The sequence below is a fragment of the Marinobacterium iners genome (assembly GCF_017310015.1).
In the GTDB taxonomy this organism is placed as follows: Bacteria; Pseudomonadota; Gammaproteobacteria; order Pseudomonadales; family Balneatricaceae; genus Marinobacterium; species Marinobacterium iners.
This window is the reverse complement of sequence record NZ_CP022297.1, coordinates 1,092,711-1,206,454: the sequence shown is the minus strand read 5'-3', so window position 1 is coordinate 1,206,454 and position 113,744 is coordinate 1,092,711. Positions and strand designations below refer to the sequence as shown.

The following is a 113,744-nucleotide window of genomic DNA, read 5'->3' as shown; positions in this document are numbered from 1 at the left end:
CTGCATACCGCGCTGCAGAGATGCCTGATTGTTCAGGTCGATATCAATCTTGTCCAGCGGCACTCCGGCGCCGCCAGCCGCGCTTGCCGTCATCGGGGCCAGCGCCATCAGCAGAGTAATAAGGAACTTTTTCATTAGCCTGTAACCCTTTCCGGAACCGGTTTAGTGCGTTCCATGCGTGTATAGAACGGCATCAGGATAAAGTACGCAAAGTACAGCACTGTGCAGATCTGGGACATGATGGTACGGCCCTCAGTTGCAGGCAGCACACCCAGTACACCCAGGATCACGAAGCTGACGATCAGGATTGCCAGCCACAGTTTGCTCAGCCAGCCCTTGTAGCGGATTGATTTGACCGGGCTGCGATCCAGCCAGGGCAGTACAAACAGGATGGCAATTGCCGCACCCATGACCACTACACCCCAGAACTTGGCATCCAGACCGAACATCGGGAAAGTCACCGCGCGCAGCATGGCGTAGAAGGGTGTGAAGTACCAGACCGGTGCGATGTGGTTAGGTGTCTTCAGCGCGTTGGCCGGTTCAAAGTTCGGCTTCTCGAGGAAGTAACCACCCCCTTCAGGGAAGAAGAACACAACGGTACAGAATACGAACAGGAACACCACCACGCCCACAATGTCTTTCACGGTGTAGTATGGGTGGAACGGGATACCGTCAAGCGGCACGCCGTTTTCGTCTTTCTTGTCCTTGATTTCAACGCCATCCGGGTTGTTGGAACCCACTTCGTGCAGGGCGATGATGTGCAGGACAACCAGTGCCAGAATCACGATCGGCAGCGCGATCACGTGCAGTGCAAAGAAACGGTTCAGTGTAATGCCGGAGATCAGGAAGTCACCACGAATCCACTGCTGCAGGTCCGGACCAATAACCGGAATGGCACCAAACAGGGAGATGATTACCTGTGCACCCCAGTAGGACATCTGACCCCAGGGCAGCAGGTAACCCATGAAGGCTTCAGCCATCAGCGCCAGGTAGATCGTCATGCCGAAGATCCACACAAGTTCACGCGGCTTGCGGTAGGAGCCGTACATAATACCGCGCAGCATGTGCAGGTAGACCACAACGAAGAAGGCAGAGGCCCCTGTAGAGTGCAGGTAGCGCAGCAGCCAGCCATACTCGACATCACGCATGATGTACTCGACGGAAGCGAAGGCGCCTTCAGCGCTGGGGTTATAGCTCATGGTCAGCCAGATACCGGTAATGATCTGGTTAACCAGTACCAACAGCGCCAAAGAGCCAAAGAAATACCAGAAGTTGAAGTTCTTCGGTGCGTAGTATTTGGACAGATGATCTTCCCACATGGCAGTTGCCGGGAAGCGGTCGTCGATCCAGCCCATCAGGCCCGGATTCCCTTTATTTCGTGTGCCAGCCATTATGCAGTCTCCGGATCAACACCGACGATCAGTGTGTTGTCGTCTTCATAAGAGTGGGGCGGAATGACCAGATTGGTCGGCGCCGGTACGGATTTGTACACGCGGCCCGAAAGGTCAAAACGCGAACCATGACAGGGGCAGAAGAAGCCGCCCAGCCACTCAGGGCCCAGATCATCCGGAGCCACTTCAGGACGGTAGGTCGGAGAGCAACCCAGGTGAGTACAGATACCCACCATAACGGCGATTTCAGGACGCATCGCACGAGCAGCAGTCTTCGGAATATAATCCGGCTGTTGCGGCTTCTCGGAAGCCGGGTCAGCCAAACGATCATTCAGCTTTTCCAGATTCGCCAGCGCTTCCTCTCCACGACGCACAACCCATACCGGCTTGCCACGCCATTCCACGATCATCTGCTGACCTGGCTCCAGCTTGCTGATATCCGCCTTTGCAGGAGCGCCGGCAGCTTTCGCCTTGGCACTCGGATTCCAGGAAGCCACGAACGGGACGGCCGCTCCGACAGCGCCCACTGCACCTACTGCAGATGTGGCACCGATCAGGAGACGACGTCGACCCTTATTCACGCCGTCATTGCTCATTAACTTCATCTCCCCTCAATCGACCCGCCGCTTTTGTACGGACACAAAAGACCTGCGGACCGCTCAGTCATGAAAAAACACAAAAACCGGTTCGTTCAAATGCGCCGAATATTAAAGAAAATACCCTTTTTTTACAAGGTAAAAAGAACCCTCCATTAGGCGAACGCAGCATTCATTGACCTGACCCCAAATACAAAAAAAGCCCACAACCATAAGGCTGCAGGCTTTTTTTCGCTGCCATAATGCGGCAATGCCGCAGGCAAATTAACGCTTGGAGAACTGCGGACGCTTACGTGCTTTGCGCAGACCCACTTTCTTACGCTCAACCATACGTGCGTCACGAGTAACGTAGCCCGCTTCACGCAGGGCGCCACGCAGAGTTTCGTCATATTCCATCAGAGCACGAGTGATGCCGTGACGGATAGCACCGGCCTGACCGAAGCCACCACCACCCTTGACGGTGATGTGCGCGTCGAATTTTTCGACGTTATCAGTCAGCTCCAGCGGCTGCTTGACGATCATACGTGCAGTCACGCGACCGAAGTACTCTTCCAGAGTACGGTTGTTGATCATGATCTTGCCTGTACCCGGGCGCAGGAAGACACGAGCAGTAGAGGTTTTGCGACGGCCGGTACCGTAATACTGAGTAGTAGACATTTTCGCCTTCCCCTTAGATGTTCAGTTCTTTCGGTTGCTGAGCCTGGTGCGGGTGCTCGCCACCAGCGTAGACTTTCAGCTTGGTGTACATGGCACGGCCCAGAGGACCTTTCGGCAGCATGCCCTTTACAGCCAGCTCAATCGTGCGCTCAGGGAAGGTCTGTACCATCTTGTTGAAGTTGGCTTCCTTCAGGCCACCCGGAAAACCGGAGTGACGATAGTACATCTTGTCATTGCGCTTGTTGCCGGTTACGTGAACCTTTTCAGCGTTCACTACAACAATGTAGTCACCGGTATCAACGTGCGGAGTGTATTCCGGCTTGTGCTTGCCACGCAGACGACGGGCAATTTCAGTTGCCAGGCGACCCAGAGTTTTACCTTCTGCGTCCACAACATACCAGTCGCGTTTTACTTCGGCCGGTTTGGCGGTAAAAGTTTTCATGGATGGTTTCACCTTACAATTTAAGTCTCGAATCCGAGATTCCGACTTACCTTATAGTTATTGGTTAGCAGCAAAGCCGCTAACGTACACTTTTTCGGCACCCTGCTTTCAGGGAGCGCGCATTATACTTGCTTCAACCCTGCTTGAAAAGTGCTTTCAGGCCCGATGTTCGCGCGCCAGATATTCATGCGACTGCATCTCAAGCAGACGACTCTGGGTACGCTCAATCTCGAATGAAAGCCGACCTTCAGTATAGATTTCATGAATCGGTACTTCTGCGGAGATGATCAGCTTGACGCCTGAGTCATAGAACTCATCGACCAGGTTGATGAATCGGCGAGCAGCGTCATCATTCTTGCGCCCCAACTGGGGAACATTACTGAGCAGTACAGCATGATAGATTTTGCCAAGCTCAATGTAATCGTTCTGTGAGCGCGCACCTTCGCACAGTGCATTGAAATCAAACCAGGCTACATCTTCACACAGACGCCGCGCCTGCAGTTTGCGACCATTGATCTCTATCTGGGCACCATACTGCTCTTCCTCCAGGTCGGGCGCGAGGCTTTCAAAACTGCGACTCAGGCTCTCGTCTGCAGCTGCATCCAGCGGCCAATGGTAGAGTTCGGCCTGCTCCAGCGCGCGCAGACGATAGTCGACTCCCCCGTCCACATTGACCACTTCGGTGAAACGCTTGAGCATATCAATGGCCGGCAGAAAACGCTGACGCTGCAGACCGTCCTTGTAGAGCCCGTCAGGAACGATATTGGAAGTTGCCACCAGTGACACTCCATTGTTGAACAGCTCTTGCATCAATCCACCCAGAATCATCGCATCGGTAATATCGGACACGAAAAACTCATCAAAGCAGATGATGCGTGCCTCCTGCGCATACTTGCGACCAATTTCAGTCAGCGGGTTCTTGGTTCCATCCAGCGCTTTGAGCTCATGGTGCACCCTCTGCATGAAGCGGTGAAAGTGGGTCCGCATCTTGCGCTCAAACGGCAGACTGTCATAGAAGGTATCCATCAAATAGGTTTTGCCCCGTCCGACACCACCCCAGAAATACAACCCCTTGATCGGCTCCTGTGGCGTACGCTTGATCCTTCCGCCCAAACGCTGCATCAGACCGGGCTTTGGCGCCCGTTCAGCCGCTACCAGCTCATCGTACAGGCGCTGCAGATGGCCGACCGCCATCTCCTGAGTCGAATCATAGGAGAAGTCTTCACGTTCCAGGTCTTTACGGTATCGTTCAAGCGGGGTCATCTTCAGTCTGCACCTCTGGTCAGTTTATGAACGCCACAACGGGGGCGAACTTTACTGCTGCAGACCGGTTTTCGCAAATCCGCAACACGGCTGTTACGCAAGCCGCCGTATTCAAGGTCACCCCAGCCCGAATATTCGTACCAACACCGGCACCAGAAAAGCGGTCAGCAACCCGGTCATCCCCATCGCAAGCCCGGAAAAAGCACCGGCCAGCGTACTGAACTCAAAAGCATACGCCGTACCAAAACCATGAGCTGAAACCCCCAGGGTAAACCCCTTCACGGCATCATCCTCGATTTTGAGCAACCGAAAAAGCGGGGGCGCAACAATGCATCCGATGGCGCCGGTAATCAGTACCAGACCCGCTGCCAACGAAGGATAACCACCAATTTTCTCGGCAATCCCGATGGCGATCGGTGAAGTCACGGATTTGGGCGCCAATGACAAAAGCATCCCTTCGGATGCGCCCAATACCCAGGCCACAAGGATGGCCGATGCACTGGCGGTTACCGCGCCGCACAAACACGCAACCAGTAACGGCACCAACATTTTCTTGACCCGTTCAAAATGGTCATACAGGGGTACTGCGAGGGCGACTGTTGCTGGCCCCAGCAAAAAATGAATGAACTGGGCACCACTAAAATAGGTGTCATAGTCCGTTCCGGTCAGCTGGAGAAAAACAATGATCAGCGACAGTGCTACCAGCACAGGGTGTAGCAGAGGCGTGCCTCCCACCCTCCGATTAAGCCAACTACTGAACAGAAAAGTGGCAATGGTGACAATAATCCAGAACAGGGGCTTGGCGGCAAAATAGACCCAAAAGCTACTCATCGCCGTTCCTCCAATGCGGCCATATCCAGCTTACGAGTCAATCGTTTCAGTACCAGCGCCGTCACCAGTACCGTGACGACTGTACTGACTACCAGCGCCACCATAATAATCAGCCACTCAGCCGCAATCAGCTCGGCATGCACCATTAAACCAACACCAGCCGGAACAAACAGTAACGTCAGATGGCGCAGCAAACCTTCGGATGGCTGCCGGATCAGGTCCGGCACTTGTCGCTTGATCACCAGCCCTACCAGCAGCAGTACCATGCCCATTACCGGCCCGGGTACCGGAAGCTCCAACGCCAACACCACCCACTCACCCAGCAGCTGACAAATCAGCAGCACCATCAACCCAATCAGCATATCCCCCCCTTTTTCACTGTTATCAGCGTTGAGGAGTGTACTTATTTTCTTAACAAAATACCTCTCGCCTATTGGCAATCAGGCACCGGCTCTCTATAATGCGCCCCGTTCCTGATTGAGGCGCTCCCACGCCATCCTCCAATCAGAACAATTACTTAGCTTCAGCTTTGTCGGGGTGTAGCTCAGCCTGGTAGAGCACTGTCTTCGGGAGGCAGGGGTCGTAGGTTCAAATCCTGTCACCCCGACCACTTGCTGAATCTAGGTATTGCGTCGGGGTGTAGCTCAGCCTGGTAGAGCACTGTCTTCGGGAGGCAGGGGTCGTAGGTTCAAATCCTGTCACCCCGACCAATCTTCTTTCCCGCCTTTCATCATATTCAATACTGATCACTGCGTGAGACTCAGGTAGAATTTCGCCTTTCCCGTAATCTGTGGATATCTCACTCATGCTGGACAGGATATTTAAGCTCAAAGAGCATAACACCTCCATCAAGACTGAAGTCATTGCCGGAATCACCACCTTTCTGACAATGGCCTACATCATTTTTGTGAACCCCTCGATGCTGGCCAGTACCGGAATGGATGCAGGCGCCGTATTTGTCGCCACCTGCCTTGCAGCGGCCATCGGTTGTTTTGTGATGGGATTTTGGGCCAACTACCCAATCGCGCTTGCACCCGGCATGGGCCTGAATGCCTTTTTCAGCTTTACCGTTGTCGGACAGATGGGCTACAGCTGGGAAACCGCACTGGGTGCCGTATTCATTTCCGGCGTCTGCTTTTTCCTGCTGTCAGTTTTCCGCATTCGCGAGTGGATCATCAATAGCATCCCACTGGCACTGAAAGCAGGCATTGGCGCAGGCATCGGTCTGTTTCTGGGTTTTATCGGCCTCAAGAACGCAGGCATTGTGGTGGACAACCCCGCCACTCTGGTCACTATCGGAGACATGGGTCAATGGGGTGCGATCATGGCCTGCATCGGTTTTGTTCTGATTGCTGCTCTGTATTACCGCCAGGTTACCGGATCTGTCATGATCGGCATTCTCGCCATCACTCTGGTCAGCCTGATAGCAGGCCAGACAGAGTTCAACGGCGTATTTTCCGCCCCACCGTCCCTCGCCCCCACCCTTGGCCAACTGGACATAGCCGGCGCTCTCAGCATTGGCCTGGTCAGTGTTATCTTCTCATTCCTGTTTGTGGACCTGTTTGACACCTCGGGCACACTCATCGCGGTAGCTCAGAAAGGCAAGCTGCTGACACCCGATGGCAAACTGCCACGCCTGGGCCGCGCCCTGATGGCAGACTCCACCGCCACCATGGCTGGTTCGGTCATGGGCACCTCAACGACCACCAGCTATGTCGAATCCGGCGCAGGCATCGCTGCCGGCGGGCGCACCGGCCTCACGGCTGTCGTTGTGGGCATCCTGTTTCTGGCTTGCCTGTTCATGTCACCGTTGGCAGGCACCATTCCGGCCTATGCCACTGCCCCTGCCCTTCTGTTCGTTGCCGTGCTGATGACTCACAGCCTGATCCAGATAAACTGGGATGACATCACCGAAGCCGCGCCCGTTGTCATCGCCGCCGTCAGCATGCCACTGACATTTTCCATCACTACCGGTATCGCCTTTGGTCTGATCTCATACACCGTGATCAAAGCACTGAGTGGGCGCTTTGATCAGCTTAATCCGGCGCTTTGGATACTGTCCGCCCTGTTCATCGTTAAAATGGCGTTTTACGGCTAGAGGCACGCGAGTTTATCCCGGTCATGCACCGCGCTATGGCACAACGAAAAAAGGGGTGAAGATCACTGGATCTTCACCCCTTTTTTATTACCGTATTTCCAAGCCTTGCCGATTACAGCAGGTCAGAGCACCAGACGACGGATATCGCTCAGCAGCCCGTTCAGGTCGGTCAGGAAACGACCGGCATCACCACCGTTGATGGCACGGTGATCGTAGGACAGGCACAGTGGCAGCATCAGGCGCGGCTCGAACTCCTTGCCATTCCAGCGCGGCTTGATATCCGCCTTGGAGATACCGAGGATCGCCACCTCCGGCGCATTGACGATCGGCGTAAAACCATTGCCGCCGATACCGCCGAGACTGGAGATGGTGAAGCAGGCACCCTGCATTTCGTTCGGCTTCAGCTTGCGATCCTTGGCCTTGCCGGCCAGCTCGGTCGCTTCGCGTGCCAGATCGTAGACGCTCTTCTGATCTGCATCCTTGATCACCGGCACCATCAGACCGTTCGGTGTATCCACTGCGATACCGATATTGACGTACTGCTTGTAGACAATGTGCTCACCATCATGATGCAGCGATGCATTGAATTTCTGGTGACGCTTGAGCGCAATGGCACAGGCCTTGATCATGAACGGCAGCGGGGTCAGCTTGACGCCTTCCTTCACAGCCGCGTCCTTCATCTCCTTGCGGAAAGCTTCAAGCTCAGTGATATCGGCATCATCAAACTGAGTCACGTGCGGAATATTCAGCCAGCAGCGCGACATGTTGTCACGGGTGATCTTGTCCACCTTGCTCAGCTTAACCATCTCGGTTTCACCGAACTTGCTGAAGTCCACCGCCGGAATGACCGGAATACCACTGCCGCCGGTCACGGCAGCCGGACCTTTTTCGCTCAGCTGCTTCAACGCAGACTTCACATAGGCTTGAACATCTTCCTTCAGGATACGACCCTTACGGCCCGTACCGGAGACATTGGCCAGCTCGACGCCAAACTCACGTGCCAGTGCACGCACGGCCGGGCCAGCATGTACCTTGCGGTTCTTCTGCTCAAGCGCTCCAAGATCCACATTCTTATCCGCTGCCGGAGCAGCCGACTTGGCAGGTGCAGCAGCCGATGCAGACTTGGCAGCGGGCGCTGATGCAGCCTTGGAAGTGTCAGCCTTGGGGGCTGCGGCAGGAGCACCCGCCACTTCCAGCTCAATGATCACATCACCTTCATTGACCTTATCGCCCTCACTGATACTGACAGACTTGACCCTGCCACCTTTCGGAGCCGGCACTTCCATAGAAGCCTTGTCGGTTTCAAGTGTGATCAGGCTGTCACCTTCCGCGATCTCGTCACCGGCTTTGACCAGCACTTCGATCACGTCTACATCGCTGGCACCGGACAGGTCCGGAACGGTCACTTGTTCCACACCACCGGATGCAGCTGCAGGCGCAGATTCAGCTGCAGACTCAGAATTAGACGGTGTCACCGATGCATCAGCAGCCGGAGTGTCACTTTGGCCAGATCCGGACGCGCCGCCACTGACTTCAAGCTCGAGCAGCAGGTCGCCTTCATTAACCTGATCGCCTTCCTTAATCTTCATGGAAACAACCTTACCACCCATCGGGGCTGGCACTTCCATTGAAGCCTTATCGGTTTCCAGAGTAATCAGACTATCGCCTTCAGCGATTTCATCGCCGGCCTTGACCAGCACTTCGATCACATCCACATCAGATGCGCCGGAGAGATCCGGTACCAGCACCTGCTCAATGCGGCTGCCGGAATCAGACGTGGGCGCCGCCTGTTTGGTCGCTTCGGGCTCAGATGCCGGCGCCGACTCTTCCGCCTTCGTCGCTGCAGACTCACCAGACGCCGCTGGCTCAGAGCCGCCCTCCGCGTCCGTTTCCAGCTCCAGAATCACGTCACCCTCGTTACAGGTGCTGCCTTCTGAAACAACAATTTTCTTCACCACACCCGCGTGGGTGGAGGGGACTTCCATGGAGGCCTTATCAGTCTCCAGCACGATCAGAGAATCACCCTCGGCGATGGTGTCGCCCTCTTTGACACATACTTCGATGATGTCGACGTTTTCGCTACCGCCGATATCAGGCACTTTAATGGTAGTGGTAGTCACAATAATTCCTCTCGCTTAACCAGTCAGATGTTCACTCGCCTGCCACTTACAGTGTCCAGGGCGCCGGCTTTTCCGGGTTGATGTTGAACTTCTGAATGGCCTTGGCGACAACCGAAGCCTCCAGTTTGCCCTCTTCCTGCAGTGCTTTCAGGGCTGCAACCGTGACGTAGTAGCGGTTAACTTCAAAGAATTCACGCAGCTTGCCACGGGTATCCGAGCGACCAAAGCCGTCAGTACCCAGCACCTTGTAGCGGCGCGGGATGTACTCACGCAACTGGTCCGCGTACAGGCGAATGTAGTCGGTGGATGCAATCACCGGGCCTTCACGCCCTTCCAGACACTCTTCCACATAGGACTTGCGCACATCCTCTTCAGGGTGCAGAAGATTCCAGCGACTGACTGCCTGCGCATCGCGGCGCAGCTCATTGATGGAGGTCGTACTCCATACATCCGCCTCAACACCGAACTCGTCGCGCAGAATGTTTGCCGCCTCGCGCACTTCGCGCAGAATCGAACCACAGCCCATCAGCTGCACCTTGAGATCGGAATCCTTGCCCTCTTCCAGCAGGTACATGCCCTTGATGATGCCTTCTTCGGCACCCTGCGGCATTTCCGGATGCTGGTAGTTCTCGTTCAGCGTGGTGATGTAGTAGAACCGGTTTTCCTGTTCCTGATACATGCGACGCAGGCCATCCTGCACGATCACGGCCATCTCGTAGCCATAGGTCGGGTCGTAGGAGACACAGTTCGGGATCATTTGCGCCATTAGATGGCTATGACCATCCTGGTGCTGAAGACCTTCGCCGTTCAGGGTTGTACGCCCGGATGTGGCACCGATCAGGAAGCCACGCGCCTGAGAGTCACCTGCTGCCCAGGCCAGGTCCATAATGCGCTGGAAGCCGAACATGGAGTAGAAAATGTAGAACGGCACCATGGTGCAGTTGTTGTTGGCATATGAGGTGGCCGCCGCAATCCAGGCCGACATGGCGCCTGCCTCGTTAATCCCTTCCTGCAGGATCTGGCCGCTCTTGGACTCCTTGTAGTACATGATCTGGTCGGAGTCGTGCGGAACGTAACGCTGACCTTCAGAAGAGTATATGCCCAACTGACGGAACATGCCTTCCATACCGAAGGTGCGCGCTTCGTCCGGTACAATCGGAACCACACGCTGCCCCATGCTCTTGTCCTTGACCAGGGTGCTGAGTACACGGTTCAGCGCCATCTGAGTCGAAAGGGTTCGCTCTCCGCTGGATTTAAGCTGCCCGGAAAAGGCATCAAGCCCGGGAATTTCCAGCTGTTCAAACTCGGTACGACGTGCCGGATAGAAACCGCCAAGCTGCTTGCGGCGCTCCAGCATGTACTTCATCTCAGGCGAGTCCGGCGACGGACGGTAATACGGCACTTCCTTCAGCTGATCATCAGACAGCGGAATGTTGAAGTTATCACGGAACGCCTTGAGATCGTCCAGTGCCACCTTCTTCAGTGAGTGGGTATCATTCTTGGCCTGGCCGGACTGGCCTGTGCCGTAACCCTTGACGGTCTGAGCCAGAATAACGGTAGGCTGGCCCTTGTTGTTCATCGCCTCATGGTAGGCTGCGTACACCTTGTAGGGGTCGTGGCCACCACGGTTGAGTTTCATGATCTCGTCATCGGACATGTCCTTCACCAACTCGAGCAACTCCGGGTATTTGCCGAAGAAATGCTCGCGGGTGTAGGCACCGCCGTTGGCCTTGTAGTTCTGCAACTCACCGTCGCAGACTTCATTCATGCGCTTGGTCAGCAGACCGGTGGTATCGCGCTCAAACAGCGGATCCCAGTGACGCCCCCACAGGACCTTGATCACGTTCCAGCCCGCGCCCTTGAATACGCCTTCAAGCTCCTGCACGATCTTGCCGTTGCCGCGTACCGGGCCATCAAGACGCTGCAGGTTACAGTTGATCACGAATACCAGGTTTTCCAGCTGCTCGCGCCCTGCCAGTGAAATGGCGCCCAGCGTTTCCGGCTCATCACACTCACCATCACCCAGGAATGCCCACACCTTGCGGTTACCGCGCTTGACAAGATCCCGCGCAGACAGGTAACGCATCACGTGCGCCTGGTAGATCGCCTGAATCGGGCCGAGCCCCATGGAAACGGTCGGGAACTGCCAGAAGTTCGGCATCAACCAGGGGTGCGGATAGGAGGACAGACCATTGCCATCCACTTCACGGCGGAAGTTGTCCAGCTGCTCTTCTGTCAGACGACCTTCAAGGTAAGCACGCGCATAAATACCCGGTGAGATGTGTCCCTGGAAGAACACCATGTCGGATTCGCGATCGCCTTCAGGGCCATGAAAAAAGTAGTTAAAACCGATATCGTAGAGTGTTGCAGAGGAGGAGAAGCTGGAGATATGACCGCCGAGTGCGTCTTCATTGTCATTGGCACGCATGACCATTGCCATTGCGTTCCAGCGAATGAAGGAACGAATGCGTCGTTCCATGAACAGATCACCCGGCATGCGCACTTCATCGCGAGGTGAGATGGTGTTTACGTATGGGGTGTTAAGCGTGGTGGCATCCTGCACACCGAGCGCTGCAGCCCTGGAACCGAGTTCGCGCATGAGGTAACGCGCACGTTCGTCACCGTCGTTTTTGGCGACGGATTCGAGAGCATCCATCCATTCCTGGGTTTCGATTGGATCGATATCTTCAATCATGTCTCGCACTTTGCCTTCTCCGATCACTTGTAAGCGTGGATGTGCCAAGACTGGCCTGATACTGGCATGGATTACACGCCGGAGCACCCCGGGCCGTCCCGGTTGTTATGATTTTGTGTGTAGTAATACTACAATTACTCCCAAGCACTGTCCAGATAGCGCATTTTCCTAGGCATTAACCCGTATTTCGAGCGGGCTTGATGTAGTATTTTGACAATGTCAAGTTGCATCCTCATGACTCAGGTTAGCGCGTCTGAGCGCTCTTTCCAGTCGAGTCTGCTCTCTGCCCCGCTCAAGCAACACCTCTTCCACATATGCCAGATGGTCATGGGCAGCCTGACGTGCCGTTTCAGGATCACCCGCCAAAATCGCCTGAAGCAGCAGATAGTGCTGGTCATGGATTCGTCCGCGCATATCATGTTTGGGATAAATCTGCTCAAGGTTGTCCCAAATGTGCTGACGCAGCAGAGTAAACAGGGCACGCATCATGTGCAGCAGCACCACGTTATGGGTCGCGGCGGCAATCGCCAGATGAAACTCGACATCAGCGGCCACTTCTCGGTCGAAAGATTTCTGCTCATGGAACTGTTGCAACTCATCAAAACGAGCCTGAATTTCCAGTTTGTCTGCAGCCGTGGAACGAAGCGCCGCATAGTAGGCACTGACGCCTTCCAGTGCATGGCGAAACTCCAGCAGATCATACTGTGACTCGGGATGGGTTCGGAACAGTTCCAGCAGAGGATCAGACAAACTGCCGCCAATCTCTTCCGACACAAAAGTGCCACCACCCTGACGACTGTTCAGTAGCCCACGCGCAGCCAGTTTCTGCATCGCCTCGCGCAACGAAGGACGAGAGACATCAAACTGTTTGGCCAGCTCTCGTTCCGGTGGCAGGCGCTGCCCCGGCTTGAGCGTACCCTCCAGAATCATCGTTTCAAGCTGCTGCATGATGACATCTGAAATTTTTGGCTGTTTGACTCGCTGATACGACATGACGCGTGGTTGACCCAGTGGATAAGTTTAAGCCTCAACATAAATTGGCTTGACCAATTATTCAAGCATCTGTTTTTTCCTATTGCCTGTTTAATGAGCAATTGACAGCCAAACAGGATCACAATAAAGTCTGAAAAATAAATATGGATAATTGGTCTTACCAATTTGAGGCGCTTAAACATGCAGGCTCGCTATCAGGCAATTCTCGACCAGCTCAAAACCTTTATTCCGAAGCAGCGGCTGATCAGCGATCCACTGCGAACCCTGGCTTATGGTACGGATGCCAGTTTCTATCGCCTGATTCCACAGCTGGTTGTGCGCGTGGAAAATGAGCAGGAAGTCATCAAGCTAATCAGCCTGGCCAACGCGCACGCCTTGCCTCTCACTTTCAGGGCAGCCGGTACAAGTCTGTCAGGCCAGGCCGTAACCGATTCCATACTGGTCCAGCTGGGGGATGGGTGGAATGGCCACAAAATCAACGCCGATGCCAGTGAAATACGCCTGCAACCCGGTGTCATTGGTGCCCATGCCAACCGTTATCTGGCACCTTTTCAGCGCAAGATCGGACCAGACCCCGCCTCCATCAACGCCGCCAAAATTGGCGGCATTGCCGCCAACAATGCCAGCGGCATGTGTTGTGGTACGGCGCAGAACAGTTATCGCACGCTCGCCAGCATGCGTATGATTCTGTCCGATGGCAGCGTTCTTGACACTGGCAACCCGGAGTCTGTCGAGCAGTTCCGGCAACAGCACCGCTGCATGCTCAACGCGCTTGGATCACTGGCAGAGCTGACTCGCTCAAATACATCCTTGCGCCAGAAAATCGAACACAAATATCGGCTCAAGAATACTACCGGCTATTCGCTCAACGCACTGATCGACTTTGGCGACCCGATCGATATTCTTCAGCACTTGATGATTGGATCCGAGGGGACGCTGGGCTTCATTTCCGAGATCACCTACAAAACCGTACCCGAACATCCCTGCAAGGCCTCCGCCCTGGTGTTTTTCAATGATGTACGCACCACATGCGAGGCTGTCGCACTGCTCAAGGCAACACCGGTCGCCGCCGTCGAGCTGATGGATCGCGCCGGCCTGCGCTCGGTCGAAAACAAGCCCGGCATGCCGGACTTCATGCGCGAACTGCCCGATGATGCCGCGGCACTGCTGATTGAAACCCGCGCAGAAACCGCTGCAGTACTGCAGCAGCAAATTGATGTTATCTGCGCCAGCCTGATCCATCTTGAAACTCTGAGACCAGTTGAGTTCAGCACAAATCCGGACGAATGTGCGCGTTACTGGGCGATCCGCAAGGGCCTTTTCCCTGCCGTTGGCGCCGTGCGTGAAACCGGCACTACCGTCATCATTGAGGATGTCGCTTTCCCGGTTGAGCGCCTCGCGGATGCCGTTGCCGATCTGCACCGGCTGTTCCAGCGCTGGGAGTACCCCGAAGCCCTGATTTTTGGCCATGCATTGGAAGGCAACCTTCACTTTGTGTTCACACAATCGTTTGACACTCAGGAGGCTCTGATAAGGTATGAAGGGCTGATGGACGATGTCGCCAAGCTGGTGGTCGAAGTTTATGGTGGTTCACTCAAGGCAGAGCATGGCACCGGGCGCAACATGGCTCCCTATGTCGAACTGGAGTGGGGCACCGACGCATATGAACTGATGTGGGAACTCAAACAACTTCTTGATCCAACCGGCATTCTCAACCCCGGCGTCATTCTCAACCGCGATCAGCAGGTACACCTGAAAAACCTTAAACCCCTGCCCGCCGCCAACCCGCTGGTAGACAAGTGCATTGAGTGCGGTTTTTGTGAGCCGGTTTGCCCCTCGCGAGACCTGACTCTGACACCGCGCCAGCGTATCGCGGTCTGGCGCGAGATTCAGCGGCTTGAGCGCAGCGGCGATGATGCAGAGCGCCTGCGTCAGTTGAAGAAGGACTACGACTATCAGGGCGATACAACCTGTGCCGCCTGTGGTCTGTGTTCAACCAGCTGTCCTGTCGGTATCAATACCGGTGACCTGACCCGTGAAATCCGTCACTTTCACAATGAGTCCCATGAAAACACTGCCGCCTGGATTGCCAGCCACTATGGAGGCGCCATGCGTCTTAGCAAGGCCGCTTTCCGCATCGCCGATACTACACACCGGTTGATCGGCACATCAGCCATGAGCGGCCTGACGCGTGGTCTGCGCAAGATCAGTGGTAACCGGGTACAGCAGTGGACCCCAGCCATGCCGACCGCGGCTCCCGCTCTCTCCGCTACCCGCGGTAACCACAGCACCGGTGCCACAGGGCAGGTCGTTTACCTGCCCAGCTGCGCCAGCCGTACCATGGGGCCCATGCGCGGGGCGGCAGACAAATCCTCGCTGGCAGACAAAACAATCACACTGCTGGAAAAAGCCGGCTTTGAGGTCATTCTGCCGACTCAAGCTGACGGGCTCTGCTGCGGCATGCCCTTTCAATCCAAGGGCATGTTTGAGGCAGCTGAACAAAAGCGCAACGAGCTCAATCGTGTCTTGATGAACTTGACCCGCCAAGGCACCATTCCAGTGTATTCAGACACTAGCCCCTGCTCTTTGCGACTGCAGGAAGGACTCGATCCAGCTCTGCAGTTATTTGACAGCATTGAGTTCCTGGACCGTTTTGTACTGCCGCAGCTGATTATTGATCCGATAGAAGGTCCCGTTGCTCTGCATGTCACCTGCAGCACCACAAGGATGGGACTGGCAGAGCCGCTTAAACGCATTCTATCTGCCTGTTGCCACAACCTGGTGATTCCCGAGCAGATAACCTGTTGTGGCTTTGCGGGTGACAAGGGTTTTACCACACCTGAATTGAATGCTTCGGCACTGCGCACACTGAAAGACTCGGTCGCCCACTGCAGTGAAGGCTATTCCACAAGTCGCACCTGTGAGATTGGCCTCAGCCACCACAGTGGTATTGAATACCGTTCTCCGGTGTACCTGATTGATCAGTGTTCAAGGCCAAGACAACCCTGATTACCGCCTCTGCATCGATCATGGCAAATCCTGTACACTGTGCGGTTCGATAGGACCGCCCTACCGGTCGCTGGTATCTGCAGGATTAAGGAAAGGATATGGAGAGCACGGTTTACACACTGCTGGAACGGATCTTTCAGACCGTATTCCCGCTGGTTGCCATCGTCAGCGTGGGCTATTTCTATGCCCGCTGGCGCAACACTGACATGTCGATCGCCAACCGAATCAACATCGATGTATTTTGCCCCGCACTGATCTTTTCGGTCATGTCTGCAAAATCCTTCGATTTGCCAACCTACTCCATGCTGGCCATTGGGGCCGCTGTGGTTGTACTGGGATCGGGGTTATTGCTGCTGCCTGTTTGCCGCCTAATGGGCGTCAAAGGCAAGACGTTTCTCCCCCCCATGATGTTCAACAACAGCGGCAACCTTGGCATACCACTGCTGGTACTCGCGTTTGGCGAGCAGGCATTGCCAGCCGCTGTTGTACTTTTTCTGGTGGAAAACCTGCTTCACTTCACGGTGGGCACCTACATGCTGGACCATCGTACCAACCCTCTGAACGTGCTGCGCATGCCAATGATCATCGCCACCATTGCCGGATTACTGGTCAGCAGCTTCAATGTTACGCTGCCCACAACCGCACAGGTCCCTATTGATATGCTGGGTCAGATCGCGATCCCACTGATGCTGTTTGCACTTGGCGTACGGATGACCAGCGTGGACTTTACCCACTGGAGAGTTGGGGTGTGGGGGGCCATACTCGCTCCACTGAGCGGCATCGCGGTAGCGCTTATGTTATACCCGATACTGAATCTGCCCGCCGAATATTTTGCCTATCTGCTGATCTTCGGCGCCTTGCCGCCGGCAGTACTGAATTACATGATCGCAGAACGCTACAATCAGGAGCCACATCTGGTTGCATCGATTGTACTGATCGGCAATATCGGAAGCCTTGTCACCATTCCGGTGGTGCTCGCATTCGTACTTTAGAACGGGCAGCGGCAGGCGGTTTCGCCTGCCTGAGAGTATGGATCAGGGAGTGATGGCAAGGGGTCAGCGGGGTTCGATGATAATCTGAGTGCGATTTTTCTCGATCGTGGCAGCGCCGATGCCCTTTACGTCAGTCAATTGATCGACACTGACGAAAGGACCATTGGCTTCACGATACGCAACAATTGCTTCAGCCTTTGCAGGCCCAACACCATTAAGGGAAGTTGCAATTTCAGCGGCTGTAGCCGTATTGATATCAATCGGTTCAGCGGCCATGGACAGGGGTGAGAACAGTAGCGCACCGGCGAGAGCGGCGGCAGACAGCAGGCGTTTGATCATGACTTTCTCCTTGTCATATGGAAGCCAGTCACTCCCTGACCGGCTCTAATACTCTAAGTCCATCACACTGTAATTTACAACCCTTACAGACCATCCATTGATCCGGATCAGGATTGGAATATCAACCCAGCGCTGCCAAAACCTCTTCACGAATCTCGGCAGCAACGGTTGAGGGTGCTTCCGCCTGGGTGATCGGGCGACCAACCACCAGGTAATCACTGCCAGCAATAATCGCCTGTGCCGGGGTCATGATCCGACGCTGATCTCCCTGCTCGGCTGAAGCGGGACGTATTCCGGGTGTCACCAGCGCAAAATCGCCTGTGACAGCCGCCCGAATTGCAGTAACTTCCTGTGCTGAGCACACAACACCGTCCAAACCACTGCTGTGCGTCAGCCTGGCCAATCGCACCACCTGCTCCAGCGGGTCGATATCCAGACCGACCTCGGCCAGATCACCCCGCTCCATACTGGTCAGAACGGTCACTGCGATCAGCAGGGTACTGGCCTCATTGACCTTGTCCAGCGCCTCGCGCGAGGCCTCCATCATGCGCCGGCCACCGGAAGCATGCACATTGACCATCCACACGCCCAGTTCGGCTGCCGCCTGCACGGCACGTGCCGTTGTATTGGGGATATCGTGAAACTTCAGATCCAGGAACACATCAAAGCCAAGCTTCTGCAGGGCCTCTACGATGGATGGACCACAGCGCGTGAACAGTTCCTTGCCTACCTTGACGCGGCATAGTGCCGGATCAAGCTGTTGCGCCATCTGCAGGGCAGCCACCCGATCGGGATAATCAAGGGCCACGATGATTCTGTTGGTATCGAGGGTCATGCTCTTCTCTCTTATTCGCCTTCCAGTCCCTGGATCGGCCGAGTGCTACTCCACTGCTTGCAGGAGGGACACTGCCAATGCAGCGTACGACCGGCAAAACCGCAGTGGTTACATTGATAAACGGGCTTGCTTTGCTCCAGCTGGCCAGTCAGGCCGCGCAACACTGTCAGGCTTTGACGTGCGCTGCTGGAACCATACTCAATATGCATGTCGATCAGGCGGTTAAAGCCCTTTATCGAGGGACGTTTCTTCAGCTCTTCTGTCAGAAAGACACCAGCCGCAAACACGTCCTTCTGGCTGCGAATGCGATCGGCCAGCGCAATGATTACACTGGCAGAGGGTGCCTTGCTGAGACAGGCACGCAGATAGCCTTCAAACTCTGCCAGCGAACCCAGCTCACTGTAGCAGCGCTGTAACAGCGGTATTGTTTCGGAGACCAGCAACACATCCTGTTCAAGTACCTGCTTGAGACTCTTGATCGCATGTCGCCAGCGCCCGGCCTCGATTTGAAGTTTCGCTCGTATAAGACTGGCTCTGGCACAATTCGGGTCATACAACAGGGCCTGACGCAGGAAGCGTTCGGCTTCGGCATCACCCTGCCGTGACAGGCGCTGAGCCAACTCACAGCAATAATGCGCAAGCTCATGCCTGATTTCGCGCAACTCCTGAGTCTGCAACTGGCTGGCGGTATCCAGTGCCTGCCGCCACTCACCCTCTTTTTCGTAAAGCTTGATCAAAAGCGTTTGCGCCTTGCGCTTCATCTCTTGACCGCCAGCCTGACGAATAATATCCGACAACAGATTTTCAGCCCGATCGAGCAGGCCGATGGCATCATAGTCGCGCGCCAGCGCCATCTGGATACGCAAAAAGTCCTGCTGACTCAGGTCAGGCCGCGCAAGCAGCTTTTGATGAATGCCGATCGCACGTTCAACATCGCCTTTGCGTCGAAACAGCTTCGCCAGAGTGAGGTGTGCCGGAATGGTATCGGAGTTGATTTCAAGGGCACGGATGAAGCTCTCGATCGCCTCATCGGTTTTTTCGCTGATCAGGTAATCGAGGCCGATGAAGTACTCGCGACTCAGATTAACCTTGCGTTCCTGCTCAAGCTGCGCCGAACGGTTTTGGGATCGCCCCAACCACCAGCCTGCTCCCACTGCCAGAAACAGGGGAACAATAAGCAGATAATCCGCACTCATTTCAGGTACTGTCTTTCAGGCCAGCCGTGCGCAACTGGTCCAGCTCCTTGCGAAAGGCAACCACCTTGCGTTGAGAAGAGTGGAGCCTCGTTTTAAGGGACAGAATGGTCAAAATGCTCAGCACAATGCCGCACAGAGCGCCCAGAACAAAAGTCGCAATCAACCAGAGTGACAGACTTGCCTGCGGCAGCTGAAAGAACACCAGATCAATGGTGACCTGATCTGTGTTGTGAATGGTGAACAGAATACCGACACCGATAACGATCAGCCCCAGCACTATGGTAATCAGGTTTTTAAGCCAGTTCACTCGTAATTCCTCTGCGTTGTACCGCCCCGGTACAAGAGATCAATAGCCGGTCTTGAGTCCTTCATTGACCTGATCTCTCAGTTCCTTGCCAGGCTTGAAGTGGGGAACGTGCTTGGCCGGCAAGGGTACCGCTTCGCCGGTTTTCGGGTTCCGCCCCATTCTCGGTGCCCGATAGTGTAACGAGAAGCTGCCAAAACCGCGAATCTCAATGCGCTCACCGGTAGAGAGTGCATCGGTCATGTGATCCAGCATGGTTTTCACTGCCAGCTCCACATCTTTCACAGACAGCTCAGGATGCGCGTCTATCAAGCGCTCGATCAACTCAGACTTGGTCATAACACCTCCGGTTGAGACCAGGTTCCGCACCCGGCCCCGGGTGCGGAGTCGAACTTGAGCCGTTGGCTCAGGAGTCCTGTTTTTTCATCTGTTCCTTGATCAGGTCACCGATGGTCTTCGGACCTGCGTCCTCAACCGGCTGCTCCTGAACGGACTTCATCGCCTGACGGGTCTGCTCCTGTTCCAACTGACGCACCGACAGGTTGAGTGTTCGGTTACGGCGATCGACACTCTGAACCGCTGCTTCGAGTTGATCACCTGATTTAAGCTCAGTAGTCAGATCAGCGATGTGGTCATGCGAAAGCTCCGCGACCTTGAGCACACCTTCAACACCCTCGGCAAGCTCTACCAAAGCCTGGCGCGGCGTTACCTCACGAATAGTACCCCTGACACGGCTGCCCTTCGGATGCTGATCGGCATACTCTGTGAAGGGATCGGAATCGAGCTGCTTGATACCCAGCGCAACTCGCTCACGCTCCGGATCAATCGACAGCACAACGGCTTCGACCTCATCCCCCTTGTTGTACGCCTTCATCGCTTCTTCGCCCGGCAGGTCCCATGACAGGTCGGAGAGATGGACCAGACCGTCAATGCCGCCATCAAGCCCGATAAAGACACCAAAATCGGTAATGGAGCGCACCCGCCCCTTGAGCCGGTCACCCTTGGCAAACTGACTGGAGAAGGCTTCCCAGGGGTTCGGCTGGCACTGTTTCATACCCAGTGATATACGCCGGCGCTGCTGATCGATATCGAGGATCATGACTTCGATCTCTTCCCCTACCTGAACTGCCTTGGAGGGATGGATATTCTTGTTGGTCCAGTCCATTTCGGACACATGCACCAAACCTTCAACGCCGGTACTGATTTCCGCAAAGCAACCGTAATCGGTCAAGTTGGTAACCCGCGCCTTGACCTTGCTGCCAACGGTATATTCCTTGGTCAGCTGATTCCAGGGATCTTCCTGCAGCTGCTTCAGACCCAGAGAAACGCGCTTGCGCTCAGGATCGTATTTCAGCACCTTCACATCGATTTCATCACCGACGTTGAGTACTTCGCTCGGGTGCTTGACTCGCTTCCAGGCAATATCGGTAATATGGAGCAGGCCGTCGATACCACCCAGATCGATAAAGGCACCGTAGTCGGTAAGGTTCTTGACGATCCCTTTGACCACCAGGCCTTCTTCCATTTTTTCCAGCAGCTTTTCACGTTCCTTGCTGTAGACTTCCTCCAGCACGGCACGGCGAGATACCACCAGATTGTTGCTGCGCTGATCCAGCTTGACGATGCGGAACTCCAGTTCCTGACCTTCAAGGTGAGAGGTATCACGCAGCGGGCGAATATCTACCAGAGAACCTGGCAGGAAGGCATTGAGGCCATTGACCTCGACCGTGAGGCCACCACGCACCCGACCCACGATATGACCATGCACACTTTCGCCTGCCTCGTAGGCCTGCTCCAGCACTCCCCAGGATTCGGCACGCTTGGCACGCTCACGCGAGAGGACAGTCGAGCCAAAGCCATCTTCCAGTGCTTCGAGGGCAACACGTACCTCGTCACCCACCTTCAGATCGACTTCTCCCTTGTCATTACGGAACTGTTCCAGAGGGATAACCCCCTCGGACTTAAGTCCGGCATTGACGATCACAAAGTCATTCTCAATCGCCACAACAGTGCCGGTTACAATGGAACCCGGCGCCATATCCAGCTCTTTCAGACTCTCTTCGAACAGCTCCGCAAAACTTTCGCTCATTACTGATCCTTCCCAGGTTTCGGCTACATCAACGTAGGCCTCTGTGTCTTGCCTCATCCAATACGGCTTGTAACACCTCTTTAATGCTCATCAAGGTGGAATCCAGTATCACCGCATCCGGCGCCGGCTTAAGGGGCGCAACTGCACGATTCATGTCGCGTGCATCACGCGCCTTTATATCGTTCAATATATCACCAAGGCTAGCACCGGGTTCCTTGCTAATCAACTGCTTATAACGTCGTTGTGCACGCTCTTCGGCACTGGCATCAAGGTATATTTTCAAACCGGCCTGGGGGAACACCACCGTCCCCATATCACGACCGTCAGCCACCAGTCCCGGCGCAAGCGCAAAATCACGCTGACGGCTCAACAAAGCCTCACGCACGGGTCCCAGCGCCGCCACTACCGAAGCATCCTCTCCTACCCGCTCGTTACGGATGGCATGGGTCACTTCTTCGCCTTCAAGGATAATCTGAGTATCCCCCCCATCTGTCGCCTTGAAACGCACATCAAGGTGAGCCGCCAGTACTTCCAGCGCCTCTACATCATCCAGCTCAACCCCATGGTGACGGGCAGCCAAAGCGGTTACGCGATACAGCGCACCACTGTCCAGCAGGTGCCAGCCCAACTCGCGTGCCAGCAACTGACAGACTGTTCCCTTGCCCGACCCACTGGGGCCATCCACCGTAATGACGGCGGCCTGTTTTTCCTGGCTGGACATCAGCCCTCCTCCTTATGCACATTCAGACCCAGTCTTTGCATCAACTCGATCAGATCGGGGCATGCTGCCAACAAACAGCCGCCTCCGCCAATTTTGAGTGTATTTTCGCCGCAGAGCCCAGCCGCCAGCGCCGCCATGGCAACCCGGATCTGCCCATTCAACATGATCTCACCACCCTCGATGCACCCACCGGTTACTTCGATTCGGTCATTATCCAGCTCTAGCCGCACACCCAATTGCTGTAACAGCTGCGCTGTTTGCGCCACCGGATTTTCCTCCTTGCGACGCAATCCATCCAGCCCGGTAAATCGGCTGTGTCCCACTGCACAGGCTGCAGCCACCAACAACAGAGGTACCTCGTCGCTGGCCGTGGCAAGATCTGACAGGTCCACTGTCACTGCAGACAGTGGCCGCCCCGCCTTGACATGAATATCGGCTACCGGTTCCCCTGCCTGGAGGTGCTGCTCAGACAGTGTAATGACAGCCCCCATGCGCTCAAGCACGCGCAGCGCACCCGCTCGACTGGGATTAATACCCACCCCTTTGAGCAGCAGGTCAGCCCCAGGGCTGAGACTGGCTACCAGCATAAACAGTGTCGCCCAGGACAGGTCGCGCGGAACTTCGATAGGTGCAGCTCGCAGCGATTGAGCAGGTTTAAGGCAGACCTCCCCGGCGTCACTGCTCATATCAACTCCAAGCGCTGACAGCATCCGTTCGGTGTGATCACGTGTCGCCACCGGCTCAACCACTCGGGTTTCACCTTCTGCCCACAACCCTGCCAGCAGCAGCGCTGATTTAACCTGTGCACTGGGCATCGGCAGGGTATAGCGAACACCCCGCAACCTGCGCCCCCCTTTTATTTTCAGTGGCGGGCAGCCGCCAATACCGGTTTCAATATCCGCTCCCATCAGACGCAGCGGCTCCGCCACACGTGACATATTGCGTTGACTCAGGGACTCGTCACCGAACAGCTCGGTATCGAACGGCTGAGCGACCAGCACACCCGCCAAAAGACGCATCGAGGTAGCTGAGTGACCCAGGTAGAGCGGCCCGGGTGGCGGTTTAAGCCCATGCAGGCCAACTCCGTAGATTCTGACCCTGCCCTGATGCGGACCTTCAATGACTACGCCCATATCACGCATTGCCTGCAACGTCGCCAGGCTGTCTTCACTTTCGAGAAAACCACTGATATCCGTTACGCCATCGGCTATGGCCGCAAGAATAATCGCCCTGTGTGAAACCGACTTATCACCCGGCAATACCAGTTCACCTACTGGTGCAGCATCACTGCTGACACGCAAGCTTACTCCAGCCGCATGATCATTCGATGAATAGGCTGACCCCGTCAGTAATCGGGTAAAGTGATCTCGAGCCGCCTTGGCTCGCGTGAAGATTCCCAGCATCGTCTGGCTATCGCCAGTGTCAATGGCACTGCGCAGACGAGTCAGACCGGTGGTATAACGATCAATCTGCGCCAGCACCGCACTTCGATTGGCAACACAGATGTCATGCCACATGGTTGGGTCGCTGGCAGCAATGCGCGTGAAGTCACGAAAGCCGCCTGCGGCATAACGAAAAATATCCAGATTTTCCTCTTCACGCGCCAGTGTATCGACCAACGAAAATGCCAGCAGGTGCGGCAAGTGGCTTGTTGCAGCCAGCACTTCATCATGCCGTTCAACTTCCATCTGCAATACTTCGGCACCTACCGCCTGCCACAGGCGTGCCAACTCAAGCGTGGCATTTGGATCGGTCTCGGGCAGCGGTGTTAGGATCACCTTATGTCGCTCGAACAGGTCAGCATCGGCAGCACGCACACCGCTTTTCTCGGCACCGGCAATGGGGTGCCCAGGAATAAAGGTCGGTGGCAATTGCCCGAACAGACGACGTGCGGCTGCTACCAGGCTTCCCTTGGTGCTGCCGACATCCGTCACCAGTGTGCGCAAACGCAGCCAGGGACGAATCTGTTCAAGCACACTTTCCATCGCCTTGACCGGAACGGCCAGGACGATCAGATCAGCCGCTGACACTTCCGCTTCAAGGTCAGTGGCAACACGATCAATCACACCCAGCTCGAGACCCAGCCGGCACTCCTCCTCACTGCGATCGGCACCCACGATTTCACGAACACAGGAACGAATCTTCAGTGCCTTGGCAAAAGAGCCACCTATCAGCCCCAAGCCAATGATCAGCACTCTGTCGAGCTGGTATTGCGACTTACCAGAGTAGTTCAGCACGCCAGCACCTGTTTGAGTGCCCGCAGGAACCGGTCATTTTCATTTGTCAGACCGATACTGATACGCAGATGCTGAGGCATCCGGTATCCGCCCAATGGCCGCACGATCACGCCTTCATGCAGCAGTGCCTGAAACAGGGGCTGGGCCGGGCGTGCCATATCGGCAGTGATGAAGTTCCCGAACGAGGGGATATAACCGACTCCAAGCTGTTTCAGCCCCTGCTCGAGCTGAGCCATTCCCCTGCGATTAAGCTCGACACTGCGAGCCAGGTAATCACCGTCATCCAGAACAGCCTCAGCAGCCGCAAGCGCGAGATGGGATACATTGAACGGTTGCCGTACACGGTTAAGCAGATCGGTAATCACTGTACTGGCGGCAGCAAAACCGACGCGCAGGCCGGCAAGCCCCCAGGCCTTGGAAAATGTGCGGGTCACCACCAGATTCGGGAACTGAGGCAGTAACTCCAGCCCATCCGGAAAGTCTCCAGCCTCAACATATTCCGTATAGGCTTCATCCAGCACGACAATGACATGCTCCGGCACGGCTGCCAGAAATGCTGTCAGCTCGTCACGCATCAAGGCGGTGCCGGTTGGGTTATTCGGGTTGGCAATGAAAATCAGGCGGGTACTTTCTGTAATGGCTTCAGCCATCGCCTGAAGATTGTGGCCATAATCACGAGCGGGCGTGATGACCGCCTTGGCACTACAGGCCTGAGTCACAATGGGATACACCGCAAAGGCGTATTCGGAGAAGATAACCTCATCTCCGGGTTGAAGAAAGGCACGCGCGATCAGCTCAAGCACGTCGTTGGAGCCGTTACCCAGCGTCAGCTGTTCTGGCATCAGTCCATAATATTGATGCAGCGCCGCCTTGAGACGAAAGCCATTACTGTCTGGGTAACGGGTAGCTTCGGCCAATGCTTTCTGTATAGCTTCAATCGCATACGCACTGGGTCCCAGCGGATTCTCATTGCTGGCAAGCTTGATGATATCGTGTATCCCCAGCTCACGCTCCAGCTCCTCAACCGGCTTGCCTGCTTCGTAGGGGTGCAACCCCTGTACTCCAGGTGTCGCCAGTGCCATAAAATCACATGACATCCCTTGGCATCCTTATACTGTATGAACTCAGAGCACCGCTTTCGGGTAGGATCCGAGAAATTTTACCTCGATATCGAGACCATCCAGTTCCGTCAGCAATTCGATAACTGCGGGATCTTCACGATGACCTTCGAAATCAATATAGAACAGCATTTTCCAGTCGTGCTCACCGCTGCTGCGTGTTTCCAGACGCGTCAGACTGATATTGCGTCGGTGAAAAGGCGACAAAAGATCATGCAGCACGCCAGGCTCATCACGGCAGATGAGCAACAGTGAGGTTTTGTCATCACCGCTGGGACCAATCGCTTCACGACCAACGACCAGAAAACGGGGGCAACGATCAGTGGCCTGCGCTGCCGCTTCGGGAGCCAGCTCCACTTCACCGCATATATACAGGCCGAAGCGGCGAAACAGATCCAGCGTATGCCGGATCAAACCGGCATCCTCACTCTCGATGGGGACAACCGCATAGTGAGCACTGCCCTGCTCCACTTCACTGAACACCTGCTCCAGGCTTGGCAACGCCTGACAATGAACAGCCTGCCCGAAATGCTTCTGCGCTGCCTGCTGTGTAAAGGTGCCTTCAGGACCGAGGAACACCGCACGCATCGGCTGCTCAAGCGCAAGGCAGACCGACATGATCTCGCGAAACAGGCGTGCAACGGCCTGATCGGGCAACGGCCCCTCGTTGCGGGCCATTACGGCTCTCAACACCTGCGCTTCACGTTCAGGTCGGTAAAATACCGGTGTCTCGCCCCCTTCGCGATAGCGCTCCTTCACTTCAGCCACGCCCTGTGCCAGCCGGGCGCGATCATTCAGCAGCTGGTGGATCTGACGATCCACCGTATCGATGCGATCACGCAACACCCGCAGTTCCGCTTCCTGCGTATCTACCGCACCCTTGTCAGTCGCCTTCATACTCAGGCCTGCTCTTTTTCGAACCGCTGCATGAAGTCGATCAACGCATCCACCGCCGCTTCTGGTACCGCGTTATAGATGCTCGCCCGCATGCCACCAACAGAGCGATGCCCCTGAAGATTGAGCATTCCTTCTGCTTCTGCCAGTTCAAGGAAACGTTTTTCCAAAGCGGCATCGGCCAGCGTAAACGGCACATTCATGATGGAACGGTTGTTGATCGCTACCGGATTGCCGTAGAAATCGCTGGCATCAATGGCCGCATAGAGCTTAGCGGCCTTGCGGCGGTTCAGTTCGGCCATCGCCTCTACACCGCCCTGGCGCTTGAGCCACTGGAACACCAGCCCGGCCAAATACCAGCCAAAGGTCGGCGGCGTGTTGTTCATGGAGTCGGCGTCAGCGTGGATTTTGTAGTCGTACATGCTTGGCGTACCCGCCAGCGTCTGGCCGATCAAATCTTCACGCACGATCACCACCGTCAGGCCAGCAGGACCAATATTCTTCTGTGCGCCGGCGTAGATCAGGCCAAAGCGGCTGACATCCACAGGGACAGACAGAATATCGGAAGACATATCAGCAACCAGTGGCACATCGCCGCAGTCGGGAATGTAGTCAAACTCGACACCACCAATGGTTTCGTTGGTGGTGTAATGCAGATAGGCCGCCCCAGGTGTCAGCTGCAGTTCTGACTGCGCCGGTGCCGAGGTGTAGTTATTGCCTGCGGTGCTGGCAGCCACATTCACCTGCGCATAGCGCCGGGCTTCCTTGACCGCCTTGCCGGACCAGATGCCGGTATCGATATAGTCCGCGCAGCTCGCACCACGCAGCAGGTTCATCGGCACCATGGCAAACTGGGCCGTTGCACCACCCTGCAGGAACAGCACCTTGTAGTTGGCCGGGATGCCCATCAGGTCGCGCAGGTCCTGCTCGGCCTGAGCCGCAACACCAACATACTCGTCACTGCGATGGCTCATCTCCATAATAGAGAGCCCCTGACCGTGCCAGTCCAGCAGCTCAGCCTGTGCCTGTTGCAGCACCTCTTCCGGCAGGGCTGAAGGCCCTGCACTGAAATTGTATTTACGTGTCATTTCAGCTTTGAATTCCAGTTAGATAAAGGGAATCAGGCATCACTGCCGGTATCATCAGCCTGAGTATCCTGCGCATCATCGGCAGCCTCTTCCGGTACCTCGGTGCGTGATTCGGCACTGTCTTCTGCCGCTTCAAGATCCTCTTCGTCAGGCTCTTCAATACGCGCAATCCCCACCAGCGCCTCTTCTTCAGCCAGGCGGATCAGCATCACGCCCTGAGTGTTGCGGCCCAGACTTGAGATTTCACTGCTGCGCGTCCGTACCAGAGTACCGCGGTTGCTGATCAGCATCACATCGTCGCCTTCGAACACCTGCACCGCACCGGCCAGCTGGCCGTTACGCTCGGTACACTGCATGGCGATCACACCCTGACCACCACGACCGCGCAGTGGGAACTCGTCCACACGGGTCTTCTTGCCGTAACCGTGCTCGGAAGCGGTCAGTACTTCGCCTCCTGCCTGCGGCACCATCAGGGCTATGACCTGGACATCATCATCCATGCGCACACCGCGAACACCGCGTGCCGTGCGGCCCATGGCGCGAACATCGTTCTCGTTGAAACGGATCGCCTTGCCGGCACTGGTCACCAGCATGACATCATCCTGACCACTGGTCAGAGACGCGCCGATCAGGCGGTCACCTTCCACAATATCCAGTGCAATCAAACCGGTACTGCGCGGACGCGAGAAGGCATCCAGCGGTGTCTTTTTCACGGTACCGTTGGCAGTTGCCATGAAAATGAATCGGTCAGGATCAAACGCCTGCACCGGCAGAATGGTGCTGATCCACTCGTTTTCGGCCAGTGGCAGAATGTTGACCACTGGGCGACCACGGGAGGCACGACTGGCCGGAGGAATTTCGTAAACCTTAAGCCAGTACACCTTGCCCATGTTGGTGAAACAGAGAATGGTGTCATGGGTATTGGCAATCAGCAGGTGTTCGATGAAGTCTTCATCTTTCATTGCCGTCGCTGATTTGCCCTTGCCACCACGGCGCTGAGCCTGATAATCGGTCAGAGGCTGAGTTTTGGCGTAACCGGCATGAGAGATCGTCACCACCATATCCTCTTCGGTGATCAGATCCGCCACGGTCAGATCCTGCATCGAGGCCTGAATCTCGGTACGGCGCTCATCGGCATACTCTGCCACCAGCGCTTCCAGCTCTTCGCGGATCACTTCCATCAGGCGCTCATAAGAGCCCAGAATATGCAGCAGCTCGGCGATCTTGTCCAGCAGCTCACGGTATTCAGCGATCAGCTTCTCGTGCTCAAGGCCGGTCAGGCGGTGCAGACGCAGGTCGAGGATTGCCTGGGCCTGAACCGGTGACAGGTAATAACGACCGTCGCGCATGCCATACTGGGGCTCCAGATCTTCAGGCCGGCAAGCGGTTTCACCTGCACGTTCCAGCATGTCGGTCACATTACCCGGCACCCAAGCGGTTGCGATCAGACGTTCTTTCGCTTCGGCAGGAGAAGGAGACTGCTTGATCAGTTCGATGACCGGATCGATATTGGCCAGCGCAATTGCCAGACCTTCCAGTACATGCCCACGTTCGCGTGCCTTGCGCAGTTCAAAGATGGTACGGCGGGTCACCACTTCACGGCGGTGACGAACGAAACATTGAAGAATCGTTTTAAGGTCCAGAATCTTCGGCTGACCATCAACCAGCGCCACCATGTTAATCCCGAACACACTTTGCAGCTGAGTCTGGGCAAACAGGTTATTGATGATCACTTCGGGCACTTCACCACGGCGCAACTCGATCACGATGCGCATGCCGTCCTTGTCAGACTCGTCTCGAAGCTCGCTGATTCCCTCTATTTTCTTCTCTTTGACCAGCTCAGCGATTTTCTCGATCAGACGCGCCTTGTTCAGCTGATACGGGATCTCGGTGATCACCAGCATCGGCCGGCCGTTTTTGGGATGGTCTTCGATATGGTGGCGCGCACGCACATAGATGCGGCCACGACCGGTACGATAGGCCTGCAGGATGCCGGCTCGACCATTGATAATGCCACCGGTGGGGAAATCAGGCCCCGGAATGAACTCCATCAGCTCATCGATACTGATATCCGGGTTATTGATCAACTCCAGGCAGCCCTTGACGATTTCGCCCAAGTTATGCGGCGGGATATTGGTCGCCATACCCACGGCAATACCGGACGAGCCGTTCACCAGCAAATTGGGAACCCGCGTCGGCAGCACGGCCGGGATACGCTCCGTACCGTCATAGTTGTCGACGAAATCAACGGTTTCCTTTTCCAGATCGGCCAACAGCTCATGGGAAATCTTGGCCATTCGGATTTCGGTATAACGCATGGCTGCAGCCGAGTCGCCATCGACTGAACCAAAGTTGCCCTGACCATCTACCAGCATGTAACGCATGGAGAAGTTCTGCGCCATACGCACGATAGTGTCGTATACCGCACTGTCACCATGAGGGTGGTACTTACCGATTACATCACCCACCACACGGGCAGACTTTTTGTAAGGCTTGTTCCAGTCATTGTTCAGTTCGTTCATGGCGAAGAGTACACGCCGATGAACCGGTTTAAGGCCGTCACGCACATCCGGCAGAGCACGCCCGACGATGACGCTCATGGCATAATCGAGATAGGACTGTTTCAGCTCATCTTCGATGTTGACTGGCAGAACTTCTTTGGCTAAATCACCCATTCGCTCAGCTTTCCTTGATCCGGTACCTGGGCACACCCTGATGGCGCGCTTTCAAACCGCGGGAGTATACCACAGCTGAGCGGATTTCACGCTAACCGGCCGACTCCCTGACAGGGATCAAGCATCATCGAGCATCTGCTGCAGCGCCTTGGGCAGGGCACTTCGGCGCTGACGAAGCAAAGGCTTGACCTTACGCTCCCAGACCTGCTCTGCCGTAGCCCCCTCCCAGCCCACGTGCGCCAGATACTCCTGCAAAAACAGGGGCTCATCGACACTCCCCCCCTGCTCTCGCCAGTCCAGCAACCAGGCTGAAAGGTGTAACAACGCAACCCGATCCTGCATCTCGGCTGGCAGTCGGCGCGGCTGAACAAAATCAGGGTAGTGCTGCAAGGCGATACTGCTCCAGACCGGCTCAGGCAGCTGCCAGGCCTTAAGCAGCTCAGCCCCCACCACACCGGGATGTATCTGACCAATCATCGCTTTGAAGGCCGGGTTTTGGCGCTGCAACAGTTCGATTACGATACGGCCTACGTCATGCAGCAGCGCGATGGTGGCCATTTCGGCGGGCCGCGCTCGACCACTGGCCTGTGCAAGGGCAAACACAAGATAGGAGAGCAAGAGCGCACGATGATAGCTGACACGAAAACGATCCGTATCCGGCAGGCTTTTGCGCATGCTTTCGGCCATGATGATCTGATACACACCTTCAAAGCCCAGCAGACTCACCGCATGGCTCAGATCGGTAATTTTCTGGTCAAAATTATAGCGTGATGAATTGATCGCTTTCAGCAGGGTCGCCGTGAGGGAGGGATCCTGACGCACCAGCTCTGCAATCTGGGAGTGTGTTGTTTTTTCATCGAGCAGCCGATTAAGCAGCTCCACACTGGAAACCGGCAATCTCGGTATACGGGCAATGATTTGTTGTACCGGCTCTGAACCTGCAAAGGCTTCAGCCGCATCGGCGGCAGAAGTAAACAGCACCGAAGACAGCCGTTCATAACGCTGCTGCGCCCGACGATAATGATCCAGCAACTGCAGAAATCGCTCTGCGGCCGAGTGCTGTGCCATTTGCAACAGCACCAACTGAGTGGATTCCTGCAGCTGACTGAACGCAGCATCACTCAACAGCAACAACTGCCCATCACTCTGGGCCTGCACGCTGAAGCGAGGCAGGCCTGATCCTTCAGCACCTATAAGGTTCAGTGCCGTAGTCACTTCCAGACTGATCGCCTCTTCGGTTGCGGCAGGCGCCACGCGAACAGTACCCGACTGAAGCAAAATATAACTACTGGCCAGCTCCGACTGCACTGCCAGCAGGTCATCACCGGCAGCAAAACGAACAACACTCGCCCGATTGAGCAGCTCTACCATGGCAGTCTCGGAGTGTTGCGCCCGCCCCGTCAGCAGCGGCGGTTGTTTCCGCACCCCTGACGCCCGAGGCTTGTCTTCCGCACCCGTATCATTGCGTTTCCAGAAACCGATCATCCTTTTACTCCCGGCGTGTATTCCCTGATGTATTGAAAGAGGTGAATTTCCGACCCTCAAACCATAGTGCTAGAATGCGGCATATCTGATTCTGGACGCAAGGGCAAAACTGATGAGTGACGAGCGTACGCCGAATATTGATCCGGCCGAGATTGCCAAATTCGAGGAGCTGGCCAGCCGTTGGTGGGATCGCAACAGCGAGTTCAAGCCTCTGCACGACATCAACCCTCTGCGGGTGGACTTTATCGATCGAATCGGCTCCCTGGCTGGCAAGACCGTTCTGGATGTAGGTTGTGGCGGCGGCATACTGTCCGAGGCAATGGCACACCGTGGCGCCGAGGTCACCGGTATCGACATGGGCGAGGCCCCGCTCAAGGTTGCCAAACTGCATGGATTGGAGAGCGGTGCCCGCGTCAGCTACCGTCGCATCACGGTAGAGGACCTGGCCGATGAGATGCCCGGCGGCTTTGACCTGGTCACCTGCATGGAAATGCTGGAACACGTCCCTGACCCCGAGTCTGTGGTACGCGCCTGCGCCCGCCTGGTCAAACCCGGTGGGCAGGTGTTCTTCTCCACTCTGAACCGCAACCCCAAAAGCTACCTGTTTGCCATTCTAGGTGCCGAGCGCATGCTTAAACTGGTTCCTGATGGCACCCATGACTTCAACAAATTCATTCGCCCGGCCGAGCTGGGCGGCTGGGTACGAGGCGCCGGTCTTAATGTGGGGGAAATGAGCGGTCTGGTTTACAACCCATTGACCAAGGTGTACCGCCTTGACCCGAGCGATGTTGGCGTCAACTACATGCTGGCCTGCAGTCGGAGCCCGGAATAATGGCAACCATCGATGCCGTGCTGTTTGACCTGGACGGCACCCTGCTCGACAGCGCTCGCGACTTCCACCGCATTATCAACCGCATGCTAAACGAAGCCGGGCGCGAGCCAATTGAATTCAGTGAGTTGCGTACCCAGGTTTCCAACGGCGCCCGTGCCATGGTGATGCATGCGTTCAAGCTGGAGCAGGACGCGGATGCTTTTCCTGCGCTGCACCAGCAACTGCTCGATTACTATGGCACTGATACCTGCCAAGACAGCAGACTGTTTGACGAGATAGAGCCTCTGCTGAGCTGGCTGGAAGAAAGAGGGATTCGCTGGGGCATCGTCACCAACAAGCCACAGCGTTTCACCCTCACCTTGCTTGACAGCCTCAACCTGACCGAACGCTGTGCCAGCCTTGTCTGCCCGGAGGATGTCAACGCCAGCAAACCCGACCCAGAAGGCCTCTGGCTGGCCTGCCAACAGCTGGAGGTCGACCCGGCCAGGTGCATCTACGTGGGTGATCACAGGCGGGACATCGAAGCAGGTCACGCCGCAGGCATGATCACCGTCGCGGCAGCCTGGGGCTACCTGAACGCCGGAGAACAGGCCGAAGACTGGAACAGTCACTATATTTCACATCAGCCATCAGAGCTGCAGCCGCTGCTAAACTCATTATTGTTACAGGCTGAAAACATACTCCCGGAAAAACCGGGAGTTTAAGGAGCTAAGGATGTTTCACTACGATGCACCGGCCGAGCTGCTCAAGGACCGGATCATTCTGGTTACCGGCGCCGGCGATGGGATTGGCCGTGCCGCTGCCTGGCACTACGCCAGACACGGCGCCACCGTGGTACTGCTTGGCCGCACCCTGGAAAAGCTTGAATCACTGTATGACGAAATCGAGAGCGCCGGTCTGCCCCAGCCCGCCATCGTACCCATGAATCTGGACACTGCGGTCGAGCATGATTATATCGAGCTGAGCAACCAGCTGTATGATGAGTTCGGCCACCTGGACGGGGTACTGCACAATGCCGGCATTCTCGGCATGCGCACCCCGATCGAAAACTATGATCCGGTTACCTGGGAAAAGGTCATGCGCGTTAATGTACACGCCCCCTTCCTGCTGACTCAGGCGCTTTTACCATTGCTGCACAAGTCCAGCGATGCATCCGTGATCTTTACATCGTCAGGCGTAGGGCGCACAGGCCGTGCCTACTGGGGAGCCTATTCGGTGTCAAAGTTTGCGACCGAAGGGATGATGCAGGTACTGGCAGACGAGCTGGATAACGACCCGGCCATTCGGATCAACGCCATCAATCCGGGCGCGACCCGCACCCAGATGCGCAGCTACGCTTACCCCGCCGAGCCACCCGAAACCAACCCCACCCCGGCTGAAATCATGCCGCTGTACCTTTACCTGATGGGGCCGGACAGCAAAGGGGTCAATGGCCGCTCCATGGACGCTCAGGGTCAGGAATCCGCCTGACCCCGGAACTCAGACCCGACGCCCGCGATTACCGGTGTTTCGCTTACCCACCGAGCGGGCCTTGGTTTTGCCACTGCGACGCTTCTCTTCCACCGCAGCAGGCTGCCCTTTGATGACTGCCTGGCGCACTTTCTGGCGCTTGTACAGGCGCTGCTCCTTTTCTGCCTCATTTGGTGTCGGGCGATGGGTACGAGCGGTATCCAGCTCCAGCTCACGTGCCAGCAACTCAACCTCTTTGGGCGGCAGTTCACGCCAGGTGCCTACCTTGATATCGCTGGGCAGGAATACAGGACCAAAGCGCACCCGCTTGAGCCGGTTAACCTGCAGCCCCTGCGATTCCCACAAGCGACGCACTTCACGGTTACGCCCTTCCATCACAACACAGTGATACCACTTATTGGCGCCTTCACCGTCGAAGTAACGCACATCAGTGAATTTGGCCATGCCGTCATCCAGCAAAACACCCTGCTTCAATCGCTCCAGCATGTCATCGTCCACATTCCCAAGCACCCTGACCGCATACTCGCGGTCGATCTGCATGGAGGGATGCATCATACGGTTGGCCAACTCGCCGTCAGTGGTAAAAATCAGCAGCCCCGTGGTATTGATATCGAGTCTGCCAATGGCAACCCAACGCCCCTGTTTGAGGGGAGGCAGATTATCGAAAACCGTCGTCCGCCCTTCAGGGTCATGCCGCGTACACACTTCACCCAGCGGCTTGTTGTAAATCAGAACACGACGCTCTGCCATCGAGGCAAAGGTCAGCGTGACCGGCTTGCCATCCAGAACGATTTTGTCAGCAGCGCTGACCCTGTCGCCCAGCTTGGCTGGCTGATCATTCAGGACAATACGACCTTCTTCTATCCAACGCTCCATCTCACGACGTGAGCCAAAACCGGAGCGCGCCAAAACCTTTTGCAATTTTTCATCTGACATTTTGACGTCTCTTTTCGGGGCACCTGACGACTGCCCTGTTGATATAAATCGGCGAAAAACCAAAAAAGCCCCTTCGGGTTTCCCCGAAGAGGCTATCGCCACATGCATGATGCCCGATCAATCAACGGTGGGCAACTGCTCCTTGGTCAGATTATTCGCGTCCATATATTCACGGAAGGCAACCGGTGTACGGCCACGACCAGACCAGGCGTGCTCATTACCTTCGCTATCCTTAATAACGTATTTGGCCTTGACCGCTTTTTTACGCGCAACCGGCTCAACATTCTGCTTTAGCTCTTCCAGCCCAATACCGGCTTCGCGCATCAAACGCTGGATTTCTTCTACCTGATGCTTTTTGGCCTGCTGCTCCTGCTCTTCACGCAGCTTAGCCTCTTCAAGCTCCAAGCGAATATCGTTAAGGTCAGTAATAACCTTATCGATTTCGGCCAGTGTCATCTCCTGGCAGTGCTTACGCAGAGAATTTTTGCGAGTCAGAATCTTGTTAAAATCAGTCATATTTTGCCGCCATAAATTAATTGAACAGGTGAATGTGCTTAATTATCGCTACAAAACTTTTTTTTTCAATACTGACAGCAAAAAATCCTATTTAAAATGTGAAGTATCAGCAGCCCCTTCACGCACGACAACCGGCACTTCATCGACCATATTAATCACACTGGTTGCTTCCATACCGCAATATCCACCATCAATGATCAGATCAACCTGATGTTGAAGCAGGTCTCGCATTTCGTATGGATCCGTCATTGGCAACTCCTCACCCGGCATAATCAGGGAGGTACTCATAATGGGCTCGCCAAGCTGGGATAAGAGCGCTGCAACGATCGGATTATTCGGTACACGAATACCGATCGTGCGACGCTTCGGATGCAGCAACCTGCGTGGCACTTCTGTAGTGGCAGGCAGGATAAATGTATACGCCCCAGGGGTATGCGCCTTCAAGAGACGAAAGGTCTGATTATCCACTTTGGCATAGGTACCTATAGAGGAAAGATCGTCGCATACCAGGGTAAAATTATGTTTATCATCCAACTGCCGAATACGCTTGATACGATCAACCGCCTTTTTATCTCCCAAATGGCAACCCAGCGCATAGGCACAATCAGTGGGGTAGATGACAACCCCGCCTGAACGAATAATCTCTACCGCCTGTTGAATCAGGCGTGCCTGGGGGTTTTCCGGGTGTATCTGAAAAAACTGGCTCATTTTCAAGCCTCCTGTCGAATCAGCACTGAACTGCTTCAGCGCCTGATAAAGTCATAAATAAGATGCCTGTCGCTTTCGACGGCAGGGAAACGGCCAAGTCGCGTCCAGGTCATGTCCGGATTGTGAAAATCACTGCCGGACGAAATTTTAAGGTCAAGTGTATCCGCTATTCTCAACAACAGACCTACCTGGTCTCGGCTAACATTGGGACAACCAATCTCAATACCATCAATTCCAGACTTGGCAAGCTCAGCAATCAGCAACCTCAGCCTTGAAAAGGTTAAACTGTACTTTGTTGGATGGGCCAGAATGGAAAAGCCGCCGCTTTTGCGGATAATATCAATCGACTCAACGATATCCGGCCATTCCGCCTTCACATCACCGGGCTTGCCCTGCCCAAGGTAACGATCAAACGCCTCATTTTCACTGCTTACAACGCCTGCCGCCAGCAATGCACGCGCAAAATGAGGCCTGCCGATTTGACCATCCCCTGCCTGTGCTCTGGCAAGTTCAATAATGTTATCCGGCACACCACGAGCAACCAGCTTGCGTGCGATTTTATCAGCTCTGGTAACACGCAACTCTGCCAGCCGGGCTTCATAGTCTTTCCAACCCGGGTAGTCAGGATCAATCCCCAAGCCCAGCAGATGCAGCACACGTCGATTCCACAGGCAGGTAAGTTCCACACCAGGTATCAACGTCAAGCCGGCATCGTTGGCCGCCTGCTGCGCCTCCGCAAGCCCTGCCAGCGTATCGTGGTCAGTCAATGCCATATACTCGACCGCTGCATCCACCGCCCTTGCAACCAGCTCTGACGGGGACAGTGCGCCATCAGATGCGGTACTATGCATGTGGAGGTCAAACCCTGGCAGGCGTGCCACTTTTGTGGACTCAGTCACGATAAGCTGTTTACCTCTGTTGAAATGAACCTTTCACCAACCATATTAGCGGCCCGATGAAACTATTACTCGACTTTCTTCCTGTCATTATATTCTTTGCGGTATATAAATTCAGTGGTGACATCATTTTGGCCACCGCTGTGCTAATTCCGGCCACGCTGGCCCAGATGGCATACACCTGGCTCAAAACTCATCGGATCGAGAAAATGCAACTGGTCACCCTTGGTCTGGTTGTGATTCTCGGCGGCGCCACTGTGTTGCTGGACAACAAGGCATTCATTCAATGGAAGCCTACTGTTGTTAACTGGCTTTTTGCAGCAGCCTTCCTGCTAAGTCAGTTTATCGGCAAGAAACCCATCGTACAGCGCCTGATGGAGAGTAGCATCGAACTGCCATCCAAAGTCTGGAGCAATCTTAATATTGGCTGGATAGGCTTCTTCATTATTATGGGAATAGCCAACCTGGCGGTGGTCTACACCCTGAGCGAGGAAGCCTGGGTCAATTTTAAGCTGTTCGGCATGCTCGGCTGCACCCTCGTTTTTGTCATTAGCCAGGGCATTTATATATCCAGGCACATGCCCGAACAGGAAGAGAACAGCGGAGAAAACTGATGTACTACGCCATCATTGCAGAAGATATTGAAAATTCACTTGAAGCCCGCATGGCCGCACGGCCTGACCACCTTGCACGGCTGGAACAACTCAAAGGTGAAGGGCGTCTGCTGGTTGCAGGCCCCCACCCTGCCATTGACAGTCAAGATCCAGGGCCTGCCGGATTCACTGGAAGCCTCGTCATTGCAGAGTTTGCATCGCTTGAAGCCGCCCGCCAGTGGGCCGATGACGACCCTTACTGCAAGGCAGGCGTCTATCAAAAGGTGACTGTAAAACCATATAAAAAAGTTCTACCCTAAGCTAATATAGCCGTTAGCTGCATACCGGATTCAGGTTACGGCTGCTTAACGGACTCAAGTTGCCTGTATGGGTGCCGTTAAGGAAAAACCTGATTGAATGTTCTATACTTGTACACAATTAAAAAACATCCACCTGGCACACAAGGATATGATGATGAAGAAAATTGCAATTGCTGCTGGACTGGCGATGGCACTGGGTACCTCAGCTGCAGTACAGGCTCAGGTTCCGGGTTATGCCGTAAACTCTGATGATACCATCTGGCGCACCAGCTTCGGCGAATGCTGGCACACCGGTTTCTGGACTCAGGATCAGGCAGTAGAAGGCTGTGATGGCGCTGTTGCCAAAGCTGAGCCGGCCGCCCCTGAAGCCGCTCCGGTTGCCACCATGGCTGATGTTGAGAAGAAGTTCGCTCTGTACTTCGACTTCGACAGCACTCAGGTTGGTGATGTAAGCAACATCGTTAACTACATCGGTTCACTGGCCAGCCTCCAGAGCGTGAAACTGGTAGGTTACGCTGACTTCATCGGTTCAGCTGCCTATAACGAACAGCTGTCCAAGCGTCGTGCTGAAGCCGTTGCCGCCAAACTGGGTCAGGCCGGTGTTGACTCCAGCAAAATGACTATCGGTTACATGGGCGAGTCCGCTCCGGTTGCAAACTGCACCGGTCGTGGCGCAGAACTGATCGCATGCCTGCGTCCAGATCGTCGTGTAGACGTTGAAATCATGGGTCAGAAGCGCGCTCAGCAATAAGAACCCTTCTGCTCTAATAAAAAGCCGGCCTTTGTGCCGGCTTTTTTGTTGGATGCTATCTGCCAGCGTTTATCCAACAATCGAGTAGGAGGAGGTCTTGCGACCTCCGTCCTCTCACACCACCGTACGTGCGGTTCCGCATACGGCGGTTCATGACATACATTTAAGCCGATGGTACTGATCCATCAGCGATACCAGTCCGATTCGATCAAACACTTTCTTCGGCAGCGCCTGGTTCAAGTGCGAGGCGCATGAGTTCCACCAAGGACCACGCCCATTGGTGGCACTGCGCCAAGCCCTGTCTTCAGACAGCCCCAGTCGCATCAGCATCTTGGCCCGGGTGAACGGCCGTTTCCATTGACGCCAGAGGATCTTGCGCAGATGACGACGGATCCAGCCATCCAGTGCCTCGAAGCTCCCTTTCACATCGCTATAACGGAAGTAGTTGAGCCAGCCCCGCAGTTTCGGGGTCAGTATCTCGACCGTCCGATAGATCCTCTGTCCTCGGCCTCGGCGAAGCACCTGCTTGATCGTGGCCTTCAGACGCTTCAGCGATTTCTCTGCCACTTTGAGCCGGATGTTCCGCTTGCGTTTATCCACGCTGTAGCCAAGAAAACTCCTGTTCCAGGGGCGATCGACCGCGCTCTTGCCCCGGTTGACGCGAAGTTTGAGTCGTTGCTCAAGATAGTCGGTCAATGAGGCAAGCACACGTTCTCCCGCCTTCCGGCTTTTCACGTAGATGTTGCAGTCGTCCGCGTACCGGCAGAACCGGTGGCCCCGCCGTTCCAGTTCTCGATCCAGATCCGTCAACAGGATATTGGACAGCAACGGCGAGAGGGGGCCGCCTTGTGGCGTGCCTTCCCGCCGCGCCGTTACCACGCCTCCTTCCATGATCCCGGCCTGTAAATAGGTACGGATCAGTTTCAAGACACGTGCATCCATGATCCTGCGCGCCAACCGCGACATCAGGATGTCGTGGTTGACCCGGTCAAAGAACGCTTCCAGATCGATATCGACCACCCAGCGTCGTCCCTCTTCCATGTAGGATCGGGCCTGCAGGACCGCCTGAGCGGCACTGCGTCCCGGTCGGAAGCCGTAACTGTGATCAGAGAACGTGGGTTCAAAGCGTGGACTGAGTACTTGATGCAATGCCTGTTGGATCAGGCGATCCAGAACACAGGGAATACCCAGCATACGGGTGCCTCCCCCGGGTTTGGGGATTTCAACCTTGCGCACCGGCTGGGGTGTATACCGCCCCTCCAACAGTTGCTGTTTGATCTCGGGCCAATGGGTTTTCAGGTAAGGCTTGAGCGCCTCGACTGTCATCCCATCCACCCCGGGCGCGCCTTTATTGCGACGAACCCGATCGTAGGCCAGCAGCATGTTGCCACGGGCCAGTACCGCTGACATCAGGTCCATGTCAGCCTCGCTCGGCAGTGATCCTGCGCCCGCTGTAACCGGCAACACCTCGCACGGGACCGCAACCGGGTTCTGCCCGGTCACCTCCTCGGCAAGTGATGGCGTCTCAGCCATCTGTTCAGTGTTGTTCAGGGTCATCAAGGGGCAGGGCTCCCGATTCGTCTATCATGTTCAGCCCTTCAGTGACCGGTAAGCCACCTACTATGGCGTCTGCTGAATTCTGTGGTCCCATCCGGCCGCCTCACGACAGCCGTAGCCAAAGGCAGGACAACAGACCTCCCAGGGTAAGACGCGCGACCTTCACACTTATACCTGCCGCATTTACGACCGCCGCTCCGTGCAAGTACCGGGCTTTGAAGATAGTAGACTCCTCACCCACAGCTGCCGCCTCGTATGCGATTTCTGTTCGTCAGGTCAGTGCTTTGCCTTCGGCTTCCTTCAGATTCCACCTCGCGATGGACACCCTTGCCGTTCGGCTAGTGGTTCCCCTTGCCGGGCCCACAGAGGACTTGCACCTCCAAGTCATCCGACCGCCACCACGCGCATCGGAACAGCGCCCGTCACGGCGCTACGCGCCATGCCTGGCGCACCCAACAAAAACGGCAGCCGAAGCTGCCGTTTCTAAATTCAAGCCATTACCCGATCAACCGACCCAGACACGCGCATTGCGGAACATGCGCATCCAGGCACCATCCTCGGACCAGTCATCCGGCGCCCAGGAGTTCTGCACACCACGGAAGACACGCTCAGGGTGCGGCATCATGATGGTGACGCGGCCATCCGGCGTAGTAAGACCGGTGATACCCAGAGGCGAACCGTTCGGGTTAGCCGGGTACACAGTGGTGGCATCACCACGGTTATCCACAAAACGCAGAGAGACTGTACCGGATTCATTCAGCATGCGCAGCTGCGCATCGTCTTCAAATTCGGCACGACCTTCACCGTGAGCAATCGCGATCGGCATGCGGGAGCCGGCCATGCCCTGCAGGAAGATGGACGGGCTGTCCTGTACTTCCACCATCGCTACACGGGCTTCGAACTGCTCCGACTGGTTACGCACGAAATGCGGCCAGAGATCGGCACCCGGAATCAGTTCATGCAGGTTGGACAGCATCTGACAGCCATTGCACACGCCCAGCGCAAAGGTATCTTCACGCTCGAAGAATGCGGTGAACTGCTCACGCGCCACCGGGTTGAACAGAATGGACTTGGCCCAGCCCTCGCCAGCACCCAGAACGTCACCGTAGGAGAAGCCGCCACAGGCGACCAGACCACGGAACTGATCCAGCGTAATGCGACCGGATAGGATATCGCTCATGTGCATATCGATGGCATCGAAGCCGGCACGGTCAAAGGCTGCCGCCATCTCGACCTGACCGTTGACGCCCTGCTCACGCAGGATCGCAACCTTCGGACGCACACCGGAGGCGATCAGGTCGGCCGCCACGTCTTCGTTCTGGTCAAAGCTCAGGCTTACATTCAGGCCCGGATCTTCACGATCCAGCAAACGATCAAACTCCTGCTGTGCACATTCGGAGTTGTCACGCAGCGCCTGAATACGGAAGGAGGTTTCGCTCCACCAGCGCTGCAGCTGAATCAGATCGGCACTGTAGACCTCTTCGTCATCGAAGAAGCAGTTCAGCTGCAGATCCGGATTCAGCGTACCGATCACCTTGGCCACATCACCCAGGCCTGCCGCGTTCAGTTCGTTCAGCACGGTTTCCATATCGTCGCGACGGATCTGAATTACCGCACCCAGCTCTTCGTTGAACAGGGCGGCGGCCAGCTCGGAGGTGTCTTCGGCCAGCAGATCCAGGTTCAGATCCACACCGGTACGACCGGCAAAGCCCATCTCGGCAACAGTGGCCAGCAGACCGCCATCGGCGCGATCGTGGTAGGCCAGCAGCAGGCCCTGCTCGTTAAGCTCCTGAATGGCGGTGAAGAAGTGGGCCAGCAGCTCGGCGTCATCCACATCAGGTACGCTGTTACCGACTTCGTTGTAGACCTGCGCCAGTGCCGACAGACCCATGCGATTCTGGCCGTTGCCCAGATCCAGCAGGATCAGGTCGGTTTCACCCTTGTCGGTGCGCAGCTGCGGCGTCAGTGTCTTGCGCGCATCCAGCACCGGTGCAAAGCCGGAGATGATCAGCGACATCGGTGCAGTCACGCTCTTCTGCTCGCCGTTGTCATTCCAAACGGTACGCATGGACATGGAGTCCTTGCCCACCGGAATGGTGATGCTCAGCTCCGGACACAGCTCCATACCCACCGCCTTGACGGTGTCATACAGTTTTTCGTCTTCGCCCGGGTGGCCGGCAGCGCACATCCAGTTGGCGGACAGTTTGATGTCGGACAGCTTACCGATACGAGCCGCGGCCAGGTTGGTGATGGTCTCACCGACCGCCATGCGGCCTGAGGCCGGTGAGTCGATCAGCGCCAGCGGGGTACGCTCGCCCATCGCCATCGCTTCACCGGCATAGGTGTCGTAGGACGCGGTAGTCACGGCACAGTCAGCCACCGGCACCTGCCAGGGGCCGACCATCTGATCACGGGCAACGGTGCCGGTGATGGAGCGGTCACCAATGGTAATCAGGAAGGACTTGGATGCAACCGCCGGCAGCTTGAGCACGCGCTCGACCGCATCTGCCAGCTCGATTTTGCGGGTATCGAACTCGGGCACTTCGTAGCTCTTGCGCTCGATTGAGCGGTGCATCTTCGGCGGCTTGCCGAACAGCACACTCATCGGTAGATCCACCGGCTTGTTCTCGAAGTGGGTATCACCCAGGGTCAGATGGTGTTCTTCAGTGGCTTCACCGACCACCGCAAACGGGCAACGCTCACGCTCGCAGATCGCTTCAAAGCGGGCCAGATCTTCCGGCTTCACGGCCAGAACATAACGTTCCTGGGCTTCGTTACACCAGATCTCCAGCGGCGACATGCCCGGTTCATCATTATTGACGTTGCGCAATTCGAAGTTGCCGCCACGGCCACCATCTTTCACCAGTTCGGGGAAAGCGTTGGACAGACCACCGGCACCCACGTCATGGATAAACGCGATCGGGTTGTCGTCACCCAGCTGCCAGCAGCGATCGATTACCTCCTGACAACGGCGCTCGATCTCCGGGTTGCCACGCTGTACTGAGGCGAAGTCCAAATCGGCAGAAGAACTGCCAGAGGACATGGAGGATGCCGCACCGCCACCGAGGCCGATCAGCATCGCCGGGCCACCCAGGCAGATCAGCTTGGCACCGACAGTGATTTCGCCCTTCTCCACATGGTCTTCACGGATGTTGCCCAGACCACCGGCGATCATGATCGGCTTGTGGTAACCGCGCACTTCATCGCCATTGGCACCCGACACCTGCTGTTCGAAGGTACGGAAGTAACCGGTCAGATTGGGACGACCGAATTCGTTGTTGAACGCGGCACCGCCGATGGGGCCTTCGATCATGATATCCAGCGCAGACGCGATGCGCTCCGGCTTGCCATAGCCGGATTCCCAGGGCTGCTCGAAGCCTGGGATGTTCAGATCGGATACCGTGAAACCGGTCAGGCCCGCCTTCGGCTTGGAGCCACGGCCGGTAGCACCTTCATCACGAATCTCACCGCCAGAGCCGGTCGCGGCACCGGAAAACGGCGCGATGGCGGTCGGGTGGTTGTGGGTTTCCACCTTCATCAGAATATGGATCGCTTCCGGGTTGTAGCCATACTGGCCGGTGGCCGGATGCGGGAAGAAACGACCCGCCTTGCTGCCCACGATTACGGACGCGTTATCCTTGTAGGCAGACAGGACGTTTTCGCCACCCAGGTTATAGGTGTTGCGGATCATGGCGAACAGGGAATGCTCCTGACGCACGCCATCAATATCCCAGCTGGCATTGAAGATTTTGTGACGGCAGTGCTCGGAGTTCGCCTGGGCGAACATCATCAGCTCTACATCGTTGGGGTTGCGCCCCAGACCGTTAAAGCTTTCAACCAGATAATCGATCTCATCGTCTGCCAGCGCCAGACCCAGCTCTACGTTCGCTTTGGCCAGGGCATCACGACCACCGCCGAGAATGTCGACCTGAGTCATGGTTCGTGGCTGTTCGTGGCGGAACAGGGACTGCGCCTGATCCAGGTCAGTCATCACCGCTTCGACCATGCGATCGTGCAGCAGCTCGGCGATGTGAACGCGCTGCTCAGCAGTCAACGGCTGTTCGCTGCGCACATGGTAGGCGACGCCGCGCTCAAGGCGCTCGATTGCATTCAGACCACAATTACGGGCAATATCCGTGGCCTTGCTGGACCAGGGCGAGATAGTGCCGGGACGCGGAACAACCAGGAAGAGTTCTCCGACCGGTTCTTCCGCACTGGCCTTGGGACCATAACGCAGGATACGATCTAGAACCTGAGACTCCTGTTCCTCCAGATCACGCTGCAGATCTGCAAAATGAGTGTATTCTGCGTATAGACCTGTAACGGACGAAACCTGCGACCGGATCGAGGAAAGCAGTTTGGCATGACGAAAAGACGAAAGAGCGGGAGCTCCACGCAGTACGAGCATGTTGATATCGAGCCTCTTGATTCTACCTGCAGACCAGGCATGGGAGAGCGAAAGAATGAAAGCTGATTTTACCCGATCGGGCGACCGAGATACAGAATAGCCGAGCCTATGTTTAAAGAGCGGAAATCACCCCACCTGCGAGAACTGATCTATTCGGGCGCTCTGATCAGTCTCACGCTCGTGCTCGCCATAATCGGGCTGAAAACGCCTACCCAGCTCGATGCGATTCGCAACAACGGTGTTCTGAGGGTAGCCACCACCAATACTCCCATGACCTATTTTATTCGCCGCTCCGAGCCGGCAGGGTTTGAGTATGAACTTACCAAGGCATTTGCTGACCACCTGGGGGTGGAGCTTGAACTGGTCCTGCCATCCAGTTTCTCGGGGCTGTTTCAGGTCTTGCAGGAGCGTAACGCCCATTTGGCCGCTGCCAGCCTGACCGTCACCCGCGAGCGCCAGCAGCGCTTTGAGTTTTCGCCTCCCTACCGCCAAAGCGCACCCGTGCTGATCTACCGAGTACGACAGGGAAATCCGGCGCCCAAAACCCCGCTGGACCTTTACGGACGCAGCATCGGTGTCCTCAAAAGCTCAAGTTATGAAGAACTGCTGGATCAACTGCGACAAGAATTCCCCAAGCTGCGGTGGTTCAGTAACCCGGATGATACGGTTACCGACCTGCTCGACCGAGTCCATGAGGGCAGCCTCGACTACACCATTCTGGATTCAACCGTTTTTGATGCACAAAAATCATTCTATCCCGGCCTGAAAGCCGCATTTGAACTGCAACCACCCCAGCCCATCGCCTGGATGCTAAATCGCCATCATGACGGCACTCTCAAGGCAGCTTTGCAACAATGGTTTGCTCTGGAAGAAACAGCACAATTGATCAAAACCCTCGAGGAGCGCTACTTTTCACGCACCAATCCGCTTAACTTCTTCGATACGGTTTCATTTCGGAGGGACCTGGAAGAACGTTTTCTACCACTTTACCCCTGGTTCCGTGAAGCAGCAGACGCAAGCGGGATCAATTGGCTACTGCTGGCGGCCATCGCCTATCAGGAGTCACACTGGAGAGCCGATGCCGTCTCACCCACAGGCGTTCGAGGCATTATGATGCTGACGCAGGCAGCGGCAGCTGAGGTGGGTGTTGATGACCGTACCGACCCGAAGCAAAGCATTCTCGGCGGTGCTCAATACCTGGTCAATGTGAAGCAGAAGATCCCTGAGCGGATCCCTGAGCCCGACCACACCTGGTTTGCACTGGCAGGCTACAACGTGGGGTTTGGTCATCTTGAAGATGCCCGCATCCTGACCCAGAAAGCCGGCAAGGACCCCGACAAGTGGCAACATGTCCGCGAATACCTGCCTCTATTGAGCAACCCACGCTACTACAACCAAACGCGCTACGGCTACGCCCGAGGGCATGAGCCGGTGCAGTACGTCAGCAACATCCGCAAGTATATGGAGCTGTTGCGCTGGGAAGTGGATACCGCCGGGGCACGCAACCTGAACCCGGACCTTGGCAGCGACAGCGATGCCGCTGACACGAATGAAAGCAGCTCGGAAGCGCGCCCTCTGCCCTTGAGCAACCTGCCCAGCTCACTCTGAATTTGTGCCATCTGGAATCTGGCCGTTTGTAACCTTGAGCCGTTTTTTTTGTGCTCTGCGCGAGCGGAAAAAATCACTGATCTGCTCACTGCATTCTTTTGCCAATACCCCACCCTGATACTCCGGGCGATGATTGACCCAGGTCTGATCAAACACGCAGCCATTGCTTACCACAGCCCCTGCTTTGGGCTCAGTAGCACCAAACACAACCCTTGCAATACGCGCGTGTACGATGGCACCGGCACACATAGTGCAGGGTTCGATGGTGACATACAGCTCGGCTCCCACCAGGCGATAGTTTCCCACCTTGTCTGCAGCCTGCCTTAACGCCATGATTTCAGCATGAGCTGTCGGATCATGACTGCTGATTGGTCGATTCCAGCCTTCGCCGATCACAACGCCATCCAGCACCACCAGCGCTCCTACCGGCACTTCTCCCAGCTCGGCTGCACGCGCCGCGAGCACCTGAGCATGACGCATGAAAGCCTGATCCCGTGTTTCTTGGTCCATCTAGTTACCCTGCCTCACCGTCCCGTCTCGGCATTCATGCTGATCCCAACCGCCATAGAGCCGCATACCATACCCGTTTTCACATCAGACGTTATCTTCGCCGCCTATTCCCACTTTATCACTAAAAATATAACTGTTGAGCCTGCCCTGCGGATATGAGATTTGTCCGAGCCGAGCAAACCGGGCACGATGTCGGCATGCGCTAATCTCAGGCAGAGTCTTTGCGCATGTCAGTCAGCAGGAAGAACACCAACACCGCCAGCCCCCCGATCAATGCGGCAGACGTCAGCAGCAGCACTGAGTGTGTGGTCGAAAAAGCCGCCTTGCCCGCAGCAACCAATGCGGCGGCCTGATCGTCGGAAAGCTGCCGCGCGACCAGATACGTATCGCCCATCGAAACCGCAGCCTGATCTGCGAGATCAGGGGATAACCCAGCAGGGGTCGTGAGGTTACGCCTGAAAATAACCGACATAAACACACCAAATAGAGTGATGCCGAGACCAGTGCCAAGTTCATACCCGGTCGCTTCCAGCGAACCTGCAGCACCGCCCTTACTTGCATCGACTGAGCCCATAATAGCGATGGATGACGCAGTCAGGCCGATACTCAGCGCTAAACCCAGCAGTGCCAACAGTAGCGGTACAATCACTCCCGGAGCATGAAAATTCTGCACGGCCAACCAGCCAAGCGACAGTGCTGCGACGACCATCGACAGGCTGGCCACTGGCCGCAGTCCATACCGGGCAGATAGCCAGCCCGCAACCGGACCGCCCACTGCTGCCGCAGCCATGATGGGAATCATGAATATCCCGGCCTGAAGCGGTGTTTTGTCCAGGACGTATTGCAGCTCCTGCGCCAGAGTCAGTTCGACCCCGGCCAATGCGCCACTGGCGACCACCGCCATGATGATGCCAGCGACGATGGCAGGGTGTGCCAATAAGGAAAGATCCAGCATCGGCGCAGCAGCGCGGAACTGCTTACGAGCAAACAGCACCAGCATTGCCAATCCGAAAGCCAACGTCAGCAACACCACTGCAAGGGGTTGCTTGCCACCAAAACCCGTCTTGGCCGCATACACCACCGCAATCATACCCATGACCAGCAGCAAAGCCTGACCAATCGGCCAATGACCGGGTACGGTCTGCTCCTGACGCGGCAGCAGTAGCCAGCAGGCCGGAGCTACAACGAGCATCAGAGGCACGTTGATCAAGAACACCGAGCCCCACCAGAAATGTTCCAGCAGCGCACCACCTATCAACGGGCCAACCGCCGCACCGGCAGCCCCCACCGTACCCCATAATCCGAGCGCCAGTCCTCGCTCCTTATCGTCCTCAAAGGTACGGCGGATAATGCCCAGCACGCATGGCATGATCATTGATCCCCCCAACGCCAGCATAACACGCGCACCAATCAGCATCTGTGCAGTAGGCGCAAAGGCCGTCGCGGCTGAGGCAGCCCCGAAGATCACCAAGCCGATCAGTAAGATGAGTCGGTTACCTACCCTGTCGGCCAGAGTACCCATAGGCACCAGCAAGCCGGCCATCAACAGCGGATAAATATCGATGACCCACAGCACTTGGTTATTTGTTGCTCCCAACGCCTGGGTTAACGTGGGGACCGCAACATGCAGAATGGTCATATCGAGAACAACCGGCAGGAATGCCAGCATTACTGCTATCAGAATCAGCCAGCGCCTGGGGTTTGGAAAGTAGTAAGACACAGATTCACCCCTGATTTGCGCGTCATTTAAAATATAAATACAATCGTATTTAAAAAGATAATAGTGGGGGTAAAAAAGAAAAACAATGGGCAGAAAACCAACTATTACCCGTGACAGGTTACTGGATGTGGCCGAAGCACTTGTACGCGAACAAGGTGGTTCAGCGCTGACCATTGGTGCTTTGGCAAAGGCTGCAGGCATTTCCAAGGGAGGCGTACAGTACTCGTTCTCCAGCAGAGATGAGTTGGTAAGCAGCTTAGTTGACCGCTGGACAAGTCGGTTCGATGCGATGCTGGACGAAACACCGACAAATGATCCGCTCGACTTTATTCGAAGCTACATTGAGGCAATGAGAACCGCACAAAAGGCTATGGATGCCAAGATTGCAGGCCTGATGGTCAGTTATCTGGAAAACCCTGAGAACTTAAGGGAAACAAGCGCCTGGTACCGGGGAATTTTCGACCGTATGGCAGGCGCATCTTCAAACGCCCAAGCAGCACGCGTTGCCTTCCTTGCCGTTGAGGGCTTATTCCTCTTGCGTATCAATGGCATTGACGAAGATGGTGATTGGACGAGTTTTCTAGATGATGTAGATGCAGTGCTAACGCGCCTGACGTGATCGTTCGAATCTCGGTCTTGCAGTGCGGACCCAGCATGGCATGCCTAAAGACATCAGGTGTATTGGCGAATAATTTGATCTACCAGAGCTTCCACCAATTGCCCTTAGCCTGCTCTGTGCTTCGAATGCTAGCCCAGCAGCGCAAGATCTATGCGAAATTCTGTACCATGAGACGATCAATCAGGTCGCTCCAGGCGGAATAAGACAGACCTACTAACCTGGCACTGCGCCATTCAATAATGCCTGATATGCTTCTCAATACCGGGGGGTCACCCACCCAGGGGCTGAGATACTGTTGGCAAGAATGCAGCACAGTGACCCTTTGAGCCTGAATCGGATCATGCCGGCGAAGGGACAGGTTTTGACACCTCATGCCTTCGCTGGCCTCGCAAACGAGGCTGACATGTTATCAACGACAGAGAACACCCCCACCATTCGACCAATCGCCGCTACGATTGCCGCCGTCTATCACAAAGAAAAGATACTCTTGGTACGCCGGGCCAACCCGCCGGACGCAGGCCGCTGGGGCTTCCCCGGAGGGAAAATAGAGGCTGGCGAATCGATTGAACTTGCCGCCGTCAGAGAACTATTTGAGGAAACCGGGGTGCAAGGTCGTGCACGTCAGGTATTCACGGCGGTGGACGCCTTCGACCAGGACGAAAGCGGCCGGATACATCAGCACTTCGTGCTGATTGCGGTCCTTTGTGAATGGATTGCCGGAGAGCCCGTAGCTGGAGACGATGCGCTTGATGCGAAGTGGTTTAGCCTCGACGAACTGACCGATGCCGGCCTTGCCCTGAGTCTCGATGTCGCCAAGATCGCCCGTCAAGCAGCCGCTATCACCCTTGGACAAACGAACGGCTCATGATCTCCAGTATTTTCACTATTGCCGGGTCAAATCCTACTGTCGGTGCTGGCATTCAGGCTAACATCAAGACTTTATCGCCCATCCGCACGTATTATGCCATGTCAGAGATCACCGACGTCGTTACACAAAACATGATGGGATTAGACAGCACGGTATAGGCCATCACTCATGGCATCATGTCTCAATAGTACCACCTTGGATACCACGCTCAAGCGGTGCTTCCCGCTGCCATCAGTTGCCAAACACTGCCAGACACAAAAACAAAAAAGCCCATGAAAACATGGGCTTAAGTGTCATTTAATGCCAGTTAATACCAGCTGGTGCCTAACGTGTGATCATTCCCACTCAATCGTGGCTGGCGGCTTGCTGGAAACATCGTAGGTCACGCGCGAAACCTTGACGACTTCATTGATGATACGGCTGGATACGGTTTCCAGCAGCTCATAGGGCAGGTGAGCCCAACGGGCTGTCATGAAGTCGATGGTTTCAACGGCACGCAGGGCAATCACGTACTCATAGCGACGACCATCGCCCACAACACCCACGGACTTCACCGGCAGGAAGACGGCAAATGCCTGGCTGGTCTTGTGATACCAGTCGGCCTTGTGCAGCTCTTCGATGAAGATCGCATCCGCTTCACGCAGAATTTCTGCGTATTCCTTCTTCACTTCACCCAAGATTCGCACACCAAGCCCCGGCCCCGGGAAGGGGTGGCGGTAAACCATGTCGTACGGCAGGCCCAGCTCCAGACCGATCTTGCGCACTTCATCCTTGAACAGTTCACGCAGCGGTTCAACCAGCTCAAACTTCATGTCTTCCGGCAGGCCACCCACATTGTGGTGTGACTTGATGACATGCGCCTTGCCGGTCTTGGAAGCGGCAGACTCGATCACATCCGGATAGATGGTTCCCTGTGCCAGGAAGCGGCAATCTTTCAGTTTTTCAGCTTCATCATCGAACACCTCGATGAAGGTGTTACCAATGATCTTGCGCTTGGCTTCAGGATCAGCTTCGCCCAACAGGCGGCCCAGGAACTGATCCTCGGCATCGACACGGATTACGTTGACACCCATGTTACGGGCGAACATCTCCATCACCTGGTTGCCTTCACCCTTGCGCAGCAGACCGTTGTCCACGAACACGCAAGTCAGCTTGTCGCCTATCGCCTTGTGCAGCAAGGCTGCAACCACGGACGAGTCCACGCCACCCGACAGGCCCAACAGCACTTTCTGGTCACCGACCTGCTTCTGCACCTTTTCGATCAGGTCCTGAATAATATTCGCTGCCGTCCACAGTGCATCTGTGTTGCAGATCTCACGTACAAAACGTTCCAAAATGCGCAGACCCTGTTTGGTATGCGTCACTTCCGGGTGGAACTGAACACCATACAGGTTACGCTTGGGATCACACATGGCGGCAACCGGCGCAGAATCCGTGGCCGCAATCACGTGGAAGCCATCAGGCATTTCAGTCACCTTGTCGCCATGGCTCATCCAGACGTCCAGTGACAGAGTGCCGTTGTTTGCGATGTGATCTTCAATACCTTCCAGCAAACGGCTCGGGCTATCGGCCAGACGCACACGCGCATAACCAAACTCACGCTTGTCGGAACTGGCGACTTTGCCGCCCAGCTGCTCGGCCATAGTCTGCATGCCGTAGCAAATGCCCAGCACCGGCAGACCCATGTCAAATACGCATGCCGGAGCCCGCGGTGAATCCAGTTCAGTGACGGACTCAGGACCGCCTGCCAGAATGATGCCGTTGGGGGCAAATTCACGAATCGCCGCCTCATCCATATCAAAGGCATGGATCTCGGAGTAAACCCCGATCTCGCGTACCCGACGAGCGATCAACTGGGTGTACTGGGACCCAAAGTCCAGAATCAGGATGCGTTGCGCGTGAATATCTTTGCTCATACTCAGTGACTCCACCGAATGCTGGCCGCCAGGCGGCACAAACAAAAAGTGGGGCAGTCCACCGCCCCACTTGTCAGTTAGATATTGGTTGTTCAGCCCACACGATAGTTGGGGGCTTCCTTGGTAATACTTACGTCATGCACATGGCTTTCCGTGATGCCCGCGTTGGTGATGCGTACAAACTTGGGCTTGTTGCGCATCTCCTCGGTGGTGGCACAACCGGTATAGCCCATGGAAGCTCGCAGACCGCCCATCAGCTGATGCACGACACCCGCCATCGGTCCCTTGCAGGGAACACGACCCTCGATGCCTTCCGGCACCAACTTCTCGGCACCGTCTTTCGCATCCTGGAAGTAGCGATCGGAAGAGCCGGTCAGGCCTGACATGGCACCCAAAGAGCCCATGCCGCGGTAGGACTTGAAGGCACGCCCCTGGAACAGCTCGACTTCGCCCGGCGCCTCATCAGTACCGGCGAGCATAGAGCCGACCATCACCGCAGAGGCTCCGGCAGCAATTGCCTTGGAAAGGTCGCCGGAGAAACGTATGCCACCATCAGCAATCAAGGGAACACCGTGCTCGCGCAGTGCAGCTGCCACATTGGCAATCGCCGAAATCTGCGGCACGCCCACACCGGCAACAATTCGTGTAGTACAGATGGAACCGGGACCGATACCCACTTTCACGCCATCCGCACCTGCTTCAGCGAGCGCAATGGCAGCTTCTGCCGTTGCGATGTTGCCACCCACCACTTGCACCTGCGGGAAGTTCTGCTTCACCCAGGCCACACGATCAATAACACCCTTGGAGTGACCGTGTGCGGTATCCACCACAATCATATCAACACCGGCTGCTACCAGAGCCGCCACACGATCAGGGGTTTCGGGGCCGGTACCCACTGCGGCACCAACGATCAGACGACCACGACTATCCTTGGCAGCATAGGGGAACGCCTGAGCCTTACTCATGTCCTTCACGGTCATCATGCCGCGCAGAGCGAACTTGTCGTCAACCAGCAGGATCTTTTCAATGCGGTGCTTGCGCAGCAATTCGCGAATAACGTCAGGATCTTCGCCTTCGTTGGCTGTGACCAGTCGATCCTTGGGTGTCATGATAGTGGAAACAGTCGCATCCATATCATGCTCAAAACGCACATCGCGACTGGTAACAATACCCACCAGCTCGCCGTTATCTACAACCGGGAAGCCGGAGAAGCTCAGCTTGCGCGACAGCTCAATGATTTCGCGCACGGTGGTATCGGAACTGCAGGTAACCGGATCCAGCACAACGCCAGACTCGAACTTTTTGACCCGGCGCACTTCTTCGGCTTGCTGTTCGAGGGTGAGATTCTTGTGGATGATGCCGATACCACCTTCCTGTGCCATCGCGATGGCCAGACGGGATTCGGTAACGGTGTCCATGGCCGCCGAGACCAGCGGAATATTCAGTTCAATACCCTTGGTCAGGCGGGTCTTCAGTGAAACGTCCTTCGGGAGTACTTCCGAGTATCCCGGAACCAGCAAAACATCATCAAAGGTTAGCGCTTCTTCAACGATTCGCAACATACTGAACCAGCCCGTTTTCTGTGAAAAATTAAACAGGAAATTATACACAAAACCTGCGCAGACAACAATCAGCGATCACGATGGATGCCAGCCTTGCCGATGTCGTTTATCATGCCGGCATGAACCGATCTGAAGCCACACACTCTACCGCCATCAGCGTCAGTGAACTGAACCGTCAGGTGCGTTCACTGCTGGAAAATTCCTTCATGAGCCTGAGGGTCGAAGGCGAGATCAGCAACCTCGCCCGTCCTTCCTCAGGACACTGGTATTTTACGCTGAAAGATGACAAAGCGCAGGTACGCTGCGCCATGTTCCGCAACCGCAACCAACAGGTTCGCTTTCGCCCGAAAGAAGGGGACCAGGTGGTGATTCAGGCCAAGGTGAGCCTGTACGAAGGACGCGGAGACTTTCAGCTGATTTGTGAGCAGATGCAGGAAAGCGGACTGGGCAAGCTGCAGCTGGCTTTTGAAGCATTGAAACAGAAACTGGCCGGTGAAGGCCTGTTCGAGATCGGCCGTAAACGACCACTTCCCTCCCCTGCACGCCATATTGGCGTGATTACCTCCCCTACCGGGGCGGCGATCCACGACATACTGACCGTTCTGCAGCGACGCTGCCCGGCACTGCCGATAGCGCTTTATCCGGTCGCGGTTCAGGGTAACGAGGCTGCAGGCCAGATTGTACGCGCCATCGAACTGGCCAACCGTGATCAGCGCTGTGATGTACTGATTGTGGGTCGCGGCGGCGGCTCTCTGGAAGATCTTTGGCCCTTCAACGAGGAAATTGTGGCACGCGCCATTGCAGCCTCCCGTATTCCTGTTGTATCTGCGGTAGGGCATGAAGTCGACGTGTCGATCAGCGACCTTGTGGCTGACCTGCGTGCACCTACGCCCTCAGCTGCGGCTGAGCTAATCAGTCCGGATCAGCAGGTGCAATTGCAGCATCTCGCAAGCCTGCAGCACCGCTTGCAGCGGCAAATGCATCTACAGCTGCAGCTCTGCCGTGAGCGTATGGATCACCTTCGACTCAGGCTGCGTCACCCCGGTGAACGCCTGCGTGAGCAGAGCCAACGACTCGATCAGCTTGAACTGCGTTTGCAGCGTGCGCTTCAACAGCAGCTGAACAGACGCCAACAGCGACTGGATACTCTGGAACAGCGACTGCGTCAGGTTTCGCCATCTCGCATGCTGCAGCAAAAGGCACAGCAGCTGCAGCCACTGCAACAGAGGCTGCAGTCTTCCATTTGCCATTTGCTTGAACGTCGCCAGCTCAAGCTGCAGGGACTCATGCGCGAATTGAACAGTGTCAGCCCTCTGGCAACACTGGAGCGTGGTTACGCTATTGTTCAGTCCAGCGATGGTACCGCCATTACTGCAAACACACAGGTCAAGTCGGGCGAGCAGATCCAGGCCCGATTGCACCGGGGTGCTCTGATCTGCCGCGTCGAGAAGATCAGCGACTGAAGCCCCGTCAAAGCTGCAGTTATGTTAGCATCGCCCTCTTTAATCAACCGAACGACAAGCGGATTTAATATGTCTGAACAGGTATTCGAAACAACAGAACAGCGCGCCAGCTATGGCATTGGCCGCCAGATGGGTGACCAGCTGGCTCAGGGCAGCTTTGATGGTGTCGATGTGGAAGCGGTGATCACCGGTTTGCGCGATTCCTTTGGTGGTGAAGGCCTGCGGGTACCTGCCGAGCAGATTCAGGCCGCGTTCAACGAGATCACTCAGCGCATGCGCGAAGCTCAGGAAGCACAGGCACGCGCAGCGGCAGCCAAGGGCGAAGCGTTTCTGGCAGACAACGCCAAACGTGAAGGTGTCGTGACGCTTGAATCAGGCCTGCAGTACGAAATCATCGGAGCCGGTGACGAAAATGGTGAAAATCCGACCGCCAGCAGCAAGGTGCGCACCCACTATCACGGCACTTTCATCGATGGCAAGGTGTTCGACAGCTCCTATGAACGCGGCCAGCCGGCCGAATTCCCGGTCGGTGGCGTGATCGCAGGCTGGACCGAAGCCCTGCAGCTGATGACCAAAGGGGCCAAATGGCGCCTCTATGTACCTTACCAACTGGCCTACGGTGCCCAGGGCTCTCCCGGTGGCATTCCGCCCTATTCAACTCTGGTATTCGATGTCGAGCTGATCGACATTCTGTGATCCTGTCGCCGCACGTAGCCAAGCATACGTGCGGCCTGCTCATTTCGGGTATTCATCATGCAACTGAATTTTCATCGCAGTGGCAAGGGAGCGCCGCTGGTCATTCTGCACGGCCTGTTTGGCACGCTGGAAAACTGGGGTGCCCAGATTAAACAGCTCAGTGAACACTTTGATGTCATTGCCGTCGATCTTCGCAATCATGGTCGCTCGCCACACGATTCGCGTATGGACTATACCGCCATGGCAGATGACGTGATCGAGCTGATGAACCGGCTGGGGCTTGAAAAGGTCAATTTGATGGGGCACTCAATGGGTGGCAAAGCCGCGATGCAGCTGGCGATGGATCATCCAGGCAAAGTCGAGCGGCTGATAGTGGTTGATATTGCCCCGGTCGAGTATCCACCACATCATAACGATGTGTTTGCAGGCCTTAAATGCATTAACCTGTCGCAGCTGAAAAGCCGACGCGAGGCTGACGATATACTGAGCCAGCATGTGAATTCAGAGGCAACCCGCGCATTCCTGCTGAAAAACCTCTACCGCAATGAAGACCGACATTTCGCATGGCGCATGAACCTGCCCTCACTTGAGCAGCAATATCGCCAGATAGCGGCTGCGCCCGAGGGCACGCCCTACGGAGGACCTGTTCTGTTCATCAAGGGCGGGGAGTCAGGTTATATCCAGGCAGAGCATCAGCAGGCCATTCTGTCACGCTTTCCTGCCGCCAACTTCAAGATTATCGCCGGTGCGGGACATCTGCCGCATGTCGAGAAACCTAGCGCATTTACTCGACTGGTCGAAAAATTCCTCAGACCTGATAACTGAAAAGAGTGCCGGGCGGATACATCCGAGCAAAAACACCGGCCTCAACCAGCTGCCGCTGCAGCCGCCCCATGGATTCTGCCTGCGCCTCACGCATCTCGGCGCGCCTCTCGTTACCGGCACCGTCTTCCTGACGCGTTTCAGCTGCGGCACCCGTTGTCTGCTCCGGTTCTTCACCGCTTTCTTCGCTCGCTTCACTCTCCTCCATTTGGGCCAGCTCAGCACGTGCTTCGGCGGCCATGGCACGAGCACTGGCTGCAACTCTATAGTCCTGAGACGAAGGTTCAGCCGGCGCCATCGCCGCACGAATAATCGCTTCCGCCTTCTCTAGGGTCGCACGCGGGTCTCCGCTGACGGCAGAGGTATCAATACTCACCTCACCGCCAACAGCATACATCTGGCCATCAGGGCCACGTTCGTAACTGTAGGAAACAGCACCGGTAATACCGGCGCCGGCAGCCTGATGCGCCATTTCATGCTGCCGGACCTCCCGGTCACGGGCGCTTAGCTGCTGTAAAACGCGCTGCTCCTGACGCTGCTCAACCGACTGTTGGCGTGAACTTGATACAGTGTCTTTTGGAGTCGAGGATGAGCCTTGCGCAGTGTCGCTTGCACTGCCTGCCTGCGCTTGCGCAGACGAATCAGGCTGGCTTGCCCGGGTGGCAGGCTGTGAATAGGTGCCGGAAACAGGAACCGACGGGGGTGAGATACTGGAGAGTGCTGTGCTCATGGCAGAAGAGGGAGGATCACCCCTCCCTTCCTGTATCAGGCCATGGTATCGATCAGGTTACCCAGCACCTCATCCGTCGCATTAACCACCTTGGTAGCGGCAGCTTCGGTGGTTTCATTGACGGTAGAGTTGGCAACAGCCTGATTAATTTCACGCCCGGAAGCGACTTCTGCCAAGTCCGGACGACCGCTGCCCTGAGTGTCACCGGATACTTTCGGTGTGTTGTCCAGAGTACGGTTTACGTTGAACATGCCACTGTTCTGAGCTGATGTAATGTTCATGGGGCACCTTCCATCATTTTCAATTGCAGTTCAGGCGACAAAACAGCACGCGTCAGGACCTTAGTATCCTGACGCTCGGTACGCCTTTGATTGCATCTGGTAGCAGTATAGAACAACTGCACCCATTGGTCACTTTTTACTCATCCAACAGTGGAATCAGATCAATATGGTCGGCAACTCGCTCTGGGTCAGGATCATCCAACCAGGGAATCCGCCCCAGCAGAGGAGCGCGGAACAGCCTCTCCAGCGTGGCCAGATTTTCATCCGGGCAACTCATGTCCGGGTCGATATGGTTGGCGACCCAGCCGGCTAGGCGCAGGCCATCGCGGGCGATCGCCTCGGCGGTCAGAATAGCGTGGTTGATGCAGCCCAGCTTCATCCCCACCACCAGGATCACATCCAGCTCCAGCAATTGTGGCAGCCGCGCCAGGCTTTCACGCATGCTCAGCGGCACGCGCCAGCCACCGGCACCTTCCACCAGCACCAGATCTGCCGGTTGCATCATGGTGCCACGGCAATAGGCCGCCAGTCGGTCGGCGGTCAACACTCGCCCTTCCTGTTCGGCGGCAATGTGCGGTGCGATCGGTGGTTCGAAAGCGATCGGGTTGACCTGCTCATAACTCAGCTTGATGCTGGCAGCCTGTTGCAGCAGCAGCGCATCGGAGTTGCGCAGTCCATCCGGCGTCTGTTCACACCCGGCTGCCACCGGTTTCAGGCCTATGGTTCTCAACCCTCTGCGGTTTGCAGCCGTGAGCAGTCCGGTGGTCACCAGAGTCTTGCCTGCATCGGTATCGGTACCGGCGATGAAAAAGCGCTTTTTCACTGGGACTCCTTGAACAGTTCCAGATAATAAACTTCATAGGTAGCGGGAAGAGCACCATCGGCTTGACGCTGCCGTTCATAGGCGTCCAGCAGCCTTATCAAGCGTTGACGACTGCTCAGCCCTTGATCGCGACGACTGTTCACATTATGAGCACCCAACGCCTTGAGCTCGTGCATCAGCTCCTGCAGGCGATTGTAACGGAGCACCCTGTATTCAGTCTCGCACCGCGCCAATGTCAGGCCGGTGTTGTATGCCAGTAGCCGTTCGAGTGCTGTAAAGCTGTTCACATGCACATCGTCATCCACCGCTGCCCATGCCCGCTTCAGCTCATGCAGCGTATCCGGTCCCAACGTGGCCAGCAGACAACGACCGCCCGGTTTAAGCACCCGCGCCAGTTCGGTCATCAACCGGTCCGGCTGTTCGCACCACTGCACGGCAAGGCTGGACCAGATCAGCTCAATGCTGGCGTCCGCCAGTGGCAGTTGTTCGGCATCACCACAGAGATAGAATGCCCCCGGCACCGACCGCTGTTCGCGGGCAAAGGTGAGCATGCCATGGGCCAGATCCAGATGCAGCAGCGGTGACTCTGGATAACACGCATGCAGATGCGGCGAGGCATATCCGGTGCCACAACCAAGATCCAGCAGGTTGCCTTCGACCTCCTCGGGCAGCCACTGCAGCAGACGGTCGGCGATAGCGCGCTGCAACTGAGCAACGGAGTCGTAACTCTCGGCCGCACGACTGAATGCCTGGGCAACCCTGCGTTTATCCCGCTGCATCGGCACCATCCACCTGGCGCACCAGCGCATTGAGCATGTTCAGCGCTTCATCGGCATGGCTGATAAAAGGCAAGTGTGCACTCTGCGCCAGTACATTAACCTTCAGCTTCGGGTTCAATGCCTGTACCTGCTTCGCCAGACCTACCGGTACCAGCTGGTCTTCAGCACCCAATATCAGCTGGGCTGGGCAGTTCAGAGTGGCCAGGGCCGAGCGCAGGTCGGATTCCAGCAGCATCAGCGCTGATGCCAGTGCCTGAGGCTCCGCCGTTGCCATAACACCTTTAAGTCGTTTCAACTCATCACGGGCGCTGGCTGAACCACGCGTCTGCAGGGCGGCAAAGCGCTGCAGGGTTTTGGCCTCGTTGTACGCCAGTGACTCAACAAAGACGTTGAATACGTCCGACGCCATGGCGCAGGGCCAATCCTCACGGGCGACAAAACAGGGGTTGGCGGCAATCAGGCTCAGACTTTTCACTTGTTCCGGCGCCTGTTCGGCACAGGCCAATGCCAGCTGTCCGCCAAGCGACCAGCCCACCCAGTGCGCCTGCTCGGGTGCGGCTTCAAACAGAGCCCCAACCACGGAGCCCAACGACATATCACCTGCGGGTGCAGAACGTCCCAACCCCGGCAGATCAATCAGCGTTACACGATAACGCTCGGCCAGGCGGTCGGAAAAGTCACCCCAGATGCCAGAGTTCAGCCCCCAGCCATGCAGCAGCACCAGATCAGGGCCAGTGCCACGGGTTTCATGCCACAGACTCATGCCACGCCTCCGGTACGAACCTGATTCAGCGCTTCCAGCAAGCGATCCACCTGCTCTTCGCTGTGGGCCGCACTGAGGGTCACCCGCAGGCGCGAGCTACCCGCCGGGACAGTGGGCGGACGGATGGCACTGATAAAGATACCACGTGCTTCCAGCGCGGCACTGATCCGCATCGCCTCACCGGCATCGCCGATCAGAATCGGCTGGATAGGCGTTGGCGAATCCATCAGCGCATAACCCAGCTGCTCACAGCCACTGCGAAAGCGCTGGATCAGCTGCGCCAGCTCGTCGCGGCGCCAGCTTTCGGACTGCACCAGCCTGAGACTGGCACGGGTGGCTTGAGCCACCGCCGGCGACATGCTGGTGGTATAGATGTAAGTGCGGGCAAACTGGATCAGGGTTTCGATCAGCACTTCGGAACCGGCTACAAAAGCGCCGGAGGTACCGAAGCCTTTACCCAGAGTGCCGATTAGTACCGGCACCTCTTCGTTGCTCAGACCGAAGTGCTCGACGCAGCCGCCGCCCTTGGTGCCCAGACAGCCAAAACCATGGGCATCGTCCACCATCAGCCAGCCGTCATGCTCGCGGGTTACTCGACTCAACTCTGGCAGGTCGGCAATATCGCCATCCATGCTGAACACGCCATCAGTGACCACCAGCTTGCGGCGCGCTTCTGAGCGACTCAGCCGCTGAGCCAGGCTATCGGGGTCGTTGTGCAGGTAACGCTGGAAACGAGCACCACTGAGCAGGCCCGCATCCAACAGGGATGCATGATTGAGACGGTCCTGAAACGCCGCATCCTGTTTGCCGATCAGGGCATTGACGGCACCAATGTTGGCCATGTAGCCGGTTGAGAACAGCAGCACCCGCTCACGGCCGGTAAATTCCGCCAACTCTTCTTCCAGCGCATGGTGAGCCTGCGAATGTCCGTTGACCAGATGAGACGCACCGCCGCCCACGCCGTAGGTATCGGCACCCTGCTTAAGCGCAGCGATCACCTCTGGGTGGTTGGCCAGCCCCAGATAGTCGTTGGAGCAGAACGCCAGATAGCGACGGCCATCAACGCTGACTTCCGGCCCCTGGGCCGACTCCAGCACTCGGCGCTGACGATAAAGGTTATCCTGCCGCCGTACTTCGAGCGCGGCGGCCAGATCATTGAAGGACATGGATCTGCCTCAGTGCGCGACGGTGGCGTCGACGAACAGATCAGCATCCTGCTGGGCCTGAATCTCGGCGGCCAGTTTCTGCTCCTGGTCGGCATCGGAGTCTTCGATGCGCTGTTCCGGGCGAATACCCAGACGTTTGAACAGCTGCAGGTCGCGGTTGGTTTCCGGGTTTGGCGTGGTCAGCAGGCATTCGCCGTAGAAGATGGAGTTGGCACCGGCAAAGAACGCCATGGACTGCAATTCGTCGGACATCTGCTCACGACCGGCAGACAGACGCACATGGGATTTGGGCATCATGATACGCGCCACGGCGATGGTACGGATGAATTCCAGAGGGTCGAGGTCTTCCACGTTTTCCAGCGGCGTGCCCTGCACCTTCACCAGCATGTTAATCGGCACCGACTCTGGCTGCTGCGGCAGGTTGGCCAGTTGCATCAGCAGGCCATAACGATCCCTGGCAGTTTCACCCATGCCCAAAATGCCGCCGCTACAGATTTTCATGCCGGAATCACGTACATGCTGCAGGGTATTCAGACGATCCTCGTAGCTGCGCGTAGTGATGATCTTGTCGTAGAACTCCGGCGAGGTGTCCAGGTTGTGGTTGTAGTAATCCAGCCCCGCCTCGGCCAGCTGTTGCGCCTGCGTTTCCTGCAACATGCCAAGCGTCATGCAGGTTTCCAGCCCCATCGCTTTCACGCCCCTGACCATCTCGATTACGTAGGGCATGTCACGCTCGGTGGGGTGTTTCCAGGCAGCGCCCATACAGAAACGGGTTGAACCGGATTCTTTCGCCTGCCTGGCCTTGTTCAGCACCGCTTCGACTTCCATCAGACGCTGTTTTTCCAGACCGGTATTATAGTGGGCGCTCTGCGGACAGTATTTGCAGTCTTCCGGGCAGGAGCCGGTCTTGATCGACAGCAACGTGCTGACCTGTACCTCATTGGGATTGAAGTGCTGGCGGTGTACGCTTTGAGCCTGAAACAGCAGATCATTCATCGGCAATTCAAACAGGGCGCGTACTTCCTGTTCGGTCCAGTCGTGGCGCACTTCAGCCTGGCTTAGCATAACTCCAATCCCCTTGTGACATAATCATGGGACATGCACGGATCGCATATCAATTCCCAGCATCTTAATTAGACAGAAGGAACTGTCAACCTATGTTTAAATACATAATCAACAGCTGTTTAGATAATATACAGAAGTGCTCGCTTTGCGGTGCGTCAGACCACCGGTTTCACGGCCTGTGCGAAGGCTGCCACGCAGACCTGCCGTGGTTGATACATGCCTGCCCTCGTTGTGCTCTGCCTCTTCCCCGCCACCTGTCCGGCCTGTGCTCACATTGCAGCAATGAACTGCCAGCCTTTGACAAGGTACAGGCCGCTTTCACCTATTCATTCCCACTCAGCCAATTAATTCCGGCGATCAAGTATCACCGCCAGCCTGCGCACCTGGGGTGGCTGGCGGCCACGCTCAGCGATTTTATTCGCCAGCGTCACGAGGGCCGCTGGCCAGATGCATTGATACCGGTCCCAATGCACCCCTTCAGCCAGATATACAGAGGCTACAATCAGGCCGAGCTGCTGGCACAAAGATTGAGCCATCAATTACACATTCCGCTTCAGCTCAGCCTGCGCAAGCATCGTCGAACCCCCAAACAGATGTCGCTCAGTCTTGAAGCCAGGCGCCGTAACCTGCAAGACTCATTTACTGTGCGCTCAACCGCTCCTGAGTACGTTGCACTGATCGACGATGTCATGACCACAGGTACCACCGTATCAACATTGGCGCGACTGCTGCGTGAGCATGGCTGTAAACGGGTCGATGTCTGGGTTCTGGCAAGAACACCCGAGAACCGTTAAAAGCCGATAAGCATAGGATTCGGCTACCGATCCATATCGACGGATGTCCGGGTTTTTGCTAGCTTGAAGCTTATTTTCTGCCTGGATGGAAAGGCGATGACATTTGAAATGCTGGGACAGCTGTTTGGTGGTATCGGTCTTTTTTTGCTGGGCATGCAACTGCTCACCAATGGCCTGAAACAGGCAGCCGGGCGCTCCTTGCGCGCAGCACTTGAAATGGCAACAGGCTCACGACTGCGAGGGCTTGTATCAGGTACACTGATTACTGCACTGGTTCAGTCATCCAGCGCCGTAACCGTCGCGACCCTGGGGTTCGTGAACGCAGGCCTGCTGACACTGACCCAATCGGTTTCGATCATCTATGGCAGTAATATCGGTACCACCATGGTCGGTTGGCTGGTGGCACTGATCGGCTTCAAGTTCAAGATCAGCGCCTTTGCGTTACCCATGATCGGGCTCGGCATGGTGCTGCGCATTACAGGCAACAACAATCGGCTGGGCCATATCGGTACCGCAGTGGCCGGCTTTGGCATCTTTTTTATCGGCCTGGATTTCCTGCGCGAGGCGTTCGACGGCCTGAGTTCTTCGGTTCCCCTTGCCGAGCTGGGTGCAGGCCCGTTGGCACTGGCGCTGTTTGTTTTGGCCGGTATTGTGATGACCTTTCTGATGCAGGCCTCCGCCGCCGTCATTGCGATCGCGTTGTCGCTGGTGTACACGGGCAGCATTTCTCTTGCGGCAGCCGCTGCACTGGTTATCGGCGCCAACGTGGGGACCACAACCACCGCCCTGCTGGCGTCCATTGGCGCCACATCCAATGCCAAGCGAATCTCAGCGGCACATGTCATTTTCAACCTGCTGACAGGGCTGGTCGGTCTGACGCTGCTGATGCTGCTGGGGGGCTTCCTCAACCGGTTGGACCCGGCCCAATTTGATCTGGTTGCGTTACTGGCGATGTTCCACACCTTGTTCAATTTACTGGGGGTACTGCTGATGTGGCCTCTGACCGACCGCATGGTCACGTTTCTGAAGCAACGTTTCCGCACCCAGGAAGAAGATGAAGCAACGCCCCAGTATCTGGACAAAAACATCATCACGACCCCCTCCCTCGCGGTTGAAGCGATTAATATGGAGCTGGCCCGCGTCAGCCGTATCTGCAGTCGAATGGCTCGTGAAGCGATCAGCGCTGAACGCGGCGCTGCCACTCGGCTGCAACAACAGTCCGACAGCGTGAACCTGCTGATCAGCCGTATTGGTGACTTCAACCAAGAGCTGGCACGACAGAACCTGAGTATTGAGATCAGTGAAACGCTGCCAATCTCACTCAGGGTTGCGCGCTACTTCAGTGAAGTCGCACGCCTGTCAGCGCGCCTTCCGGAATACTACCCTGTACTGGAGCAGCTCAAGGACCCCGGTGTGCGCACGAGCGTGCAGGAGTTTCAGCAGGCGGTCATCCATCTCATCGACGCCTGTGAAGTGCGCGAAGATCAGGCCATTCAGGGCTACGAAGCACACCAGATGATGCGCCAGGTACAGCGTGAATATCAGTACCTCAAGGGCAGCCTGCTGAACCAGACCATTTCCAGCCTGCTGAACACGGCTGACTCTGTTGCACTGATGGATGCTCTGAGCCACATTCATCGTCTGGCCGAGCAGGCCGAGAAAGCATCGCGTCACTGGAGCAGTACAACGCCGGTACAGAAACGAGCACCACTGGTTGAGGCGGCCTGATCGGGTATACTGCCGGCTGAATCCTGCGGAGTAGACGATGACCGTCCCACACAGCCACAGCATGACACCGATCGGCTTTATCCACAGCCCGTTTGACCAAAAGTTCGGCATCCCGCGCCAGCCGGGGCTGGCCTCTATTCGCGCCCGAATTGAACTGGTTCCCCCCTATTCAAATCCTGAATCGGTACGCGGGCTGGAGCAGTGCAGCCATATCTGGCTGCTGTTCCTGTTCAGTGCAACCTCAGACCAGGGCTGGAGCCCCACTGTGCGGCCACCTCGACTGGGTGGCAACCAGCGTCTGGGAGTATTTGCCACCCGCTCACCGTTTCGCCCCAACCCCATAGGCCTGTCGCCTGTCCGTCTGTGCAGTATCGAGCAAAGCGGAGATAGGGTCTGGCTGGAAGTGGAAGGGGCAGACCTGCTTGACGGAACTCCCATTCTCGACATCAAACCCTACCTTCCCTACGCCGACAGCCTGCCTGAGGCGGAATTTGCTCTGGCGTCACGCATCGAGCGGTTAACACTTCCTGTGCATTTCAGTCAGTCGGCGCAACAGGCTTGCCAGATTCATGCAGGCCGCCTTGGCCAGCCACTGGCGCGACAGATCACCGAAGTCCTGCTGTGTGACCCGCGCCCGGCTTACAGGAAACAGGATGAGGCAAGAGAATACGGTATCAGCCTGTATGGTCTGAACATTCGCTTTCGTATCACGCGGGACCGGGTCGATGTAAACAGTATCACCCTTCAGACTGATCAGGATTGATCCCGACTGATTACGGCCCTAGAATATTAGAACAAACTAAATAAAGGAGCCGCCGCCATGACCGAGCAGCCCAGCTCAACGCTGTCTGCCCCGCAACGCCTGCAGCACTTCCCCATTGCGTTGATTGCAATGGTAATGGGACTCGGAGGCCTCACGCTAAGCTGGCAGAAAGCAGCCTACACACTGGGGATGTCACCACTTGTCGGACAGATCCTGCTGGTAGTAACTGCCTGTGTATTGCTGATGATTACCAGCATCTACCTGCTCAAAACCGTGCGCTTCAGCTCTGAAGTGATAGATGAGTTCAACCACCCGATCAAAATCAGTTTCTTTCCGGCTTTTTCAATCAGCCTGCTGCTTATCGCCACCGCCACCCTGGAGCTTTCACCGGGTCTCTCACGCTATCTGTGGATCAGCGGTGCCATCATTCATCTGCTGCTGACGCTGCATGTGATGAGCCAGTGGATACACCACTCTCGGTTCAAGGTTCAGCACAGTACGCCTGCCTGGTTTATCCCTGTTGTGGGGAACATCGTCGCGCCGATTGCCGGTGTACAGCACGGCTACACCGAAGCCAGCTGGTTCTTCTTCAGCATCGGTCTGCTTTACTGGCTGGTACTGAAAACACTGATTTTCAACCGGGTGCTGTTTCACGACCCCTTGCCTGAAAAAATGCTGCCAACACTCTTCATCATGATCGCACCGCCTGCGGTTGGCTTTGTCTCCTACCTGCAACTGAATCAGGGAGTGGTCGACAGCTTTGCACGTATTCTCTACTACAGCGCGATGTTCATTACGCTGCTTCTTTTTACCCAGCTGCCGCGTTTTTCACGCATTCGTTTTTTCATCTCCTGGTGGGCCTACAGCTTCCCACTGGCAGCATTTTGCATCGCGACCCAAATCATGTTGATGAAGACAGGCAGTGAGTTTTTTCTGCTGCTCTCCTGGCTTTCACTGATTGTGGTGACATTTGTAGTCTGTCTGCTGCTGCTCAAAACCCTGCGCGCAATTACCAGCGGTGCTCTGTTCCAACCGGACTGAGCCCGGGAAGAGGATGCTTTGTGCCCGTCAGCAACGGGTGCTAAGCTGACTCTAAGCTCTCCTTAATGGATCTTGAGCCATGAAGGGCCGAACTATGCGCAAGGGTCTTTATGTATTACTGCTTTCCGGCCTTTTCCTGCTGACAGTGCTGTTCCTGCATCAGGTCCGCCAGGACAGGGTGCAACAGTATCTGGAGCACGCTTCCACTCTGCTGCAGGCAACCTATGACGCCAGCCTGGAGCGATACGCGCTGGCAATGGATACATTTTATGCGGATCTGACCCGCCAGCCTGAACTGATTCACCTGTTTGATCTCGGCATCAATGCCGATAATCATTCAGAGCGCGCACTGCTGAGAGAAGAGCTGTATCAACGACTACTCCCACACTATCAGGACCTGGTGCGACGCGGCATTTCTCAATGGCAGTTCCACCAGGCAGATGGCACCAGTTTTCTACGTTTCCATGCTCCCGGCGTTCATGGTGACTCTCTGGCCGAAATAAGGCCTTCACTTCGACGCCTGCAGGAGCAGCCCAAGGCCTGCTACGGTTTCGAGGTAGGACGCTTTTTCATTGGTTTCCGCTTCATTCAGCCACTCATGCTCGATGGCCAGATGATCGGCAGCATGGAAACAGCCGTTTCCTTTGCCCGTATCCGCCAGACACTGGCATCCCTTTCGCCACGTCAAACCTTCATCTTCCTGCTTGAGCGCAGTACCGTAGAATCGGTGCTGGTAGGTGGCCCTCAGGATCGGCTGCAACCAGCACTGATCAGCCCGGATTTCCTGCTCCATACTGACAGTCTGAATGATGCCCTGAACCAAGAGCTGCCACTGGAAACTCTGCGTCATTCGCTTGCTGCCCAACCCGGCATCCGCCAGCAGCTCAAGACAGGAAAGCCCTTTGCAACAGCCACTTACCATCAAGGTACCGGCTATGCAGTCGCGTTTATTCCGGTACAAACACTGACCGGAGGACTTGGGGGGTACATCCTGTCTATTCACCCGGCACCGCTCCTGACCGGCCTGCAATGGGAATTTTACACCATGCTGGTGGTCAGCCTGCTGGTCACCCTCCTGCTGGGCTCAATGCTGCTTCATCTTCACCAGCAGCGGCATGCCATTCTGGTACAGAAATACCGGCTGGATGCCATCGGGGCTGCTGTTGGCGAAGGCATCTATGTTCTGGACAGGGAGGGTCGGACTCTATACGTCAACAGGGCTGTCAGCCGATTGACCGGCTATAACGAACAGAAGCTGTATCAGGAAAACCTGCATCAGCTGTTGCATCAACATGAAGAGAATGACCTGTCACTGCAGCAGTGTCCGATTTTCTCAAACGCGATCAAGGGTATTACCTACGAAGGTGATGAGCAGTTCAAAACCCGAACCGGAGAACTTCTGCCGGTTGTCGTGACCAGCCAGCCAATGATTGAACGTGGGCAAATAACCGGGGTTGTTACCGTATTCCGCGATATCAGCGACCGTAAGGAAGCGGAACGCAAACTCAAACTACTGGCCACTACCGACTCCCTGACCGGCTTGAGCAACCGGCGCGCTTTTCTGGAGCGGCTGCATGAAGAGCAACGCCTGAGCCGACGCCTGGGCCACCCCAGCAGCCTGTTAATGATCGACTTCGACCATTTCAAACGGATAAACGACGAATATGGCCACAACACCGGCGACCTGGTATTGCAGCACTTTGCCAGCCTTGCTCGAAGCTGCCTGCGCGAAACTGATTCGATTGGTCGTCTAGGAGGTGAAGAATTTGCCATCCTGCTGCCCGGCACCGGCCTTGAGGGTGCCGTACAGCTGGCAGAACGACTGCGTCACCTGCTTGAGCTGACCCCTACCGAAACGGCGGATGGTCTGATCCCCATGACGCTCTCCATCGGCGTCACCACACTCAATGCCAGTGATACCGGCAGCTCCGAGTTGCTGAGCCGAGCAGATGCAGCTCTGTATCAGGCCAAAAGCGGTGGCCGCAACCGAATTGAAGTGCGCAACTAGTCCTGCGAGAGGTTGCAGCCCGCTGCAAAGACCGCTCTAATGAGCTCCCTCACACCAGTTCCCAGGAGTGGAGATCAGCATGCGCGGCCCTGATACAGAACAGCTTGCCTTTGACAGTCAGCATATCTGGCACCCCTATTCGTCCATGATCAACCCGCCACAGATGTTCCCGGTGGAGTCCGCTTCGGGCGTACGCCTGCGCCTGACAGACGGGCGTGAACTGATCGATGGCATGGCCTCCTGGTGGTCAGTGGTCCATGGTTACAATCATCCGGCTCTGAACCAGGCCGCGCATGAGCAGATCGATCGCATGTCCCATGTGATGTTCGGTGGTCTGACACACTCACCCGCTATTGAGTTGTCACGCAAACTGGTCGAGATGACACCCGAAGGCCTGGAGCGTGTTTTTCTGGCCGATTCCGGCTCGGTTTCCGTCGAAGTCGCGCTGAAAATGGCGATCCAGTACTGGCATGCCCGAGGCAAACCGGAAAAGCACCGCATGATCAGCCTACGCAACGGCTACCATGGCGATACCTTCGGTGCCATGTCGGTGTGCGACCCTGTCAACGGCATGCATGAACTGTTCAGTGGCGTGTTGGCACAGCAGCTGTTTGCCCCTCGCCCGGAGACCCCCTTTGATGGCGGCTTTGCAGCCACCGATATCACAGAGCTCGAACGCCTGCTGGCCCAGCACCATGGTGAGCTGGCAGCACTGATTCTGGAACCCATTGTTCAGGGCGCCGGTGGAATGCGCTTCTACTCCCCCGAATGGCTGCGCCAGGCACGGGCGCTCTGCGACCAGTATGAGGTGCTGCTGATTGCCGACGAGATTGCCACCGGATTTGGTCGCAGCGGCGAGATGTTTGCCTGCAACCATGCCGGCATCAGCCCCGATATCATGTGCCTTGGCAAGGCCCTGACCGGCGGCTACATGACGCTGGCCGCCACGCTGGCCACAGCGGAGATTGCGCATACCATCTCTGCAGGAGGCGCTGGATGCTTCATGCACGGACCCACCTTCATGGCCAACCCGCTGGCCTGCGCCGTGGCACTGGAAAGCCTGAATCAACTCGAACAACAAGACTGGCACTCTCAGGTACAGCGCATTGAATCAGGCCTGAAGCAGGGACTCGAGCCCGCTCGTGCTCTGACCAGCGTAGCCGATGTAAGAGTGCTGGGCGCAATCGGCGTAATCGAGCGTCATGAACCGGTTTCACTGGCCCAGGTGCAGCCCATGTTTGTCGACCGGGGCGTGTGGGTACGCCCATTTGGCAGGCTTGTCTATGTCATGCCAGCCTATATCATGTCAGATGCAGATCTTGCTACCCTCACCGCTGCCATGGTCGCGGTGATGCAGGAACTGGATCGGCTGTAAGCAACTTTCAGGAGAGTGCACGAAATGGCCCGGATCAAACTGGATATGCCGGACAATTACTTGTTCAGCACCGAATTGTGTGTCCGTATCAGCGACATCAACTATGGCGGCCACATGGGCAATGATGCCGTGCTGTCGATGGTACATGAGGCCCGCCTGCGCTTCCTCAAGCATTACCACTACGCCGAGTTTGATGTAGAAGGGGCGGGGATCATCATGACCGACTCTGCCATCGTTTATAAGGCGGAGAGCTTCCATGGTGATCGCGTGCAGGTGGATGTAACGGTGGCCGATTTCAACAAGTACGGCTGCGATCTTTACTATCTGCTGAGCAACAAGGACACGGCGGTAGAGATTGCGCATGCAAAAACCGGCATCGTGTTCTTCGATTACACCGACCGCAAGGTAGTTGCCGTGCCTGAAGGCTTTCGCAACAAGATGCTCAGGGAGTCCTGAGCATCACCCTACTCACCATCATCGTAGTTGTAGTTGATGTGTGAAAGATTCTCGAAACGGGTGTACTGCCCTATAAACGCCAGACGAACCGAACCGATGGGACCGTTACGCTGCTTGCCGATAATGATTTCAGCGGTTCCCTTGTCCGGGCTGTCCTCGTTGTATACCTCATCACGATAGATGAACATGATCACGTCGGCGTCCTGCTCGATAGCGCCGGATTCACGCAGGTCCGAGTTCACCGGACGCTTATTGGGACGCTGTTCAAGGCTTCGGTTCAACTGCGACAGCGCCACCACCGGGCAGCTCATCTCCTTGGCCAGGGCTTTCAAGGATCGGGAAATCTCTGATATCTCCTGGGTACGGCCTTCACTTTTACCCGTTTTAAGGGTCATCAGCTGCAGGTAATCGACCATGATCATGGCAAGATCACCGTGCTCACGCACGATACGTCGTGCACGGGTACGCATCTCGTTGGGACTGATACCGGGCTGGTCATCAATAAACAGCGGCTTGTTCTTGAGCATATTGACCGCAGTCGTCAGCTTGGGCCAGTCATCCTCTTCAAGCTGACCGTTACGTACCTTGGTCTGATTGATACGACCAAGCGATGAAAGCATACGTGTCACCAACTGGTCGGCGGGCATCTCCAGCGAAAACACCAGCACCGGCTTCTCAGTTGCCATCAGAGCATTTTCGACCAGGTTCATGGCGAAAGTGGTTTTACCCATTGAGGGACGCGCTGCCACAATCACCAGGTCCGACTTCTGCAAACCACCGGTACGATCATCCAGGTCATCGAAGCCGGTGGTGACCCCCGTGAGGGAGTCCGCATTGTTGAACAGTTCATCAATCCGGTCCACCGCACGCTTAAGCAGCGGATTTACCCCCTCGGGGCCTCCCTGATTGGGTCGATTTTCCGCAATTTGGAAGATTTTCTGCTCGGCTTCGTTGAGGATTTCATCAGAGGCGCGACCGCCGGGATGAAATGCACTGTCGGCGATCTCGTTGGCTACGCTGATCATCTGACGCAGCAGTGAACGGTCACGCACAATCTCGGAGTAGGCGCGGATATTCGAGGTACTGGGGGTGTTGCGGGCCAGCGTGACCAGATACTCCAGACCACCCGCATTTTCCAGCTCGCCGGTGCGGTCCAGCTCTTCCGACAGAGTGACCACATCGATCGGCCGGCCTTCATCGATCAGCTTCTGCATGGTACGGAAGATCATGCGATGATCGCCGCGGTAGAACTGATCTTCCAGCAGTACTTCCGAGACCGTATCCCAGGCGTTGTTGTCCAGCATCAGGCCGCCCAGAACCGACTGCTCGGCCTCAATCGAATGGGGTGGCTGCTTGATCTGTTCCAGCGCCTCGTCGTTCAGATCTGCCATTTCCACCGGATCACGTCTCCTGAGCTATACAACATCGTCATTTTTGAACATAAAAAAAGCACTGCGCAGTATATACCACGCAGTGCTTTTCCTTAACCGGATTGCAGAGCGAAATTATTCGCCGGCAATAACCAGCTTGATGGTCGCGGTCACTTCAGGGTGTACCTGAATGTCGACGTCGAACTCGCCAACGTGACGGATCGCACCTTCCGGCAGACGTACTTCGCTCTTGTCGGCCTGAACGCCGGCAGAGCTCAGTGCTTCCGCGATATCACGGGTGCCGATGGAACCGAACAGTTTACCCTCGTCACCAGCTTTGGTGACCAGAGACAGTTCCAGTTCGTTCAGCTGTTCGGCGCGAGCCTGGGCCTGAGCCAGCTTGTCAGCAGCGGCTTTTTCCAGTTCGGCACGACGCTCTTCAAACTTGGCGACATTATCAGCGGTAGCCGGTACGGCTTTACCCTGAGGAACCAGGTAGTTACGGCCAAAGCCCGATTTAACGGCGACCTTGTCACCCAAATTACCCAGTTTACCGATATTTTCGAGCAGAATAACTTCCATCTCGTAAAACCTCTTGTTCTGCAAAGGCTGCAGTCTTGAATCCCGGCTGCTGCACGCAACCTCCGGGCAGCAGCATTAAACGAGTCTGGCAGCACTGTGTGCTGCCTACGGCTGTATCAACCGACGCTTAAACGTCGTGGCTGTCGGTGTACGGCAGCAGAGCCAGGTAGCGGGCGCGCTTGATAGCGGTCGCCAGCTGACGCTGATAGCGTGCCTTGGTGCCAGTGATACGGCTCGGAACGATTTTGCCGGTTTCAGTGATGTAGCCTTTCAGGGTATCCAGATCCTTGTAGTCGATCTGTTTTACGCCTTCAGCGGTGAAACGGCAGAACTTGCGACGACGGAAAAAACGTGCCATCTGAACTTCTCCAATAAATAGGGTTAACGATTACTCTTCAGCAGCTTCTTCATCAGAGCTGTCATCGGCAGAACTGTTGTCCTGCTTCTGCTCTGTGCGCTCTTCGCGACGCGGCTTGCGCTCTTCGCGAGACTCTGCTGCCTTGATCGGAGAAACTTCAGTGACCGCTTCATTGCAACGGATCACCATGTTACGCAGCACAGCGTCGTTGTAACGGAACATGCTGGACAGTTCGTCCAGGATGTCCTGAGTCGTTTCAACATTCATCAGCACATAGTGTGCCTTGTGTGCATTGTTGATCGGGTAAGCCAGCTGACGACGGCCCCAGTCTTCCAGACGGTGAATCTGGCCCTGAGCACCTTCGATCAGAGTCTTGTAGCGCTCGATCATCGCCGGAACCTGCTCGCTCTGGTTCGGGTGAACCAGGAATACGATTTCGTAATGACGCATTTTTGCTCCTTACGGTTTCACAGCCTTCAAGTCACCCGCCGAATGCCGGTGGTTGAAAGCAAGGAGTTGAACAAATAAAAAGGACGCAAAATTCTACTTCAGCGCCCTTCAAGAAACAAGTGATAAAACGGGTTTATTCCACGTCCACAATTTCAAAGCTGTGGCTGATTTTCACCCCTCCACGCTCAAGCATCAGCGATGCCGAGCAGTACTGTTCAGCGGACAGGCGAACCGCACGTTCTACCGCAGCAGGTTTCAGCTTGCGGCCACTGACAATGAATTTGACATGAATTTCGGTAAAGACCGAAGGCACTTCGTCCGAGCGCTCGGCACTGATTTCAGCCACGCAAGCGGTCACATCCTGACGCGCCTTGCGCAGAATGCCCACCACATCAACACTGGTACAACCGCCCAGACCGGTCAGCACCAGCTCCATGGGCCGCGGCCCCTGCTGGAGATCCTTGTCGATTACCACTTCAAAACCGGAACCGGTGGTCGCCTTGAAACGATCATCGCCATCCCAGTTAACACTGACATTCATGCTCATACTGCCTGTTTCCTCACAATGCGTTAGTGTGCAGCGCTGAAAAAGCGCGCCAGCTGCTGTCCTGGATCGTCTGCCCGCATGAACGCCTCACCGATCAGGAAAGCGTTGACCTGCCGGGCCTGCATGGCAGCCACGTCATCCGGCGTCAGAATGCCGCTCTCGGTCACGATAATGCGATCTGACGGGATGCGATCGAGCAGCTGGAAGGTGTTTTCAAGACTGACATCAAAGGTGTGCAGATCACGGTTATTAATCCCAACCAGACGGGTGTTGAGCGGCAGAATACGCTCAAGTTCCTCTGCATTATGCACCTCAATCAGCACATCCATGCCAAGCTCATGGGTCAGCGTGGTCAAGTCGGACAACTGCGCATCGGTCAGGGCCGCAACAATCAGCAAAATACAGTCAGCCCCAAGTGTGCGGGCTTCGTAGATCTGATAGGGGTCCACGATAAAATCCTTGCGGATGACCGGCAATGAACAGGCGCTGCGTGCCTGCTGCAGGTATTCGTCCGCCCCCTGAAAGAAGTCTACATCGGTCAGTACCGACAGGCAGCTGGCACCGCCCCGCTCGTACGAAGCGGCAATTTCGGCCGGCTCAAAGGGGTCTCGAATCACGCCCTTTGAAGGGCTGGCCTTTTTGATCTCGGCGATCACTGCAGGCTGACCCGATGACAGCGACGTTGCCAGCGCATCCGCAAACCCGCGCGGATCTGACGCACTGCCTTGCTGATCGGCAATACGCTGTTTCAGGTCTGCAATCGATACCCGTGCACTGCGCTCAGCCACTTCTTCATGCTTGCGAGCGATGATCTTTTTCAGAATTGTGGGTGTATCATTCATTATTCGGTTTTCCCCAGCTGCTGACTGAACGCGGCCAGCTGCTTCATTTTATCCAGTGCTACGCCCGAACGTATGGCTTCCAAAGCCTGCTCGACACCGGCCTGGTGTGTATCCGCCTGCCCGCTAAGATATACGGCTGCGCCAGCATTCAGTGCCACCATGGCAGCGGCCTTTCGTGCCACCGGCTCATCCGAACCACTCAACGCCAGCTGAATCAGGGCCAACGACTCCGAGGGACTGTTCACACTCAGACCGATCAAGCTCTGACTGTCGATGCCCACATCTTCAGGTGACAAGCTGTATTCCGTAATCTTGCCATTTTGCAGCTCCGCAACCTGCGTCTGGGTGGCCAGGCTGATTTCATCCAACCCATCCTTTGCATGCACCACCATAATGTGTTCAGCCCCCAGTTGCTGCATCACTTCCGCCATGGGGCGACAGAGCTTGGGCGTGAATACGCCGATCACGCCGCGGGTCGCGCCAGCCGGGTTGGTCATGGGGCCCAGTATGTTGAACAAAGTCCGCATACCGAGCGCACGGCGGGCACCGATCGCATGCTTCATGGCACCGTGGTAGCCAGGCGCAAACATGAAGCCGATACCAACTTCATCGATACAGCGTGCGACCTCATCGGCGCCCAAATCCAGATTGATACCGGCCTGCTCCAGCAGGTCAGCGCTGCCGCTGCTGGAAGAAACACCACGATTGCCGTGTTTGGCAAGCTTGACACCACAGGCCGCCGCGACAAAGGCACTGGCCGATGACACGTTGAACAGGTTGGCGCCATCGCCACCGGTACCAACAATATCAACCAGGGGGCCTACGGCCGGACGTACCGGTGTGGCCAGGTCACGCATCACCTTGGCAGCCGCGGTAATTTCATCAATCGACTCACCCTTCATCCGCAGGCCAACCAGAAAGCCGGCAATCTGGGACTCACTGCACTGCCCGGTCATTACCTGACGCATGACGTCTTCCATCTCCTCAAAACCGAGGTCGATATGGTCGACAATGCGTGCCAGCGCTTCCTGAATATTCATCCAATGCCTCCTGTTAGTATGCGATTCAACGCCGCTGAATAAAGTTTTCCAGCAGTGCATGTCCCTGTTCAGTCAGAACGGATTCGGGATGAAACTGCACCCCGTACAGTTCAAGCTCTTGATGCCGCAGCGCCATGATTTCGTCAGGCTCGCCATCTGCGGTGGTCGTCCATGCCGTCATTTCAAGACAATCCGGCAGGCTCTCGCGGCGCACAACCAGAGAATGGTAACGCGTCACCTCAAGCGGCTGCTTAATACTCGCAAACAGGCCTTTACCACGATGCTCGATCAAAGATGTTTTGCCATGCATGACCTGACGCGCCCTGACGACCTCAGCCCCGAACGCATGACCAATACACTGATGCCCAAGACAAACCCCCAGAATCGGCAGATGTCCGGCAAAATGACGTATGGCAGCAACCGAAATACCCGCTTCAGCCGGTGTACAAGGACCGGGGGATATCACCATATGGGTGGGCGCAAGGGCTTCAATCTGTTCCAGCGTAATCGCGTTATTGCGATGCACCTGCACTTCCATCCCCAGCTCTTCGAGGTAGCGGACAACATTCCAGGTAAAACTGTCGAAGTTATCGATCATCAGCAGCACTGCTTTTGTAACCCCCTGCTTAACCAATACGTTTTCATAACAGCCGCTGACCTCTATCCGCGTTTGCCATAGCAGACAAAAACGAATTGAACACTTTGAGCAATAATACATTACAGGGATGTAATAGCGAACTGGTACATATCACTGCAACCCGAGCCCCTGCTGATCCCTGGCGCTTTCTATTTACGTGAAAATGGGCCTATAGTGTCTGTATGAAATCACGACGGGCAATGAGAAGGATTATTCATGCCTCATATTACTGCTTTTATACAGCGGGTGGTTGATGCCCGAGACCCTGATATCGCGAGTCATCAAAGTCGGTTGAGGTCCTATGCAGAGGGTTTTGCAAAGCACCTGTCCCTGAATAGGGATGATACCTACACACTGGCCTACGGCGCTGAAATTCATGATATCGGCAAGCTTTCGATCAGCGAATCGATTTTACACAAACCTTCTCGCTTGACTCATGCCGAATATCTGCTTATCCAGCAACATACCCGGCTTGGAGCAGAGCTTATCCAGCCACTGTCACTTGATGACCAGATTGTAGCGATCGTTTTGCATCATCATGAAAATTTTGATGGCAGTGGATACCCGGCCAGGCTATCGGGTGAAAAAATCCCTCTACTGGCCAGAATCGTCCGAATTATCGACTCATACGATGCCATCACTGAAGATCGGCCTTACCATAAGGGTGCCCAACCTGCGGACGCAATTGCCATGATGCATTCGGATTCTCATTGTTATGACCCTGACCTGCTGAGAGAGTTTACGGCGTTCATATCCATTACGTAGAGCGGAAGCGAGTCATGCGCCAAGCCAAATCATGTTGCTCTCAGGCTCACCTTTACCTGCAGCCCTCCGAGTTCTGAAGCGGCAAAAACCAGCTCTCCATCGTAGCTTTCTGCCACCGCGCGACAGATAGACAGACCCAAACCGCTGCCATTGGCCTGCTCATCCAGACGCACACCACGTTCAGACAACCGCAGCAAATCGGCATCATTCACACCCTTACCATCATCTTCGACCAGTATTGACCACAGGTGGATATTATCCTTATCGGGCTGTATGTGAAGTTGTACACGCCGACAGGCATGACGCCAGGCGTTATCCAACAGGTTGCCGAGCAGCTCCAGCATGTCATCACGATCAAAAGGGATCGCCCCGGGCGGCAATTCGGATTTAAAATCGATATCATCTCGGCCGATACGCTGAAGCAGGCGCACCAAATGCGCCACTTCATCTTTTGGCACAAATTGCCTTCCCGGCCCCGGCGCACCGGCAATCCGAGCCCGACGCAGCTCCCGATCAATACGTTGATGCAGCTGCCGATACAGTCGCAGCAACTGTGCACTCTGTTCAGGGTCCGGATGCTGCCGTGCAAGCCACTGCAACTCTTGTAACGGATGCTTGAGCTCATGCGCCAGATTGCCCAGTGCCATCCGTGAGCGACTTGTTTGCTCACCTGAACGTCGCAACAGTTGTGTGATGGTTTCCACCAGGGGCACCACTTCCTGAGGTATCTCGGCCGGAAACTCAACCTCGGCACCAGCCTGCTGTCGCGCGAGGCTCTGGCGCAAAGGCTCAAGACGGGCAAATCCCGAACGCAATACACGCCTTTGCAGGATCAGCAACAAAGGCAGACTCAACAGCAACAGCAGCAGAAGCCCTGCTTCAAATTGACGCTGTTCCTGCTGCAGGTCCGCAATATCTTCAGCTATCCAGAGCGAAAAGCCCTGCCCCTGTTTACTGAACCCCTGTTCTCTGATCAACCACTGCTGATCACCGACCCCGGGCTTGAGCTCACTGTGGCTGACACCCACTGGCATCATTCGAGTTGAGGTTTCCAAATCCCAAAGAGAGCGTGAGCGCAAGGTCATTGTGTCACTTGCAAGTACATAATAGTGCCCCGAGTGGACCCGCTGATACACTTGCGGCAATGTCGTCTCATTCAACTGCCAGCGGCCATCGGCCCCACGCTCCAATGCCGCAATGAGGCTCTCGGCATCATGCTCCAGGCGACTGAGGACAAAATTCTGGGTCAAATGGCTGACACTGATGTGTACCAACATCAGCAGTCCGCTCATGACCAACAACAGCACCAGCAGGAGCTGCCGCCGAATCCGCCACTCAAGCGAGCTACTCGTGGCCACCTGATTTCGACTCATGAGCCGCTCTCAGGCTGACTCGGCATCACATAACCCTGACCACGCCGGGTCAGGATGCAGCGTTTGCCAAAACGCTGACGCAAACGGTTGATATAGACCTCAATCACGTTGCTGTCACGCAGATCTTCCTCTTCGTAGACATGCTCGCTCAGCTCGTTCTTGGACAGCACCCTGTCAGCGTTAAGCATCATGTAACGCAGCAGGCGGAACTCTCGACCGGTCAACGGATGCTCCAGCCCCTTCTGATCACGTACCAGCTGAAGATCATTGTCCAGCTCCAGCCCCGCCACTTGCAGACGACTGCTGGCATGACCGTGATGACGGCGGACCAGCGCCTCAAGACGCGCCAATAACTCTTCGGTGTGGAAAGGTTTGCCCAAGTAATCATCTGCACCGGCCTTGAGCCCATCCACGCGTTCATGCCAGGCGTCACGTGCCGTCAGTACCAGTACCGGCATATCCAGACCTGCGCTGCGCCAGTTTGTGAGCACTTCAAGGCCCGGCCTGCGAGGCAGGCCTAAATCCAGAATAACGGCATCAAAATTTTCCTCCCGCCCAAGAAACTCACCATCCTCGCCATCATGGGCGGTTTCAACGGCAAAACCTGCCTGCTGCAGCCGGGGCTTGAGCTCCGCCGCAAGTCGAACATCATCTTCAACCAGAAGAATTCGCATGCTCAGTCCTCGATCTCTTCCTTGATAACAGCGCCACTGGAGGCATCCAGGTAAAACTCACGTACCACACCATCCTTATCCAGCACCTCAATTTCATAGACCAGGCGCCCATCCTCCTCTTCGAGCTCTACATCAAGAAGATGTCCATTCAATCGTTCTGGATGCAGTAACATCAACTCAGACAAGGGCCGGATCTGTCCGGACAACATCAGGCGACGCGCTTCATTTTGATCAAGATCACGACCGGCCAGGGCTACAGGTGACAGCACTATTGTCAGCCCCATCATGTATGGCAGCAGAATGGCAAACAGGCCTTTCATTGTGTCACCTCCAGCAATTTGTTGAGACCTTATCAACTCACGTCAGCCTCACCCGGCACACGTTTATGTCCCGTGATCATCGATTTAACCAGGCTCTCGCGGTGACGAACACTGGCCAGAACAACACCGGCCACATGCAACCCCGCAAGCATAAGCATCAGATTGGCCAGCAACTCATGGCTCTCTTCGACCCACTCTTCACCCCACAACAGATCCGTGTAAAGCCAGCCGGTGAGTGTCAATAGCCCCATGCCCAGCAGCAGGGCCACAACCATGATACCACCTGCCGGATTATGCCCCAGGTAACGCGCCTCGCGCCCCTTCAACATATCCGACAGATATCCTGCAACAACTTTTGGATCACGCACAAACTGCCGGAATCTGGCATAACGGGGACCGAAAAGCCCCCATATCAACCGGAAAGCGATCAATGTCGCAGCTGTATAGCCTGCTATTTCATGCAGGTCCTGCCATTCATCCGCACTGGCCCAGGCCACTGCAAAGCAGAGCACCAGTGACCAGTGAAACACCCGCACCAGAGGATCCCAGACCTTTACAGTGGCATTCATTATGAGTTCCTCAGTCGTCCAGTTCCATCTTGACCATATCGAAGGTCTTGGGATCGAAGTAAGCCTCTACACGACGCTGCTTCTCGTCATAGCCATAGATTTCATAGCAGCCGTCATCGATCTTGAACTTTTTGATCTCCCATCCCTTGGCTTCAATGGCAGCACGGAAGGCCTCCTCAGTTTGCCATTCATCCTGTGGCACATCACATTTGTCACCAGCCATGGCCACACCGGAGACGGCAGCGGTGGAAAGGATCAGGCTCGCAATCAGCTTTTTCATCAGGTTTCTCCTGTCTGTGTTGGTTTACAGGAGTCACTTTACTCGAGCTGGCTGAAACCAAACTTAAAGCATCGACTTTTTTCTACGGGACTTCTTAAGGCTGCTTTAATAAGCTCTGTGCATAGTCAGCAGTGATACAGAATCACGAGCAGATCCGGGAGATCAGGGTGCAAAATCATCATCACGACAGCCACAAGGATTCACAGACGGAAGAAAAACGCGCTCGATTACCCCTCTCTGCACGTTTTCTGTTGTTTGCCATCAGTATTCTGGTCTTGAACGGTTATCTCTTGTCACACAAGACTGACAAAGTCATCGAGCAGGCGTTTTTGGCCCAGGCCGACCAGAAAATACATCTGCTGCTGGATCAGATTCGACGCAATGTTGAACAGGAGCGGATCGCACTGACCGACGTTGCACTGGCCGCCGAGGTGGATTATCTAAACCGCCATAGCGACTTTGGCTGGCAGCTGCATATTCAGGATCTCTACGCCTTTGATGCCAACGGCGACATTATTGCTCACAGCCAGGCCCAGCGGGGCCAAAAGGCACTTCAACCAGGCTCCACTTATTATCGGGTCATTCATGACCGGCAGCCATCACTTGGAGAATCCCGAGAACACCACACAGACAGCGGCTTCATTAAGGCGGATTATCTATTGCCGATGACCCTGCCTGGTGGCGCCATTGCGGGCATTGAGGCCGAGGTCGATATTACCGGCCTGAAAAAAGCGATCAGCAGTTTCGATGGCCCTTTCGAGCAATCCATGTGGAATACCATTTTGATCAGCAGTCTGCTGATGCTGCTGTTCCTCGGCGGTTTGATCCATTTTCGGCTCACGGGTCCGATACAGCGACTTCATCGCTGCGTACAGGCACTTTCCCGTGGAGAGCTGGACAGCCGTGTCAGCGTGACGACCCGTGACGAGATGGGACAGCTGGCATCCGGCGTCAACCACCTGGCCGAGAGTATTCAAGAATTACTGCGCGAGCAGGAAAGAACCTACATGGCGACGCTAAGTGCACTGGCCCAGGCACTGGAAGCCAAGGACCCCTATACCGCCGCTCACTCAGGCCGCGTCTCACGTTATGCCGTCAAACTGGGCCAGCAGCTGGGTCTGGAGACCGACCAATTGGCCCTGCTGAAGAAGGGAGCCCTGATGCACGATCTGGGCAAGATCGGCATTCATGACACCATTCTCAACAAACCCTCTGCTCTCACCGATGCCGAATACCAGGAGATGAAAAAACACCCGGTGATGACCGCTGCCATCATGAAGCCGCTGAAACGCTTCAGCGCCTTTGCCGAGATTGCTGCCTGGCACCATGAGCGCTGGGACGGGACCGGCTACCCCGATGGACTCAAGGGCGACGAGATTCCACTGCTGGCACGCATCGTCGCAATTGCCGACACCTGGGACGCCATGACCGGTGACCGCATCTATCGCCCCGGAATGCCCGTCACGAAAGCCTTGAATATTCTCGAGTCCGAGCAGGATCAAGGGCAGTTTGATCCTGAGCTGATACGGGTGTTCATTGCCATGATTCGTCAGGAACAGCCTGAGGATGCCCCTTCGGCAGCCGAATACTCGTCTCGACCAAACACCTCTGTGTGACGCGAGCGAGGCTTTCACGTCCTCTTCACTCTGTGGCAGGCATCATGCCAGTCCCCTCTACAGTGGCGGTTGTTACAGCATGAATTCCAGCCTTCCAGGCCGCACAGGCCTCATATGCTCAGCCCTTGCGGCGCTGGCATGCGCCATGGTGGCGACCCTGATCATCCACCGTTTTCAGCTTGACCTGACACTGGCCCAATGGATTTATGCGCTGGAAGGTCATGAATGGACCCTGAAGGAGCACTGGCTGTTCAGTGAGTTACTCCATCAACGCGGTCGGCAGCTCAGCATTGCCTTGCTTCTGCTTTGCCTCATCCTGTTGTTGGCCAGTGGCATTCATCCACGGCTGCGACCTTACCGAAGAGTTTTGGCCTATCTGGTCATTTCGCCACTGATTGCCAGCGGAGTGATTCTGCTGGGCAAACGCTCCCTTGGCGTTGAATGTCCCTGGAGCCTGCAACCTTTTGGAGGCGATGTACCTTACTCACCCTTGCTGCAGCAGCTTTTCAATCACGGTAGCGGAAGCTGCTTTCCCGCCGGACACGCCAGTGCCGGGTATGCCTGGCTTGCGCTCTATTTTGCGGCGGCAACTGTCCAGCCACGGTGGCGATATGCCGCACTTGCCCTGGCACTGGGGCTCGGCCTGCTGTTCGGAACCACTCAGCAGCTGCGAGGCGCACATTTTCTGTCACACGATATCTGGAGTTTTACACTGTGTTGGTCGATCAACGCCCTGCTGGCGGCGCTGATGCTGGCACCCAGGCGCGATTGCAGCCTTCACCCCGACAGCTCTATGATGCAATTAAAATCAGTAAGCGAGCGTCTGCCCAATGTCTCAGATTTCCGTTCTACTGGCCGATGACGATCCTGGCATTCTTGAGGCAATCGCCGACTTTTTAAGCTGGCGCGGCATCAGTGTTGACTGTGCCCGTACCGGCGAGCAAGCACTCGAACTGTCCAGGCAACAACATCATGACGTACTGGTGCTGGATGTCATGATGCCCGGCATCAGTGGTTTTGCGCTCTGTCAGCAGCTGCGTCAGCTGGGTGTCACCACCCCGATTCTGCTGCTGACAGCTCTCGATCAAGTGAGTGACAAGGTCACCGGTTTTTCCGCCGGTGCCGACGACTACCTGGTCAAGCCCTTTGCCATGGACGAGCTGGTTTGTCGCATTGAAGCCTTGAGCCGACGCGTATCACGTCAACAACTGCGCCTGCTGCATTTCGGTCCACTGGAACTGGATGTGGAACAGCAACAGGCACGGCGCGATGATGTACCGCTGCAGCTGACCCCTCAGGGCTTTACTCTGCTGCGCCACCTGATCGCACATGCTCCCCGCGTCGTCAGCCGTCGCGAGCTTGAGCAGGCCATCTGGGGAGACGAGCCCCCGGACAGTGATGCGCTGCGGTCACTGCTGTATCAGTTGAGAACCCAACTCGACAAGCCGTTCGACTCCGCAATGCTGCACACCCGCAGGGGAAGCGGTGTGTATCTACAACTTCCAGATGCCCCCAACACCACAGAAACGCCATGAAATTCACAACTCGCATCATTCTGATTACCGGACTCTCCACTCTGCTCTTGACCAGCCTGTACTGGCTGGCGGGCTGGCACCTGGTCGAAAGTATTGAGGATGCCAACCGGGCAGCCATTCTCGAATACATGGCCAGTCAGCCAGAACTCCAGCAAACGAGTATTGAGCAATTGCTGGACGAAACCAATTCATCCGAATTGATGGAACGAGCGCTCGTAATTGGAGGAATTCTACTGTTTTCGCTTGGAGCCATGGGCATCACTCTACTGCTGGTCTGGCAACAGACACGCCCCGTGCGGGAGTTGATGCAAGCAATTGAAGCGGTTGATCCTTCTTCGCCACAGATGACGCCCCTGCCCCGCAAGGATGAACTGGGCGAAATGAGTCAGCGCTTTGCCCAGCTGTTACGGCGCATTGATGGCTTTATTCAGCGGGAACAGAACTTTACCCGCTTTGCCAGTCACGAACTGCGCTCCCCCCTGACCGTGATACATGGCTCGCTGGATCTGTTGCAGGAGATGTCGAGAGATCACACCAATCCCGCCGAGAAACGGGCGTATCAACGGATCGCCCAAGCCGTCAATCGAATGGAGCAGTTGACCGACTCCTTCCTTTGGCTGTCCCGTGAACAGCCTTCAGAGCATTGCAAAGTCGACAGCCACATGCTGCAGCAGCTGATCAACCAAAGTGACCATTCGGGACTTGAGCTGCAGCTGCAGATTGGACCAGTACTGGACTGGTCCATTCACCCCTTCATATTGTCAGTCATACTCGACAACCTGCTGGGCAATGCGTGCCGCCATGGTACAGGGGTACTGACACTTGAGGCGGATATTCACTCACTGATCCTGACCAACCCAGTAGCAACTGCAGGCCCAGAAAACAAGCAACAGGGCTTTGGCTACGGCCTGCCCATCATTGCTCAGCTATGTGACAAGGCCGGAGCACATTTTTGTTACCACCAGGATGCTCGGCAGTTCCAGGCCCGGATCGAGTTTCAGCCATCAGCCTTCCGGGCCGACTGATTGTGTACTGTCGCGAGACTCCGCTGCCCATTACGACAAGGCGCAAACAGATCCAGCTCTGGCTGGTAGACTGATGTACTGACCTGCATCAGCCCCAACAGAGAATGGGCCAGGAAGTCATGGCTGAGTGGTTTGTCGCTGTTTGCCTTGAGGCACTGCCAGTCAACACCATGCTCCTGCTGGAACCCGGCTGACAGCCAGGTGATCAGAGGCACCTGCTTTTGCTCTTCTGGCGCCAGCAGCCAAGGCATACCATGCAAGTAGAGGTTATTCTCCCCCAACGACTCGCCATGATCTGAGACATAGAGCATGGCGGCGTTAAGCTGCTCTTGCCGCTGCAACAGCTCGATCACCCGTGCCAAAAGATGGTCGGTATAGCGAATGGTATTGTCATAGGCGTTGACGATATCGGTCTGAACACAGGTCTGCAGCTCGCTGCTTTGGCAGACCGGTGTGAAGTACTGATAGTTCTCAGGGACACGTTCAAAATAAGCCGGCCCATGACTGCCCTTTTGATGCAGTACGATCACCGCAGGCCCCTTAAGCCCCTCCAGCTGCTGCTGCAACCCGAACAATAACTGATCATCGAAGCATTCCTCTTCCGTACAGTCGTGCCCTGGATTGAGCTGCTCCGCCTCGATCACCGGAATGCGTGCACACACACCCTTGCAGCCGGAGTTGTTTTCACGCCAACGTACAGAAACACCTGCATGCTGCAAAATATCCAGCACATTGCTCTGATAGGCCACCTGCTCATCGTCATATCGTTCTCGCTGCTGCAGCGAGAACATACAGGGCACCGACACAGCTGTACTGGTACCGCAGGATTCCACATCCGTAAAGCTCACCACCGGCAGGCGCTCCAGCTCGGGCGTGGTATCTCGCGCATAGCCGTTGAGGCCAAAGTTCATGCTGCGTGCCGTCTCACCCAATACCACAATCAGCACGTCAGGCTTTTGCGCTTTCGCGGATACAGTCTGAAACCCGGCTGATTCAAGTCGAGCGTCCAGCCCCAGCGGCTGAAAGACACGCTTGGAGGCATCATAGGCTCCACTGAGGTATCGCCCTGTGTAGTACAGGTAGCTGGACGGCAGCGCCAGATTGCGGATCTCACGGTGATTGCGAAACAGCGAGGAATAGTCCTTATACAGCAGTGCTGCATTCAGCCCGATCAGGAGCAGGCAGCTGAGCAGACTGATGGTTTGCCCCACCAGAATCCGCTTAACCGGCTGGGGCTTGATCCTGATCCACAGCAGCAACAGGGACGGCAACACGCCTTTCAACAACAAGTTAAGCAACATGGCACCGGTGACCAGATCCCTCACTTCTGCCGGGTCGGTCTCGAACAGATTTTGCACCATGGTCTTGTCAATCACGATGCCATAACTGTCCATGAAATAACCGACCTGCGCCGTGCTCAGAAGCAGAAACACCGCCACCGGCTTAATCAGTCGTGGCCAGCACAACAAGCCCAGAAACAGCTGAATCACCGCCAGCAGAAACAGTAAAAAAGCTGCGGCAAAAAACCACTTGTGTACGGCATCAGCATACTGAAGCGATAGAATCAGGCGCCAGAGCGATCCGTTATAGAACAACCCCAACAACAGTGCCACCAGCCAGCCCAGCTGAACGGCGCTCAGCCGGGGACGAGGCAGGTAAGACAGTTTTGAAAACAGGCGAACAAGCATGGATATGTCCTGAAGATTTATCAGACCTGTAGCATGCTCTGTACTGTGTGAGGCTAACGTGAAAACAGGCTCGAATCAGGCCCCAACATCCGTATTGGTGTTCAGTAACTCCAGCTCCCCTCTTGTCTGCTCCTTCAGTTGGTGCAGGCATTGCTCCAGCGGCTCTGCTTCGCCCTGCAGAGTGGCCAACACCTGTTGCTGATACTCTACCTCAAGTGCCAGCCCGGCCTGCTCGGCCAAACGGCGCACCAGTGCTTCATGCGCATGCTCAAACCGGATCTGCGCCTGCGCCTGAGGCTTGACCTCGACATATTCGACCTGCTGCAGCGGCTCGCTGATCGCCTGGCTGTAGGCGCGTACCAAACCACCTGCACCCAACTTGATACCACCAAAGTAACGCACCACCGTGGCCAGTACGTAATCCAGCCCTTTGTGCTGCAGTACATTCAATATCGGGCGGGCCGCCGTGCCCGAAGGCTCGCCGTCATCGGACTGACGCACCTGCCCGGCCACCAGCATCGCATAGCAGATATGCCGCGCTTCCGGGTGCTGCCGCCAAAGCTCGGCCACCCGTTCAAGTCCGGCCGCATGGGAGTGGATCGGCTCAATACAGCCGATAAAGCGTGACTTCTTGATCTCGATCTCGCTGTGTACCGGTTCGGCCAGGGTTTTGTAACAGGTCATGAGCAACGCAGGTCCTCGATTGTTAGGTCCACGCGGGATGATAGTACATCGCACGGTCTTCTGTCCGGTCGCGGGCAGCGCCCCGCCTGCGTTGCTGGTACACTTCGCAGGCCCGAACTGCCAAGGATTATGACCATGCCCGACCTCTCTCAGCTGCCGATCGACTCACTGCTGCCAGAGATCGTTGCCACCCTTGAGCAACAGAACGAACTGATTCTTGAAGCCGAACCCGGTGCGGGCAAAACCACACGCGTGCCACTTGCACTGCTGGACCAGCCCTGGCTGGCAGGACAGAAAATCATCCTGTTGGAACCACGACGACTTGCGGCCAAGGCTGCAGCCCAACGACTGGCACAGCAACTGGGTGAGCCGGTCGGCAAGCGTGTTGGCTATCGTGTTCGGCTCGAAACACGCACCAGTGAGGCCACCCGCCTGGAAGTGGTCACCGGCGGGGTGCTGGTGCGCATGCTGCAGGAAAATCCGGAGCTTGAAGGCATAGGGTTGTTGATTCTGGATGAATTTCACGAGCGCAGCCTGGATGCCGACCTCAGTCTGGCACTGGCACTGCAGGGGCGGGAGCTGCTGCGCGAAGGGCCTCCACTCAAACTGCTGCTGATGTCGGCAACCCTCGAGCACTCGACATTGTCTGCACTACTCGGCGGCGCACCTGTGGTGCAATCCAGTGGCCGCAGCCACCCGGTGGAGATCATCTGGTCCGCCCGCAGTCGCAGCGACGAGCCGATCGAGCCTCGTATCGCAAAACTGGTGGCACAGACACTGCAGCAGCACGCCGGCAGCCTGCTGGTGTTTCTGCCGGGACTGGCCGAAATTCGCCGCACTCAGGCACTGCTGGAACCGCTTCTCGAACAGTATCCCGAGCTGCTGCTGACCCCGCTGCATGGTGAGCTGCCGCTGGATCAGCAGCAACAGGCGATACTGTCACCACCCCGGGGCCAGCGCAAAGTGGTACTGGCCACCGCCATCGCGGAAACCAGCCTGACCATTGAGGGCATAGAAGCGGTCATCGACTCCGGGCTGAGTCGACAGGCGCGTTTTGATCCCGCCAGTGGCATGACGCGTCTGTTCACCACCCGCGTGTCGATGGCAAGCGCCACTCAGCGTGCAGGCAGGGCTGGACGCCTGGGGCCAGGCACCTGCTATCGGCTTTGGTCCGAAGCCCAACACAGTGAGCTTGAACCCCAGACACGCCCGGAAATTCTTCAGGCCGATCTGGCCCCGCTGGCACTGCAACTGCTGAACTGGGGCGTGAACGATCCAGCCGAACTGATCTGGCTGGAGCCACCACCTGCGGCCACATTCAGTCAGGCAATACAGCTGCTGATGCAGCTGGAGGCGATTGAAGCCCCCGCCCCCAACCAGTTACGTCTGACCCGCAGAGGCGAGCGCATGGCCGAGCTGCCGACTCACCCCCGTCTTGCCCACATGTTGCTATGCGGTGCGGAAAACGGCCTGCTGCCATTGGCGGCAGACCTTGCGGTACTGCTGACCGAGCGAGACCCGCTGAATACTCAGTCCGCCGACCTGCGCCAGCGGCTTGACTGGTTGCACAGTACAGGCCGCGAGCCACATCGGCGCAGACTGCAGCAGCTTGCAAGCCAGCTGCGCAGCAGCTGCAGCGATATTACCTGCCAGCTGGACAGCGGCAGCCCGGATCAGCCCCACTGGATCGGCTATCTGGTTGCCTGCGCCTACCCTGACCGGATCGCGCGGCAGCGTGAACCCGGCTCTGCACAATACCGTCTAAGCCAGGGGCGCGGGGTTACGCTGGCCGAACAGGACCCGTTGCGCAAACATGAATGGCTCGCGATCGCCACACTCAGCAGCCACAATGGACGCGCTTCGGACAGAATCAGACTGGCCAGTACCCTGGCCCCCTCGCTGTTCGAAAGTCAGCTAAAGGATCTCAAACGAACTGAAGAGGTCGTCGAGTGGGACAGCCGACAGGACAGATTTGTGGCTGAACGGCAGGTGTGCATCGGCAATCTGGTGTTGAGCCGAACACAGCTGCAGGAAGTAACGGCGGAGCACAGGCGCAGAGCCATTATGTCGCTGCTGCAGCGTGAAGGGTTGCTGCGGCTGAGCTTCACACCTGAAGTCGAGCAGTTCAGGGCACGAGTGGCGTTTGCCGCCAGCCAGGACAATGATGCCCAATGGCCCGACCTGTCCGATGCAGGGCTGCTACAGACTCTGGAGCAATGGCTGTTGCCCTGGCTGGATACTGTTACTCGACAGGACGATCTGACTCGGCTCGATCTACTGTCGATTTTGCGCAGCCGGCTGGACTGGCCACAACAGCAGTTGCTGGATCAGCTCGCCCCCGAACGGATACCCGTTCCTTCAGGTTCCAGCTATCGAATCGACTACAGCCAGTCGCCTCCGGTACTGGCGGTAAAATTACAGGAAATGTTTGGCTGCCTTGATACTCCCCGTGTAGGCCACGGGATTCCCCTCACACTGCACCTGCTGTCGCCGGCACAACGACCGCTACAGGTGACATCCGATCTGGCCGCATTCTGGGCTGGAAGTTACCGGGAGGTGAAGAAGGAGATGAAGGGACGCTATCCAAAACACCCCTGGCCGGATGACCCTGCCAACGCAGCGCCGACTCGATACACCAAACGACGTCAGCCGTCTTGAAATAGGGAAGGAAGGAAAGGTGCCGGCAGCGAAGCTACCGGCAGAGGGGGTCAGCTGCGAACGATGGACACGTCTTCAGCTTGCAGGCCTTTGTCGCTTTCACGCACGCTGAAGCGAACTTTCTGACCTTCGTTCAGAGAGCGGTGACCACGGCCACGGATGTTGCGGAAATGAACAAACACATCATCACCATTTTCACGCGTGATGAAACCGAACCCCTTGGACACGTTGAACCATTTAACGCTGCCGATTTCACGACCGTCGTTCTCGTCACCTTCGTCATCATCCTGCTCTGAAGCATCGGAAAACGGACGAGCTGTCCGCGCCGTAGCGGCAGAACCCGCAGGTTGCCAGGCACTGGCCAGGGTTACAAGCAGAACCACAACAGCAATGATTGCCAAAACCGGCAAGGTGAACCCTATTTCAACTCCCGCAACGCGCTGCAGCAGAAAAGGAATAATAAACGCAGCCAGAACACTGGCCAACACACTCTTGATTAACTGATTACCACTCATTGATCTTCTCTGTTTATTAGCTGAATGTTTATACAATATAAGATGCGCAGATTTAGGAAGACGCGCATTGAAGCTCGTCAGATATACTCTATTCATCATTTTTTTTCAATGGCTTAAGCCTGACAGGCTTTCTGACAGAGGGACCTATGAACTATCCTATGGACCCCGTCCAAACAGCAAGGAGGTCATTATGGCCGACAACGATACCCTGGCAGAGCTGGAATCACGCATCGCTTTTCAGGAAGACGCCATCGACAAGCTGAGTGAAGTCGTGGCGCGGCAGGAAATGGATCTGGAAAAACTGACACGAATGGTCAAGATTCTGCACGGCCAGCTACGTGAACTCGGCGGCAGTGAAGAAGCGCCCGCAGCCGATGTACCGCCGCCCCATTACTGAGAACTCTGGGCTCCACCCAACGCTCGCAGGGCATAGATGTCATAGCGGCTGGACTTGCCTTCCAGCGAGTAGGAAGGCTTTTGACCCGTGATGGCAGGCGCCTTTCGGGCGCGTTTGACCACCACCCGACAGCGTGCAGCCTCTAGCGCCGCCGCCAGCAACTCGGCATCATCGGTATCCTGGCCCACCAACTCTCGGAACGCCAGCATCTCCTTCTTGACCTGAGCCTTCTTGTCCGTATGCGGGAACATGGGATCAAGGTAGACCAGGTCTGGCTGTTGCTGCTCAGGACACTTCTGCAGCCAGGTACGCCCGTCAGCCCGCTCCAGCGTCATTCGCTGCAGCGTTTCGGCCAGATCAGGCACACTGAGGGCCTGTTCCAGCCCGGCTGCCAGAAGTGCATGCACAACCGATGAGCGTTCCAGCATGTGTACCTGACAGCCCAGCGTCGCCAGCACAAAGGCATCTCGCCCAAGGCCTGCGGTCGCATCAACAATGGTTGGGCGTATGCCTGACTTGATACCGCAGGCCTTGGCGATCAGCTGCCCCGTACCGCCGCCAAACTGACGCCGATGCGCAACCGCGCCGGACACGAAATCGGCCCTGACAGGTCCCGGGCGTTTTGGCCCGGTCGCGTAAAGCGCCAGTCCCTGCAAGTCAAACAACAGCACCTGCTGCCAAGGCTCGGCAGAGGCCAGATCCGGAGACGCAACACAGGGAAGACCAAGCTCAAGCGCCAATGTTTCTGCTGTTGCCCTGCCGTCCTCATACTGCCAACCTACGGCCAGATTCACACCAGCCCCCCGGGGCCTGCCAACCAGACCAGCAAAAGCACAACCCCCAACGCCAGCCGATACCAGACAAACGGCATCATACCAACACGATCCAGCCATTTGAGGAACAGGTGGATACAGGCCAGCGCGCTGAGTCCGGCAACCAGTGTACCGACACCAATCTGCAGCCAGTGAGCACCACTGCCCTGCTCAGAAAGCCGCGCTACCTGCAGCACTCCGGCACCAAATATGATCGGGATTGACAACAAAAATGAAAACCGCGCAGCACTCTGACGCTCGAATCCCAGCATTAAAGCCGCCGTAATGGTGATTCCTGAACGCGAGGTACCGGGTATCAGGGCCAAAGCCTGCGCCATACCAATCATGACAGCATCGCGTCGCGTCAGCTCACGAATTCCGCGACATTCCTGCCGGCGACTGTCAGCCCAGCCCAACAAAACGCCAAAAATCAGCGTAGCAGCCGCTATCACCAGTATCGAGCGACCATACTGTTCGATCAGGCCTGCAAACATGAGCCCGCTGAACATAGCGGGCAGAGTCGCCAGCACCACCAACCAGGCCAGCTTGCCTTCGGCATCGCACGGCCCACCCAAAGAACGCCCCCAGGCCATGGCCATACCACTGACCTCTCGACGGAAATAATAGACAACCGCCAGCAGAGTGCCGACATGAACGCCGACATCAAACGCCAGCCCCTGATCCTCCCACCCCAGCAACTGGGAAGGCAGAATCAGATGCGCCGAACTGGAGATGGGCAGAAACTCCGTCAGCCCCTGAATCACGGCCAGGCAAAAGGTATGCAGCCAGTCACTGAAGTTCACTGCTGATCCTTTTTCTTCCAGGCAACCTGATCGCGCAGATAAACTGGGCGCGCATCATCCGGCGCCATGGCTGCTCCCTGCTTGAACACTCGCTGAGCCAGCTGTGCCATCGCCGAGGCCTGCGGGTAGACCTCCGCTTTGATCTCACGAACCTGACGCACCAGCTCTTCCGGCATCCGCTCACGATAACACCAGCCACTGCCCAACCCGACAAAAGACCGGACAGGGCTTTCCGGCGGCAGGTGGATCTGTGCCGGGGCACATACCTGTTCCTCGACCAGTGCAACCGGCTCACCGTCCTGCCACTGCCATGCACACCAGTAGACCTCGTCCATGCGAGCGTCCAGCACCGTCAACTGCGAGCAGCTGTCTTCACCTTCTGCCCAGGCGATCGCCTTCAGGGTTGAAACCGGCACCACCGGCAGATCTGCTGCCAGCGCCAACCCCTGAGCGGCTCCGGTCGCAATGCGAATGCCGGCGAAAGAGCCGGGGCCACGGCCAAAGGCGATGGCATCCAGACTGTTCAAAGCCACACCGGCTTCAGCCAGCAGCTCTTCAACCATCGGCAACAACAGATGGGTATGGCGGCGCGGCTCGATGACAAAGCGATCAGTCAACTGATCACCCAGCAGCAGCGCCGCTGAACAGGCATCGGTAGAGGTATCCAGGGCCAGTATCTTGGACATAGTCTTCTCGGTCGGTCAAAAACGGGGCTATTGTAATCAGCTGGAGTGAACAAATCACCCGCCCTGAATCAGCGCCTCACCCCAGCGTGGCAACAGTGCTTGTTCGAGCCCAAGTTGCGACAGGATACGCGCCACTACAAAGTCCACCATATCTTCGACACTTTGTGGGCGATGATAGAATCCGGGGCTGGCCGGAATGATGACACTCCCCATGCGAGTCAGCTTGAGCATATGCTCCAGATGGATCTCGGAATAAGGCGCCTCGCGGGGTACCAGTATCAGCTGCCTGCGCTCTTTCAATGCCACATCTGCCGCCCGCTCGATCAGGTTATTGCTGGCACCACAGGCGATGGCCGACAGGGTACCGGTACTGCAGGGACACACAACCATGGCAGAAGGCGCACCCGAACCGGACGCCACCGGAGCCATCCATTGTTCGCGCCCGAACACACACAGCTGACCTGCCATGGCGCCGTACTGCTCAGTCAGAAAGTGTTCCATTGCATCGGGCGATCCTGGGAGTTTGAGGTCGGTCTCGGTTGCGATCACAACCTGGGCTGCTTTCGACACCATTAACAGCACTTGCTGGTTCTGCGCCAACAGGCACTGCAGAAGACGCAACCCATACTGAACACCGGATGCGCCGGTAATGGCCAGCGTCACACGCCCAGCAAAACCACTGTCAGAGGACATGAATCGACTCCCGCTGCTCCAGCGCCTTCAGCAACTTCTGGTGAATACCGCCAAAGCCGCCATTACTCATGATCACGACCTGCGCACCGCGCGGCAATTCGCTTGCCAGACGGTTAACAAGCGGACATATTTCCGTTTCCAGCCGTGCCGGGACAGGGCTCTGTGCCACCACTTCATCCAGCGACCAGTCCAGCCCTTCCGGCTGATACCAGTACACCTGATCCGCCATGGCGGTTGCTTCGGCAAGCTGTGCCTTGTGGGCACCCAGCCTCATGGTGTTGGAGCGCAGTTCAATCACGGCCACCACTGCCTGGCGTTTGCCCACACGGGCACGCAGCCCCTCCAGCGTGGTCTGAATTGCACTGGGGTGGTGCGCAAAGTCGTCATACACGGTGATCCCGGCCACCTCGCCCAACCGCTCCATTCGCCGCTTGACACCGCCGAACTGGCTCAGCGCTTCAATCGCATGCTCTGGCTGAACGCCAACATGACGTGCCGCCACCAGTGCATTAATCGCATTGCTCACGTTGTGCAGGCCGGTCAGTGACCAGCACACTTCGCCCAGACTCTCGCCCTGGTGCTGAACGGAAAAGTGACTGCCATCTTCGCTCAGAAGCTGAGCCGACCAGCTGGCACGACGATCAAAGCCAGTCAGTACTCGCTCACTCCAGCACCCCATGTCGATTACATCATCAAGCGCTGCCGAATCTGCCGGCATGATAACCTGTCCGGTGGCGGGCAAGATCCGCATCAAGTGATGGAACTGGCGCTGAATCGCCGCCAGATCAGGAAAGATATCCGCGTGGTCGAACTCAAGGTTATTCAGAATCAGGGTGCGGGGGTGATAGTGCACAAACTTCGAACGCTTATCGAAAAAGGCAGTGTCGTATTCGTCCGCTTCAATCACAAAGAAAGGGGTTTCTCCGATACGGGCAGAGGTTTCAAAGTTGAGCGGCACGCCGCCTATCAGAAAACCGGGCGACATGCCCGCCTGTTCAAGAATCCAGGCCAACATGGTAGCGGTCGTGGTTTTACCATGGGTACCGGCTACCGCCAGCACCCAGCGGTCGGCCAAAAGATTGTCGTGTAGCCACTGAGGACCCGAGGTGTAGCGCAAATTATGCTCCAGCACATGCTCAACACAGGGGTTGCCGCGACTCATGGCGTTGCCGATGACCACCATATCGGGGGCCGGCTCCAGTTGCACCGGATCGTAACCCTGGATCAGCTCAATTCCCTGCTGCTCCAGCTGCGTGCTCATGGGTGGATAGACATTCGCATCCGAGCCGGTGACCCGGTGCCCCAGCTGTTTGGCCAGTATCGCCAGCGACCCCATGAAGGTACCGCAAATTCCGAGAATATGGATGTGCACTCGGATGCTCCTTTTCTTGTTCTGAATGCATCGCATCATATCAGCTTGGCGCTACGAAAACCGCACCGGAAACGATCTGTTCTTATGCAAAATCCATCAGGATAGCGTACAATTCAGCGCGTCTTTCCCATCGGATCAAACAAAGGCCGAATTCACAGATGCAGCTGCTCAGCAACTACCTGAAACACCACGACACCGACCTCGAACTCGTTGAACTGATCGACACACTGATGATCGCCTGCAAGGAGATCGCACTGCAACTGCGAGAGGGCGCTCTGGCCGGTATTCTCGGCACCACCAATGACACCAACGTTCAGGGTGAAACCCAGAAGAAGCTGGATGTCATTTCCAACGACGTGCTGAAAAAGGTGCTGCTCGACAATCCTCTTGTCCGCGGCCTCGCGTCTGAAGAGGAAGACGACCCTGTCTTCGGCAACCCAAATGGTCGCTTCCTGGTGACTTTCGACCCTCTGGACGGCTCTTCCAACATCGACATCAATGTTTCCGTGGGCACCATCTTTTCCATCCTTGAAGCCCCTGAGGGCGCCACGGATGATAATGTGGACATGTTCCTGCAGGCAGGTCGCAAACAGGTGGCTTCCGGCTATGTACTGTATGGTCCTTCAGCGGTTCTGGCACTGACCACCGGGCATGGCGTCAACATGTTTACCCTTGCTCACACCGGTGATTTCCTGCTGACTCGTGAAAACGTCAAGATCCCCGAAGAAACCAAAGAGTTCGCCATTAACATGTCGAACCACCGCTTCTGGGAACCTTCGATGCGCAACTATGTTGACGACCTGCTCAAGGGTGCCGAAGGCCCCCGTGGCAAGAACTACAACATGCGCTGGATCGCCTCCATGGTGGCCGAGGTGCATCGTGTCCTGACCCGTGGCGGTATTTTCACGTACCCTTGGGATGCACGCGAACCCGCCAAGCCCGGCAAACTGCGTCTGATGTACGAAGGTAATCCGATGAGCCTGCTGATCGAGCAGGCCGGTGGCATCTCCAGCACATGTTACAGCGACATACTGGATATTCAGCCTGACCACATCCATCAGCGCGTATCCGTGGCGCTGGGTTCACGCGAAGAAGTCGAGACGCTGCTGCAGTACCACTGCGACTGCTGAACAGGCGTTTCACCTGTAAGTCGTATTCCGGCGGGCTGCTGGGCAGTTTATACTGCGGCCCGCTATACGTTCTGTCCTTGTAATCGATAACAGGAAAACAGCTCATGAGCTTCGAGAAAGTCCCTGCCGGCAAAGATCTGCCGAATGACATCTACGTGATCATCGAAATCCCGGCGGAAAGCTCCCCGGTTAAATACGAGATCGACAAAGACGCTGATGCGATCTTCGTTGACCGTTTCATGGCTGCCCCGATGTTCTATCCGGCCAACTACGGCTACATCAACAACACTCTGGCAGACGATGGCGATCCCCTGGACGTATTGGTGCTGACCCCGCACCCGGTAATGACCGGTTCTGTCATTCGCTGCCGTCCGGTCGGTATCCTGAACATGACCGACGAAGCCGGCGGTGATGCCAAACTGGTTGCCGTTCCGCACGAGAAACTGAGCCAGGCGTACAACGATATTCATGATGTTGACGATATTCCTCAGCTGACCCGTGACCAGATCGCCCACTTCTTCGAGAACTACAAAACCCTCGAAAAGGGCAAGTGGGTCAAGGTTGAAGGCTGGGCCAACGCCGACGCCGCGCGCGCCGAGATCGTGAAGTCTGCTGCTGCATACGAAGCCGCCAAGTAAGACTCGCTTCCACGGGGGATGTGCTCTGTCACATCTCCCCGCTCTCCCCCTTATCGATCCTCACCTTACCTCTCTTTTCTGCCCGACCTGTTCTGATACACTGGCCACTGTCTTTTACCAACCGACCCATAGCAACCGACAGAGAAGCCGATGAAGTTTTCAGGTACCGACCGCTACGTTGCCACCGACGATCTGCAGATGGCCGTCAACGCCGCCATCACCCTGCAACGACCGCTGCTGGTCAAGGGCGAGCCCGGCACCGGCAAGACCATGCTGGCTGAAGAGCTGGCCACCGCACTGGGCAAACCTTTGCTGCGCTGGCACATCAAGTCCACCACCAAGGCTCAGCAGGGCTTGTACGATTACGATGCCGTTTCCCGCCTGCGTGATTCGCAGCTGGGTGACGATCGCGTGCATGATATTCGCAATTACATCCGCAAGGGGATGCTGTGGCAGGCGTTTGAAGCTGACGAGCAGGTCGTACTGCTGATTGACGAGATCGACAAGGCCGATATCGAATTCCCCAACGACCTGCTGACCGAACTCGACAAGATGGAGTTTGATGTGTATGAGACCGGTGAACGCGTCCGTGCCCGTCAACGCCCCATCGTGATCATCACCAGTAACAACGAGAAGGAGCTGCCGGACGCCTTCCTGCGCCGCTGTTTCTTCCACTACATTGCCTTCCCGGACAAGGACACCCTTCAGTCCATCGTCGATGTGCATTTCCCGCAGGTTGAGCAGACGCTGGTGCGCGAGGCACTGGAAATATTCTTCCGCCTGCGCGAAGTCCCCAGTCTGAAGAAAAAACCGTCAACATCAGAGCTAATTGACTGGCTCAAGCTGCTGCTTGCTGACCGCATTCCGGCTGACGTGCTGGCCAATCAGGACCCATCCAGCGCCATGCCTCCGCTCTATGGTGCGCTGCTCAAAAACGAGCAGGATGTACACATGCTGCAGCGCCTAGCCTTCATGGCGCGCCGTGAGGCTCGCTGATGCTGATCGACCTGTTCACTCAGCTGCGCAAGGGACAGGTGCCGGTTTCCCTGCGTGAGCTGCTTGACCTGATCGGCGCACTGGAACAGCAGGTTGCCTGTCTGGACGTGAATGACTTTTACCTGCTGGCCCGCGCCTGTATGGTCAAGGACGAAAAGTACTACGACCGCTTTGACCGTGCCTTCGGGCAGTATTTTGCCGGACTGCAGGCACAGGGGGATATTACCGACGCCTTGATCCCCTCGCACTGGCTGGACAGCGAATTCATCAAGCAACTCAGTGACGAGGAAAAGGCACAGATCGAGGCACTGGGTGGTCTGGACAAGCTGCTGGACACACTGAAGCAACGCCTGGAAGAACAGGGTGAACGCCATGCCGGTGGCAACAAGTGGATCGGCACCGGCGGTACCTCTCCATTTGGTCACAGCGGCTATAACCCGGAAGGGGTTCGAATCGGTGGCGAGAGCAAACACAAACGTGCAGTGAAAGTCTGGGAGCAGCGCCAGTTCCGCAATCTGGATGACAGCGTGGAGCTGGGCACGCGCAATATCAAGGTTGCCCTGCGCAAACTGCGCAAGTTCGCCCGCACCGGCGCCGCCGACCTGCTTGATCTGGATGACACCATTCGCTCAACGGCGCGCAATGCTGGCCTGCTGGATTTGAAAATGGTGCCGGAGCGGCACAACGCCGCCAAGGTACTGCTGTTTTTGGATGTAGGCGGCTCCATGGACCCGTTCATCCGCACCTGCGAAGAGCTGTTCTCGGCTGCGCGCACCGAATTCAAGCACCTGGAATACTTTTACTTTCACAACTGCGTATACGAAAAGGTCTGGCGCGACAACCGTCGCCGTTACGACGAAGCCATACCAACTCTGGATGTACTTCACACCTACGGCCGTGATTACCGGGTAATCTTTGTCGGCGATGCTGCCATGTCGCCCTATGAACTGGTGGACCGTTTCGGCAGTGTGGAACACATGAACGAGGAGCCGGGGCAGCTCTGGCTGCAGCGGATATTGGACACCTGGGACAAGGTGATCTGGCTGAACCCCTCATCCGAGCGCTACTGGCAGTACACCCAAAGCACGCAGATGATTCGGCAGCAGGTCGAGGGTCATATGTACCCGCTGACACTGGAAGGGCTGGAGGCCGGTATCCGCTACCTTTCGCGTTGATACCGGCCGGCAGGATCAGTCGCGGGCGTGGTGTACCATGTCCTCGACCACTTCCTGCTCTTCGTGAAGATCATCATCCACCTGCTTCGACTGCGGCAGGATCAGATTCAGAATGATTGCCACCGCACCACAGAGGCTGACGCCCTGCAGGCTCAGGTCGCCCTGCCCCATTGCCATGCCACCGATACCGAACACCAGCGTGGTCGCCACAATCACCAGATTGCGCTGCTCTGCCATATCCACATGCGCCTTGATCAGGGTATTCATCCCCACCGCCGCAATGGAACCGAACAGCAGGATCAGAATGCCCCCCATCACCGGCGCCGGAATGGTCTGCAGCGCCATGCCAAACTTGGCAATGAACGCCAACGCAATGGCAACGATTGCGGCCCAGACCATGATCACCGGATTGAAAGCCTTGGTTAGCATCACCGCACCGGTCACTTCGGAGTAGGTCGTGTTGGGCGGGCCACCGAACAGCGAGGCCGCAGCGGTGGCAAGGCCATCGCCAAACAGGGTCCGGTGCAGCCCCGGCTTGCGCACGTAGTCCTTACCGGTCACGTTTGAGATCGCCAGGATATCGCCTACATGCTCAATGGCCGGTGCCAGCGCCACCGGGATCATGAACAGGATCGCCTGCCAATGGAACTCGGGCATCACGAATGCCGGCATGGCCACCCAGCGTGCTTCGGTGATCGGGCTGTAATCCACCATCCCACTAAAGTGGGCCACGGCGTAACCTGCCACCACACCCGACAGAATGGGCAGCAGGCGGAAGATGCCATGAGCAAACACAGCCACGATAAGGGTGGTCACCAGCGCACTCATGGAAACCAGCATCGCCTGCTCATAGGGGAACAGCTCAAGCGAACCATCCCCGCTCTTGCCCATCGCCATATTGACCGCAATCGGCGCCAGACCCAGGCCGATGATCATGATGACCGGCCCTGTTACCACTGGTGGCATGATTCGGTGCAGAAAACCGACCCCCTTGAGCTTCACCGCCAGTGCCAGCAGCATGTAGACACCACCGGCAGCCATCAGACCGCCCATCGTAGCCGCCACACCCCAGTTCTGTACTGAGTAGGTAATCGGGGCGATAAAAACAAACGAGGATGCCAGAAAAATCGGTACCGTGAGCCCGGTTACCAGATGAAACAGCAGTGTCCCGATCCCGGCGGTAAACAGCGCCACACTCGGATCCAGACCCGTCAACAACGGCATCAATACCAGCGCACCGAATGCCACGAACAGCATCTGCGATCCGGCCAGCATGGTGCGCCAATGCAATGCGCCTTTACGTTCAGGAACGGGTTGCATATTCGACTCTCCTATTTGGTGCCGAAAATCTTGTCACCGGCGTCACCCAGCCCGGGCACAATATAACCCTGCTCGTTCAGGCACTCATCCACTGACGCGGTAAATATATCCACATCCGGGTGTGCGGCCTGCACCTTCTCAATTCCTTCAGGGGCCGCTACCAGCACCAGCGCGCGAATACTGCTGCAGCCGGCCTTTTTCAACAGATCGATGGTCGCGATCATGGAACCACCCGTTGCCAGCATGGGGTCCACTATCAATGCCATGCGCGACTCAATGTCGCTGGCCAGTTTTTCGAAATAGGTGACCGGCTGCAGCGTTTCTTCATCCCGATAAAGCCCTACCACCGAAATTTTGGCACTGGGAACCAGTTCCAGCACCCCATCCAGCATGCCAAGCCCTGCTCGCAAAATGGGTACTACGGTAATTTTCTTGCCCTTGATTCGTTGCCCCTTGACCGGACCACACCAGCCCTGCAGGGTATACTCTTCCAGCTCCAGATCCTTGGTCGCTTCGTAGGTCAGCAAGCAACCAACCTCGGCTGCCAGCTGGCGAAAGCCGCGGGTACTCTTGTTACTGGAGCGCATCAGGCTCAGCTTGTGCTGTACCAGCGGATGGTGGATTTCATGAACACTCATGGCAGGACAACCTCATCGGCGGAGCCGCACGTTTGAACCAACGTCCGGCTTGACAAAAAATTCAGGGCAAGACTAACGAATGATCCGCCTGATGTCATCCACGCCCACGGCCTGATATTGCTCAGACAGCAAAACCTGAGTACCCTTGCTCACTTTTTTTACAATCCGGTCGCCAATGGCGGCCATTAGCCATTGCCGGAGTGGTTCCATGAGCACTATCGATTCCGAAGAGATCAAGCGCGTCTACATTGAGGCGGACCTGCTCCACAGCCAGGCCGAAGTGGAAGCGGCAATCAGCAACATGGCTGCCGACATTACCGCCGAACTTCATGACCGCGAACCGGTCATTTTTGCGGTCATGAATGGTGGTCTGGTGATTGCGGGCCAACTGCTGACCCGGCTCAACTTCCCGCTGGTGGCCAGCTACCTGCACGCCACGCGCTACCGCAACACCACATCCGGCCACGAGCTGGAATGGAAGGTGCCGCCAATGGTCGAGTTCAAGGACCGCCCGGTACTGGTAGTGGATGACATTCTGGACGAAGGCCATACCCTGGCCGAAGTGATGGACTACCTTAAGGCGGAAGGTGCTGCATCAGTACAGTGTGCCGTGCTGGTTGACAAGCGCCATGACCGCAAGGCACGCCCGGAGTTCAAGGCCGATTTTGTAGGGATCGAGATCGAGGATCGCTACATTTTCGGCTATGGCATGGACTACAAGGGTTATTGGCGCAACGCGCCTGGCATCTTCGCAGTAAAGGGGATGTAATCTACGCTTGCCATCCCGTCCTGTCTGGTTACAATGCGGGGGTACGAAGAAATTTTACAGGGTTTGCATGACGGAATTGGTCATTCTCGCGCTGTCGGCCACGGCAATTTTTACCTGGCTGCTGCGTTTGAGACGCAAATCGCTCGCCGCACGGGATAGTGCCGCTCAGCGCGACTGCGTATTCATGAGTGATGGTCGGGTTATTGCGCCGGACAAATAAGCGGTATCCGGCAATTTATCCCAGGCGATATCGACAAAACGGAGCCACAAGGCTCCGTTTTTTATGCTCTGAACAAACACAAACCGTCAAACCTTTTCCAACTCCTCGAACAGCTGCACAAACTCCTGTGTCAGCTTGTGGGCGGGAGCCATATGGATCAAAGGTTTCGCTTCGTTATGAGATTCTTTCATCTTGACCGAGGCCGACAGCCGAGTGGTTAGCACCGGCAGCGATTCGGCCAGCAGCCCTTCAACAATCTTGCGGGGCAAGGAGGCGCGGGGCTGATACTGATTCACCACAATGCCTTCCACTTCCAACCGTTCGTTATGGTCCGCCCGCGTTTCACGCACATTATTCAGCAGGTTATAGAGTGCCTGACGCGCAAACTCATCGCAGTCAAACGGGATCAGGCAGCGTTCAGCTGCAACCAGCGCCGACAGTGTAAAGAAGTTGAAGGCCGGCGGTGTATCGATATAGATGGCATCAAACGTATCCCCCAGCTCATCGAGCGCATCACGCAGTTTGTAGATCTTGTGCTTGCTCTCAAGTTTCGACTGCAGATCACCCAGCTCCGGATGTGCCGGCAGAATCGACAGCCCGGCAAAGGGTGTCGGGTGAATGAAGGCTTCAGGCGCCTTGGGCTTGAGCTGGAAACTCAGCGTCTGCTCAAAAAAACCGTAGGCATCGGTATCCGGCTGGTTGGCATCATCCCCCAACAGGTAATGGGTGGAGTTACACTGAGGGTCAAGATCAATAACCAGTGTCTTGAGTCCCCGGCTGGCACTGATCGCTGCCAAATTGACTGTAATACTGGATTTGCCAACACCACCTTTCTGATTGAATACCACTCTACGCATGAGTCTTCTCCACTCCTAACCCTGAGCCAGCAGGTCACGCAGATCAATAATGGCTGCGTTGGCCCGTGATATATAAGACGCCATCACCAGTGAGTGATTGGCAAGAAAACCAAACTCGGTACCATTCAGCACCATTGGGCTCCACAAGGTTGACTGAGTCGATTCCAGCTCACGGATGATCTGGCGCAGGCTTGCACGCGCGCCCTTGCGGTCCAATGCTTCGCCGAAATCCTGTTCGACCGCTTCGAGCAGATGCAGAAGCGCCCACGTAGTCCCCCTGGCTTCATAGAACACATTGTCTATCTCAAGCCAGGGAGTTCTGACATCAATTTCAGTATCCGACACGGTTGACTGGCGCGCCCCGGTTTCGCCTGCCAGGTCGGTATTCACGCGGCGCTGGCCAACACTGGCGCTGAGCCGTTGCGACAGACTTCCGAGCCGAGTGGAGACATCGCCCAGCCAGTCACGCAAATTGTCTGCACGGGCATAGAACTGGGCATTACTCTGGTTTTCATCCGACAGCCTGTCTGCATAATCCTGCAGCAGGTGGATCGCCTTGCGATACTCACCTTCAGTTGACGGCAGTATCCAGCTGTTGTTATTGAAGTGCAGTAGTGGTTCAGCCTTGGCCAGAGCCGGGTCCTCTGTCGATTGAGACTGGGACCGACTCATGCTTTTGCGCAGTGAGCGCCCCATATCACGCATCTGTACAAGCACCCCAAACTCCCAGGCTGGCATGTTATCCAGCCAGATGCCCGGTGGCAGACGGTCATTACTCAAATATCCCCCCGGCTTGTCCAACAGGGTATTGCCCAGAGTGATCAGCGTTGCAACCGTATGAGTACCGGTAACAGGCTTACCCGTTGTCGTCTGTGCACTTGCCTCGCGGACCACATCGAAGCGATCTGGTTCGCTGCTCCACCAGACGCCAACACCCAGTGATACCAGCAGCCAGATAATCAGCACCAGCAATACCAGCTGCAGCTTGCGCGCGGTCGCAAATCGGTCCCAGATTCCAAGCCAGATGCGCTCAAGTCGTTCCACTCGTGTCTCCTGCCATTTCATCTATTCAGGGGCCGCTGGACGCAGCCTCCATGTTGCATTGCACTATGGACAATTCGGCGGTTGCGGTCAATCGTGCAGCACGCTGACGCTGAAGCGGTGATTATCACCGGCTATCGCATATATAAGGCTAACTTCGGCAAACTCGCCGCTAACAGACGAAAATCCGACGGCCAGCATAGACAGGCATTTAACTTTCATGCACACTAGTCGACCTTGGTTTTAACCCATGGCAACTGAGTTTCGACGGGGCAAATGCATGGCACATATTCTGGTTCTGAATGGTCCAAACCTGAATCTGCTCGGCACCCGAGAACCCGGCATCTATGGCTCCACCACACTTGCCGATATCGAGGCATCGATTGTCACTCAGGCCACGGCGCTGGGACATTCAGCCGAGTGTTTCCAGAGCAATGCCGAAGCCGCCCTGATCGATCGTATTCATCAGGCACCGGCACAAGGCACCGGTTTCATTATTATCAATCCGGCCGCCTTTACCCACACCAGTGTCGCACTGCGTGATGCCCTGCTGGGCGTGGGCATACCCTTTATTGAAGTGCACCTGTCCAACGTGCATGCTCGCGAGCCCTTCCGCCAGCACTCCTACCTGTCCGACAAGGCAGTAGGGGTCATCTGCGGCTTTGGTGCTGAAGGCTATCGTTTTGCCCTTGAAGCGGCTCACAGCCGTTTGCTGCAAGGCTGAACCGCAACGGACAGGTTCGTACCCCTTAACAACATTGAATTCAGAGAAGCCTTCAAAGCATGGATATTCGCAAAGTCAAAAAACTGATCGAGTTGCTGGAAGAGTCAAACATCAACGAAATCGAGATCAAGGAAGGCGAAGAGTCTGTCCGTATCAGTCGTGGCGGCAGCCAGGTAATCGCGGCCCCCGCCCAATACGCAGCACCGGCACCCATTGCGGCTCCGGCACCCGCTGCAGCCGCCCCGGCTCCCGAAGCACCGGCCGAGGCTGCCCCCTTGGGCCATGCCGTACGCTCACCGATGGTTGGCACTTTCTACCGCTCTCCGTCTCCCACCTCAGGACCTTTCGTTGAAGTGGGACAGAGCGTGCAAGCAGGTGATGTTATCTGCATCGTCGAAGCGATGAAGATGATGAACCAGATCGAAGCTGACAAATCCGGTGTAGTCGAAAGCATTCTGGCCGAAGATGGCCAACCGGTCGAGTTCGACCAGCCGCTGATCACCATCGCCTGATTGCTGACCAAGGATTTTCACTATGCTGGATAAAGTGCTGATTGCAAACCGTGGTGAGATCGCACTGCGTATCCTCCGCGCCTGCAAGGAGCTGGGCATCAAGACCGTTGCCGTCCATTCGGTGGCTGACCGCGATTTGATGCATGTGCGCCTCGCTGACGAAGCCGTGTGCATCGGCCCTGCCCCGTCCACCCAGAGCTACCTCAACATTCCGGCAATCATCAGTGCCGCCGAGGTAACCGACTCTGTGGCGATTCACCCCGGCTATGGTTTTCTCGCCGAGAACGCGGGCTTTGCCGAGCAGGTAGAGCGTTCTGGCTTTACTTTCATTGGTCCGCGCGCCGATACCATTCGCCTGATGGGTGACAAGGTATCCGCCATCAATGCAATGAAGCTGGCGGGTGTACCAACCGTGCCGGGATCTGACGGACCCCTGCCTGACGATGCTGAAGCTGTCTACAAGATCGCCCGTCGCATCGGCTACCCGGTGATCATCAAGGCCGCAGCCGGTGGCGGTGGTCGCGGCATGCGCGTGGTGCATACCGAAGCGCATCTGGGTAACGCGGTACAGGTGACCAAATCCGAGGCCAAGGCGGCTTTCGGTGATGAAACCGTGTACATGGAAAAATTTCTCGAAAAGCCGCGCCATGTTGAAGTACAGGTACTGGCCGACGGTCAGGGCAATGCCATTCACCTGTACGACCGCGACTGCTCCATGCAGCGTCGTCACCAGAAAGTTGTCGAGGAAGCACCGGCACCGATGATTGATGAGGCCGCTCGCGCCAAGGTTCTCAAGGCCTGCGTCGACGCCTGTATCGAGATTGGTTACCGCGGTGCCGGTACCTTCGAGTTTCTGTATGAAGATGGCGAGTTCTTCTTCATCGAGATGAACACCCGCGTTCAGGTCGAGCATCCGGTGACTGAAATGGTAACCGGTGTTGATATCGTCAAGGAACAGCTGCGCATTGCAGCCGGCCTGCCTCTGTCATACAAACAGGAAGACATCAAGCTGCGCGGCCACTCCATTGAGTGCCGTCTGAACGCGGAAGACCCCAAAACCTTCATGCCCAGTCCCGGCAAGGTGACTCACTTCCATGCGGCAGGCGGTAATGGCATTCGCGTTGATTCACACCTGTACAGTGGTTACAGCGTACCGCCTCATTATGACTCACTGATCGCCAAGCTGATCACTTTTGCGGATGACCGCGAAACGGCACTGGCGCGAATGAAGAGCGCACTGGACGAAACGCTGATCGAAGGGATCAAGACCAACATTCCGCTGCATCAGGATATTGTTCGCGATACCAACTTTGCCCGTGGCGGCGTGAACATCCACTACCTTGAGAAAAAGCTCGGCCTCTGAGTCTTTCTCGACAACAGCCGGCTGAATCCGGCTGTTGTCACCCTCCCCTCTTTTTGCCTGACACTGCCAACCACCTGCCAGACACCATTGACGTGCGCTGGATCAGCAAACACCGGATTTTACCCGTCGCAGTTTTAGGACATACTACTGATATCAAACAGATGGAGTCTCTGCATGCCTTGGCTACAGATTAAAGTTGCCACTTCACCCGAGCAGGCCGAAACCTACGAGGACCTGCTGCTGGCCGCCGGCTGCGCAGCCGTCACCTATCAGGACGCCGCCGACCAACCGATTTTTGAACCTGATCTGGGAACCACGCCTCTGTGGAGCCACACCATCGTTACAGGCCTGTTCGCGGCCGAGCATGACTTGCGTGAAACATTGCAGCTACTGGCCAAGGCTCAGAAAGACGCCTTTGCCAACGCCGGCACACTGCCCGAGTTCAAGGCCGAAATTCTGGAGGACAAGGACTGGGAGCGAGAGTGGATGGATCACTATCATCCAATGCAGTTCGGTCAGCGCCTTTGGGTATGCCCCAGTTGGCGCGAAGCACCCGAGCCTGATGCCGTCAACCTGATGCTTGACCCGGGCCTTGCCTTCGGTACCGGCACCCACCCAACAACCGCGCTTTGTCTCGAATGGCTGGATGGGCAGGAACTGAACGGAGCGCAGGTGATCGACTACGGCTGCGGCAGCGGCATTCTGGGCATTGCCGCCCTGCTGCTCGGAGCGCGCCACGTCATGGCCGTGGATATCGACCCTCAGGCACTCACCGCCACCGCTGACAACCTGGCCCGCAACCAGCTGCCAACTGAACGACTCAACGCCTATCTGCCCCTTAATGCTCCCAAACTGCAGGCGGATGTTCTGGTAGCCAATATTCTGGCAGGCCCTCTGTGTGAGCTGGCCCCAACGCTTGCCGAACGCGTTTGCCCGGGAGGACGCATCCTGCTGTCTGGCCTGTTATCGCAGCAGGCAGATGAGCTAATATCCACTTACAGTCAGTGGTTTGAAATGGATGCACCGGGTGAACGCGAGGGCTGGATCCGCCTCAGTGGTACCCGCAAGCAGGAGAGCTGATCCTTGATCATAACGCGCTGCCCCAACTGTCATGCCCGCTTTCGCGTGACCGAAGGCCAGCTCAAGCTGGCCGAGGGGCAGGTGCGCTGTGGTGCCTGCCTGAGAGTTTTCAGCGCCCCCCAACACGAAGTCAGCTCGTTCAAGCCCGAGCAAAACAGCCCCGCCGACGAACACCTTGAAACCTCTATCAAGGCTGTAAATGAGCCTTCAAAGGCACGCCCGGATACCACTTCCGCTTCGACTGATATTCCGATTGCTGCAGCCGAACCTGTCAAGGCACCGCCCCCTGTCGGTATCGATGCAGATCAAGCTCGTGCAGGAAGCACGGCCGCCCTGCCGCTGATCGCGGAGCCGCTTCAGTTGGCCAAAGTCGAGGACGAACGCAATCCGATTACCACCGCCTTCCTGCTGCTGGGTATTTTGCTGACACTGGCTGTATTTCTGTCGCAGCTGATCTGGTTTGAGCGTGCTCGACTGGCTCAATACCCGCAGCTACAGAGTATTTACTCCATGTTGTGTCATCAGATCAGCTGTGATCTCGACAGTGCTCATGCGCTGAGTCAGATCCGAAACCACAGCCTGCATGTTCAACCTCACCCACGCTTCGCCGATGCACTTAAAGTTTCCATCGTACTCGAAAACATGGCCCCCTTTCCCCAGCCATGGCCGGCGCTTCAGCTGCGCTTTACAGACTTGAAAGGACGAGAAGTGGCTAAGCGCACGTTTCAGCCAGGCGAATACCTTGATACCCGCAGCCTGTCCACTGAACAGATGATGCCTGGCCAACCGATGCAGATCGAGCTGGAACTTGCTTCACCAGGACGCCGTGGTGTCAGTTACGAACTGTCCCTGCTGGCCCCGACTCACGAGCCCTGAAAACAGATCATTTTTTCATCAGAAACGGTTGGACGCAGCAAGCCGAAGGAGTATCATTGGCCGCCTTCCGAAAGTAAGCCCCCGGTTTGCCGCAACTGCAGCAAACGTGAGTTTCCTTTATCTTTCTGACAGGACGCAGCATGTTCAGGATCGGCCCATACAGCATTGACAGTCGGGTGATTCTGGCCCCCATGGCCGGGGTGACGGACCGCCCGTTCCGGCAGCTGTGTCGCCGCCTGGGTGCCGGACTCGCCGTGTCCGAAATGGTCACATCCGACAGCCGTCTCTGGCACACTCGAAAATCCAGCCTGCGTCTTGATCACACGGGTGAACCCGAGCCGCGTTCTGTTCAGATTGCCGGCGGTGATCCCGATATGTTGGCTGAGGCTGCTCGTTTGAATGTCGCGAACGGTGCTCAGATCATCGACATCAACATGGGCTGCCCCGCCAAAAAGGTATGCAACAAGGCCGCAGGCTCTGCTCTGCTGCGGGACGAGCCACTGGTACAGGATATTCTGCAGGCAGTTACCGCAGCCGTAGACGTACCGGTTACGCTCAAGATCCGCACAGGCTGGTGCCCTGACACCCGCAACGCGATTCGCATTGGCCGCCTTGCCGAGCAATCCGGCATTGCGGCACTGGCCATTCACGGTCGCACTCGGGCCGATGGCTATCGCGGAGAGGCCGAGTACAGCACTATCGCCCGAGTACGTGACGAAGTCAGTATACCGTTGTTTGCCAATGGTGATATCGACTCGCCACGCAAGGCACGGCAGGTACTCGAGCTGACCGGTGCTGATGCAGTGATGATTGGCCGTGCGGCACAGGGACGCCCCTGGCTACCCGGCCAGATTGATCATTTTCTGCGCACGGGCACGGAGCGCCCTGACCCATCTGCCCAAGAGCAAGAGCAGATTTTGACCGAGCACCTGCTGGCACTGTATGCGTTCTACGGCGACTATCTCGGCGTCAGGATCGCACGCAAGCATGTGGGCTGGTATCTGCAAACAGCAGAGGGCAACCGGGACTTTCGGCAAGATTTCAATCAACTAGAAACAGCACATGATCAGGTGAGTGCCGTGGCCGCTTTTTTTGCGTCCCGGCTGGCAGCCGCCTGATCCCTGGATTGGGTACAGAAGTACAGTGGATACCAAAGACTTGAAACAGACTAAACCCGGCACACAGACGCAGATCCCCCAACAGACCCTGCGTGACACCGTGCACCAGTCACTGACCAGCTATTTCAAACAGCTGGACGGCCAGCCTGTTACCGATGTCTATCAGATGGTTCTGTCCGAAATCGAGGCACCGCTGTTCGAGAGCGTGATGGCCTACACCAAGGACAATCAGACCAAGGCGTCAGAGGTACTGGGCCTCAACCGTGGCACCCTGCGCAAGAAGCTCAAGCAGTACGGTCTGCTGTAACTGAATTCATTTCGAACTGGAACGCTTACCATGTCTGAACAGAACACCAAAGCCGTCCGTCGCGCCCTGATCAGCGTGTCTGACAAGACCGGCATCGTTGACTTTGCTCGTGCACTCAGTGCCGAAGGCGTCGAGATCCTGTCCACTGGCGGCACCTACAAACTGCTGTGTGACAACAATATCCCGGCGATTGAAGTCTCGGATTACACTGGCTTCCCTGAAATGATGGATGGTCGCGTCAAGACCCTGCACCCCAAAGTGCATGGCGGCATTCTGGGCCGTCGCGGCACCGATGATGCCATCATGAGCGAGCACGGCATTCAGCCGATCGACATGGTTGTGGTTAACCTTTACCCGTTCGCCGCTACCATCGCCCGCCCTGACTGCGATTTGCCGATGGCTATCGAAAATATCGATATCGGTGGCCCGACCATGGTGCGTTCCGCCGCCAAGAACCACAAGGATGTTGCCATCGTCGTCAATGCATCCGACTACGACAGCATTATCGCTGAGCTGAAATCTGACAACGGCCTCGGCTTCAAAACCCGCTTCGATCTGGCTGTGAAAGCATTTGAACACACCGCTGCCTACGACGGCATGATCGCCAACTATCTGGGCGCCATCGTCGAAGGCGACGAGGAGATGCCGGCCGACTTCCCACGCACCTTCAACACCCAGTTCATCAAGGCACAGGACATGCGCTACGGCGAGAACCCGCACCAGCGTGCGGCCTTCTACGTTGAAGCCAACCCCGGCGAAGCCAGCGTGGCAACCGCCCGTCAACTGCAGGGCAAAGAACTATCGTTCAACAACGTGGCTGATACCGATGCAGCACTGGAATGTGTCAAACCGTTCCAGGAACCGGCCTGCGTCATTGTCAAGCACGCCAACCCCTGTGGAGTTGCTGTCGGCAACGATATTCTGGAAGCCTACAATCGTGCCTTCCAGACTGACCCCACTTCAGCGTTTGGTGGCATCATCGCGTTCAACCGCGAGCTGGATGGCAAGACTGCCCAGGCGATCGTTGACCGCCAGTTTGTGGAAGTGATCATCGCCCCGAGCGTGACACAGGAGGCCTCTGATATTGTCGCCGCCAAACCCAACGTGCGCCTGCTCGAATGCGGCCAGTGGGATAAAGAACGCAAACACAGCTTCGACTACAAGCGTGTTAACGGCGGCCTGCTGGTGCAGGACCAGGATCTGGGCATGATCGACGCCTCTCAGCTGAAGATCGTCACCCAGCGCCAGCCCACTGAACAGGAGATCCGTGACCTGTTGTTCTGCTGGGAAGTGGCCAAGTACGTCAAATCCAACGCCATCGTCTACGCCAAGAACGGCCAGACCATTGGCATTGGCGCCGGTCAGATGAGTCGCGTATATTCTGCCAAAATCGCCGGCATCAAGGCCGCTGACGAAGGCCTGGAAGTGCCGGGCTCCGTTATGGCGTCTGATGCGTTCTTCCCGTTCCGTGATGGCATAGATGCCGCTGCAGCGGCGGGTATCACTGCAGTGATCCAGCCCGGCGGCTCCATGCGCGATCAGGAAGTGATCGACGCTGCCGATGAGCACGGCCTTGCCATGGTATTCACCGGCATGCGTCACTTCCGTCACTAAACAAAGGGAATCGAACATGAATATTCTGGTTATCGGTTCCGGCGGTCGCGAGCACGCACTGGCCTGGACCGCGGCTAAAGATCCTGCAGTCGAATGCGTATATGTCGCTCCCGGCAACGCCGGTACGGCCATTGAGCCCAAGCTGGAGAATGTGGATATCGACGTGATGCAGATCGATGCACTGGTCAACTTCGCCCGCGACAACGCGGTAGCGCTGACCATCGTCGGTCCTGAGGCACCGCTGGTAGCCGGCATCGTTGATCGTTTCCGCGCAGCGGGTCTTGCGATCTTTGGTCCGACCGCCGGTGCGGCTCAGCTCGAAGGTTCCAAGGCGTTCACCAAGGACTTCCTGGCACGCCATGAGATTCCGACGGCGGAGTATCAAAACTTCACCGAGATCGAACCTGCGCTGGCCTATGTGCGCGAGAAAGGCGCCCCGATCGTGGTCAAGGCCGACGGCCTGGCTGCTGGCAAGGGCGTCATCGTGGCGATGACCCTGCAGGAAGCTGAAGACGCCATTCGTGACATGCTGGCCGGCAACGCCTTCGGTGATGCAGGCAGCCGCGTAGTAGTTGAAGAGTTCCTCGATGGGGAGGAAGCCTCCTACATCGTCATGGTCGACGGCGACAATGTGCTGCCGATGGCCACCAGCCAGGACCACAAACGTGTTGGCGATGGCGACACCGGTCTGAATACCGGCGGTATGGGTGCCTACTCTCCGGCACCGGTAGTAACCGCCGAGATCGATCAGCGTGTAATGGACGAAGTGATCATGCCGACCGTGAACGGTATGAAGGCGGAAGGCAACGAGTATACCGGCTTCCTGTATGCCGGCCTGATGATAATGGCCGACGGTACACCTAAGGTAATCGAGTACAACTGCCGTTTCGGTGATCCCGAAACCCAGCCAATCATGCTGCGCCTCAAGTCTTCACTGGTAGAACTGTGCCAGGCGGCGCTCGACAGGAAGCTGGACCAGACCACTGCCGAATGGGATGAGCGCAAGTCCGTTGGGGTCGTCATGGCGGCTGGCGGCTACCCGGGCGACTACGCCAAGGGCGATGTGATCAGCCTGCCGGAATCCTGCCCGGAAGGCAGCAAGATATTCCACGCCGGCACCCAGCTGGATGACAAGGGCCATGTGGTCACAGCCGGGGGGCGTGTGCTCTGTGTCACCGCACTGGGTGACAGTGTGACCGAGGCTCAACAATGCGCCTACGCACTGCTGAAGCAGGTCAGTTGGAAGGATGCCTACTTCCGTACCGATATCGCTTACCGCGCGATTGCACGCGAAAACACCTGATATTTCACGCCAATGTTTCAACAGCCGCCTTCGGGCGGCTGTTTGCGTTGCAGAGGTTTTATAACGATGAGTACAGAGATCTGGATTGCACTGCTGGGCACCGCCCTGCTGATCAGCCTGTCTCCCGGTGCCAGTGCCGCCACCGCCATGGGCGCAGGTCTGACCTATGGTGTCCGCGGCGCCTGCTGGAGTACGCTTGGGCTTGTCAGCGGCTATGGCGTACAGATTATGGTGGTATCTCTTGGGCTTGGCAGTCTGATTGCCACCTCACCGAAGCTGTTTTCCATCCTTAAATGGATCGGTGTAGTGTATCTTATCTGGCTCGGAATCCGTTTCTGGAGACAGCGCGCATCAGGTGAGGTGGAGTCGCTTGCGTTTGCGCCTCGTCACAGCCGCTTCCTGCAGGCGTTGCTGGTCAACATTACCAACCCAAAAGGTCTGGTTTTTCTGCTCGCGCTGATCCCCCAGTTCATCGATCCCGCCCGGCCGCAGCTGCCCCAGCTAATTACTATTAGTGCTACACTGATGGCAGCCGAAGCCTGCATCATGACCGGATACAGTGGCTTGGCATCGGGCCTGCGGCAGCAATTCGCTCACCCCATGGCCATGATCTGGCAGCAGCGGCTGGCAGGCAGTGCACTGATCGCCGCGGGACTGGCGCTTTCGGTGGCCACTCTCTGATTCAATGGAACGACCGGCATGACAGGATGGCAACGGATACTGACTGGGCTAGGCCTGCTGGCTCTGCTCTCGGGGTGCAGTCTGATGAAACGACATGACTCCCCTGAGCAGAGCGGCTACTGCCTGCGGGCTGGACAGGAGCAGGCATTCGATTGCTCAGCACCTGCCCTGGAGGTAAACCAGGTACGTGACCCTCTGCAACCCCGCACCCACTTTACGGATGAAGAGCTGTTCTCCCTTCTGTCGGAGGTTAAACGCTGGCTGGAACGTGAGCGACTGATCGCAGCCGGCGAACCCGTCCCACCCCACCTGTTGCCCCAAGAGGCACCAGCCGCACCACCTGCCCCCGTCTCACCGACCGGTTCACCTCTCTGGCCGCGTGTACTGGAAGCGCTTTCGCACTGATTCTTCGCACTGCAACACGGATCCAATTCATCCTTGCCGATCGCTCTGTCATCGGGCCTGAAAGTGTCTTTGTGC

113 protein-coding genes and 2 tRNA genes (1 of these 115 only partly in view) are annotated in these 113,744 nt (G+C 56.4%); 48 read left to right on the top strand and 67 right to left on the bottom strand.

Annotated elements, in window-relative coordinates; all coding sequences use genetic code 11:
* The 8 genes from CFI10_RS05890 to CFI10_RS05855 all read right to left on the bottom strand — a co-directional run.
* Positions 1-135, bottom strand: partial view of a cytochrome c1 gene (locus CFI10_RS05890; RefSeq protein WP_206840497.1) — the 5' portion only. It extends 636 nt beyond the left edge of the window; the window shows 135 of its 771 coding nt (coding positions 1-135); it begins with the start codon at positions 133-135; its stop codon lies beyond the left edge, outside the window.
* On the bottom strand, positions 135-1,391 hold the full coding sequence (locus tag CFI10_RS05885; protein WP_091825657.1) for a cytochrome b: 1,257 nt from the start codon (positions 1,389-1,391) through the stop codon (positions 135-137). The genes CFI10_RS05890 and CFI10_RS05885 overlap by 1 nt, the downstream gene beginning before the upstream one ends.
* Positions 1,391-1,987: a ubiquinol-cytochrome c reductase iron-sulfur subunit gene (gene petA / locus CFI10_RS05880; RefSeq protein ID WP_091825806.1), complete on the bottom strand. Its 597-nt coding sequence runs from the start codon at positions 1,985-1,987 to the stop codon at positions 1,391-1,393. Before petA ends, CFI10_RS05885 begins: the two co-directional genes overlap by 1 nt.
* 264 nt (positions 1,988-2,251) lie before the next feature.
* Positions 2,252-2,644 (bottom strand): 30S ribosomal protein S9, encoded by a 393-nt coding sequence (rpsI, locus tag CFI10_RS05875; RefSeq protein ID WP_091825654.1) that lies wholly within the window; start codon positions 2,642-2,644, stop codon positions 2,252-2,254.
* Between the two features lie 13 nt (positions 2,645-2,657).
* Entirely contained in the window at positions 2,658-3,086 is a 429-nt protein-coding gene (rplM, locus tag CFI10_RS05870) for a 50S ribosomal protein L13 (RefSeq protein ID WP_091825651.1), read from the bottom strand.
* Positions 3,087-3,242: 156 nt separating this feature from the next.
* Entirely contained in the window at positions 3,243-4,349 is a 1,107-nt protein-coding gene (gene zapE / locus CFI10_RS05865) for a cell division protein ZapE (RefSeq protein ID WP_206840495.1), read from the bottom strand.
* 117 nt (positions 4,350-4,466) lie between these two features.
* Positions 4,467-5,180, bottom strand: a complete 714-nt coding sequence (locus CFI10_RS05860) for an LrgB family protein (protein ID WP_206840493.1) — start codon at positions 5,178-5,180, stop codon at positions 4,467-4,469.
* Positions 5,177-5,542 (bottom strand): CidA/LrgA family protein, encoded by a 366-nt coding sequence (locus CFI10_RS05855; protein ID WP_091825642.1) that lies wholly within the window; start codon positions 5,540-5,542, stop codon positions 5,177-5,179. The genes CFI10_RS05860 and CFI10_RS05855 overlap by 4 nt, the downstream gene beginning before the upstream one ends.
* 171 nt (positions 5,543-5,713) lie before the next feature.
* Here CFI10_RS05855 and CFI10_RS05850 point away from each other — a divergent pair.
* The 3 genes from CFI10_RS05850 to CFI10_RS05840 all read left to right on the top strand — a co-directional run bounded on the left by CFI10_RS05850 (position 5,714) and on the right by CFI10_RS05840 (position 7,278).
* Positions 5,714-5,790 (top strand) — tRNA-Pro (locus CFI10_RS05850).
* 23 nt (positions 5,791-5,813) lie between these two features.
* Positions 5,814-5,890 (top strand) — tRNA-Pro (locus CFI10_RS05845).
* Between the two features lie 95 nt (positions 5,891-5,985).
* The gene (locus tag CFI10_RS05840; protein ID WP_206840492.1) at positions 5,986-7,278 is read left to right on the top strand and encodes an NCS2 family permease; all 1,293 of its coding nucleotides are present in this window, start codon (positions 5,986-5,988) and stop codon (positions 7,276-7,278) included.
* 122 nt (positions 7,279-7,400) lie between these two features.
* Here the strand turns inward: CFI10_RS05840 and aceF are convergent, their stop codons facing one another.
* The 3 genes from aceF to pdhR all read right to left on the bottom strand — a co-directional run bounded on the left by aceF (position 7,401) and on the right by pdhR (position 13,086).
* Positions 7,401-9,398, bottom strand: coding sequence for a dihydrolipoyllysine-residue acetyltransferase (gene aceF, locus CFI10_RS05835; RefSeq protein ID WP_206840489.1), 1,998 nt, complete (start codon positions 9,396-9,398; stop codon positions 7,401-7,403).
* A gap of 46 nt (positions 9,399-9,444) precedes the next feature.
* On the bottom strand, positions 9,445-12,093 hold the full coding sequence (gene aceE / locus CFI10_RS05830; protein ID WP_206840487.1) for a pyruvate dehydrogenase (acetyl-transferring), homodimeric type: 2,649 nt from the start codon (positions 12,091-12,093) through the stop codon (positions 9,445-9,447).
* Between the two features lie 219 nt (positions 12,094-12,312).
* Positions 12,313-13,086 carry a pyruvate dehydrogenase complex transcriptional repressor PdhR gene (gene pdhR, locus CFI10_RS05825; RefSeq protein ID WP_091825631.1) on the bottom strand — a complete coding sequence of 258 codons (774 nt, stop codon included), beginning with the start codon at positions 13,084-13,086 and terminating at the stop codon, positions 12,313-12,315.
* A 180-nt stretch (positions 13,087-13,266) separates the two neighbouring features.
* Between pdhR and CFI10_RS05820 the strand changes: the two genes are divergently transcribed.
* Together CFI10_RS05820 and CFI10_RS05815 are read left to right on the top strand one after the other, a co-directional pair.
* Positions 13,267-16,095: an FAD-binding and (Fe-S)-binding domain-containing protein gene (locus tag CFI10_RS05820; protein ID WP_206840485.1), complete on the top strand. Its 2,829-nt coding sequence runs from the start codon at positions 13,267-13,269 to the stop codon at positions 16,093-16,095.
* A 98-nt stretch (positions 16,096-16,193) separates the two neighbouring features.
* A complete protein-coding gene (locus CFI10_RS05815; RefSeq protein ID WP_206840483.1) occupies positions 16,194-17,087 on the top strand; it encodes an AEC family transporter in 894 nt (297 codons plus the stop codon).
* 63 nt (positions 17,088-17,150) lie between these two features.
* On the opposite strand, the gene CFI10_RS05810 is transcribed toward CFI10_RS05815, so the two are convergent.
* The 13 genes from CFI10_RS05810 to CFI10_RS05750 all read right to left on the bottom strand — a co-directional run bounded on the left by CFI10_RS05810 (position 17,151) and on the right by CFI10_RS05750 (position 32,068).
* Positions 17,151-17,426, bottom strand: coding sequence for a ComEA family DNA-binding protein (locus CFI10_RS05810; protein WP_091825622.1), 276 nt, complete (start codon positions 17,424-17,426; stop codon positions 17,151-17,153).
* Between the two features lie 121 nt (positions 17,427-17,547).
* Positions 17,548-18,261, bottom strand: a complete 714-nt coding sequence (pyrF, locus tag CFI10_RS05805) for an orotidine-5'-phosphate decarboxylase (RefSeq protein WP_091825619.1) — start codon at positions 18,259-18,261, stop codon at positions 17,548-17,550.
* A gap of 11 nt (positions 18,262-18,272) precedes the next feature.
* Complete coding sequence (gene lapB / locus CFI10_RS05800) at positions 18,273-19,457, bottom strand: lipopolysaccharide assembly protein LapB (protein WP_091825616.1); 1,185 nt, start codon at positions 19,455-19,457, stop codon at positions 18,273-18,275.
* A gap of 1 nt (position 19,458) precedes the next feature.
* Positions 19,459-19,764 (bottom strand): LapA family protein, encoded by a 306-nt coding sequence (locus CFI10_RS05795; protein ID WP_091825613.1) that lies wholly within the window; start codon positions 19,762-19,764, stop codon positions 19,459-19,461.
* Positions 19,765-19,803: 39 nt separating this feature from the next.
* Positions 19,804-20,100, bottom strand: coding sequence for an integration host factor subunit beta (locus CFI10_RS05790; RefSeq protein ID WP_091825610.1), 297 nt, complete (start codon positions 20,098-20,100; stop codon positions 19,804-19,806).
* A gap of 67 nt (positions 20,101-20,167) precedes the next feature.
* The gene (gene rpsA, locus CFI10_RS05785) at positions 20,168-21,850 is read right to left on the bottom strand and encodes a 30S ribosomal protein S1 (RefSeq protein WP_206840481.1); all 1,683 of its coding nucleotides are present in this window, start codon (positions 21,848-21,850) and stop codon (positions 20,168-20,170) included.
* Positions 21,851-21,878: 28 nt separating this feature from the next.
* Positions 21,879-22,571, bottom strand: coding sequence for a (d)CMP kinase (cmk, locus tag CFI10_RS05780; protein ID WP_091825605.1), 693 nt, complete (start codon positions 22,569-22,571; stop codon positions 21,879-21,881).
* Positions 22,571-24,808, bottom strand: coding sequence for a bifunctional prephenate dehydrogenase/3-phosphoshikimate 1-carboxyvinyltransferase (locus CFI10_RS05775; protein WP_206840478.1), 2,238 nt, complete (start codon positions 24,806-24,808; stop codon positions 22,571-22,573). The genes cmk and CFI10_RS05775 overlap by 1 nt, the downstream gene beginning before the upstream one ends.
* Entirely contained in the window at positions 24,802-25,905 is a 1,104-nt protein-coding gene (gene hisC / locus CFI10_RS05770; protein WP_206840476.1) for a histidinol-phosphate transaminase, read from the bottom strand. Before hisC ends, CFI10_RS05775 begins: the two co-directional genes overlap by 7 nt.
* Before the next feature lie 27 nt (positions 25,906-25,932).
* Positions 25,933-26,823 (bottom strand): chorismate mutase, encoded by an 891-nt coding sequence (pheA, locus tag CFI10_RS05765; RefSeq protein ID WP_206840474.1) that lies wholly within the window; start codon positions 26,821-26,823, stop codon positions 25,933-25,935.
* A 2-nt stretch (positions 26,824-26,825) separates the two neighbouring features.
* On the bottom strand, positions 26,826-27,908 hold the full coding sequence (serC, locus tag CFI10_RS05760) for a 3-phosphoserine/phosphohydroxythreonine transaminase (RefSeq protein WP_206840473.1): 1,083 nt from the start codon (positions 27,906-27,908) through the stop codon (positions 26,826-26,828).
* 32 nt (positions 27,909-27,940) lie between these two features.
* On the bottom strand, positions 27,941-30,583 hold the full coding sequence (gyrA, locus tag CFI10_RS05755) for a DNA gyrase subunit A (protein ID WP_206840471.1): 2,643 nt from the start codon (positions 30,581-30,583) through the stop codon (positions 27,941-27,943).
* Positions 30,584-30,700: 117 nt separating this feature from the next.
* Positions 30,701-32,068 carry an HDOD domain-containing protein gene (locus CFI10_RS05750; RefSeq protein ID WP_206840469.1) on the bottom strand — a complete coding sequence of 456 codons (1,368 nt, stop codon included), beginning with the start codon at positions 32,066-32,068 and terminating at the stop codon, positions 30,701-30,703.
* Positions 32,069-32,180: 112 nt separating this feature from the next.
* Between CFI10_RS05750 and ubiG the strand changes: the two genes are divergently transcribed.
* Genes ubiG through CFI10_RS05735 form a run of 3 tightly spaced genes read left to right on the top strand, consistent with a single transcriptional unit; the run spans position 32,181 to position 34,370 of the window.
* Positions 32,181-32,900 (top strand): bifunctional 2-polyprenyl-6-hydroxyphenol methylase/3-demethylubiquinol 3-O-methyltransferase UbiG, encoded by a 720-nt coding sequence (gene ubiG / locus CFI10_RS05745; protein ID WP_206840466.1) that lies wholly within the window; start codon positions 32,181-32,183, stop codon positions 32,898-32,900.
* The gene (locus CFI10_RS05740) at positions 32,900-33,604 is read left to right on the top strand and encodes an HAD family hydrolase (RefSeq protein ID WP_206840464.1); all 705 of its coding nucleotides are present in this window, start codon (positions 32,900-32,902) and stop codon (positions 33,602-33,604) included. The genes ubiG and CFI10_RS05740 overlap by 1 nt, the downstream gene beginning before the upstream one ends.
* 10 nt (positions 33,605-33,614) lie before the next feature.
* Positions 33,615-34,370: a YciK family oxidoreductase gene (locus CFI10_RS05735; protein ID WP_206840463.1), complete on the top strand. Its 756-nt coding sequence runs from the start codon at positions 33,615-33,617 to the stop codon at positions 34,368-34,370.
* Between the two features lie 9 nt (positions 34,371-34,379).
* Here the strand turns inward: CFI10_RS05735 and rluB are convergent, their stop codons facing one another.
* From rluB to CFI10_RS05715, 4 genes are all read right to left on the bottom strand, one after another.
* Complete coding sequence (gene rluB, locus CFI10_RS05730) at positions 34,380-35,306, bottom strand: 23S rRNA pseudouridine(2605) synthase RluB (protein WP_091825579.1); 927 nt, start codon at positions 35,304-35,306, stop codon at positions 34,380-34,382.
* A gap of 117 nt (positions 35,307-35,423) precedes the next feature.
* A complete protein-coding gene (locus tag CFI10_RS05725; RefSeq protein WP_091825576.1) occupies positions 35,424-35,822 on the bottom strand; it encodes an H-NS histone family protein in 399 nt (132 codons plus the stop codon).
* An 87-nt stretch (positions 35,823-35,909) separates the two neighbouring features.
* Complete coding sequence (locus CFI10_RS05720) at positions 35,910-36,530, bottom strand: L-threonylcarbamoyladenylate synthase (protein ID WP_206840460.1); 621 nt, start codon at positions 36,528-36,530, stop codon at positions 35,910-35,912.
* Between the two features lie 35 nt (positions 36,531-36,565).
* Entirely contained in the window at positions 36,566-37,429 is an 864-nt protein-coding gene (locus tag CFI10_RS05715; RefSeq protein WP_242530132.1) for a PHP domain-containing protein, read from the bottom strand.
* 56 nt (positions 37,430-37,485) lie between these two features.
* Here CFI10_RS05715 and CFI10_RS05710 point away from each other — a divergent pair, with 56 nt between their 5' ends.
* The 3 genes from CFI10_RS05710 to CFI10_RS05700 all read left to right on the top strand — a co-directional run bounded on the left by CFI10_RS05710 (position 37,486) and on the right by CFI10_RS05700 (position 39,090).
* A complete protein-coding gene (locus tag CFI10_RS05710; RefSeq protein ID WP_206840459.1) occupies positions 37,486-38,040 on the top strand; it encodes a septation protein A in 555 nt (184 codons plus the stop codon).
* A complete protein-coding gene (locus tag CFI10_RS05705) occupies positions 38,040-38,339 on the top strand; it encodes a YciI family protein (protein ID WP_206840458.1) in 300 nt (99 codons plus the stop codon). The genes CFI10_RS05710 and CFI10_RS05705 overlap by 1 nt, the downstream gene beginning before the upstream one ends.
* 148 nt (positions 38,340-38,487) lie before the next feature.
* Positions 38,488-39,090, top strand: coding sequence for an OmpA family protein (locus tag CFI10_RS05700; protein WP_242530131.1), 603 nt, complete (start codon positions 38,488-38,490; stop codon positions 39,088-39,090).
* Positions 39,091-39,240: 150 nt separating this feature from the next.
* Here the strand turns inward: CFI10_RS05700 and ltrA are convergent, their stop codons facing one another.
* Together ltrA and purL are read right to left on the bottom strand one after the other, a co-directional pair.
* Positions 39,241-40,647, bottom strand: a complete 1,407-nt coding sequence (ltrA, locus tag CFI10_RS05695; protein ID WP_242530130.1) for a group II intron reverse transcriptase/maturase — start codon at positions 40,645-40,647, stop codon at positions 39,241-39,243.
* Positions 40,648-41,152: 505 nt separating this feature from the next.
* Positions 41,153-45,055 (bottom strand): phosphoribosylformylglycinamidine synthase, encoded by a 3,903-nt coding sequence (gene purL / locus CFI10_RS05690; RefSeq protein WP_206840456.1) that lies wholly within the window; start codon positions 45,053-45,055, stop codon positions 41,153-41,155.
* Positions 45,056-45,163: 108 nt separating this feature from the next.
* Between purL and mltF the strand changes: the two genes are divergently transcribed.
* On the top strand, positions 45,164-46,663 hold the full coding sequence (mltF, locus tag CFI10_RS05685; RefSeq protein WP_206840454.1) for a membrane-bound lytic murein transglycosylase MltF: 1,500 nt from the start codon (positions 45,164-45,166) through the stop codon (positions 46,661-46,663).
* Here mltF and tadA read toward each other — a convergent pair.
* Both tadA and CFI10_RS05675 read right to left on the bottom strand, forming a co-directional pair.
* Positions 46,655-47,173 (bottom strand): tRNA adenosine(34) deaminase TadA, encoded by a 519-nt coding sequence (gene tadA, locus CFI10_RS05680; protein ID WP_206840452.1) that lies wholly within the window; start codon positions 47,171-47,173, stop codon positions 46,655-46,657. The two genes, mltF and tadA, sit on opposite strands and share 9 nt — an antisense overlap.
* 208 nt (positions 47,174-47,381) lie before the next feature.
* Entirely contained in the window at positions 47,382-48,893 is a 1,512-nt protein-coding gene (locus tag CFI10_RS05675) for an MFS transporter (RefSeq protein ID WP_242530129.1), read from the bottom strand.
* An 85-nt stretch (positions 48,894-48,978) separates the two neighbouring features.
* Between CFI10_RS05675 and CFI10_RS05670 the strand changes: the two genes are divergently transcribed.
* Positions 48,979-49,512, top strand: coding sequence for a TetR/AcrR family transcriptional regulator (locus CFI10_RS05670; RefSeq protein WP_206840450.1), 534 nt, complete (start codon positions 48,979-48,981; stop codon positions 49,510-49,512).
* A gap of 340 nt (positions 49,513-49,852) precedes the next feature.
* Complete coding sequence (locus CFI10_RS05665) at positions 49,853-50,380, top strand: NUDIX hydrolase (protein WP_242530128.1); 528 nt, start codon at positions 49,853-49,855, stop codon at positions 50,378-50,380.
* 335 nt (positions 50,381-50,715) lie between these two features.
* Here the strand turns inward: CFI10_RS05665 and guaA are convergent, their stop codons facing one another.
* Both guaA and guaB read right to left on the bottom strand, forming a co-directional pair.
* Entirely contained in the window at positions 50,716-52,296 is a 1,581-nt protein-coding gene (gene guaA, locus CFI10_RS05655) for a glutamine-hydrolyzing GMP synthase (protein WP_206840446.1), read from the bottom strand.
* 92 nt (positions 52,297-52,388) lie between these two features.
* Positions 52,389-53,858 carry an IMP dehydrogenase gene (gene guaB / locus CFI10_RS05650; RefSeq protein WP_091825478.1) on the bottom strand — a complete coding sequence of 490 codons (1,470 nt, stop codon included), beginning with the start codon at positions 53,856-53,858 and terminating at the stop codon, positions 52,389-52,391.
* Positions 53,859-53,938: 80 nt separating this feature from the next.
* On the opposite strand from guaB, the gene xseA reads away from it, so the two are divergent.
* The 3 genes from xseA (at position 53,939) to CFI10_RS05635 (ending at position 56,842) form a co-directional block, all read left to right on the top strand.
* The gene (gene xseA / locus CFI10_RS05645; protein WP_242530127.1) at positions 53,939-55,321 is read left to right on the top strand and encodes an exodeoxyribonuclease VII large subunit; all 1,383 of its coding nucleotides are present in this window, start codon (positions 53,939-53,941) and stop codon (positions 55,319-55,321) included.
* A 69-nt stretch (positions 55,322-55,390) separates the two neighbouring features.
* Positions 55,391-56,017 (top strand): BamJ family beta-barrel-assembly machinery protein, encoded by a 627-nt coding sequence (gene bamJ, locus CFI10_RS05640; RefSeq protein ID WP_206840444.1) that lies wholly within the window; start codon positions 55,391-55,393, stop codon positions 56,015-56,017.
* Between the two features lie 57 nt (positions 56,018-56,074).
* On the top strand, positions 56,075-56,842 hold the full coding sequence (locus CFI10_RS05635; RefSeq protein WP_206840442.1) for an alpha/beta fold hydrolase: 768 nt from the start codon (positions 56,075-56,077) through the stop codon (positions 56,840-56,842).
* On the opposite strand, the gene CFI10_RS05630 is transcribed toward CFI10_RS05635, so the two are convergent.
* The 7 genes from CFI10_RS05630 to bioB all read right to left on the bottom strand — a co-directional run bounded on the left by CFI10_RS05630 (position 56,826) and on the right by bioB (position 62,446).
* Positions 56,826-57,569 (bottom strand): putative metalloprotease CJM1_0395 family protein, encoded by a 744-nt coding sequence (locus tag CFI10_RS05630; RefSeq protein ID WP_206840440.1) that lies wholly within the window; start codon positions 57,567-57,569, stop codon positions 56,826-56,828. The genes CFI10_RS05635 and CFI10_RS05630 overlap by 17 nt on opposite strands.
* 35 nt (positions 57,570-57,604) lie before the next feature.
* A complete protein-coding gene (locus tag CFI10_RS05625) occupies positions 57,605-57,850 on the bottom strand; it encodes a hypothetical protein (protein ID WP_091825468.1) in 246 nt (81 codons plus the stop codon).
* A 136-nt stretch (positions 57,851-57,986) separates the two neighbouring features.
* A complete protein-coding gene (gene bioD / locus CFI10_RS05620; protein ID WP_206840438.1) occupies positions 57,987-58,673 on the bottom strand; it encodes a dethiobiotin synthase in 687 nt (228 codons plus the stop codon).
* Positions 58,670-59,452, bottom strand: coding sequence for a malonyl-ACP O-methyltransferase BioC (gene bioC, locus CFI10_RS05615; protein ID WP_206840436.1), 783 nt, complete (start codon positions 59,450-59,452; stop codon positions 58,670-58,672). Before bioC ends, bioD begins: the two co-directional genes overlap by 4 nt.
* Entirely contained in the window at positions 59,439-60,215 is a 777-nt protein-coding gene (gene bioH / locus CFI10_RS05610) for a pimeloyl-ACP methyl ester esterase BioH (protein WP_206840433.1), read from the bottom strand. The genes bioC and bioH overlap by 14 nt, the downstream gene beginning before the upstream one ends.
* Complete coding sequence (gene bioF, locus CFI10_RS05605; protein WP_206840431.1) at positions 60,212-61,381, bottom strand: 8-amino-7-oxononanoate synthase; 1,170 nt, start codon at positions 61,379-61,381, stop codon at positions 60,212-60,214. Before bioF ends, bioH begins: the two co-directional genes overlap by 4 nt.
* A gap of 9 nt (positions 61,382-61,390) precedes the next feature.
* Entirely contained in the window at positions 61,391-62,446 is a 1,056-nt protein-coding gene (gene bioB, locus CFI10_RS05600) for a biotin synthase BioB (protein WP_206840428.1), read from the bottom strand.
* Positions 62,447-62,538: 92 nt separating this feature from the next.
* On the opposite strand from bioB, the gene CFI10_RS05595 reads away from it, so the two are divergent.
* The 7 genes from CFI10_RS05595 (at position 62,539) to CFI10_RS05565 (ending at position 70,611) form a co-directional block, all read left to right on the top strand.
* On the top strand, positions 62,539-63,240 hold the full coding sequence (locus CFI10_RS05595; RefSeq protein ID WP_206840425.1) for a ComF family protein: 702 nt from the start codon (positions 62,539-62,541) through the stop codon (positions 63,238-63,240).
* 96 nt (positions 63,241-63,336) lie between these two features.
* Positions 63,337-64,968: a Na/Pi cotransporter family protein gene (locus tag CFI10_RS05590; protein WP_206840424.1), complete on the top strand. Its 1,632-nt coding sequence runs from the start codon at positions 63,337-63,339 to the stop codon at positions 64,966-64,968.
* 37 nt (positions 64,969-65,005) lie between these two features.
* Positions 65,006-65,731 (top strand): tRNA (N6-threonylcarbamoyladenosine(37)-N6)-methyltransferase TrmO, encoded by a 726-nt coding sequence (tsaA, locus tag CFI10_RS05585; protein ID WP_242530126.1) that lies wholly within the window; start codon positions 65,006-65,008, stop codon positions 65,729-65,731.
* A 57-nt stretch (positions 65,732-65,788) separates the two neighbouring features.
* Positions 65,789-66,772 (top strand): SLAC1 anion channel family protein, encoded by a 984-nt coding sequence (locus tag CFI10_RS05580; protein ID WP_206840421.1) that lies wholly within the window; start codon positions 65,789-65,791, stop codon positions 66,770-66,772.
* A gap of 79 nt (positions 66,773-66,851) precedes the next feature.
* Entirely contained in the window at positions 66,852-68,780 is a 1,929-nt protein-coding gene (locus CFI10_RS05575) for a diguanylate cyclase (protein WP_206840420.1), read from the top strand.
* 79 nt (positions 68,781-68,859) lie between these two features.
* Complete coding sequence (gene bioA, locus CFI10_RS05570; protein WP_206840418.1) at positions 68,860-70,155, top strand: adenosylmethionine--8-amino-7-oxononanoate transaminase; 1,296 nt, start codon at positions 68,860-68,862, stop codon at positions 70,153-70,155.
* 24 nt (positions 70,156-70,179) lie between these two features.
* Positions 70,180-70,611, top strand: coding sequence for an acyl-CoA thioesterase (locus tag CFI10_RS05565; protein ID WP_091825436.1), 432 nt, complete (start codon positions 70,180-70,182; stop codon positions 70,609-70,611).
* A gap of 8 nt (positions 70,612-70,619) precedes the next feature.
* Here the strand turns inward: CFI10_RS05565 and dnaB are convergent, their stop codons facing one another.
* The 8 genes from dnaB to CFI10_RS05525 all read right to left on the bottom strand — a co-directional run bounded on the left by dnaB (position 70,620) and on the right by CFI10_RS05525 (position 76,407).
* Complete coding sequence (gene dnaB, locus CFI10_RS05560; RefSeq protein WP_206841960.1) at positions 70,620-72,002, bottom strand: replicative DNA helicase; 1,383 nt, start codon at positions 72,000-72,002, stop codon at positions 70,620-70,622.
* A gap of 114 nt (positions 72,003-72,116) precedes the next feature.
* Positions 72,117-72,563, bottom strand: a complete 447-nt coding sequence (gene rplI, locus CFI10_RS05555) for a 50S ribosomal protein L9 (protein ID WP_091825433.1) — start codon at positions 72,561-72,563, stop codon at positions 72,117-72,119.
* A gap of 127 nt (positions 72,564-72,690) precedes the next feature.
* Entirely contained in the window at positions 72,691-72,921 is a 231-nt protein-coding gene (gene rpsR, locus CFI10_RS05550; protein ID WP_091825431.1) for a 30S ribosomal protein S18, read from the bottom strand.
* A gap of 30 nt (positions 72,922-72,951) precedes the next feature.
* On the bottom strand, positions 72,952-73,371 hold the full coding sequence (gene rpsF / locus CFI10_RS05545; RefSeq protein WP_091825429.1) for a 30S ribosomal protein S6: 420 nt from the start codon (positions 73,369-73,371) through the stop codon (positions 72,952-72,954).
* Between the two features lie 133 nt (positions 73,372-73,504).
* The gene (locus CFI10_RS05540) at positions 73,505-73,912 is read right to left on the bottom strand and encodes an OsmC family protein (RefSeq protein ID WP_175527626.1); all 408 of its coding nucleotides are present in this window, start codon (positions 73,910-73,912) and stop codon (positions 73,505-73,507) included.
* A gap of 29 nt (positions 73,913-73,941) precedes the next feature.
* A complete protein-coding gene (trpC, locus tag CFI10_RS05535; RefSeq protein ID WP_206840416.1) occupies positions 73,942-74,760 on the bottom strand; it encodes an indole-3-glycerol phosphate synthase TrpC in 819 nt (272 codons plus the stop codon).
* Positions 74,760-75,800 carry an anthranilate phosphoribosyltransferase gene (trpD, locus tag CFI10_RS05530; RefSeq protein WP_091825421.1) on the bottom strand — a complete coding sequence of 347 codons (1,041 nt, stop codon included), beginning with the start codon at positions 75,798-75,800 and terminating at the stop codon, positions 74,760-74,762. Before trpD ends, trpC begins: the two co-directional genes overlap by 1 nt.
* Positions 75,801-75,825: 25 nt before the next feature.
* On the bottom strand, positions 75,826-76,407 hold the full coding sequence (locus CFI10_RS05525) for an anthranilate synthase component II (RefSeq protein ID WP_206840414.1): 582 nt from the start codon (positions 76,405-76,407) through the stop codon (positions 75,826-75,828).
* Positions 76,408-76,653: 246 nt separating this feature from the next.
* Between CFI10_RS05525 and CFI10_RS05520 the strand changes: the two genes are divergently transcribed.
* Positions 76,654-77,202 carry an HD-GYP domain-containing protein gene (locus CFI10_RS05520; RefSeq protein WP_206840411.1) on the top strand — a complete coding sequence of 183 codons (549 nt, stop codon included), beginning with the start codon at positions 76,654-76,656 and terminating at the stop codon, positions 77,200-77,202.
* A gap of 29 nt (positions 77,203-77,231) precedes the next feature.
* Here CFI10_RS05520 and CFI10_RS05515 read toward each other — a convergent pair whose 3' ends face one another.
* Genes CFI10_RS05515 through CFI10_RS05495 form a run of 5 tightly spaced genes read right to left on the bottom strand, consistent with a single transcriptional unit; the run spans position 77,232 to position 80,418 of the window.
* The gene (locus tag CFI10_RS05515; protein WP_206840408.1) at positions 77,232-78,575 is read right to left on the bottom strand and encodes a sensor histidine kinase; all 1,344 of its coding nucleotides are present in this window, start codon (positions 78,573-78,575) and stop codon (positions 77,232-77,234) included.
* Positions 78,572-79,249: a response regulator transcription factor gene (locus CFI10_RS05510; RefSeq protein ID WP_206840406.1), complete on the bottom strand. Its 678-nt coding sequence runs from the start codon at positions 79,247-79,249 to the stop codon at positions 78,572-78,574. Before CFI10_RS05510 ends, CFI10_RS05515 begins: the two co-directional genes overlap by 4 nt.
* A gap of 2 nt (positions 79,250-79,251) precedes the next feature.
* Positions 79,252-79,569, bottom strand: coding sequence for a PepSY domain-containing protein (locus CFI10_RS05505; protein WP_242530124.1), 318 nt, complete (start codon positions 79,567-79,569; stop codon positions 79,252-79,254).
* A gap of 32 nt (positions 79,570-79,601) precedes the next feature.
* Positions 79,602-80,138: a cytochrome b/b6 domain-containing protein gene (locus tag CFI10_RS05500; protein WP_206840404.1), complete on the bottom strand. Its 537-nt coding sequence runs from the start codon at positions 80,136-80,138 to the stop codon at positions 79,602-79,604.
* Positions 80,139-80,148: 10 nt separating this feature from the next.
* Positions 80,149-80,418 carry a PepSY domain-containing protein gene (locus CFI10_RS05495; RefSeq protein WP_091825405.1) on the bottom strand — a complete coding sequence of 90 codons (270 nt, stop codon included), beginning with the start codon at positions 80,416-80,418 and terminating at the stop codon, positions 80,149-80,151.
* 167 nt (positions 80,419-80,585) lie between these two features.
* On the opposite strand from CFI10_RS05495, the gene CFI10_RS05490 reads away from it, so the two are divergent.
* The 4 genes from CFI10_RS05490 to CFI10_RS05475 all read left to right on the top strand — a co-directional run bounded on the left by CFI10_RS05490 (position 80,586) and on the right by CFI10_RS05475 (position 84,594).
* Positions 80,586-82,034 carry an HD domain-containing phosphohydrolase gene (locus tag CFI10_RS05490; protein WP_206840402.1) on the top strand — a complete coding sequence of 483 codons (1,449 nt, stop codon included), beginning with the start codon at positions 80,586-80,588 and terminating at the stop codon, positions 82,032-82,034.
* Positions 82,035-82,113: 79 nt separating this feature from the next.
* Complete coding sequence (locus CFI10_RS05485; RefSeq protein ID WP_206840400.1) at positions 82,114-82,896, top strand: phosphatase PAP2 family protein; 783 nt, start codon at positions 82,114-82,116, stop codon at positions 82,894-82,896.
* Complete coding sequence (locus tag CFI10_RS05480; RefSeq protein ID WP_206840398.1) at positions 82,865-83,569, top strand: response regulator transcription factor; 705 nt, start codon at positions 82,865-82,867, stop codon at positions 83,567-83,569. The genes CFI10_RS05485 and CFI10_RS05480 overlap by 32 nt, the downstream gene beginning before the upstream one ends.
* A complete protein-coding gene (locus CFI10_RS05475; RefSeq protein WP_206840396.1) occupies positions 83,566-84,594 on the top strand; it encodes a sensor histidine kinase in 1,029 nt (342 codons plus the stop codon). The genes CFI10_RS05480 and CFI10_RS05475 overlap by 4 nt, the downstream gene beginning before the upstream one ends.
* Here the strand turns inward: CFI10_RS05475 and CFI10_RS05470 are convergent.
* Together CFI10_RS05470 and CFI10_RS05465 are read right to left on the bottom strand one after the other, a co-directional pair.
* Positions 84,567-86,282, bottom strand: a complete 1,716-nt coding sequence (locus CFI10_RS05470) for a phosphoethanolamine transferase (protein WP_206840394.1) — start codon at positions 86,280-86,282, stop codon at positions 84,567-84,569. The two genes, CFI10_RS05475 and CFI10_RS05470, sit on opposite strands and share 28 nt — an antisense overlap.
* 75 nt (positions 86,283-86,357) lie before the next feature.
* Complete coding sequence (locus CFI10_RS05465) at positions 86,358-86,966, bottom strand: IMPACT family protein (RefSeq protein ID WP_206840391.1); 609 nt, start codon at positions 86,964-86,966, stop codon at positions 86,358-86,360.
* A 135-nt stretch (positions 86,967-87,101) separates the two neighbouring features.
* On the opposite strand from CFI10_RS05465, the gene hrpB reads away from it, so the two are divergent.
* Positions 87,102-89,624 (top strand): ATP-dependent helicase HrpB, encoded by a 2,523-nt coding sequence (gene hrpB, locus CFI10_RS05460; RefSeq protein WP_206840389.1) that lies wholly within the window; start codon positions 87,102-87,104, stop codon positions 89,622-89,624.
* 50 nt (positions 89,625-89,674) lie between these two features.
* On the opposite strand, the gene CFI10_RS19335 is transcribed toward hrpB, so the two are convergent.
* Entirely contained in the window at positions 89,675-90,139 is a 465-nt protein-coding gene (locus CFI10_RS19335) for a cold-shock protein (protein WP_206840388.1), read from the bottom strand.
* Positions 90,140-90,329: 190 nt separating this feature from the next.
* Between CFI10_RS19335 and CFI10_RS05450 the strand changes: the two genes are divergently transcribed.
* Positions 90,330-90,536 carry a SlyX family protein gene (locus CFI10_RS05450; RefSeq protein WP_091825386.1) on the top strand — a complete coding sequence of 69 codons (207 nt, stop codon included), beginning with the start codon at positions 90,330-90,332 and terminating at the stop codon, positions 90,534-90,536.
* Here CFI10_RS05450 and CFI10_RS05445 read toward each other — a convergent pair.
* Genes CFI10_RS05445 through mpl form a run of 5 tightly spaced genes read right to left on the bottom strand, consistent with a single transcriptional unit; the run spans position 90,530 to position 94,902 of the window.
* On the bottom strand, positions 90,530-91,330 hold the full coding sequence (locus tag CFI10_RS05445; RefSeq protein WP_242530123.1) for a class I SAM-dependent methyltransferase: 801 nt from the start codon (positions 91,328-91,330) through the stop codon (positions 90,530-90,532). The genes CFI10_RS05450 and CFI10_RS05445 overlap by 7 nt on opposite strands.
* Entirely contained in the window at positions 91,327-92,151 is an 825-nt protein-coding gene (locus tag CFI10_RS05440; protein WP_206840383.1) for an undecaprenyl-diphosphate phosphatase, read from the bottom strand. The genes CFI10_RS05445 and CFI10_RS05440 overlap by 4 nt, the downstream gene beginning before the upstream one ends.
* Complete coding sequence (tsaB, locus tag CFI10_RS05435) at positions 92,148-92,837, bottom strand: tRNA (adenosine(37)-N6)-threonylcarbamoyltransferase complex dimerization subunit type 1 TsaB (protein WP_206840382.1); 690 nt, start codon at positions 92,835-92,837, stop codon at positions 92,148-92,150. Before tsaB ends, CFI10_RS05440 begins: the two co-directional genes overlap by 4 nt.
* A gap of 54 nt (positions 92,838-92,891) precedes the next feature.
* Positions 92,892-93,530 (bottom strand): flavin prenyltransferase UbiX, encoded by a 639-nt coding sequence (locus tag CFI10_RS05430; RefSeq protein WP_206840379.1) that lies wholly within the window; start codon positions 93,528-93,530, stop codon positions 92,892-92,894.
* Positions 93,520-94,902: a UDP-N-acetylmuramate:L-alanyl-gamma-D-glutamyl-meso-diaminopimelate ligase gene (gene mpl / locus CFI10_RS05425; RefSeq protein WP_206840377.1), complete on the bottom strand. Its 1,383-nt coding sequence runs from the start codon at positions 94,900-94,902 to the stop codon at positions 93,520-93,522. The genes CFI10_RS05430 and mpl overlap by 11 nt, the downstream gene beginning before the upstream one ends.
* A gap of 158 nt (positions 94,903-95,060) precedes the next feature.
* On the opposite strand from mpl, the gene CFI10_RS05420 reads away from it, so the two are divergent.
* The 4 genes from CFI10_RS05420 to CFI10_RS05405 all read left to right on the top strand — a co-directional run bounded on the left by CFI10_RS05420 (position 95,061) and on the right by CFI10_RS05405 (position 98,841).
* Complete coding sequence (locus CFI10_RS05420; protein ID WP_206840374.1) at positions 95,061-96,032, top strand: class 1 fructose-bisphosphatase; 972 nt, start codon at positions 95,061-95,063, stop codon at positions 96,030-96,032.
* Between the two features lie 104 nt (positions 96,033-96,136).
* On the top strand, positions 96,137-96,670 hold the full coding sequence (ppa, locus tag CFI10_RS05415) for an inorganic diphosphatase (RefSeq protein WP_091825366.1): 534 nt from the start codon (positions 96,137-96,139) through the stop codon (positions 96,668-96,670).
* A 150-nt stretch (positions 96,671-96,820) separates the two neighbouring features.
* Positions 96,821-97,666, top strand: a complete 846-nt coding sequence (locus tag CFI10_RS05410) for an AAA family ATPase (protein WP_206840372.1) — start codon at positions 96,821-96,823, stop codon at positions 97,664-97,666.
* Positions 97,666-98,841 carry a vWA domain-containing protein gene (locus CFI10_RS05405; RefSeq protein WP_206840370.1) on the top strand — a complete coding sequence of 392 codons (1,176 nt, stop codon included), beginning with the start codon at positions 97,666-97,668 and terminating at the stop codon, positions 98,839-98,841. The genes CFI10_RS05410 and CFI10_RS05405 overlap by 1 nt, the downstream gene beginning before the upstream one ends.
* Positions 98,842-98,856: 15 nt before the next feature.
* Here CFI10_RS05405 and CFI10_RS05400 read toward each other — a convergent pair whose 3' ends face one another.
* The 3 genes from CFI10_RS05400 to CFI10_RS05390 form a co-directional block, all read right to left on the bottom strand.
* On the bottom strand, positions 98,857-100,161 hold the full coding sequence (locus CFI10_RS05400) for a uracil-xanthine permease family protein (protein WP_206840369.1): 1,305 nt from the start codon (positions 100,159-100,161) through the stop codon (positions 98,857-98,859).
* Positions 100,162-100,172: 11 nt separating this feature from the next.
* The gene (gene upp / locus CFI10_RS05395) at positions 100,173-100,799 is read right to left on the bottom strand and encodes a uracil phosphoribosyltransferase (protein WP_091825354.1); all 627 of its coding nucleotides are present in this window, start codon (positions 100,797-100,799) and stop codon (positions 100,173-100,175) included.
* 72 nt (positions 100,800-100,871) lie between these two features.
* The gene (locus CFI10_RS05390; RefSeq protein ID WP_206840366.1) at positions 100,872-101,009 is read right to left on the bottom strand and encodes a hypothetical protein; all 138 of its coding nucleotides are present in this window, start codon (positions 101,007-101,009) and stop codon (positions 100,872-100,874) included.
* On the opposite strand from CFI10_RS05390, the gene CFI10_RS05385 reads away from it, so the two are divergent.
* Both CFI10_RS05385 and CFI10_RS05380 read left to right on the top strand, forming a co-directional pair.
* Complete coding sequence (locus tag CFI10_RS05385) at positions 101,008-101,568, top strand: hypoxanthine-guanine phosphoribosyltransferase (RefSeq protein WP_091825351.1); 561 nt, start codon at positions 101,008-101,010, stop codon at positions 101,566-101,568. The genes CFI10_RS05390 and CFI10_RS05385 overlap by 2 nt on opposite strands.
* 67 nt (positions 101,569-101,635) lie before the next feature.
* The gene (locus CFI10_RS05380) at positions 101,636-101,788 is read left to right on the top strand and encodes a hypothetical protein (protein WP_175527616.1); all 153 of its coding nucleotides are present in this window, start codon (positions 101,636-101,638) and stop codon (positions 101,786-101,788) included.
* 86 nt (positions 101,789-101,874) lie between these two features.
* Here the strand turns inward: CFI10_RS05380 and CFI10_RS05375 are convergent, their stop codons facing one another.
* Positions 101,875-102,645 carry a ParA family protein gene (locus CFI10_RS05375; protein WP_206840364.1) on the bottom strand — a complete coding sequence of 257 codons (771 nt, stop codon included), beginning with the start codon at positions 102,643-102,645 and terminating at the stop codon, positions 101,875-101,877.
* Between the two features lie 15 nt (positions 102,646-102,660).
* Positions 102,661-103,710 (bottom strand): DUF2333 family protein, encoded by a 1,050-nt coding sequence (locus CFI10_RS05370; protein ID WP_206840362.1) that lies wholly within the window; start codon positions 103,708-103,710, stop codon positions 102,661-102,663.
* Positions 103,711-103,966: 256 nt separating this feature from the next.
* Between CFI10_RS05370 and aroQ the strand changes: the two genes are divergently transcribed.
* The 11 genes from aroQ (at position 103,967) to CFI10_RS05315 (ending at position 113,669) form a co-directional block, all read left to right on the top strand.
* Positions 103,967-104,410 carry a type II 3-dehydroquinate dehydratase gene (gene aroQ, locus CFI10_RS05365; protein WP_091825343.1) on the top strand — a complete coding sequence of 148 codons (444 nt, stop codon included), beginning with the start codon at positions 103,967-103,969 and terminating at the stop codon, positions 104,408-104,410.
* Positions 104,411-104,469: 59 nt separating this feature from the next.
* Entirely contained in the window at positions 104,470-104,922 is a 453-nt protein-coding gene (accB, locus tag CFI10_RS05360) for an acetyl-CoA carboxylase biotin carboxyl carrier protein (protein ID WP_206840360.1), read from the top strand.
* Positions 104,923-104,944: 22 nt separating this feature from the next.
* Positions 104,945-106,285 (top strand): acetyl-CoA carboxylase biotin carboxylase subunit, encoded by a 1,341-nt coding sequence (gene accC, locus CFI10_RS05355; protein WP_206840358.1) that lies wholly within the window; start codon positions 104,945-104,947, stop codon positions 106,283-106,285.
* Positions 106,286-106,459: 174 nt separating this feature from the next.
* Entirely contained in the window at positions 106,460-107,365 is a 906-nt protein-coding gene (prmA, locus tag CFI10_RS05350; protein ID WP_206840355.1) for a 50S ribosomal protein L11 methyltransferase, read from the top strand.
* Between the two features lie 3 nt (positions 107,366-107,368).
* The gene (locus CFI10_RS05345; protein WP_206841956.1) at positions 107,369-108,241 is read left to right on the top strand and encodes a DUF3426 domain-containing protein; all 873 of its coding nucleotides are present in this window, start codon (positions 107,369-107,371) and stop codon (positions 108,239-108,241) included.
* Positions 108,242-108,381: 140 nt separating this feature from the next.
* Positions 108,382-109,359, top strand: a complete 978-nt coding sequence (gene dusB, locus CFI10_RS05340; protein WP_091825329.1) for a tRNA dihydrouridine synthase DusB — start codon at positions 108,382-108,384, stop codon at positions 109,357-109,359.
* Positions 109,360-109,384: 25 nt separating this feature from the next.
* Complete coding sequence (gene fis, locus CFI10_RS05335) at positions 109,385-109,666, top strand: DNA-binding transcriptional regulator Fis (RefSeq protein ID WP_091825326.1); 282 nt, start codon at positions 109,385-109,387, stop codon at positions 109,664-109,666.
* 30 nt (positions 109,667-109,696) lie between these two features.
* Positions 109,697-111,280 (top strand): bifunctional phosphoribosylaminoimidazolecarboxamide formyltransferase/IMP cyclohydrolase, encoded by a 1,584-nt coding sequence (gene purH, locus CFI10_RS05330; RefSeq protein WP_091825323.1) that lies wholly within the window; start codon positions 109,697-109,699, stop codon positions 111,278-111,280.
* Positions 111,281-111,296: 16 nt separating this feature from the next.
* Positions 111,297-112,583 (top strand): phosphoribosylamine--glycine ligase, encoded by a 1,287-nt coding sequence (gene purD / locus CFI10_RS05325; protein ID WP_206840354.1) that lies wholly within the window; start codon positions 111,297-111,299, stop codon positions 112,581-112,583.
* A 66-nt stretch (positions 112,584-112,649) separates the two neighbouring features.
* Positions 112,650-113,264 (top strand): LysE family transporter, encoded by a 615-nt coding sequence (locus tag CFI10_RS05320; protein ID WP_206840338.1) that lies wholly within the window; start codon positions 112,650-112,652, stop codon positions 113,262-113,264.
* Positions 113,265-113,348: 84 nt separating this feature from the next.
* On the top strand, positions 113,349-113,669 hold the full coding sequence (locus tag CFI10_RS05315; RefSeq protein WP_206840328.1) for a hypothetical protein: 321 nt from the start codon (positions 113,349-113,351) through the stop codon (positions 113,667-113,669).
* Positions 113,670-113,744 lie beyond the last annotated feature (75 nt).

What these genes read in the sequence shown, in the direction of transcription:
- CFI10_RS05575 (WP_206840420.1), top strand. Translation starts at nt 66,852, where the DNA reads ATGAAGGGCCGAACTATGCGCAAGGGTCTTTATGTATTACTGCTTTCC.
- purD (WP_206840354.1), top strand. Translation starts at nt 111,297, where the DNA reads ATGAATATTCTGGTTATCGGTTCCGGCGGTCGCGAGCACGCACTGGCC.
- purL (WP_206840456.1), bottom strand. Translation starts at nt 45,055, where the DNA reads ATGCTCGTACTGCGTGGAGCTCCCGCTCTTTCGTCTTTTCGTCATGCC.
- accB (WP_206840360.1), top strand. Translation starts at nt 104,470, where the DNA reads ATGGATATTCGCAAAGTCAAAAAACTGATCGAGTTGCTGGAAGAGTCA.
- CFI10_RS05465 (WP_206840391.1), bottom strand. Translation starts at nt 86,966, where the DNA reads ATGACCTGTTACAAAACCCTGGCCGAACCGGTACACAGCGAGATCGAG.
- CFI10_RS05810 (WP_091825622.1), bottom strand. Translation starts at nt 17,426, where the DNA reads ATGATCAAACGCCTGCTGTCTGCCGCCGCTCTCGCCGGTGCGCTACTG.
- CFI10_RS05855 (WP_091825642.1), bottom strand. Translation starts at nt 5,542, where the DNA reads ATGCTGATTGGGTTGATGGTGCTGCTGATTTGTCAGCTGCTGGGTGAG.
- dusB (WP_091825329.1), top strand. Translation starts at nt 108,382, where the DNA reads ATGTTCAGGATCGGCCCATACAGCATTGACAGTCGGGTGATTCTGGCC.
- CFI10_RS05790 (WP_091825610.1), bottom strand. Translation starts at nt 20,100, where the DNA reads ATGACCAAGTCTGAGTTGATCGAGCGCTTGATAGACGCGCATCCTGAG.
- CFI10_RS05480 (WP_206840398.1), top strand. Translation starts at nt 82,865, where the DNA reads ATGTCTCAGATTTCCGTTCTACTGGCCGATGACGATCCTGGCATTCTT.
- CFI10_RS05705 (WP_206840458.1), top strand. Translation starts at nt 38,040, where the DNA reads ATGTACTACGCCATCATTGCAGAAGATATTGAAAATTCACTTGAAGCC.
- tadA (WP_206840452.1), bottom strand. Translation starts at nt 47,173, where the DNA reads ATGGACCAAGAAACACGGGATCAGGCTTTCATGCGTCATGCTCAGGTG.
- pdhR (WP_091825631.1), bottom strand. Translation starts at nt 13,086, where the DNA reads ATGTCGTATCAGCGAGTCAAACAGCCAAAAATTTCAGATGTCATCATG.
- CFI10_RS05590 (WP_206840424.1), top strand. Translation starts at nt 63,337, where the DNA reads ATGACATTTGAAATGCTGGGACAGCTGTTTGGTGGTATCGGTCTTTTT.
- CFI10_RS05665 (WP_242530128.1), top strand. Translation starts at nt 49,853, where the DNA reads ATGCCGGCGAAGGGACAGGTTTTGACACCTCATGCCTTCGCTGGCCTC.
- aceE (WP_206840487.1), bottom strand. Translation starts at nt 12,093, where the DNA reads ATGATTGAAGATATCGATCCAATCGAAACCCAGGAATGGATGGATGCT.
- cmk (WP_091825605.1), bottom strand. Translation starts at nt 22,571, where the DNA reads ATGTCCAGCCAGGAAAAACAGGCCGCCGTCATTACGGTGGATGGCCCC.
- CFI10_RS05390 (WP_206840366.1), bottom strand. Translation starts at nt 101,009, where the DNA reads ATGGAACCACTCCGGCAATGGCTAATGGCCGCCATTGGCGACCGGATT.
- CFI10_RS05750 (WP_206840469.1), bottom strand. Translation starts at nt 32,068, where the DNA reads ATGATCGGTTTCTGGAAACGCAATGATACGGGTGCGGAAGACAAGCCT.
- CFI10_RS05670 (WP_206840450.1), top strand. Translation starts at nt 48,979, where the DNA reads ATGGGCAGAAAACCAACTATTACCCGTGACAGGTTACTGGATGTGGCC.
- CFI10_RS05580 (WP_206840421.1), top strand. Translation starts at nt 65,789, where the DNA reads ATGACCGAGCAGCCCAGCTCAACGCTGTCTGCCCCGCAACGCCTGCAG.
- purH (WP_091825323.1), top strand. Translation starts at nt 109,697, where the DNA reads ATGTCTGAACAGAACACCAAAGCCGTCCGTCGCGCCCTGATCAGCGTG.
- CFI10_RS05380 (WP_175527616.1), top strand. Translation starts at nt 101,636, where the DNA reads ATGACGGAATTGGTCATTCTCGCGCTGTCGGCCACGGCAATTTTTACC.
- bioH (WP_206840433.1), bottom strand. Translation starts at nt 60,215, where the DNA reads ATGAGTCTGTGGCATGAAACCCGTGGCACTGGCCCTGATCTGGTGCTG.
- CFI10_RS05400 (WP_206840369.1), bottom strand. Translation starts at nt 100,161, where the DNA reads ATGCAACCCGTTCCTGAACGTAAAGGCGCATTGCATTGGCGCACCATG.
- rplM (WP_091825651.1), bottom strand. Translation starts at nt 3,086, where the DNA reads ATGAAAACTTTTACCGCCAAACCGGCCGAAGTAAAACGCGACTGGTAT.
- gyrA (WP_206840471.1), bottom strand. Translation starts at nt 30,583, where the DNA reads ATGGGTGATTTAGCCAAAGAAGTTCTGCCAGTCAACATCGAAGATGAG.
- rluB (WP_091825579.1), bottom strand. Translation starts at nt 35,306, where the DNA reads ATGTCAGATGAAAAATTGCAAAAGGTTTTGGCGCGCTCCGGTTTTGGC.
- CFI10_RS05840 (WP_206840492.1), top strand. Translation starts at nt 5,986, where the DNA reads ATGCTGGACAGGATATTTAAGCTCAAAGAGCATAACACCTCCATCAAG.
- trpC (WP_206840416.1), bottom strand. Translation starts at nt 74,760, where the DNA reads ATGAATGATACACCCACAATTCTGAAAAAGATCATCGCTCGCAAGCAT.
- rplI (WP_091825433.1), bottom strand. Translation starts at nt 72,563, where the DNA reads ATGGAAGTTATTCTGCTCGAAAATATCGGTAAACTGGGTAATTTGGGT.
- bioB (WP_206840428.1), bottom strand. Translation starts at nt 62,446, where the DNA reads ATGCTAAGCCAGGCTGAAGTGCGCCACGACTGGACCGAACAGGAAGTA.
- CFI10_RS05625 (WP_091825468.1), bottom strand. Translation starts at nt 57,850, where the DNA reads ATGAACATTACATCAGCTCAGAACAGTGGCATGTTCAACGTAAACCGT.
- CFI10_RS05700 (WP_242530131.1), top strand. Translation starts at nt 38,488, where the DNA reads ATGATGATGAAGAAAATTGCAATTGCTGCTGGACTGGCGATGGCACTG.
- CFI10_RS05885 (WP_091825657.1), bottom strand. Translation starts at nt 1,391, where the DNA reads ATGGCTGGCACACGAAATAAAGGGAATCCGGGCCTGATGGGCTGGATC.
- rpsF (WP_091825429.1), bottom strand. Translation starts at nt 73,371, where the DNA reads ATGCGTCATTACGAAATCGTATTCCTGGTTCACCCGAACCAGAGCGAG.
- trpD (WP_091825421.1), bottom strand. Translation starts at nt 75,800, where the DNA reads ATGAATATTCAGGAAGCGCTGGCACGCATTGTCGACCATATCGACCTC.
- CFI10_RS05315 (WP_206840328.1), top strand. Translation starts at nt 113,349, where the DNA reads ATGAAACGACATGACTCCCCTGAGCAGAGCGGCTACTGCCTGCGGGCT.
- rpsR (WP_091825431.1), bottom strand. Translation starts at nt 72,921, where the DNA reads ATGGCACGTTTTTTCCGTCGTCGCAAGTTCTGCCGTTTCACCGCTGAA.
- CFI10_RS05505 (WP_242530124.1), bottom strand. Translation starts at nt 79,569, where the DNA reads ATGAAAGGCCTGTTTGCCATTCTGCTGCCATACATGATGGGGCTGACA.
- CFI10_RS05475 (WP_206840396.1), top strand. Translation starts at nt 83,566, where the DNA reads ATGAAATTCACAACTCGCATCATTCTGATTACCGGACTCTCCACTCTG.
- CFI10_RS05450 (WP_091825386.1), top strand. Translation starts at nt 90,330, where the DNA reads ATGGCCGACAACGATACCCTGGCAGAGCTGGAATCACGCATCGCTTTT.
- CFI10_RS05720 (WP_206840460.1), bottom strand. Translation starts at nt 36,530, where the DNA reads ATGAGCCAGTTTTTTCAGATACACCCGGAAAACCCCCAGGCACGCCTG.
- lapB (WP_091825616.1), bottom strand. Translation starts at nt 19,457, where the DNA reads ATGAGTGCGGATTATCTGCTTATTGTTCCCCTGTTTCTGGCAGTGGGA.
- mltF (WP_206840454.1), top strand. Translation starts at nt 45,164, where the DNA reads ATGTTTAAAGAGCGGAAATCACCCCACCTGCGAGAACTGATCTATTCG.
- prmA (WP_206840355.1), top strand. Translation starts at nt 106,460, where the DNA reads ATGCCTTGGCTACAGATTAAAGTTGCCACTTCACCCGAGCAGGCCGAA.
- guaA (WP_206840446.1), bottom strand. Translation starts at nt 52,296, where the DNA reads ATGAGCAAAGATATTCACGCGCAACGCATCCTGATTCTGGACTTTGGG.
- CFI10_RS05520 (WP_206840411.1), top strand. Translation starts at nt 76,654, where the DNA reads ATGCCTCATATTACTGCTTTTATACAGCGGGTGGTTGATGCCCGAGAC.
- xseA (WP_242530127.1), top strand. Translation starts at nt 53,939, where the DNA reads ATGGATGCCAGCCTTGCCGATGTCGTTTATCATGCCGGCATGAACCGA.
- pyrF (WP_091825619.1), bottom strand. Translation starts at nt 18,261, where the DNA reads ATGACCCTCGATACCAACAGAATCATCGTGGCCCTTGATTATCCCGAT.
- CFI10_RS05495 (WP_091825405.1), bottom strand. Translation starts at nt 80,418, where the DNA reads ATGAAAAAGCTGATTGCGAGCCTGATCCTTTCCACCGCTGCCGTCTCC.
- serC (WP_206840473.1), bottom strand. Translation starts at nt 27,908, where the DNA reads ATGACACGTAAATACAATTTCAGTGCAGGGCCTTCAGCCCTGCCGGAA.
- CFI10_RS05410 (WP_206840372.1), top strand. Translation starts at nt 96,821, where the DNA reads ATGAAGTTTTCAGGTACCGACCGCTACGTTGCCACCGACGATCTGCAG.
- CFI10_RS05420 (WP_206840374.1), top strand. Translation starts at nt 95,061, where the DNA reads ATGCAGCTGCTCAGCAACTACCTGAAACACCACGACACCGACCTCGAA.
- bamJ (WP_206840444.1), top strand. Translation starts at nt 55,391, where the DNA reads ATGTCTGAACAGGTATTCGAAACAACAGAACAGCGCGCCAGCTATGGC.
- CFI10_RS19335 (WP_206840388.1), bottom strand. Translation starts at nt 90,139, where the DNA reads ATGAGTGGTAATCAGTTAATCAAGAGTGTGTTGGCCAGTGTTCTGGCT.
- CFI10_RS05470 (WP_206840394.1), bottom strand. Translation starts at nt 86,282, where the DNA reads ATGCTTGTTCGCCTGTTTTCAAAACTGTCTTACCTGCCTCGTCCCCGG.
- CFI10_RS05740 (WP_206840464.1), top strand. Translation starts at nt 32,900, where the DNA reads ATGGCAACCATCGATGCCGTGCTGTTTGACCTGGACGGCACCCTGCTC.
- CFI10_RS05630 (WP_206840440.1), bottom strand. Translation starts at nt 57,569, where the DNA reads ATGAGCACAGCACTCTCCAGTATCTCACCCCCGTCGGTTCCTGTTTCC.
- upp (WP_091825354.1), bottom strand. Translation starts at nt 100,799, where the DNA reads ATGAGTGTTCATGAAATCCACCATCCGCTGGTACAGCACAAGCTGAGC.
- hrpB (WP_206840389.1), top strand. Translation starts at nt 87,102, where the DNA reads ATGCCCGACCTCTCTCAGCTGCCGATCGACTCACTGCTGCCAGAGATC.
- CFI10_RS05860 (WP_206840493.1), bottom strand. Translation starts at nt 5,180, where the DNA reads ATGAGTAGCTTTTGGGTCTATTTTGCCGCCAAGCCCCTGTTCTGGATT.
- rpsI (WP_091825654.1), bottom strand. Translation starts at nt 2,644, where the DNA reads ATGTCTACTACTCAGTATTACGGTACCGGCCGTCGCAAAACCTCTACT.
- pheA (WP_206840474.1), bottom strand. Translation starts at nt 26,823, where the DNA reads ATGAAGGCGACTGACAAGGGTGCGGTAGATACGCAGGAAGCGGAACTG.
- bioA (WP_206840418.1), top strand. Translation starts at nt 68,860, where the DNA reads ATGCGCGGCCCTGATACAGAACAGCTTGCCTTTGACAGTCAGCATATC.
- CFI10_RS05595 (WP_206840425.1), top strand. Translation starts at nt 62,539, where the DNA reads ATGTTTAAATACATAATCAACAGCTGTTTAGATAATATACAGAAGTGC.
- tsaA (WP_242530126.1), top strand. Translation starts at nt 65,006, where the DNA reads ATGACCGTCCCACACAGCCACAGCATGACACCGATCGGCTTTATCCAC.
- CFI10_RS05510 (WP_206840406.1), bottom strand. Translation starts at nt 79,249, where the DNA reads ATGCGAATTCTTCTGGTTGAAGATGATGTTCGACTTGCGGCGGAGCTC.
- guaB (WP_091825478.1), bottom strand. Translation starts at nt 53,858, where the DNA reads ATGTTGCGAATCGTTGAAGAAGCGCTAACCTTTGATGATGTTTTGCTG.
- ltrA (WP_242530130.1), bottom strand. Translation starts at nt 40,647, where the DNA reads ATGACCCTGAACAACACTGAACAGATGGCTGAGACGCCATCACTTGCC.
- CFI10_RS05320 (WP_206840338.1), top strand. Translation starts at nt 112,650, where the DNA reads ATGAGTACAGAGATCTGGATTGCACTGCTGGGCACCGCCCTGCTGATC.
- CFI10_RS05820 (WP_206840485.1), top strand. Translation starts at nt 13,267, where the DNA reads ATGCAGGCTCGCTATCAGGCAATTCTCGACCAGCTCAAAACCTTTATT.
- hisC (WP_206840476.1), bottom strand. Translation starts at nt 25,905, where the DNA reads ATGTCATGTGATTTTATGGCACTGGCGACACCTGGAGTACAGGGGTTG.
- ubiG (WP_206840466.1), top strand. Translation starts at nt 32,181, where the DNA reads ATGAGTGACGAGCGTACGCCGAATATTGATCCGGCCGAGATTGCCAAA.
- CFI10_RS05815 (WP_206840483.1), top strand. Translation starts at nt 16,194, where the DNA reads ATGGAGAGCACGGTTTACACACTGCTGGAACGGATCTTTCAGACCGTA.
- petA (WP_091825806.1), bottom strand. Translation starts at nt 1,987, where the DNA reads ATGAGCAATGACGGCGTGAATAAGGGTCGACGTCGTCTCCTGATCGGT.
- CFI10_RS05565 (WP_091825436.1), top strand. Translation starts at nt 70,180, where the DNA reads ATGGCCCGGATCAAACTGGATATGCCGGACAATTACTTGTTCAGCACC.
- accC (WP_206840358.1), top strand. Translation starts at nt 104,945, where the DNA reads ATGCTGGATAAAGTGCTGATTGCAAACCGTGGTGAGATCGCACTGCGT.
- CFI10_RS05375 (WP_206840364.1), bottom strand. Translation starts at nt 102,645, where the DNA reads ATGCGTAGAGTGGTATTCAATCAGAAAGGTGGTGTTGGCAAATCCAGT.
- CFI10_RS05725 (WP_091825576.1), bottom strand. Translation starts at nt 35,822, where the DNA reads ATGACTGATTTTAACAAGATTCTGACTCGCAAAAATTCTCTGCGTAAG.
- bioC (WP_206840436.1), bottom strand. Translation starts at nt 59,452, where the DNA reads ATGCAGCGGGATAAACGCAGGGTTGCCCAGGCATTCAGTCGTGCGGCC.
- dnaB (WP_206841960.1), bottom strand. Translation starts at nt 72,002, where the DNA reads ATGGCAGATCTGAACGACGAGGCGCTGGAACAGATCAAGCAGCCACCC.
- CFI10_RS05710 (WP_206840459.1), top strand. Translation starts at nt 37,486, where the DNA reads ATGAAACTATTACTCGACTTTCTTCCTGTCATTATATTCTTTGCGGTA.
- zapE (WP_206840495.1), bottom strand. Translation starts at nt 4,349, where the DNA reads ATGACCCCGCTTGAACGATACCGTAAAGACCTGGAACGTGAAGACTTC.
- CFI10_RS05635 (WP_206840442.1), top strand. Translation starts at nt 56,075, where the DNA reads ATGCAACTGAATTTTCATCGCAGTGGCAAGGGAGCGCCGCTGGTCATT.
- CFI10_RS05385 (WP_091825351.1), top strand. Translation starts at nt 101,008, where the DNA reads ATGAGCACTATCGATTCCGAAGAGATCAAGCGCGTCTACATTGAGGCG.
- CFI10_RS05500 (WP_206840404.1), bottom strand. Translation starts at nt 80,138, where the DNA reads ATGAATGCCACTGTAAAGGTCTGGGATCCTCTGGTGCGGGTGTTTCAC.
- CFI10_RS05430 (WP_206840379.1), bottom strand. Translation starts at nt 93,530, where the DNA reads ATGTCCTCTGACAGTGGTTTTGCTGGGCGTGTGACGCTGGCCATTACC.
- CFI10_RS05405 (WP_206840370.1), top strand. Translation starts at nt 97,666, where the DNA reads ATGCTGATCGACCTGTTCACTCAGCTGCGCAAGGGACAGGTGCCGGTT.
- CFI10_RS05370 (WP_206840362.1), bottom strand. Translation starts at nt 103,710, where the DNA reads ATGAAATGGCAGGAGACACGAGTGGAACGACTTGAGCGCATCTGGCTT.
- CFI10_RS05515 (WP_206840408.1), bottom strand. Translation starts at nt 78,575, where the DNA reads ATGAGTCGAAATCAGGTGGCCACGAGTAGCTCGCTTGAGTGGCGGATT.
- aroQ (WP_091825343.1), top strand. Translation starts at nt 103,967, where the DNA reads ATGGCACATATTCTGGTTCTGAATGGTCCAAACCTGAATCTGCTCGGC.
- ppa (WP_091825366.1), top strand. Translation starts at nt 96,137, where the DNA reads ATGAGCTTCGAGAAAGTCCCTGCCGGCAAAGATCTGCCGAATGACATC.
- CFI10_RS05485 (WP_206840400.1), top strand. Translation starts at nt 82,114, where the DNA reads ATGAATTCCAGCCTTCCAGGCCGCACAGGCCTCATATGCTCAGCCCTT.
- bioF (WP_206840431.1), bottom strand. Translation starts at nt 61,381, where the DNA reads ATGTCCTTCAATGATCTGGCCGCCGCGCTCGAAGTACGGCGGCAGGAT.
- CFI10_RS05540 (WP_175527626.1), bottom strand. Translation starts at nt 73,912, where the DNA reads ATGAATGTCAGTGTTAACTGGGATGGCGATGATCGTTTCAAGGCGACC.
- tsaB (WP_206840382.1), bottom strand. Translation starts at nt 92,837, where the DNA reads ATGTCCAAGATACTGGCCCTGGATACCTCTACCGATGCCTGTTCAGCG.
- CFI10_RS05735 (WP_206840463.1), top strand. Translation starts at nt 33,615, where the DNA reads ATGTTTCACTACGATGCACCGGCCGAGCTGCTCAAGGACCGGATCATT.
- rpsA (WP_206840481.1), bottom strand. Translation starts at nt 21,850, where the DNA reads ATGAGCGAAAGTTTTGCGGAGCTGTTCGAAGAGAGTCTGAAAGAGCTG.